Origin of the sequence: Frankia sp. Allo2 (assembly GCF_000733325.1) — a bacterium.
Lineage (GTDB): Bacteria > Actinomycetota > Actinomycetes > Frankiales > Frankiaceae > Frankia > Frankia casuarinae.
In genome coordinates this window covers 1-115,343 of record NZ_JPHT01000006.1, presented here as the reverse complement: position 1 = coordinate 115,343, position 115,343 = coordinate 1, and the positions used below count along the sequence as shown (strand labels likewise).

Here is a 115,343-nt window from a genome sequence, read left to right as displayed (position 1 = left end):
GCAGGGCGAGGTGTTCGGGGTGCTCGGGCCGAACGGCGCCGGGAAGACCACGCTGGTCCGCCAGTTGATGGGTCTGCTGCGGCCGGACGCGGGCACGATTACCCTTTTTGGCCGCGACGTGCTGGCCGCCCGCGGTCTGCCGGCCCGGCTCGCCGCCTATCTGGGCCAGGACGATCTCGCGCTGGCCGAGCTGCCGGTCGCCACCGCCGTGGCGACCACCGCCCGCATGCGCGGCGTCCCCCGCTCCGCCGTGCGGGCGGTCCGTGACGCCGTGCTCGGCGAGCTCGGTCTGGAGGCGGTGGCGCATCGCCCGCTGTCGAAGCTGTCCGGTGGGCAACGCCGGCTGGCGTGTGTCGCTACCACCCTGGTGGGGGACCGGCCGATGCTCGTCCTCGACGAGCCGACCACCGGCCTCGACCCCGTCGCCCGGCGGGCCGTGTGGTCGGCGCTGCAACGTCGCCGGGACACCGTCGGTGTCACCGTCCTGCTGATCACGCACAACGTCCTCGAGGCGGAGTCGGTGCTTGACCGGGTCGCCGTCCTGGATGCCGGGCGGGTGATCGCCTGCGACACTCCGGGCCAGCTCAAGGCATCGTTGTCCGGTGACGTCCGGCTCGACCTCGCGTGGCGCCACGACCCGCCCGCGGACGACCCCACCGTCGCGACGTTGGCCGCGCTCGCCGTGGTCAACGGACGGCGGTGGACCATCCGGTTGGCTCCGGCCGCGGCCCGTGACGCCCTCGGCCGGTTGACCGCCGGCCCGGCGTTCGCCGCGCTGGACGATTTCAGTCTCGCCACCCCCTCGCTGGAGGACGTGTACCTCACCCTCGGCGGCAGGTCGCGGGACCTGGAGCGCGCATGATCGTGATTTTCCGGTGACCGTCGTTCCGGACGCGCGCGGGGCACCCGGTGGCGGGGCACCCGGGGTGCCGGCGCCATCGGTCGCGGATGGCCGCCCGGCTCCCGCCACGCGGCCGGTGTCGGCCTCCGCCCCGCCGAGCAGTGCCCCGCCGCAGCTGCCGCCGCCGACGTCGTTCCGCACCGCGTTCGGTGCGGTCTACCGCGGGCAGCTCGCCCGCTCCAAGGTGGGACGGATCCCCCTGTTGTTCGTCGCGTCGTTCCAGTCGGTCGGGATCCTCGTGCTGCTGCGCGGGATCCTCGACGTCGGCGACACCACGGCCGCCGGGCAGGTCGTGGCGGGTTCCACGGTGCTCGTGGTCGCCTTCGTCGCGTTGAACCTGCTGGCCCAGCGGTTCGGGGCGCTGCGGGCGGCCGGTGCCCTGGACTACTACCTCACGTTGCCGGTGCCCGGCGTCGCGGTGGTGCTGGGCACGGCGGCCTCGTACGCGACCTTCGCGGCGCCCGGCACTGTCGTCACCGCGGTGCTGGGGGCGCTGCTCTACGGGCTGCCGCTGTCCGGCCTGTGGCTGCTGCTGCCCGTCGTGGCGCTCGCCGGGATCTGCCTGTCCGGGCTCGGGGCGGCGATCGGCCTGCTCGCCCCTCGGCCGGAGCTCGCGACCGTCGCCGGCCAGCTCGGAATGAGCATCGTGCTGTTCTTCGGTGTGATCCCCTCCGGCCGGCTGCCCGAGGTCGGCCGCTGGGCGCGGGACGCGTTGCCCAGCAGCTACGCGGTGGACGCCCTCGCGGCCGCCTTCCAACCCGGTGTCGACTGGGCGAAGGTGGTCCTCGACCTCGGGATCTGCGCCGCCGTCGGGATGGTGGCGCTGTCTGTCGCGGCGATGGCACTGCGCCGTGTCGGCACGTCCTGAGGGCGTCATAGTTAGCGGGGCCAGCGTAGTAGCAGGACTGCTGCGGGACCGACCGGCGCGGTAGGGTCAACGGCCTGCGGCCGGTCGGCGACAACGCGCTGGTAGGCCGGGGATGCTGGTAGGCCGGGGACGAGGAGACAGACAGCCAGTGGCAGAAAGCGCGTCATGATGGAGCGGTCGTCGGGCATCCGCGGAGTCGAGCCGGTCGCGCTGTCCGTCCCACCCGGGGACGTCCCACCCGGGGACGGGCCGCACCACCCTGGTCAGCCGACCCTCGATCCGGCGATCGCCGTCCCCGCGGCCGGTGAACCGGCGCCGCCCGGGCGGAACCCGGGCCGGGCGTTCGGTGCTCGTTCGGCGGCCGTCGCCGGCCTGATCTGCGCGGCGGCGATGGCGCTCGCCGGCTTCCCGCTCGGCCTGCTCTGGGCCGCGACCGCGCCGCATCTGGATCTTGCCGTGGCGTTGGACGGGCATGAATCGGCGTTTACGGTCCAGAGCGACATCGACGTCCGGTTCGCCCTGATCTGCGCGGTCGCCGGCGTGATCGGCGGTGCCGTGGCGTGCTGGCGGGTCCGGGACGCGGGATGGCCGGTCCCGGTCGGGCTCGCCGCGGGCGGTATCGGCGGCTCGCTGATCGCCGGCTGGATCGGCCACCTGCGGCGCTCGCCCCAGCTGCTGCACGCGCTGCCGAAGGACGCCTCTCCGCTGCTCACCGACCTGGTGGACATGAAGGTCCGCGCGGGCGGGCTCTACTTTGTCATGCCGGTGACCGCCCTGCTCGTACTCCTCGTCGGGCTGTGGGTGACCTCGCGGGCCCAGTCGGACGCCGCCGAGGACAGGCGGGGTCCGACCGCGCCCGGCGACGCGCCCGGCCACGGGGCTGGGGCTGAGGTCGGGGCTGGGGACTGAGCGTCGATCCCCCGGGTGGCGAACGTCCCACGGTTCGGGCTGGGGTCAGTTCGGGCGGGGGTCAGTTCGGGCTGGGATCGACCCGGCGCAACTCGCTCGATCCGATGGTGGTGATCTTTTCCAGGAGGCCGATCTCCCGGCGGAGCAGCGCCCGTTCGGCCCGCAGTCGGTTGGCCGCGTCCGGCGCGGCGAGCAGCCCCTGACGTTCGGTGACGTCGGTGACGGCGGCGGCGGCGATCACGTACGAAAGGGCGATCGGGTCGTCGGGGAGGTCCGGCAGCGAGATCTGCACGGTGCCGGTGGCGGCGAGCCGGTCGGCGTAGGTTCGGAGCAGACGCTGGACTGCCGGAACGGTGTCGTCGGTGTCGTCGGTGTCGCCGACGTCGTCCGGCAGGTAGTCGACATCCCCGACGAGGTAGGGCTCGCTGTGCCGGTCCACCGTGCGGATCCGGAACCGGTCACCGCCCACCGTGATGAGCGAGAACCGCCCGTCGGAGTGTTCCTGGACGCGCCGCAGCACGGCGGTGCAGCCCACGTCGTGGATCGCCGGCAGGGCCGGACCCACCTCCCGGCCTCGCCGGATGGCGATCACTCCGAACCGTCGGACCTGGTCGGCGGGCTGCTCGAGCAGTTTCCGCACCAAGATCCGGTACCGTTCCTCGAAGATCTCCAGGGGTAGGACCAGCCCGGGGAGCAGGACCGTCCCGAGCGGGAACAGAGGAAGCCGCTCGCTCAACTGCGGTGCCTTCTTCCTGCCCTGCCCTCTCCGGCCCCGGACGGGACCGGAAGCGGCCGGCGGCGGTCGGGCGAGGACCGCCTGGGGCGGGTCCACGACCAGGAGTCGGACGTTTGTCCCAACCCTGTCCCCCGGTAGCCATGGTGTCCATCCACGAAGGGCTGTGATTCTCACCGGGCGCGGGTTCGGGCGGTGGACCGGGAGCCCGGGCGGTGGACCGTCGGTGCCTGGGGACCTTCCATCCGGGTTCGTTCGCGGGACAATGGCCCGGTGTGGGAAACCGAGCCGGAGCTACTGGTCGTCTTCCATCGGCCGGACCGGGGCTTCTCGACCGGCACGGGTGTCGACCCACTGGCCGAACTGGCCGTCCTCGGCACCGTGACCTCGGCCTTGCGCCCCCGGCTGGCTCTCGTGGCGCTGCCCCCCTCCCGGGCGCCGGAGGTGGCTGCCCTGCCCGGGGTGTGCGGGGTCTTCATCGATCAGGTTCCCCCGGCGCTGCGGGAGACCCTCACCGCAGCCGAGAGCCTGTTCGTCGACGGCTGGCTGGCGCGGAGGGGCGCCAAGCGCCGCGATCCCGCAGGTGGTGAGCCCTGGGACACGCCGGGGTACCTCCCGCCCGACCGGCCACCCGGGGCGGCGCCGGCCGGATGACCCCGCGCGGCGGCTCAGAACACGCGCGGCGGCTCAGAACACGCGCGGCGGCTCAGAACACGCGCCGGGGGACCGACCAGCTTGCACCGGGGCCCGACGAACGCCAGACCATGTGGAGCCGGTCGCCGACGCGGGCGAGCACCTCCAGATGCCCGTCGAAGTTGCTCTGGATCATCGAGACGGCGTCCACCCGGCCCAGCTCCGGTGCGAACGGCCGCGGTCCGCTCCAGCCCGGGGAGGGCGCGCCGTTGTTCCGGTAGAAGTGGATGAGCCCGCGGTCCGCGGCGGGGACGACCACCTCGAAGTTGCGGGAGCCGTCGGGGAAGGCGCTCTGGATGAGCGCCGGATTGCCCGTCACGCCCTCGGCGAAGACGGGGCCGGTGCGCCAGACCGCCCCGTTGTCGCGGGTGAGGTGCACGAGCCGGTTGCCGACCCGGGCGACCGCTTCCAGCATCCCGTTGCCGCCGCCCAGCGTGCCGTGGATGAGGCTGACGGCGTCGACGCGCCCGAGGTTCGCGCCGAACAGCTTCGGAGTGCTCCACGGAAATCCGTGGATGTCATGGTTGCGCCACAGGTGCAGGATGCCGACGTCCGCGGCGGGCACGAGCAGTTCGAAGTTGCCCTTGGTGCCCAGCCGGCTCTGCACCAGCGACGGAACGCCCCCCACCCCCTGGACGAGGCGGGTCGGCGGGTGCCAGGCGAAGGCGCCGGTGGAGTCCCGCCACAGGAAGTACAGCGTCGAGCCGACCCGGACGGCGACCTCGAGGGGTCCCGGCCTGGCCAGGGTGCTCTGGATCATGGTGGCGGCATCGATCCGGCCGAGCTCCTGAGCCGTCTGCCACGGGGCCATCCAGGGGAAGCCNGCCGCGTCGTTGTCCCGCCAGACGTGGGTCAGCCCGGCGAAGGCCGACGGGACGACGGCGTCGAAGTTGCCGATCTGGCCGAGCCCCCTGGCCTGGACGAGCGCCGGGTTGCCGCTTACTCCGTGGCCCCAGCCGATGTGGCTGGGGGTGTAGCGGCACAGCGCGAAACTGTTCGAGCGCATCAGGCAGTCGACGGGCGCGGGCGCGCAGGCGTCGCAGTTGCCGTTCGGGGCGTGGAACGCCCCCCACCGACCGCCGCAGTCGCACTGGGCGCCCGCGTACTCGTCCGGAGCGCCGAAGATGTGGCCGGTCTCGTGGGTGAAGACCCGGTCGATATTGTCCGGTCCCCAGCCGTCGTTGTCGACGGACATCACGAGCCGGGGGCCACCCACCGAGGAGTACGCGAAGTATCCCAGCGGATACTTGGTGAAGAACGCGCAGTAGGCGGACCGGGTGCCGAGCCGGGACCGGAGCGCGTCGACGTAGTCGTAGACGCCGTCGAAGCTGGCCGCGTAGCCGAGCCGGCTCATGGTGGGGTCACGCCACAGCGCCTCGAGGTCGGGCGCGTTCGGGTCCGGTGGGACGGACAGCCGCACGATCTGGATGTCGTAGTGGAAGGTCAGGTCGGCAGCCGGGTTCGTGGTTGCGTACCAGGACAACCCGTTCTGCACCTCAGCTACGATCTTGGTGCGTTCCGCGGCGGTCAGTTGCAGCGCGGTGGTCGGCCCTTCCACGAGGATCAGCCCGACGGCCACCGATCCCTCCAGCGCCGCGCTGGTGGGGGAGGACGCCTGGGCGATCTGCGCGGTGGCCCGGGTGTCCGTGGCCCGGGTGTCCGTGGGCGCGGAGGTCGGGCTCTGGGCCTCGGCCCGCCCGTTCGGCTGGGCATGCGGTGTCGGCTGGGCATGTGGTGTCGGCTGGGCATGTGGTGTCGGCTGGTCCGGATCAGGCGAGCTGCCCCGGGGCGGCGGGATGTCGGTGCAGGGCCGGTCCATGTCCCATGGCCGGCCGTCGCGGGGACGTTCCTGCTTGAGCTGCCGGTAGGCGGCGCTGGCCCGCAGGCGGAAGGCGTCCAGCCCGAGCGTCTCGGCGCGGTTCAGCCCGGGCGACACCCCGGTGGTCGACACGACGCTGCCGTCCGCGGGGGGGAGTACCGCCGCCGCCAGCCGGGCGGCGGTGCGCTCCGCCGTCGCCGTGGAGGTGCCCCGAGGCTGGCCCAACACGTGGACCCTGCCGTAGCGGTGCAGCGGCCGTCGTTCGTTGGCCAGGGTGGGATCGGCTGGCGAGCCGTCGCCCTCGGCGGTCTGGTCTACCCCGTCATCCGAGGACGCGTCGGTGGGTGCGATCGCCGCGAACGCCGCACGGAGTGCTCGGCCCGTCTCCCCTCCGGCCGAGATGATGAGCGCGTGTTCGTCGGCNGGTACGNCCCCCGCCATACTTGATCGTTTTCCTTTCGGTGGGGATGGCTGTGCGGAGTTGTATCGTGTTGCGGCTTTGTTGTGCCGGCTTTTGTGGAAACAAGTACGCAGAGTGCCGATCTGGTGCCTTCGCCTGCTTTGTTTAGAGGGATTGCGCCAACATAGCCGGCGGCGGGCGTCCACCCGGCCGGAGCCGGGCAGCCGCCCGGGTGGCTCGGCGTCTCAGTGCCTCGGCGTCTCGGCGTCTCGGCGTCTCGGCGTCTCAGCGTCTCAGTGCCTCAGCGCCTCAGCGCCGGTCCGGAGCGAACGATGCCTGCGCCGATGGCACGTCGGGCCACATGGCCCCGACGGCGGGCCGTTCCGGCGCACCCATGGCCTCGGCCACCTTGCGCATGATGGCTTCCACCAGCCGGACNGCCTGCGGGGTCGCGAGGTTCAGCACGATCTCGGCATCCCCCGCCACCTGGAATCGCACCGAAACGTCCGCCATGACGACTGCCCTTTCCTCGCGGCTCGCCAGCACATCGCAGGCGTGTTGCCACCGGTGACGTTACGGGGCCGGAACGACCGCCCCCACGGCGCCCGGGTGTGGCACCGGACAGCGTGACCGGCTGGCAGGTCGCTGCGACGAAGCGGGTAGGGTCACGGTGGTGACCTTTCCGTCAGCGACAGTGCGTGACTGTGTGGCCGTGCTTGAGCGTTTCTTCCCTCCGTCCTGGGCCGAGTCCTGGGACGCGGTGGGACTGGCGGTGGGTGATCTGGACGCGCCGGCCTCGGCGGNCCTGTTNGCGGTGGATCCGACCCCCNAGGNGGCGGCCGAGGCCGTCACGGCGGGAGCTCAGCTGCTCGTCACCCACCACCCGCTGTTCCTGCGGGGAGTGCACGGCGTCGCCGAGACCGGTCCGGGCGGGCGGGTCGTTGCCACCCTGATCCGGGCCGGCGTCGCCCTGTACACCGTGCACACGAACGCCGATGTCGCCGCGCCGGGCGTGAGTGACGCGCTTGCCGACGCGCTGGGGTTGCGTGACGTCGCCCCGCTGTCCGCCCCGGCCCCGCTGTCCGCCCCGGCGAACGTCGGGGCCGACGAGGGCGGTGCCGGGGCCGACGAGGGCGGTGCCGGGGCCGACGAGGGCGGTGCCGGGAGCAGCGCCGGTGATGAGGGTGGTGTCGGTGATGAGGGCGGTGTCGGCGGGGCGAGCGTGTGCTGGGGCCTCGGCCGGATCGGTGACCTGCCCGCGGCCGAGTCCCTGGAACGGTTCTGCGCCCGGGTCGTCCGAGCGCTGCCGGCGACGGCGGGCGGGGTCCGGGCGACGGGTACCGCGGACCGGCTCGTCCGGCGGATCGCGGNGTGCGGCGGCTCGGGGGGNGAACTGGTCGCCGCAGCCGAGGCCGCGGGAGCGGACGTCCTCGTCACCGCGGACGGCCGGCATCACCACGTCCTCGACGCCGTCGGTGCGCATGGGGTCGTGGTGGTCGATGTCGCCCACTGGGCGAGTGAATGGCCCTGGCTGAGCCAGGCCGCCACCCGCCTGCACACCGGTCTGCGTGCGAGGGGACGTACGGTGAGCACGTCGGTATCCGCTATCGTGACCGATCCCTGGCGGGTGCACGTTCCGTCCCGGTAGGCGGTGCCGGCGGCGCGGAGGCCCGGGTCACGCGGAGGCCCGGGTCACGGAGGGCGCCGCGTCGGGTCTGGTCAGGTCGGCCAGGTGTAGTCGTTCAGGCGTACCAGTGAGGAATCGATGAAGGCCGATCCAGCAGTTCAGCTCCGCCTGCTCGATCTGCAGGCGCTCGACACCGGTATCGACCGGTCGGTGGCCCGCCGACGCGGTCTGCCGGAGCACGCCGTCATCACCGAGCGCACCGCCGCGCTGACCTCGTTGGACGGTGAGGTCGTCGGGGTGCGGACCGAGCTGAGCGACGTCGCGCGTGCCCAGCGCAAGCTGGAGAACGAGATCGACCTCGTGCGGACCCGTTCGGCCCGTGACTCCCAGCGGCTTGATTCCGGCGCCGTCTCGACGCCGCGTGAGCTGGAGAACCTGCAGGCGGAGCTCGCCTCGCTGACCCGTCGTCAGGGCGTGCTCGAGGACGACGCGCTCGAGAAGATGGAGATCGTCGAGGGCCTGGAGAGCCGGCTCTCCGCGTTGTCCCAGCAGCGATCAGCCCTGCAGGCCGAGCTCGACGCGGCGGTGGCCGCGCGGGACAAGGCCTACGCCGAGCTCGATGCCGAGGTGGCGCGGCTGCGCCATGACCGCGACGCTCTCGTCCCGGAGCTGCCCGAGGCGCTGGTCACGCTGTACGAGCGGATCCGGGCGTCCTCCAGCGGAGTGGGCGCCGCGGCCCTGCTGCGCCGCCGCTGCCAGGGCTGCCATCTTGAGCTGTCGGGCGGCGACCTGCGCGCCGTGGCGGCGGCGCCGGGGGATGAGGTGGTGCGCTGTGAGGAGTGCCGGCGCATCCTGGTCCGTACCCCCGAATCGGGGCTGTAACACCGTCGGCGGGACCCCCGCCTCGGGGGTAGACGAGGGGAGCATGTAGATGGGCACCGTGCGCAGGCTGGTCATCGAGGCCGACGGCGGGTCGCGGGGTAACCCGGGCCCGGCGGGCTACGGGGCCGTGGTCCGCGACGCCGGCTCGGGGAAGCTGCTGGCCGAGCGCGCGGACTCGATCGGGCGCGCCACGAACAACGTCGCCGAGTACTCCGGGCTGATCGCCGGGCTGCGGGCCGCCGCTGAGATCGCCCCGGACGCCGAGCTGGAGGTCCGGATGGACTCCAAGCTCGTCGTCGAGCAGATGAGCGGCCGGTGGAAGGTCAAGCATCCGGCGATGCGGCCGCTGGTGGCCGAGGCGACGGAACTCGCCGCCCGGTTCCCCGCGGTCCGTTTCCAGTGGGTGCCCCGCGCGCGCAACGCCGACGCCGATCGGCTCGCGAACGAGGCGATGGACGCCGCCGCCGCCGGGCGGGCCTGGGAACCCGCGGTCCCGCAGTCCCCGGACCCGGTCCCGCACCACGCGCCGACGACGAACCGGCTCTCCGGCTGGATGGCGCCGCCCGCACCGCCGACGACGACCGTGCTGCTGCGTCACGGGCAGACCCCGCTCTCGGTGGAGAAGCGCTTCAGCGGGACGGTCGAGGCGGCCCTGACCGACGTCGGGCTCGGCCAGGCCGCGGCCGTAGCGAACCGGCTGCGCGACGAGCCGTTCGATCTCGTCGTCAGTTCGCCGCTGAAGCGGGCCCGGCAGACCGCCGAGGCCCTCGGCCGCGACTACGTCGTCGTCGACGATTTGCGGGAGACCGACTTCGGCGCCTGGGAGGGGCTGACCTTCGCCGAGGTGCGTGAGAAGTTCCCCGATGAGCTCAATGCCTGGCTCGCCGACCCGCACGTCCCGCCGCCCGGCGGGGAGAGCCTGATCGCCACCGTGGCCCGGGTAGCGCGGGTGCGTGACCGGCTGCTCGCCGAGCAGCCAGGCGGGCGGGTCCTCATCGTCTCACACGTCACGCCGATCAAGGGGTTGGCCCAGCTGGCGCTGGCGGCGGAACCGGCCGTGCTCTACCGCCTCCACCTGGATCTGGTGTCGATGACGACCATCGACTGGTACTCCGACGGCCCGGCGGTGCTACGCGGGTTCAACGACACCCATCACCTGGCGGGCCAGACGATCTACGGCGAATAGGGGCAGCTCAGGCGGGTTGATGCGGGGTCAGGGCCGAGGCTGCCGGCCCCGCGGCGCTACCGCGCCCGCAGGGCCGCCGCCGCGGCGCTGACCTGTTCCTCCGTCGGCGCCACATACGTGAAGTCCCGGCCGCGGAGATAGTCGAGAAACGCCGGCTCCGGCGGAAGATCGTGCTCCTCCAGATAATAGGCGATCGATGCGTCCCAGACCCATTCCCCGTCTGTCAGGAGAGCAATCGGCACTCTTTTTTCGCGTGACTCGTCCAACTGGTCGACATCGAGACCGGCGGCGCGCATGATGACCGCACCCTGCCGCAGGTAGGCGAGGAAATCGGAACGCTCACGACCAGCCGGCAGGTCTAGGCGGTCGACGATGAAGGGAACTCCGTCCGCTGTGCCGTCGAAGACCTTCGCTACCTTGAGGTCACCGCGAATCAGAGGCATTGTCATCACCCTTGGTCTTCGGATGGAAGTCGATCCAGGCGCCATCGTATGGAATGGTCTCTTCCAGGACACCGAACTCGTTACGGCGTCTTGATGTCGTCCACACGTTACCGCGGTCGTCGGCCCAGGCCAGCTCGGTCGGTGCCGTCACCGCGACCCCGAGTTCGTCCGCGACCTTCTGGGCCACGGGGTTGTCGCCCTGCCCGGTCTCGCAGGACAGCAGCCGCACCGGTCGGCCGCGCCAGTTCTCGTCGGCGCGGATGAGCGCGCCGAGCTGCCGGGCGTCGAGCGCGACCTTGCCGACCCGGAATCCCGACGGGTCGCCATGCAGGTCGGCTGTGTAGGTTCCCGGGACCGGCTCGGCGGCCATCGCGGTCCTCCGCATGTCCGTGTCGGACTTCTCGAAGAAGGCGCGTCCATCTCGAGTCGGGAGGCTTTCCCGCCAGATCCTCGTGAGCCGCCACCCCAGCTTCTCCGGTCCGGCCGGCCGATCCTGCTTCCTGGCCGCGTCCATCTCACCGCCGGGCCCGCGGTCGAGCAGCGCGAGCTTGCGTTCCACCGGCGAAGGATCGGCGGACCGCGTGTCCTCTACCGACCGACGGTCGGCCGGCCACGGGGCACGATCATCCGAGGTGTTCCGGCGGTCGAGCGCGTCCAGCTTGGCGTCGATCCTGGAACGTTCCGTCTCCGGCCGCGCCGAGCCTTCAGGGGCCGAGCCTGCGGATGCCAAGCCATCGGATTCGGTGCCGTCGGCGGAAACGGGGGAGCCTGCCTCCGGTGATGTGAGCCGGTCGAGCAGCCGCGCCTTCACCTCGGCCTGGCTCGGCCCAGCCCCCGGTCTCCAGGGAGCGGCCGGCGCATCGACGCTCGCATCCGGCCGTTCGATCGACATTGCCACCTACCGTAGCAGTGTCACCACATCATGGCTAGAAACGACCAGTCAGGTGAGGACGGCGACCCAGCGTTTCGATCCCTCCAGAGATGATCAGCGCCGAGTGTCGGAGGAGGGTTGGTGGTCGGCTCTCTCCAGCCTGGCGATCTGGGGCTGCACCAGGCCGACGACAGCCGCCAGCTGACGCTGACTTAGACCGTGCTCGGTGCGGTATCGCACCACCTTGTTCGCAACGTCGCGGGCGAAAGCCCTGCGGTCCGGTGCGTCACGGAACTCGGCATCCGCGCGGTTGTCCTCAATGACCTGGTCGAGAGGCTTGAGAGCTGCGAGCTTCATGCGTCACCCTCCACGTCGTCGAGACGTTCTTCGGCCGACCTGACGGCTTTTCGGATCGGTGTCGGCCTCGACACCGATGACCAGGTTCGGCCCGATCCGTCGATAGAACGCGCGCCATGGACAGCGGCCCTGTCGTGGACGTAGGCAGGTGATGGGCGATCTTGATATCACTGTGTCGAGTCGCTCGGGTCAGAGGTGCCGGTACACCTCACGTCGATGGGCGACGTGAACGATCGTGACGAGAACGCGGGTGTGGTCGACTTGGTAGATCACCCGATATTCACCAACTCTGATCCGCAGTATCCCGGTGGGTTGGCCGGTGAGGGCCCGGGCCCCGGAGGGGCGGGGTTCCGCCGCGAGTCGTGTCACCGCGATCAGGATCCGTCGAGCGGCGGAGGCGTCGAGCTTGCGCAGCTCTCGCAGCGCCGCAGTCGCCCACTCGACGGTGTGCGCCACGTCAGTTCAGGCCGAACTCGGCGAGGACGTCGGCATGGGGTACGCGAGGCTCCTCGGCGGCCAGCGCCTCTCGGGCGACGGCGAGATCCGCTTCGTCCTCTGCCGCTTCCAGCTCACGGAGATCTTCTATGGAGATTACTGCCGCGACCGCGCGACCGTGACGGGTCAGGACGATCCGCTCCCGGGCGTGCTCCGCCTTGGAGACGATCTCGCCGAGGTGGTCGCGTGCCTCGCTGATCGGCATCTCACTCATCCCCAGATTGTACAAACCGGGGAGCGGTCGGGCCGCTGAGGCGGACGAGGTGGCCTATAAGCCGGGTCCTGTACCGGCTCGCCTCACGGCTCGCCGGCGGCGACCATCTCTCTCGGGCTGCCGTTGCCGGCAGCCTCCAGCGGTCCACCCGCAGGCTCGGGCGGGCAGCCCTCGAACGCCTGCGCGGTCCGCGACCTGTGACGGCCACGGGCCTTCTGACCTTGCTCCGGGCGGGGTTTACCGAGCCGCCCAGGTCACCCTGGGCGCTGGTGCGCTCTTACCGCACCGTTTCACCCTTACCGGCGCCGGGACCGGCACCGGCGGTCTGTTTTCTGTGGCACTGTCCCGCGGGTCACCCCGGGTGGGTGTTACCCACCGCCCTGCCCTGTGGAGCCCGGACTTTCCTCGGCGACGCCGGACCGGCCGGCGCCGACGCGGCCGCCCGGCCAACTCGTCCGCTTCCTTCAGTATAGAGTGCTTCCCGGTCCACGCTTCCTGGGCGTAGGGCTGATCGGGCTGTCGGTGCGCGGAGCCGGCCGATCGGGCGGGATGGCGGCGGGTCGAGGAACAGGAAGATCATGACGGGACCGAAGCAGCCGGGCCAAGGGTTCGGCGACGCGGGGCGTGTGGCCTCTCCGTCCGCCGTTCCGTCCGCGCCCGCGGCGCCTGCGCCGGCCGGGCAGACCCCCGCGGCCTCGCCTCCTGGAACGCCCGCCGGCCAGGTTCCGGTTGGTTCGGTTGGTCGAGCCGGTCCGGGCGGTCCGGGTGGTTCAGGCGAGGTGGCGCCCGTGCCGCACCAGCCGGTCCACCCGGGCGCACCGGATTCTCCCGGCGTCCCGGGTGCGCCCACTGGCGGCGCCCGGCCCCCGCGTCGCGGGGTTGCCTACACCACCTATGCGATCACCGTGCTGGTGCTGCTCATCGCGATCGCTGTCGTGGTCTTCGTCGTGCAGAACGACGCGCGCGTGAGCATCTGGCTGTTCGGTTCGACCAAGCAGATGTCGGTCGCGGGTGCACTGGCCGCCTCGGCCGCCGCCGGTCTCGTCGTTGGCCTACTCATCGGTGTCATTCCTCAGATCAGGCTGCGCCGCGAGTTGCGCCACCTGCGTCGCGCGGCCAGCCGCCGGTAGCTGAGCGGAGTCCTTGGCCGCGGGTCGGCCGGTAGCCGGTTGGTGTAGCCGGTTGGTGGAAGGGACGTCGGCAAGATGCCAGGCGGATCCCACCGCGTCGGTACAGTCCGGGTCGTGACGCCGTTGCGAACAGATCTGCCACCGGGAGCACAACTCCCGCCACGTCCAGCGAACGCACCGGCGCCTGGCACCGTGCTGCCGTCCCACTACGTGCGGTGCTTCGCCTGCGGTGACCAGTCCGCCCACGGACTGCACCTACGGGTCGACGCCGATGCCGGGCTCGCGCTGTGCGCGACGTTCGAGGTGACCGAGCATCATCAGGGAGCGCCGGGCCTCGCCCACGGGGGCCTGCTCAGCTGCGCCCTCGACGAGGCGTTGGGTGCGCTCGGGCATCTGACCCGGACCAGCCTGGTGACCGGCCGGCTGGAGACGGACTTCCTGCGGCCGGTACCCGTGGGCACTGTCCTGCACCTGAGCGCGCGGGTCGAGGGCGTGCTCGGCCGGCGGGTCTACGCCAGTGGCGAGGGACGGTTGAACAGCCCTACCGGACGGGTCGCGGTCCGGGCCCGAGGGCTGTTCGTCGAAGTACCCATGGAGCACTTCGTCACCCATGCCCGGGCCGAGGACATCCAGGCGATCGAGCAGGATCCGGACCTGATCCGGCTACGCGAACATCAAACTATTTTCTGATCTTCGAATCTCCTGATCTCCGAATCTCGGAATCCGCTCACGGGCAGGACTCGTTTGCTCGCTGTGATTCGACCGCGCGGACCGTCACATCTCCGTCACAGATCCGTCACAGATTTAGCTGGCACGGTGGACGTGGCAACCGGGATCGAGTCGTTGGGTCGGCTCCCCGGAACTGATTGGAACCGGCAGGCCAGGCCGATCGGTCGGGATCGACCGCTTGTGCCTCGGCCGGGAGCTCCGGGCCTGTCGGGATGCTCCATCGACCGTTGCCTCGGCCACTGCGTCGGAACGTTCGGAGCTGCGGTCGGCCCCGGCGGCCAATCCTCGCCGGCTGTCGGTCGGCTCGCGGCGGAAAGCTCGACGGAAGGGAGGGCGCGGTGCCGGCGATGTCGCTGCGCTCTGGCGATCCGGAGCGGATCGCCCGGTTCACGCTCACCGCGCGGCTCGGCTCCGGCGGTATGGGAGTCGTCTACCTCGGCATCGACGACGAGACCGGAGGGCCGGTCGCCCTCAAGGTGATCCGGTCGGACTTCACGGCCGATCCCGAGTTCCGCAGCCGGTTCCGTCGCGAGGTCGCGGCCGCCCGGGCGGTCGACGGTGCCTGCACCGCGAGGCTGGTCGATGCCGATCCCGACGCCGAGGATCCGTGGATGGCAACCGAGCACATCCACGGCCAGAGCCTCGCCGAGGCGATCGCCGACCGGGGCGCGCTGGCCATGCCGGTCGTCATGGCGCTGGCGACCGGGCTCGCCGAGGCCCTGAAGTCCATCCACGACGCCGGCATCGTCCATCGGGACCTGAAACCGGGCAACGTGATCCTCAGCGAGGACGGCCCGAAAGTGATCGACTTCGGCATCGCGGCGGCGGTCGACGCGACGGCCGCTACCAGGACGGGGGTGTTGCTGGGCAGCCCGGGTTACATGGCCCCGGAGCAGGTCACTGGACGCGGCGAGATCGGCCCGCCGGCGGACGTCTTCGCCTGGGGCCTGACGGTACTGTTTGCCGCGTCGGGGCGACCCCCCTTCGGCACCGGCCGGCCCGACGCACTGCTGTACCGGGTGGTCCACGACGAGGCCGACACCGGGGATGTTCCGCCGGCCCTGCGCCCAGCGGTCCGCGCGGCGCTGCTCAAGGAGCCCATGGCCCGGCCGAGCGCCCACGCGTTGCTGCGCGTGCTGATCGGGTCTACTGGCGACCCGGGGCGCGAGACACGCCGGATACTGCGGGACGCCTGGCTCGCTCCACCGGTGGCGACCCGTGTGAGGAGCCTTCTGCCGGCCGTGGAGGAGGATACCCACGACGCCAAGACGCAGATCCGCCTCGATGCGCCGGAGAGCGCCGGCGCGGGGACAAACGGCGCGGGGACAGCGGACCGGGCGCCACTCGGGACCGGTGGTCCGGCGGGCGAGTCCGGGCAGGTTGGCGAGTCCGGGCAGGTTGGCGAGTCCGGGCAGGTTGGCGAGCTTGGGCAGGTTGGCGAGCTTGGGCGGGTCCGCGGGTCCGCGCCCGGCGAGGATGACGGTCCGGCCGGTGGCCGGCCGACTGGAGATGATCATGATGTGGCCGCTTCCGCCGAGGTAGCTTCCGCCGGGGCGAAGCGGCCCCTGTCCGGCCGGCGGGCCCGCGCCCGACGCCACCCGCGCCGGACCGCGGGTCTGGCCGCCCTGGCCGCGACACTCGCGGGCCTGGCCGCCCTGAGCGCATCCGAGGCCGCCAGCGACCTCGGTCCGCGGGCCCCCGGGACGGCCGCCAGCTCCCGGGCGACGGGCGGGGAACTGGAGCCCGGCCCGCACGACGTGCCACCCACCCCGTCGTCGCGTGACGACGTCCCGGCCCGATCGGGACGTACTCCTGGGCCACTGGGGCTCCCCTCACCCTCTGTCATCGTTCCTCCCGCCGGTTTGTCGTCGGGGCGGCCGATCCCCGGGTTCCGGGGCACGGTCGGCCAGCTCACACAGGCCAAGGCGTTCACCGACTTCGTCGCCGCCCACGACACCCAGATCATCTTCCTCGACATCTCCACCCTCGCCGAGGGTAACGAAGGGGCCTTCTACCCCGGACCGGACTTTGGGGGGGACAACCGGCCCAACTTCACCCTCTTCGACGCGTGCGGGGCGCTCGGGCCGGGGGAGCCGCCCGGCTTCGAGCCGGGGAAGGAGTGCTTCGGGAGCACGTACCGCCTTGCCGAGATGGCGCACAGCGGTGCTTCCTTCGGCTACGTGCAGGGTTCCTACCGGCTGCGTGGTTATTTCTGGGTCGACCTGGTACCCGGAATGCACCAGGGATTCGCGAACATCAATCTGCGGGCCGTCGACGTCCGGGATCTTCCGCGTTGACGGACGGGCGGCGTTCCGCCGGATTGGGCCTATTTTCCAGGAAAAAACCAAATAAGGAAGGTTTGTGCATCCGGTGCAGGTCGGGTGCCCGCGGTGTTTGTGCAGCCGGGTTCATGGAGACGAAGAGGAGGCAGACTCAGGCTCTGGAGGGTGTTCGGTGTTCCAAATTCTCTGGATCGTTCTGGCCGGTCTGGTGATCGGTCTTCTGGCCCGTCTGATCGTCCGGGGTCGGCAGAACATCCCACTCTGGCTGACGGTCGGGTTCGGTATCATCGGCGCGCTGGTGGGTAACGTAATCGCGAGCGCGCTCGGCGTGCGCCACACCGGCGGCTTCGACTGGATCCGGCACATCCTGCAGGTTGGTGTCGCGGTCGCGCTAGTCGCGATCGTCTCCCCGATGTGGGCGGCGCGTCGCGGGCAGAGCAGCGGCACCCGGCGCACCGCGGGCCGACTCTAGCCTGGTGCGCACACCCGGGGTCCGGTGCGCACACCAGGCGGTGATGCGGGGAAGCGGCCGGTCAGCGGCCGCTGACCGGCTCGGTCGTGCCCGCGCCGGTTGCGCCCGCTCGGTGGCCGCTCAGTGGCCGCTCAGTGGCCGCGGCTCACCCAGTCGTCGTAGTCGATACCCTCCTCGCCGATGGTCGTGTCGTCGCCGTGACCGGTGTGCACGACGGTGTGCGCGGGCAGGGTGAGCAGTCTGGTACGGATCGAGGCCAGGATGGTCGGGAAATCGGAGTAGGATCGCCCGGTCGCCCCGGGACCCCCGCGGAAGAGCGTGTCGCCGCTGAACAGGACCGGGTCGCCGTTGATCTCCCCGAACAGGCAGATCCCGCCGGGAGAGTGGCCCGGGGTGTGCAGGACGCGCAGTGCTCCACCTTCGGGCAGGCTGATGAGCTGTCCGTCCGCGAGCGCGTGGTCGGGCGCCCGGTGCGGATAGATCGCCTTCCACAGCACCACGTCGGCGGGGTGCAGCGCGATGGGCGCCCGGACCAGGTCCGCGAGCTCCGTCGCCGCATTGATGTGGTCGTTGTGACCGTGTGTAGCAATGATCGATGTGACCACGCGGGTGCCGATGGCCGCCGCGATCACCGACGGGTCGTGCGCGGCGTCGATGACCAGTACCTCGTCGTCGTTTCCCACGAGCCAGACGTTGTTGTCGACCGTGAACGACTGACCGTCGAGCGTGAAGTCGCCGCGTGTGATCACCCGATCCACCCGAAGCCCGGTATTGACGATCATTGCGTCCCCTCCTCGACCCGATCGGTCTGCCCGCTGCCCGCTGCGCGTGTCGCGGGTGCCGTCGGACGGCGGTGCACCCGGTGGGGTCGACCGTATCCGGCGGTTCCCGGCTCCGGGTGGACCCGCCGCCAACGAAGCTCGCCAGTGAGCAAAGGCTTGGTGAACGATGGTTCAGTAGATGGCGGCCCGGTGAACGACGACTCAGAGGATGACGACGCTGCGCAACACGTCGCCGCGCTGCATCCGGGTGAACGCCTCCTCGACGTCGCCGATCCCGATGGTCTCGGTGACGAAGGCGTCGAGGTCGAGTCGGCCCCGGCGATAGAGGTCGATGAGGATCGGGAAGTCGCGGCTCGGCAGGCTGTCGCCGTACCAGGACGACGACAGGTGACCGCCGCGGCCGAAGACCTCGGCGAGCGGCAGCTCCACGGTCATCGTCGGGTCGGGTACACCCACCAGGACCAGCCGCCCCGCCAGGTCGCGGGCGTCGAAGGCCTGGCGGTAGGTCTCCGGGCGGCCCACCGCATCGATGACCACATCGGCGCCGAAGCCGTCGGTGAGCGCCCGGATGGCCGCCACCGGATCGTCTGCCGTGGCATTCACGACATCGGTGGCACCGAAGCGTCGGGCCCAGGTGAGCTTCCGGTCGTCGACATCGACCGCGATGATCTTCCGCGCTCCCGCGATCGAGGCGCCGGCGATCGCCGCGCCGCCGACCCCGCCGCAGCCGATCACCGCCACCGTCTCACCCCGGGTGACCCTGCCGGTGTTCACGGCGGCACCGAAACCGGCCATCACCCCGCAGCCGATCAGCCCGGCCGCCTCTGGCCGGGCCGCGGGGTCCACCGGCACGCACTGGCCCGCGGCGACCAGGGTCAGCGGCGTGAACGCGCCGATGCCCAGCGCCGGCGCCAGCGGCGTCCCGTCCGCCAGGGTCATCGGATTTCGCGCGTTGCGGGAGTCGAAGCAGTACCAGGCCATGCCGCGCCGACAGGCCCGGCAGGTTCCGCAGGGGGCCCGCCAGGCCAGCACCACGTAGTCACCCGGGGCCAGACCCACCACGCCCTCGCCCACCGATTCGACGGTGCCGGCCGCCTCGTGCCCCAACAGGAACGGATAGTCGTCGTTGATCGCGCCCTCGCGGTAGTGCAGGTCGGTATGGCATACGCCGCAGGCGCGCACCCGTACCCGTGCCTCGCCTGGACCCGGATCTGGAACAACGATCTGCTCCAGCGAGACCGCGGCGCCCTTCTCCCGGGCCACCACCGCTTCCACCGTCTGCGCGCCCATCCCGGATCCCTTCTCCTCGAGTCTCCTCGAGCACTGATCGGAGAGATGAATCCCTCGTCGAACCGGAGCGGTCACCCCCCGGTGTCTGATTTCCTACCTCCGTTGGTGGGGTCCGTCCAACACAGGTGGGGTCCGTCCAACGTGGTCACGCCGCTCATGGCGCGACACGCCGCTTTACGGCCACCCGGCGCCACCGAGAACGGGTCGGTGTCGGTACGCTCCTACCGGTCCGTTTCTGCTCTTTGTAGAAGGAGCAATCCCTCAGTGGTCCGTTTCACCGACACGTCGTCCGTCGCCTCACCGACCCGCCGCTTCTATGGGGAGGTGACGGTCGGTGATCCCCGCCTGTCCGAGGACGGGCGGCTCGAGGCCGGCGGTGAGAGTGTCGATGCGGGGGTGGGCGAGCCCGGACCCACCGGACGGCCGCTGCCGTCGTTTCCCGTCCCGCCCCCGCTGACGTCGCACGGTCCCGCCTGGATCGTCGCGATGTGCAACCAGAAGGGCGGGGTCGGCAAGACCACCAGTACGATCAACCTGGGTGCCGCTCTCGCGGAGTACGGCCGGCGGGTACTCCTCGTCGACTTCGATCCTCAGGGTGCGCTGTCGGTCGGGCTCGGCGTCAACCCGATGCAGTTCGACCTGACAGTGCACGACCTCCTGCTGGGCGGGGACGCCGACGTCCGCGAGGTGATCGTCGAGACCCAGGTCGATGGGCTCGACCTGCTGCCGAGCAACATCGACCTGTCCGCCGCGGAGGTGCTGCTGGTCACCGAGGTCGGCCGCGAGCACAGCCTCGCCCGCGCGCTGGCGCCGATCCTCGACGAGTACGACGTCATCCTCGTCGACTGCCAGCCCTCGCTCGGCCTACTGACCGTGAACGCGCTGACGGCGGCGGACGCCGTCATCGTCCCGCTGGAATGCGAGTACTTCGCGCTGCGGGGAGTGGCGCTGCTGTTGCAGACCATTGACAAGGTGCGCGAGCGGCTCAACTCGCGCCTGGAGCTCGCCGGCATTCTGGCCACCATGTACGACGCCCGCACCCTGCACGCCCGGGAGGTGCTGGCCCGGGTCGTCGAACGGTTCCCGGACGAGGTGTTCCACACTGTGATCAACAGGACGGTTCGGTTCCCGGAGACCACGGTGGCCGGCGAGCCGATCACCACCTACGCCCCGACGTCGGTGGGGGCTGCCGGCTACCGGCGACTCGCCCGGGAACTGATGGTCCGGCACGACACGCCGCCAGCCGTCGGCTGAACCGGGACAACGAGGCGATCGGGGCGAAAAGGTAGCGACGTGCTGTTCCACCTTGCCGAACCCGCGGCGCTTCTCGGGATCCTCCTCGCCTTCCTCATCGGGATCTTCGCCCACGACGCCGCCCAGGTGCTCGTGGCCCGGCTGGTCCGTGACCCGACCCCGATGCGCTCGGGGCGGATGATGACGGGCCTGAAGGACCGGCTCAGCCCGTTCAGCGCAGTCGCCGTCTTCGTCGTCGGCTACGGCTGGGCCGAGTCGGTGCCCATGAACGACGTGTGGCGGCGCCGCCGGTTCCACGTGGCCGCTGCCGTCCTGGCCGGGCCGCTGACGTATCTCCTGCTCGCCCTGGCCTCCCTGGCGGTGTTCCAGCCGCTCGGCGAGCCGGGGCTGGTGCGACTCGGTGACCGCGTCACCGAGGTGACGGTGCCGAACAGCTTCGGTGCCGAGCTCGCGTTGTGGATGGCCGTCACGTTCGGGTCGATGTTCATCATCAGCCTCGTCCCGGTCCCCCCGACAGACGCCGGGCGGTTGCTGTTCCTGCTCGGTCCGACCACGGCTGGCTGGCGCAACGCCCGGTACCAGTTGGCCGAGCGCAACATCGGGTTGGGCATCCTGCTGGCGTTGTTGCTGCTGCCGGTGCTGTTCGTCGGATTCCCCTCGGTCGTCGGCCAGCTCATCGGCCCGTTGCTGCGGGGACTCGCCTCGCTGATAGGCCTCAACCTGGGGTGATGATGATCACGTCGACGCCGCCGGGGCGTAGCGTGGCGCCATGACCCGGTCTCGCGCCGCCCCGGCTGACCAGGCCGCTCCGGCTGACCAGACCGACGGGAAGGCCGCCCCGCGCACCGGCGTGCCGACGGGTCGTGGTGGGCGCACGGAGACCTTCGTCGTCGAACTCGACAACTTCACCGGCCCCTTCGATCTGCTGCTCTCGCTCATCGCCAAGCATCGCCTCGACGTGACCGAGGTCGCGCTCTCCCAAGTCACCGACGAGTTCGTCGCGCACATCCGGCGGCTGGGGGACCGGTTCGACCTCGGCCAGGCCACCGAGTTCCTGGTGATCGCGGCGACCCTGCTCGACCTGAAGGCGGCCCGGCTGCTGCCGGGCGCCCTGTCCGAGGACGAGTCGGCGGACCTGGCCCTGCTGGAGGCCCGCGACCTGCTTTTCGCCCGGCTGCTGCAGTACAAGGCGTACAAGGAGGCTGCGGCGCTCTTCGCCGGCCTCATGGCCCTGGAGGCGCGCCACACCCCCCGGGCGGTACCCCTGGAGCCCCGTTACGCCGCCGCGCTGCCGGAGGTCCAGATCGGCATCGGCCCGACGGAGCTCGCGGCGCTCGCGGCCCGGCTGCGTGAGCCGCCGCTGCCGCCGCTGGTTGCGACCGATCACGTGCACCTGCCCCGGATCAGCGTGCGGGAGCACATGCTCGCCGTCATCGCGATGCTGCGCGAGGTGGGCACCGCGACCTTCGGGATGCTGTGCGTCGGCTGTCGGCAGACCATCGAGGTGGTGGCCCGGTTCCTGGCGCTGCTGGAGCTCTTCCGCGAGGGCCGGATCTCCTTCGACCAGCAGGTCCCGCTCGGCGAGCTGACGGTGCGCTGGATCGCCCTGGATCCGGCGGTCGAGGCGGACGCCCCGCCGATCGGCCACGGGCTGTTCGGATCTGATCGGTACGGTGGGGACGCGCAGGAGGAGTCGCGGGAGGTGGCGTCGTGACCAGGGAGGCCGGGGCTGCCGGGGAGGCCCGGCCGCCGCTGGGCGCGTTGCTCGAGGCGGTCCTCATGGTCGCGGAGAAGCCGGTCGGCGTCGCGGAGCTCGCGACTGGCCTCGGCGCCCCGGCGCTGGAGGTCGAGCGGCTGCTCGCGCAGCTCGCCGAGCAGTATGTCCGCGACGGCCGTGGCTTCCGACTGCGGCACACCGGTGGCGGCTGGCGCTTCTACACCGCGGACGAGTGCGCCCCCTGGGTCGAGCGCTTCGTGCTCGCCGGCCAGTCGGCCCGGCTGTCGCAGGCCGCGCTGGAGACCCTGGCCGTCGTCGCCTACCAGCAGCCGGTGAGCCGGGGGCGGATCTCGGCGGTGCGGGGTGTCTCCGCCGACGGCGTCATCCGCACCCTCACCGCCCGCGGCCTGGTCGAGGAGGNGGGGCACGATCCGGAGACCGGCGCGATCCTCTACGGCACCACCGACTACTTTCTCGAACGGATGGGGCTGCGCGGGCTCGACGAACTGCCGCCGCTTGCCCCCCTGCTGCCCGGTATCGATGAGATTGATGACATTGTTACGTCATGAGTACCAGGTTCCCGTCATGAGTATCGGGCTGCTGTCATGAGTACCAGGTTCCCGTCATGAGTAGCGGTGACCGCCCGGACGGGCCCCAGGACCAGGGCATCCGGCTGCAGAAGGTGCTGGCCGCCGCCGGGGTGGGCTCCCGCCGGCACGGCGAGGAGTTGATCGCTGCCGGTCGGGTCCGGGTGGATGGCACCGTGGTGCGCGAGCAGGGCCGCCGGGTCGATCCCGAAACCGCCCTCATCGAGGTCGACGGTGAGCGGATCGTCACCCGGACGGGCCTGGTCCACTTGGCGTTGAACAAGCCGCGCGGGGTGCTCTCGGCGATGTCGGACGACCGGGGTCGGCCGACGATCGCGGATCTGCTCGCGGAGTTCGGCGGCGGGCTGTTCCACGTCGGCCGGCTCGACGCCGACAGCGAGGGGCTGCTGCTCGTCACCAACGACGGAGAGCTCGCGCACCGGCTCACCCATCCCTCGTTCGCCGTCCCCAAGACCTACCTCGTCGAGGTGTCCGGTCCGCTGCGCCGTGACGTCCTGCGCCAGCTGCGCGCGGAGGTCGAACTCGACGACGGCCCGGTGCGCGCGGACTCGGCGCGCATCGTCGACAACGCGAACGGACGGGTGATGGTCGAGGTCGTCGTGCACGAAGGGCGCAAGCACGTCGTCCGCCGGATGATGGACGCCGTCGGCCACCCGGTGCATCGACTGGTGCGCACCCGGTTCGGGGCGGTGTCGCTGGGAACCCTGCGCGCCGGGCGGGCCCGTCACCTCACCCGTCACGAGATCGGCGCCCTGTATCACGGCGTCGGTCTCTAGGCCCGAGGCTTTAGGATCAAGGCCATGGTCGGGTTGGAATGGGATGCCGCACGCCTTCCGCGCCTGCGCCGGGTCGGGGTCGTCGGCACGGGCCTGATCGGGACCAGCATCGGTCTCGCGCTGTCGGCAAGGGGCGTCGAGGTCCTGCTCCGCGACGTGGACGAGGCACAGGTCGCGCTTGCCGAGAAGATGGGGGCCGGGCGGCCGTGGGCGGGGGAGCGGGTCGATCATGCGGTCGTCGCCACCCCACTGCCGAGTGTCGCGGTCCAGGTACGCGCCCTGGCCCGCTCCGGCCTCGCGGACACGATCAGCGACGCCGGCAGCGTCAAGGTCCGACCGTTGGTCGAGGGAGTCCAGCTCGGCTGCGACCTCACGACGTGGTGCCCGGCCCACCCCATCGCCGGCCGGGAACGGCACGGGGCCGTCTCCGCCCGGGCGGACCTGTTCGCCGAGCGGGTCTGGGCGGTCTGTCCCGTCCCGCACACCGGGTCGGCCGCGGTGCACGCCACGGTGGCGCTGGCGTTCGCCTGCGGGGCCACGCCGGTGCGGACCACCCCGCAGCGTCACGACGCGGCGATGGCGTCGGTCTCCCACGTGCCCCAGATCGTCGCGAGCGCGCTCGCGGGGGCGCTCGTCGGGCTGCCGGAACGGGACGTGCCCTTCGTCGGGCAGGGGTTCCGCGACACCACCCGGCTCGCCGACAGCGACGCCGAGCTGTGGTCGGGGATCATCGAGGGTAACCGCGGCCCGATCGCCGAGCGGGTGCGTTCCCTCGGCGCCCAGCTCACCGCGCTCGCCGACGTCCTCGACACCGGTTCCGGTGACGAGGTCACCGCCGCGGTCTCCCGGCTCATGCGGGGCGGCCAGGCCGGCCGTGCGCTGCTTCCGCGCAAGCCCGGCGCCCCGGCGCAGTCCTGGGGCTGGGTGGGGGTCGTGCTCGACGACCGACCCGGCCAGCTCGCCGCGCTCGTCGGCTTCATCAGCCAGTGGCAGATCAACATTGAGGATGTCGGGCCCTTCGAGCACAGCCTTGACGCNCCCGCCGGCATCGTCGAGCTCGCGGTGGATCCGACGGCCGCGGACGAGCTCGTCGACCGGTTGACGCTCAACGGCTGGACNGCATACCGGCGATCCTGATGCCGTACCGAGTAGCCTGATCCGGGTTGCACATGTCGGCATCCGCGGGGGCGCGATCCGACGACTCTTTATGTGACCGGGACGGAGGAATCGGGTGAAGCCCGACCACGGGTCTGCGCTGTCGGCGGGAAGCACGGTCACCGACAGCCGGGAGGGAACGTCTGCGCCGCTCGGGTCCGAGGGAGATGGTCCCGCGGTCCACGAAGGCGGGGCCGAGGGTCTGATCGTGGCGGTCGACGGTCCCGGAGGGTCGGGGAAGAGCACCGTGGCCCGCGAGATCGCCCGCCGCCTCGGCCTGCGGTACCTCGACACTGGGGCGATGTACCGCGCGGTCACCCAGCTCGCGCTGGAACAGCGGATTGACATCGAGGACTCGGCGGCGGTCGCGGAGCTGGCCGAGCGGGCGGTGATCTCGGTCGGTACGGACCCGGACGAGCCCTCGATCGCCATCGACGGTGTCGGGGTGGACGCCCAGATCCGCACCCGCGCGGTGACCAACGCGGTCAGTGCGATCGCGGCGGTGCCGGCGGTGCGGGCGTTGCTCGTCACCCAACAGCGTCAGGTGATCGCCGCCGCGTTGCCGGCCGGCGGCATCGTCGTGGAGGGTCGCGACATCGGCTCGGTCGTGGCGCCGGGCGCCCAGATCAAAGTCTTCCTCACCGCCTCGACCGAGGTCCGTGCGCTGCGTCGCTCCCGCCAGCTCGGGGAGAAGGGCGTCGACGACGTCGCCCGGACCCTCGCCGAACTCGACCGGCGCGACGCGCTCGACAGCAACCGGGCGGCGGACCCGCTGGCCATCCCGCCCGACGCGGTGGTTCTGGACTCGACGGCCCTGTCGGTGTCCGAAGTCGTCGACGAGGTGCTTCGGCGTTGCGAGCAGCTGCCGAACCGGACGAGATGACCACGTCGAACCCCCGCGTTGAGGCGCCCCGCGTTGAGGCCGCTCGGCCGGACGACGGTGCCGGCGAACGTGCCGCGGAGGCGGCCCGGCGGGCCGCCCGGGTGGCGCGTGGACCGGTCCACCGGGGTGCCGCGTCACCGATCTACAACGACCTCCCGCACCGCGTCCTCAAGCCCGGGGTCCGCTGGTTCCTCAACCGGGTGGTCATGCAGATCAGCCTGGAGGGGCTTGAGAACGTCCCCTTCGACGAGCCGTTGATCTTCGCTGGGAACCACAGCAGTTGGCTGGATGGCCCGTTGGTGGTGATCGAGTCCCCACGGACCGTGCGCTGCCTGAGCAAGGTCGAGATGTACCGGGGGGTGCTCGGCCGGGCGCTGCTGTTCAGCGGTCAGATTCCGATCGATCGTGATCGGGCCGACCGGGAAGCCCTGCACACCGCGCTGGACGAGCTCTCCCGTGGCGGGGCGATCGGGCTGTTCCCCGAGGGCACCCGGGGCAGCGGGGAGATGGCGGCGGTCCAGCACGGCATCGCCTACCTCGCGGTGCACGGCCGCTGCCGCGTCCTACCGGTGGCCTGCATCAACACCGGTGCCGCCCTGCCCCGGGGGGCGCGCTGGCCGCGCCGGTCGGTGCCGATCCGGGTGGTCTTCGGTGCGCCGTTCGCGGTGGAGGTCCCGGCGAACCCACGCTCGCGCAAGGCGCTGGCCGCCGTCGCGGAGGACATCCGGGTGCGCCTGCTCGACCATCTGGCGACCGTCCGGGCCGGAAAGGCCTGCGGCGAGGCGGGCGGGACCGGCGGAGCTGACCGGGCCGGCGCCGGGNAATCTGAGCAAGATCGCTGCTCGCTCCGGACGGGCGGGTGAGAGCCCCCGGCGATCCGACCACGCTCGCGTGTCCGGCGCCGAGCCCGGGAATCACAGGCGATCCCCGTCCCACGATGACAGTTGGCAGTGACAGTGATGAGCGGACAAGACCTATCAACGGACCTCGGCGCGGCCGGGTTCGACCGGTTTGCCGACGGTGGCCTCGGCGATGACGTCGGCGGCCCCGATGGGTTCGCGGGCGAGCTCGACGGCGAGTTCGCGGGCCCCGGGATCGGTCAACCGGTGGTGGCCGTCGTGGGGCGACCCAACGTGGGCAAGTCGACGTTGGTCAACCGCATCCTCGGCCGGCGGGCCGCGGTCGTCGAGGACGTCCCCGGGGTGACCCGTGACCGCGTCGCCTACGACGCGGTCTGGAGCGGGCGGCGGTTCACCCTCGTCGACACCGGCGGCTGGGAACCCGACGCGACGGGGCTGGCCGCCCAGGTCTCCGAGCAGGCCCGCGCGGCGCTCGACACCGCCGATGCGGTGCTGTTCATCGTGGACGTCGTCACCGGTGCCACCGACGCCGACGAGGCGGTCGCCCGGGTGCTGCACCGCTGCGGGCTGCCGGTGATCCTGGTGGCGAACAAGGTCGACGACGTACGATTCGAGGCTGATGCGGCGGCGCTGTGGAGCCTCGGGCTCGGCGAGCCGCACCCGGTCTCGGCCCTGCACGGCCGGGGCAGTGGAGACCTGCTCGACGCCGTGCTCGCCGCGTTGCCCGAGGCGCCGCGCGAGATCCTCACCGAGTCCGACGGCCCACGGCGGGTCGCCCTGATCGGCCGGCCCAACGTCGGCAAGTCGAGTCTGCTGAACAAGCTCGCCGGCAGCCGGCGGTCGTTGGTGCACGACGTCGCCGGCACCACCCGGGACCCGGTCGACGAGCTGGTGACGGTCGGCGGCGAGGAGTGGATGTTCATCGACACCGCCGGGCTGCGCCGTCGCGTCCGGGAGGCCTCCGGCGCCGAGTACTACTCGTCGCTGCGCACCGCCTCGGCCCTGGAAGCCGCCGAGGTCGCCATCGTCCTGCTCGCCGCGGACGAGCCGGTGACCGAGCAGGACCAGCGGGTCATCTCGATGGTCGTCGACGCGGGACGGGCCCTCGTCCTCGCCTTCAACAAGTGGGACCTGGTGGACACCGACCGCCGGCTCACCCTGGAACGGGAGATCGTCCGTGACCTCGGCCGGGTCGCGTGGGCGCCGCGGGTGAACGTCTCGGCCCGTACCGGGCGTGCGACCGACCGGCTCGCCCCCGCGCTGCGCACCGCGCTGGAGTCCTGGGGTACCCGGATCCCGACCGGCCGGCTGAACACCTGGTTGGGTGAGGTCGTCGCCGCGACCCCGCCGCCAGCACGTGGAGGGCGGGTTCCGAAGGTCCTGTTCGCGACCCAGGCCGGAGTGCGCCCGCCGCGGTTCGTGGTGTTCACGACGGGTTTTCTGGAGTCGTCCTACCGTCGATTCCTGGAACGCCGGCTCCGGGAGGACTTCGGCTTCGCCGGTTCGCCCATCTCGATCTCGGTGCGGGTGCGTGAACGCGGCGACCGCAGGGGCGGCGGCTGACGGTTGGACCGGGTTCCGGCCGTCAGCCGGGTGGGCTTTCCGGTCCGGCCGGACCGGCGTGACGGCGGCTTACGACGAAAAAACCCGTTGAGCAGGCTCACCTGCCTGAGCAACGGGTTTTACCACCTCTGTCGGGACGACAGGATTTGAACCTGCGACCCCCAGACCCCCAGTCTGGTGCGCTACCAAGCTGCGCCACGTCCCGTACAGCAGCCACATTACCGTACCGGCGACCACTACGGTGACCGGGGGTCGCGTCGTTGACGACGCGACCCCCGACCCTCGTGCGTGGGCCCCGCGTGGGACCAGGCCGAGGCCGTCACCCACGAGGGTGTCCGCACGCCGCAGGGCCGCCGAACAGCAGGGTCAGCTCGCACCCTGGGCGCGCCGTCGGGTAACCCCGGCGCCGATCAGCAGGGCGCCCACTGCCGCACCGGCCAGCGGGAGCAGGGGCGAGGACCCGGGGTCGGCCATCCCGCCGCCACCTGCGGCGACACCGCCCCCCGGCCCGCCCCCCGGCCCGACGCCGGCACCGACGCCGGCACCGACGCCGGCAATGGCGCAGTCGCGCTTCTTGTCGTCCCAGTTGAACCAGTCGTCCTTGCCGTCCTTGCCGTCCTTGCCGTTCTTGCCGTCCAGACCGTCCTTGCCGTCCAGACCGTCCTTGCCGTTCTTGCCGTCCAGGCCGTCCCTGCCGTCGTCGATCCGATCGGCCCGGATCCGCTTGTCGCCGTCGATCTTGTCATCGCGGTCGCGGTCCTTGCCGTCCAGATTGTCCTTGTCGCCAAAGAGGCCCCACCCGTCCTTCTTGTCGTCGCACCGGTGGTTGTCCTTGTCGTCGAGGGCGTGGGCAGCGGCCAGGCCGGGCCCGAAGGTTAGGGTGACGCTCGCCGCGCTTGATATCGCGAGAACGGCGGCGCTTCGACCCATACCTTTCTTCATCTGGTCCCCTCTCTCACGTACGGTGATCTATTCGTTACTGCGAGTGATACCATAGCGACTGAGTGTGGGGATGCGGGTTAACCGCCCGGGCGTGGTGCGGCCGGATCGACCTCCTTGTGGCGGCGATCGGGTTGCTTTTTCGGTCTAGTTCGTCCAGTTTTCGGTGATCTCGGAATCGTTGAGACCGGTACACCTCGCTCACAAGCATGCCGCTCACGGAAAGTATCTTCACTGATTGGTAGAGTCACCGTCGGTGGTTNCGTGACCCTGGCACGTGACGGTTCGGAGCCGCGGGCGGGGCGCCGGACGATCCACCTCGGGAGCGATCCGCACGCGTACGTGGACGATCGACGGGCGGGATGGCGGGAGGAGCTGTGAAAGGTGGGACGGGCGGCGGTAACCAGCGGCCCGCGAACGGCGCACCGACGGCCTTCTCCGTCCGGACACCCGTCGCGGGTCGGCGCATCCCGCTCTGGCGGTGGCTTCTCCTCGTCGGGGCGGTCCTCGTCCTCGGCAGCGGTTTCCGGCTGGCGGAACCGGCGTTCGATGCCGTCCATGGCGCTCCCGGGGCGGACGCGACGGCCGACATCGCCGACGTCCCGCCGCCGCCCACCCCCGTGCCGACGACCGGCCGGTTCGGGCTACCTCCCGCCGTCCCCGAGCAGCCAGTGGTGGTCGTCAACAATCCGTCCCGGCTGCGCATCCCCCGGATCAGGGTGGACGCTCCGATCATTCATCTGGGTCTGAACCCGGATGGCACGCTCGGGGTGCCCAAGGCATGGGGAGATGTCGGCTGGTATGACCGCGGTCCGGCGCCTGGTGGCATCGGCCCTGCCGTGCTCGTCGGCCATTACGATTCCACCACCGGCCCGGCGGTCTTCTACCGGCTGCACGAGCTCGTGCCCGGCGACCGTATCGAGGTCGCTTCGCCGACCGGCGTGTCCACGACGTTCGTCGTCGATCGCGCGGAGAACGTGGTGAAGTCGAGGTTCCCGACGAACCGGGTCTACGGACCGGTAATCCGCCCTGAACTGCGCCTGATCACCTGCGGGGGCGCCTTCGACCGGAAGGCCAGGCACTATCTCAACAACCTGGTGGTGTACGCGCACGCCGAATCCTCGGCAGGAGCCGCGCCCGTCGTGCCGGCCCGGTCTGCGGCGAGCGTGCTTCCGCCGGATCCGTCGCGGGGGCCCGTGCCCGCGCACCCATCGCCCGGGCACCCATCGCCCGGGCAGCCGTCGCCCGGGCAGCCGCCGGCGCAGGTCGGTTCCGTCCCGAGCGTGAACCCGCCGCCCGCACCCTGACGACCCGGCCCGTTCCGCTGCCGGATCGCCGACGAGACAGCCGGCGAGATCTACGACACGTCGATGCTCGGGGCGTCGTGACGACCTGACGCGAGGTGGCGTGATCAAGCCGCCGACGGACACCCGGCGTGACGGCATCCGTACTTCTTGCCGAGTAGCGACGGTCTTCTGGTGCCGTGTTCAAGCGTTGGGGTGGGGGTGATTGCGAGCCGCCCGGGTATGTCCACTATGGTCATCAACGGCACTTCTGTTCTACCGATCCATAGGTGTCCGGATTATGAAGTGTCTGCTACATGTCATACAGATATACCTATTTTGATAGAGATACCCGTCGGACCGATGTGCCTGGTCCTGCCCCCGGTTCGGCGGCCCCTCCGAGTATGTCGGGGCAGGTGCGGGGAGCCGTGGTTCCGGGTGTGGCCGGCGGATCCGGCCGCGTTCTGGCGGTGACGGCACTGACCGGGTCGTCGGCCGCCGGGCTGGCCAGCCCGAACCCGACAGCTCCCTCGTAGGCGCACGGGAAGGACACGTCTTGCCCCGTCGTGGTATGGCCTGGCTTCCGGAGGACTGGGACCAGTTCGTCCGGAATCGTCAGCGCCCGCCGGCGCCCCACGGCTCCTCAGGCTCCGGCGCGGCTCGCCGCCGTACCACTCCTCCTCCGCGACGCGCGGTCACCATCGCCGCGTTCACCACCGGGACGATCGCGGCCTCGACCGCCGCCTTCGCGGCCACCGTCCCCGGGGGCGCCGACGGAACCTCGTCACTGGAGTCGAACTCCCTCACCCAGGAAGCCGCGCTCGTCCCGGGACACCACGCCACCGGCGGCGATGCGGCCTCGGCCCGCAGGCTCGCCCCGTTGGCCACCGCCATCGCGGACCACGACCCCGTCTTCACCAGCGTCTCGATCGCCGCGGACAAGACCTCGGTCGCGCCCAACACCCCGGTGGTGCTCACGGTGCGGGCGTTGGAATCGGACAGCGGCACCCCGCTCGCGAACCAGGACGTCCGTATCGTCGTGGTGAACGGTCCCCAGTGGCAGACCTCCACGAGGTTGCGGACCGACGCGAACGGCGCCGCGCAGATCACCGCGCGCCTGCTCTCCACGACGACGATCACCGCGGTCTTCGACGGATCGAACGCCCTGCGTCCCTCCGTGGCCGGTGCCGCCACGGTGACGATCGCGAGTCCGACGGGTCCGGGACGGTCGGGTTCGGGAGGGTCGGGTTCGGGAGGGTCGGGTTCGGGAGGGTCGGGTTCGGGAGGGTCGGGTTCCGTCATCGACCAGGCGATCCCAAAGGTCATCCCGGGTAGCTCGATCGGGGAGAAGGCCGTCTACCTCGCGTCGTTGAACAAGGGTAAGCCGTATGTCTGGGGCGCGGAGGGTCCGTACTCGTTCGACTGCTCCGGACTCGTCCAGTACGTCTTCAAACAACTCGGCCGCTCGCTGCCGCGCGTGGCCGAGGACCAGTACCGGGTCTCGATGAAGGTGCCCCAGTCCGGCAAGCAGCCCGGCGACTTGATCTTTTACGGTACTCCTGGGAATATCTACCATGTCGGCATCTATGCCGGGAATGGGTATATGTGGGCTGCCCCGCAGACCGGCGGTGTCGTGTCGCTGCGGCCCATCTACAGCTCCACCTACAAGGTCGGCCGCATCCTCTGAGCCCGGTCCCATCCGACCCGGTCCGAACGCCGGGGTACCCCGCCGGCGGATCCCTCTCCGCTCCCCGTGTCCCACGATCCGCTAGCGTCAGCGATGTCCGGCCCGTCGGCGGGGCGTTGCGGCCCCCACCGGGCCCGGACGTCCCCACTGGCGCCGAACCCGTCGGGTGGGGACCTGCGGGAGCGCCGGGTGCGGTGGGCTGCCGTTCACCGCCTTCGCGGCGCGTCGCGCCGCCCAACCGGTGGAGGAGAGACGGCCGCATGACCATGCCCACCGCCTCGGACCGGATCTGGACGGTTCCGAACGCGCTGTCCGCCCTGCGGCTGCTCGGCGTGCCGGTCTTCCTCTGGCTGGTGCTGGGTCCGAAGGCGGACGGTGCGGCGCTCGGCGTTCTCGCGTTCGCCGGAATCAGCGACTACCTGGACGGCAAGCTCGCGCGGGTGCTGAACCAGACGAGTCGCCTCGGCGTCCTGCTGGATCCCCTCGCCGACCGGTTCTACATCCTCGCCACCATCGTCGCTCTGACCCTCCGCGGGATCGTGCCGGTCTGGTTCGCGGTTCTGCTCCTTGCCCGCGACGTGGCGCTGCTGGCGCTGCCGCCGTTGCTGCGCAGGATCGGGGTCGGCGTCACGCTGCCCGTGCACTACCTGGGCAAGGCTGCGACGTTCAACCTGTTGTACGCCTTCCCTCTCCTGCTGCTGTCCGCCGGGGATTCCTGGCTGGCCACCGCGGCACGCCCGGTCGGATGGGCGTTCGCGATCTGGGGTACTGCCCTGTACTGGTGGTCTGGTCTTCTGTACTTCGTCCAGGCCGGCCAGCTCGTCCGGCGCTTCCGGGCGGACGCCCGGACCAGCGCAAGTGGGAGGTGACCGGTGAGAGCCGTCGTCATGGCCGGTGGCGAGGGCACCCGGCTGCGTCCGTTGACCGCGAACCTGCCCAAACCACTGCTCCCCGTCGTCAACCGGCCGATCATGGAGCATGTGCTGCGCCTACTCAAACGGCACGGCTTCGACGAGACGGTGGTGACCGTCCAGTTTCTGGCCTCGATGATCCGGACATACTTCGGTTCCGGTGACGAGCTCGGGATGCACCTGTCGTACGCCACCGAGACGACCCCGCTGGGCACCGCCGGCAGCGTGAAGAACGCCGAGGACGCCCTGCGGGACGAGGCGTTCCTGGTCATCAGCGGGGACGCGCTGACCGACATCGACCTCACCGACCTGGTTGCCTTCCACCGGCGTCAGGGCGCGCTCGTCACCGTCGCGCTGAAATCCGTCCCCGATCCGCTCGAGTTCGGCATCGTCATCACCGGCGAGGACGGACGGATCCAGCGCTTCCTGGAGAAGCCGACCTGGGGGCAGGTGTTCTCCGACACCGTCAACACCGGCATCTACGTGATGGAGCCCGAGGTGCTTGCCCAGGTGCCGCCCGGCGAGGCGGTGGACTGGTCCGGCGACATCTTCCCCCGGCTGGTCGAGGCGGGTGCCCCGGTGTACGGCTACGTGGCGTCCGGGTACTGGGAGGACGTCGGCACCATCGCGAGCTTCCAACGGGCCCAGGCCGACGTGCTCAACCGCCAGGTCGACGTGGAGATCGGCGGTTTCGAGGTGTCCCCCGGGGTGTGGATCGGTGAGGACGCCGAGGTCCATCCGGAGGCGATCCTCAAGGGGCCGCTCGTGGTCGGTGACTACAGCAAGGTGGAGGCCGGCGCCGAGCTGCGGGAGTTTTCCGTGCTGGGCAGCAACGTGCTGGTGAAGAGCGGCGCGTTCCTGCACCGGGCGATCGTCCAGGACAACGCGCTCATCGGCCCGCAGACGAACCTGCGCGGCTGCGTCATCGGCAAGAGCACCGACGTGCTGCGGGCGGCCAGGATCGAGGAGGGCGCCGTCGTCGGAGACGAGTGCGTCGTCCGCGAGGAGGCGTTCGTCTCCCATGACGTGAAGGTGTATCCGTTCAAGACGATCGAGGCCGGCGCGGTCGTCAACACCTCCGTCATCTGGGAGTCCCGCGGCCAGCGGACCCTGTTCGGGCCGCGCGGGGTGTCCGGCCTGGTGAACGCGGAGATCACCCCGGAGCTGGTGGTGCGCCTCGCCGGCGCCTACGCCACGACCCTGAAGAAGGGGGCCACCGTCACCACCGCGCGGGACGGTTCCCGCGCCGCCCGGGCCCTCAAGCGGGCCGTCATCAGCGCGTTGACCGCCGGCGCCATCAACGTCCGTGATCTCGAGGTGGCACCGATGCCGGTCACCCGCTTCGACGTCCGCTCGTCCAACGCCGCCGGGGGGATCATGCTGCGCACCACCCCCGGAGACCCGGAACGCATCGACATCATCTTCCTGGATGCCGACGGCGACGACCTCTCCCCGGTGGCACAGCGCAAGCTAGACCGGGTCTTCTCCCGCCAGGAGTTCCGCCGGGCCTTTCCCGGTGAGATCGGTGACCTGCGTTTCCCGGCCCGTACCATGGATCTCTACATCCAGGATCTGCTCGACCGGGTCGATACCGCCGGCGTCGCCGAGGCGGATCTCAAGATCGTCGTTGATTCCTCGGGTGGCTCGGCGTCCCTGGTGCTGCCGACACTGCTCGGCCGGCTCGGCGTTGACGTGCTCACCGTCAACGGACGCGTTGACGAGACCATCCCGCCCCGCAGCGCCCTGGAGGATCTGCGGGCCACCGACCGCCTGGGCGCCCTCGTCGCCAGCTCCGGGGCGGCCTTCGGCGTGCGGTTCGATCATGTCGGCGAGCGCGTCACGATCGTTGACGAGCGGGGGGACCTTATCGACGATGACCGGGCCCTGCTGGTGTTCCTCGACCTCGTCGCGGCGGAGAATCCCGGCGCGGAGGTAGCCCTCCCGGTGACCATCACCCGGGTAGCCGACCAGGTCACCCGCTTCCACGGGCTGACGGTACGCCGGACCTCCCTGTCGGCGGCGGCGCTGACCGGGGTCGCCCGTGACGACGGCATCGTCTTCGCCGCCGACGGGCGGGGCGGCTTCATCGTCCCCGAGTTCGCCCCCGCGATCGACGGGATCGCGGCGTTCGTGAAACTGCTGGCCCTGGTGGCACGGACCCGGCTGACACTCAGCACCATCGACGCCCGGATACCTTCGGTGGCGATCCTGCGCCGTTCAGTGCCCACCCCGTGGGCGGTCAAGGGCACCGTCATGCGTCGCGTGGTGGAGTCGGTCGACCCGGATACGGGGTATGTCATCGACACCACGGACGGGGTTCGGATCGTCGGTCCGGACGGCTCCTGGATCCTGGTGTTGCCTGACCCGAGCGAGGCGGTCACCCACCTGTGGTCGGAGGGCGCCGACATCGAGGAGGCCCACGTGCTGCTGCGGCGCTGGGTCGAGGTGGTCGAGGCGCGGTAGCCGCGGCACGCGCGGCGAGGCCTTGGTCGGCGGCGCTCGGTGTCCGGTCGGTCAGAATGCCGAATGTGCGAGAACGGACCGGATGGCCACGCCGAGGGCCGGTATGCCCCGGGGCCGCCGGCCCTTCGGATCCCTGCGGCGTCTCCGGGCGGCCCCGTCGCCCCTGGCAGCGTCCCCTCGCCTTGGCCCTCGTCCTCGGCCTGCTCGGCCTGGTGATCGCGACCGGGGCCCGGCGTGCCGCGACGACGGCCGGGGAACGTGCGGAGCTCGTCGCGGCCCTGCGCGCGAAGATACATGAGCGATCCGCCGTGACCACTGCGGCCGCGACCCGGGTCGGCGAGCTGCGCCTGCGGGTGAAGACGGCGCGGGAACAGCGCGCCCGGGCCGAGCGTGAGCTGGCCTGGGCCACGGCGGCGCTGTCGGATCTCGGGCCGGCGGCAGGCTGGTCCCCCGTGCGTGGACCGGGTGCCCGGATCGAGCTCGCGGACCGGACCGCCCCCGGGCCGTCGGCACCGTCGGCACCGTCGGCACCTCGTGCGTCAACGGCACCCACCCCGCTGCGCCCGTTGACCGGGCTCGCCGGTCCCCACCCCGCACCGGCGTCCGGCTGGACCCGGATTCAAGATCGAGATCTTGCCGATCTCGTCAACGTGCTGTGGATCTCGGGTGCCGAGGCTGTCGCGGTCAACGGCGTCCGCCTGACGGCTCTCAGCGCTATCCGGGCGGCCGGTGATCTCATTCTCGTCGGATTCGTACCGATGATCGCGCCGTACACCGTCGAAGCGGTGGGTGATCCGGACGATCTCGTGCGGCGTCTCGAGGAGTCCGCCGTGATCGACCGGCTGCGGCATCGTCCCGACTCACCGGTGACCTCCCTGTCGGTCGTCACCGTCAGAAACCTGACCCTGCCCGCGGCCGATCCCCAGGTGCTGCGGCATGCTCGACGGAGCGAATCATGATCGCCGTGGTAGCCCTTGCCCTGGGCGTGACGGCCGGCCTGGTGCTGGGCCCGACCGTCCCCGACTGGATGGATCCCTACCTCCCAGTCGCCGTGGTGGCCGCGGTGGACGCTGCTCTCGGCGGCGCGCGGGCCGTCGCGGAGAGGGTGTTCGACGACCGGGTGTTCATCGTCTCGTTCGTCTTCGACGTCGCGATCGCCGTCCTGATGGTGCTGCTCGGCGACCTGATCGGGTTCGGCGGCGCGTTGTCCACCGCGGTGGTCGTGGTGCTGGGCATCCGCATCTTCACCACCGCGACCGCGTTGCGCCAACATCTGATCAAGGTCTGACGATGGCGGTGACATCGACAGGCGACCCTTCGGAATCCGGGCCCGGACGGAAGTCCGCATCCGATCCGAAGCCCGATCCGGTGCCGGTCTCCGATGCGCCGGTCTCCGATGCGCCGTCGGACCCGCCCACGTCGCCCGTCGTGGTCCCTGTCGCGTCGGAGCCGACACCGAGCCCGGTTCCGGGGCACGTCCGGCCGGGTCGTGCCCGGACGCGGCGTGCCCTGAGTCTGGTCCTGCTCGCCGGTCTCGGTTTCGCCGCGGTCGCCGCGACCCGGTCCGCGCAGCCGTCCTTCGGACTCGCCACCGCGCGGCCGGACGAGCTCGCCGCGACCCTCGGTGCGATCGGCGCCGTCGACCGGTCCCTGGCAGCCCGGGAGCAGCAGCTCCGCCGGGAGGCGGAACCGATGATGCCGCCCGTGCCGACGTCGGTGCCGGCCCCGGCGGCCGGGCCGGACGAGGTGCGTCGCGAGGCCGACCGGCTGGCGATCCTCACCGGCATGGTGCCGGTCACCGGATCGGGGCTCGAGCTGACGATCCAGGACCCTCACCGCGCGGTCGACGCCTCGATCCTCGTCGACGCCCTGCAGGAGCTACGGGACGCGGGCGCCGAGGCGATCGAGATCGCCGGGGTCCGAGCGGTCGTCTCGACCTACGTGGCCGACGAGCCCGGGCGGGGGTTGGTGGTCGACGGCACGTCGATCGCGCCGCCGTACGTGCTGCGGGTGGTGGGCGACGCCCACACGCTGGACCAGGCGATGCGGATCCCCGGCGGGGTGCTCGATACGGTAGCGGCACGGGACGGGGCGCAGGCGACCGTTCGGACCTCCGAGCACATCGAGATCCGTGCGCTGCGACCCGCTCCGAGTCCTCGCTACGCCCGTCCGGCCGGATAGGAGACCCCCTGTCCCCGGGCCAGCCGAGGAACGTGGTTCCTGGTGGAGTTCACGGCGCGGCGCGGCACGGTATGGCGTCGGGCCGGGCGGCGCAGAGCGGTCCGCGCAGTGGTCAGAGCAAGGGGAGGCGATCTCCGGTGTACCCGGACGACCTGAAGTACACCCGTGAGCACGAATGGATCCGGCTCGACGGGAGCACGGCACGGGTCGGCATCACGTCCTACGCGCAGGAGGCGCTGGGCGACATCGTCTTTGTCTCTCTGCCCGACCTCGGCTCCGCGGTCCAGGCCGGTGAGTCCTTCGGAGAGGTCGAGTCGACCAAGAGCGTGTCCGAGATCTACGCGCCGATCGCCGGAGAGGTGACGGCGCGCAACGAGGCACTTGCCGGTGCGCCGGAACTGATCAACTCTGATCCCTATGGGGAAGGCTGGCTCGTCGAGCTCACGGTCGCGGATGTCGTCGACGTCACCGGCCTACTGACCGCCGAAGAGTACGCGGAGCACGTGAAGGAAAACTGAGAGTATCTGGTTGGTGCTTCTGGTGGGTGGTGGGCCACGCCACGCCGAACAACACGGGTCGCACTCTTTTCACGACCGTGCCCGCGATGCACTAGCCTCGGAGTGCACCGGGGCACGATCGTGGACGGCCCGACCGTCGCCATGTGATCATCCTGGTGATGGGGGTGGGCTGCGGACGTCTGGCTACCACCATCGCAGTGTTGGCAGAGACGTTCCCGCCGCCCGTCCGGTGGCGGCCGAAGCGGCTGGGGTACCCCGCCCGTGCGGGATCCCGGCAGGAAGCGGACGCGACTGTGTTCTGCACGAGGTGCGGACAGCAGAACCCGTCCGACGCGCTGTATTGCGCGCGGTGCGGGTCTCCTCTGGTACGTCCGGGTGAGCCCGTGGCGCCGGAGAGACCCGCGGAGCAGACGTCAACGCTGAACCTGGCGGCCGCGCTGTCCGGCATCGAGGGCGATCACGTCGACGAGTCGACCGAGCGGGACGCCGTGGCCGCCGTTGACGCGCTACCTCCCGGCTCGGCGTTGCTCGTCGTCAAGAGGGGGCCGAATGCGGGGAGTCGTTTTCTGCTGGACGCCGACATGACGACCGTCGGCCGCCATCCCGAGAGCGATATCTTCCTCGACGATGTGACCGTCTCCCGTCGGCATGCGGAGTTCCATCGCTCGCCGTACACCAAGGGCTTCTCGGTTCGCGACGTCGGGAGCCTGAACGGTACCTACCTCAACCGCGAGCGGATCGACTCGGCTGAGCTCACCAGCGGCGACGAGGTACAGATCGGCAAGTTCCGACTGGTGTTCCTGACTGGCGCGAGCTACGGGGGGTCAGCGGCACGGTGACGAGGAAGGACCCACGGTGAGCGGCGGCCTCGCCGCGGCATCGTCGGCCCCGCGTTCGGGCGCAACGCGCTCGGACCAGGCCGGACAGAACGCGAAGGTGCTCAACATCGGCCAGGTTCTCGACCGTCTGCGGGCGGACTTCGCCGACATCACCCTGTCGAAGATCNGCTATCTCGAGGCGGAGGGACTCGTCGAACCCGCCCGTACCAGCGCGAACTACCGCAAGTACTCGGTCGACGACGTCGCCCGGCTCCGTTACGTCCTGCACGCGCAGCGGGAGCGCTTTCTTCCGCTGCGCGTGATCAAGGAGGAGCTGGCGTCGCTCGACCGCGGTGAGACCCCGGTGCATCGGCCTGGACCCCGCGCGCTGCCCCCGCATCCGGCCCCTACCGGCCTGGACGCGTTCCTCGGGGCGGAAAGGGTCAGAATGTCGCGCCGGGAGCTTCTCGCCGCCGCGGGGCTCGGCGACGAGGCCCTGACCGAGCTGGAACAGCACGGCCTGGTGGGTCCGATCGCCGGCGGCGGGTACTACGATTCCGACGCCCTGCTCGTCGCGCGGACCGTGGCGCTGCTGGCCGGCCACGGCGTGCAGCCCCGGCATCTGCGGGCCGCCCGTACGGTGGCCGACCGTGAGGCTGGTCTCATCGAGGCCGCCGTCGCCCCGTTGCGGGGCCAGCGCGGTGGTGAGGGCTCGGGACGGCACGCCGAGACCGCCGATGAGCTGGCGGCGTTGCTGGTCCGCTTGCACGCGGCCCTGTTGCGCTCCCGGCTGGCGGCGGGACGATCGAGTTGAGACCAAGGTGAGGAGGCTGTCGGGGCTGCGCTCGGAGTGCCTTGCCGGACAGCCGAACCGGTGGGCGCGCTGACGCCGGACGGAAGCGGGGATACTGTCTCCCCTGTGGGGTTTTCTGGCTCCGGTCACAACATCCCGCCCCGCCCCACCTGCGAGGAGGTAGATCGGTGCATCGGCTGGACATCGTCGGCGTGCGAGTCGAGCTTCCGTCGAAGCAGCCGATCGTCCTGCTCAAGGAGGTGGGCGGTGAGCGGTATCTGCCTATCTGGATCGGTGCTGTCGAGGCGACGGCGATTGCCTTCGCCCAGGAGGGCATCACGACGGCTCGACCTATGACCCATGACCTGATGCGGGACGTGTTGCGTGCGCTGCAGACGGACCTGACCCGGGTGACCATCACCGACCTCCAGGACGGCGTCTTCTTCGCCACGCTCGTGTTCGGCAACGGGGTGGAGGTCTCCGCCCGGCCGTCCGACGCGATCGCGTTGGCGATGCGGATGGGAGCGCCGGTCTACGGGGTCGAGGCGGTCCTGGCCGAGGCCGGGATCACCGTTCCCGAGGAACAGGAACAAGAACAGGAGAGCGAGCTGGAGAAGTTCCGGGAGTTCCTTGACACGATCTCCCCGGAGGATTTCAACACCCCCGGCTCCTGAGGGTTCCCGGCTCCCGAGGCTTCCCAGCCCTTGGCGTGCCCGCCTGGGAGCAGGTCGGCCGCTGAGACTGTCAGCGAGCCGTGGCCGAGGTCGGCTGTGATCCACTGTGATCCACAGTGCGGGCAGTATCGGGGCGAGCTTCCGATTTGACCGATCTGTTGAATGACGTCCGCTGGACTCCAGACACGCCGGCTTAGATCATTGAAGGAACCGCGCGTCGCTCCTACGGTCGGGAGAGCCCGACCGTAGAGTTCGTGCCCCTGCCCGCGGTAGACGTGGCGGAACGGGCTCTCTCCGGCTCTGACCTTGCCGGGCCGTGGCAACGGCGTGATGTGCTCTGCCCGGTTCCGTGCCGACGGGTGGACGGGCGGTCCCGGATTACGGGCACAGGGGTGCCACGCCGCGGCCTCGCCGGCCGTCGGTGGTCGGGGAGTCGTGCGGTCGAGGTGATCGTGGCAGGCCGCACGACAGTGGAAACGGTTCGATCGGGCCGGGTGTCCGGGATGGCGGCGTCGGGTGACGTCGGCGGTCGGGACGGATCCGGAACGGTCCAGAGGATGGGGCTGGCATGGCGGCGAAGTGCGTACAGCGATGATCGAACAGGGCCAGCTCTTTCCGGATGAGATTCCCGAACCGCCGGGGGACGACGTCGGGTACCGGGGGCCGACGGCCTGCGCCGCGGCGGGCATCACCTACCGCCAGCTCGACTACTGGGCTCGGACCGCTCTGGTCGTCCCCAGCGTCCGCGACGCGTCCGGTTCCGGCAGCCAACGGCTGTACTCCTTTCGTGACGTCCTGGTGCTGCGCGTGGTCCGCAAGCTGCTTGAGGCCGGTGTGTCGCTGCAGAACATCCGGGTGGCGGTGGAACATCTGCGTACCCGCGGCGTGGACGACCTGGCGCAGCTCACCCTGATCAGCGACGGCTCCACCGTGTACGAGTGCACCTCGGACGATCAGGTGATCGATCTTGTCCGGGGTGGACAGGGCGTGTTCGCCATCGCCGTCGGCCGAGCCCTGCGCGACATGCGTGGCCAGCTGGCCGAACTGCCCTGCGAGCGGCCTGGTCATCCGCCGGCGACCCATCCCGGCGACGAGCTGGCCAGTCGTCGGATCCGGCGGAGCTCGGCCTAGCCCCCCGCCCTTATTCGGTTCCGAACTGTCGGTGGTTCGTCGTACGGTCCGCCTCGTGACAGACAACCCGACGGTCCTCACCGAGGGCCTGCAGAAGAGCTACGGCGGCAAACGAGCGCTGGTGGGCCTGGACCTGCGGGTCGATGCCGGCACCGTGCACGGTGTGCTGGGGCCCAACGGAGCCGGCAAGACGACGGCGGTACGCATCCTGTCGACCCTGCTGCGCCCGGACGGCGGCCAGGCCNGGGTCCTCGGTCTGGACGTCGTCCGGCAGGCGGACGCGCTGCGTGCCCGGATCGGTCTGACCGGCCAGTACGCGGCGGTCGACGAGCGGCTCACCGGCCTGGAGAACCTGGAGATGTTCGGGCGGCTCTACCGTCTGCGCAGCCGCGTCGCGCGGGCCCGCGCGGTCGAGCTGCTCGAGCGGTTCGAGCTCGCCGAGTCGGCCGGTCGGCAGGCGCGTACCTACTCGGGCGGGATGCGGCGGCGGCTCGATCTCGCGGCCAGTCTGATCATCAACCCGGCGGTGCTGTTCCTCGACGAGCCGACCACCGGACTGGATCCCCGCAGCCGCTCGGCGATGTGGAGGGTGATCGCCGATCTGGTGCGGGACGGCACGACGGTCCTGCTCACGACGCAGTACCTGGAGGAGGCCGACCGGCTGGCCCACCGGATCTCGGTGGTCGACGGCGGCCGGGTCATCGCGCGGGGTACCCCGAACGAGCTGAAGTCGCAGGTCGGTGGCGACCGGCTGGACATCGTCGTCGGTGGTGACGCCGCCGAGGATGTCCAGGCCGCCCGGGCGGTGCTCGCCCGGTTCGGATCCGGCGCGGCGACGGCCGACGGGGAGACGCGTCGGGTCAGTGTGCCGGTACCGGGCGCGAGCGTGCTGTCCGATGTGGTCCGGGGTCTCGACGAGCTGGGGGTGCCGATTTCCGACGTCGCCCTGCACCGGCCGTCGCTGGACGACGTCTTCCTCGCCATGACCGGGCGCGCTTCGGCCGGCAGCGAGACGCCGCCCGCACGTGCGGGCGGCGACGGCCGTGGCGACACCGGCAACCCTGATGACCGGGATGACCGGGATGACCGGGATGACCGGGATGACCGGGACGACCGGGATGACAAGGACGACCGGGATGACAAGGATGACAAGGATGACAAGGACATGGTGACCATATGAGCACCATCGAGCTGACTCCGGCGGGGCGCGGGCGGCTGTCGTGGGCCGTCGCTGACGCGTGGGTGATGTGCCGGCGCAATCTGATCCAGACCTGGCGGATACCCGAGCTCGTCATCTTCGCGACCATCCAGCCGGTCATGTTCGTCCTGCTGTTCACCTACGTCTTCGGTGGCGCGATCAACGTGGGTGACGGGGTCAAGTACGTGGACTACCTGATGCCGGGCATCTTCCTACAGACGGTGATCTTCGGGTCGATGTTGACCGGCGTGGGGCTGGCGGAGGACCGTCAGCGGGGCCTGATCGACCGGTTCCGTTCCCTTCCCATGAGCCGGTCGGCGCTGCTCACCGGCCGTACCCTGGCCGATCTCGCCCGCAACGTCTTCATCGTCGTGGTGATGCTTCTGGTAGGTCTGGCCGTGGGATTCCGGTTCGGGGAGACCACGGTGCCGGCGGCGCTGGCCGGGTTCGGGCTGATGCTGTTGTTCTCGTACGCCTTCTCCTGGCTGTCCGCCGTCATCGGGCTGTCGGTGAGTAGCGCGGAGGCGGCGCAGTCGGCGGGATTCATCTGGATTTTCCCGCTGGTCTTCGCCAGCTCGGCCTTCGCCCGGGTGGAGACCATGCCGGGCTGGCTGCAGGCGTTCGCCCGGCATCAGCCGGTGACGGTGACCGTCGACGCCGTGCGGGCGTTGTTCCTCGGCGGTCCGGTCGTCTCCGTCCTCCTGCAGTCCCTCGCCTGGTGTCTGGGTCTGTTGGTGGTGTTCGGGCCGTTCGCCGCGCGCGTGTACCGGCGGTCGGCCTCGCGCTGACCGGCGGGCCCGACCGCCGGACGCGGGCCGTACCCGACATCGCCGAGGCGCGGCTCATGGTCAGGTGCGGCCCTCGGTCTCCTGGGCGTTGCCCAGCGTCGCCTCGTAGGCGAGCCATTCGGCCCGCAGGACCGGCCAGCCGTCGGCGCGCAGCAGGTCCACCACGGCGGGGTCGTCGTCGACCACGACGGCGACCCGACGGCCGGCGCCGAGCTCGCGAAGTTCGGCGCGTTTGAACACCCGAGCCGGCCGACGGTCGGCGTCCGGACGCATCCGCAGCTCACCCGGCGGCAGATCCTGCTCGGTCAGCCAGCGCCGCGTCGCCTCTCTGGAACGCTCCGGCCGGCCGGTCAGCCATACCACCTCGTGGTCTCGGGCCAGCTTGCGGGCCAGTTCCACCCCTTCGGCCAGGGGGGGATCGGCGGGCGCCGCCGCGAAGAACGCCTCCCAGTCGCTGGGACTGGCGCGCAGGAAGCGCAATCGGTGTCGGACGTCGGCCACCACCCCGTCGACGTCGATGACGGCGAGCGGTCGCTGTTTCGCCGCCGTACCTGCCGTACCTGCCGTACCTGCCGGACCCGCCGTCTCCGTGCGGCCCGCCGTGTCAGCCGTGTCAGCCGCGTCCGTCACCGACGTTCCCTTTCCACCTGCTCATCGCCGACCTTCGCCCCTTCGATCGGTGCGCTGGCTTACCTGACCGGGACGGTTGCCCCGACGGATCATTGAACACGCGCGGCGCCGTTGGTTTGGTGCCGGTCGGGGGTGGCCCGCTCGGGTGGTCCCGGCGTCGCCGTCGTCCGGAACGGCCAGGCGGCGGGTGGTTGTACCGATAACGTCGCCGATGTCGTCGCATGCTTTCGTCCGGCGATGTCCCTGTGTCCAGACCGTCGCGCCGGCAGGCCAGTTCGGCCGGTCGGCGCGTTCTGGGATGTTTGCTCCGTCGGACGTGTCATGGTCGTCGGGGGGCTCGACGCCGAGCACGGCAACACACAGTGTGGGGAGGTCGACGTGTCGGGTACCCGGCGGGCGCGCACGCTCGTGGCCGGCATCCAGTCCTCGCTGGGGGCGGCACTGGCGCTCGCCGACCGGCTGGATGAGCAGGCGGACCGGATCGAGACCGAGGTGGGCTCCGGTGCTTCCGGGAAGGCCGGTGCCTCGGGGAAGGTCGGTGGCCCCGGTGAGTCCGGCGCGGGGCGGCTCGACGTCGCCGGGGAGCTCGCCCGGGCCGCCGTGATCGCCCGTTCCCGGGCGCGTGGATTCGCCGGCGCGTCCTGGGCGGCGCCCGACTGGCGGCACGGCCCCTTCGGCGTCGCCCCGGTCGGCGACCGGGCTCGTTTCCGGCCCGCTCTGTGGCAGGTCGGTCAGGTCATCGTGCCGCCCGACGATCCCACGGCGCAGCACCGGACGGTGCCACTGGCCATCCCGCTGCTGGACGGCCTGAACCTGCGGATCGAGACGACCCGGTCCAGCCGGCCCGCCGCGGTCGACCTCGTGCGTGGCCTGCTGACCCGCGTCCTCGCCGCGGCGCCGGCCGGGTGGGTCCGACTCGTCGTCTACGATCCCCACGAGTTCGGTGCCGGGCTCGCCGGCTTTGCGCCGCTGCGTGCCGCCGGTGTGGCCACCCCCACGCTCACGACGCGGGCCCGGCTCGAGGAGGTCCTCGCGGAGCTGTCGGCGGAGGTGGGAAGAATCACCGTGGACCGGCTCGGTGGCCGGTTCGACTCGTTGCGGGAGCGGGAGGAGGCCGGGCTTCCGCGTTCGGAGCCCTGGCGCGTCCTGGTGCTGCTTGGTGAGCCCCGGCTGCACGACGAGGGCGCGCGGGCGCTCGCCGCCATCGCGGCCCAGGGCCCGTCCTGCGGGGNGGNGGTGATCTCCATCGTGGAGGTCCGGCCGTCCGGCGTGGAGCCGGTCCTGGGCGGCTCGCGAGACGATCCCGATGCGGTGACGCCGCTGGATCCCGACGTCGGCGGTCTGGGAGCCGACGAGGACGAGGACTCGGTGACGGAACCCCTGCCGAGGTCGGTGGTGTTCACCGCGGTCGAGCTCCTCGCCGATCGGCCGGGATGGCGCGGGGCCGCCGCGGGAGGCTGGCGCACGTCGCTGACCGGTCTGCTGCGGGTCGAGCTGGACCCGCCGCCGCACTCCATGCTGGTCGCAGCGGTCGCGGCTCAGGTCGCCGCGGCGGCCACCCGGGAGGCCGCCCGCCCGCCCGCCATCAGCGACATGCTGCCCCGCGGCCTGTGGGAGTTCGACAGCGCAGCCGGGGTGGGTGTCGAGGTGGCGCAGGGCCCCGACGGGCCGGTGGGGTTCACCTTCGACGACGACACCGTGCACGCCCTCGTCGGCGGCCAGGCCGGGTCGGGCAAGTCGACGTTGCTCCTCGACGTGATCTACGGGATCGCCGCGCGTTACGGGCCCGACCAGGTCCGCTTCCATCTGCTCGACTTCAAGGAGGGGCTGGAGTTCGCCCAGTTTGCCGCCGGTCCGACGGACCCGTTCTACCTGCCGCACGCCGACACCGTCGGCATCGAGAGCGACCGCGAGTTCGGCGTCGCGGTGCTGCGGGCGGTCCGTGAACAGATGCGCCGCCGCGCCGTGGCGATGCGCGCGGTCGGCGCCCGCGACCTGCGAGGCCTGCGGGCGGCCGACCGGAGCTCGGCCTGGCCGCGGATCATCGTCGTGGTCGACGAGTTCCAGGTGATGCTCACCCCGATGGACTCGGTGGCGCGGGAGGCCGTCGCGCACCTGGAGGTCCTGGCCCGCCAGGGCCGCGCCTACGGGGTCCATCTGCTGCTCGCCAGCCAGACGCTGTCCGGTATCGACGCGCTCGATGCCACCGCCGGGAAGCGTGGTTCGATCTTCGGGCAGTTCGCGTTGCGCGTGGCGCTGCGTACCTCGATCTCGGAGTCACGGGTCCTGCTGTCCACGGCGAACGANGCTGCCGGCGCGCTCTCGGGCGTCGGGGAGGCTATCGTCAACCGGCGCAACGGCCATCCTGCGGGCAACGAACTCGTCCGGGTCGCCTTCCCGGATCCGGCGGCGATAGGCGTGCTGCGTGGGCGGCTGGCGGCCACGACCGCGCGCAGTGTGCCGAATGCGAGGCCCCCGCGGGTCTTTGCTGGTCACGCCCCCGCGGTTCTTGACGACAACCCGATCTACCAGGCGTTGGACGGGCGTCCGGCGCCGACGGCCGTCGAGGCGGTTGCGGCCGAAGCGATCATCGGCGACGGTGGCGAAACCGGTCCGAGCCTGCTGGCGGGCGATGCGTCGCCGGGGCGTGCTTGCGGTTCCGGGAGCGGCTCAGGGGACGGTGCCGAGAACGATGTCGATCCCCTCGCGCTGGTTGGCGTGCCCCTGGACCTCGCGCCGCCCGCGGTCGGGGTACGGCTCGCCGCGCTGCCCGGCCGGCATCTCGCCGTGCTCGGTCCGCTGCGTCGGGAGGCGGTCGGCATCCTGCAGGCGGCGGCGGCCAGCGTCGCCGCGCAGGTCCCGGCCGGTGGACTGGTGGTCGAGATCATCGTCGCGGAGCCGATGGCGCTCGCCGCCGCGGAGGTGCTCGCGGCGCGCGTGCGCCGGGCCGGGCATCCCGTTCGGGTCGCCGATGTCACCGGCCTGCGGTCGGTGCTGGCCGGTGCCGCCGACGAGACCCGTGTCCGGGAGGAGTCCGCACTCACCGGCAGCGTGGGCCCGGTCGCGCCGCCGCTGCGGCTCGTCGTCGTCTTTGCGATGGACGCTGGCCGGGCCGGGCTGGAGGCGCGTGACCCGGTGACCCGTCGCACCGGACTGGACGACCTGCGCACGCTCACCCGCCGGGGACCGGCGCAGCGCGTGCACCTGCTGGGCTGGTGGCGGGGAGTGTCCCGGCTGGCCGAGGACCTCGGTCCGGGTAACCGGGACGACATCGCCGCGTGGGTGGCGGCCGGGGTACCCGGCAGCGACCTGTTCGTCCTGGCCGGACACCGGTCGGTGACCGGTGGGACCATGCCGAATCGGGCGGTCCTGTTCGACCGGCACGTCCAGGCCGAACCGCGCACCGTGGTGCCGTTCGCGCCGTTGGATCAGGGGTAGTCCGATGCGGACCGACGACGGGGCGGGAAGCGACGGCGACGTGGCGGCTGTCGGCGACGTGGCGGCTGTCGGCGACGTGGCGGCTGTCGGCGACGTGGGGATCGACGGCCGAGCAGGCGCCGGGAGAGGACGGAACGGGATCGTGGCTGGATCTGTGCCGGTGGATGCGTCCGATCTCGCCGACCTGTTCGGCGACGCGGGCCTTGGCGACGCGGGCCTTGGCGACGCGGGCCTTGGCGACCCGGATCTTGACGATCCGGCCAAGGCGGCGATGCAGTACCGGCGCCTGCTCGGTGCGTCCGACGAGGCCCGGGCCCGGGCCGGCCGCGACGCCCGCGACCGACGGCAGGACGGCCGGGCGGCCGCGCGTCGGCACCGGGACGCCGCCCAGGACATCCGGGCCAGGGTCCGCAGTGTCTGGGACCAGGTCGCCGAGCCCCTCGCCCAGTATGGGCTCACCGAGCTCGACCAGCTGCGCTCGGCGGCCGGCGACGCCTCGGCCGAAGCGGCTGCCGCCGTCCCGCGGGTCGGCCTGGCGAAGAAGGGGACGGCGGATCGCGGCCTCTACCGCGACGGGGGCGGGTACGTCCCGGCCGAACCGGGCGATCGGCGGGGNCGNTCATTNGNACAGGCCGGNCGGGNGGNCGACCGCACGGGACGGGGGCTCGCGCGGCAGCGGCACCGGTCGGATGGCCTGCCGCTGGGGGCGGGCCGGGCTGCGCGGGATGGCCGCGCCGGCGGCCCGCACGAGCCGTCCGCCGCGCAGGTGGACCCGCGGACCGCGCCGCGCCAGGCATACGAGCTCTGCCTGGACGCGATGAGCAAGGCCGCCGAGCTGCGGGCCGTCTCCAAGGGCACCGGCCCGGCGTCGGCCGGGCTGCTGACCGCCCTCGCCTGCCTGCTCATCCTCGGGATCGTCGGACTTCTGCGGGCCTTCGTCGCCGCGCCCGCGCTGCCATGCCTGGTCGGGTCGACAGTGGCCGCCGCCGTTCTGGTCGCCCTCGGGGCCGGCGGCGAGGATGGGGCGAAGGCGGTGTTGCGGGCGGGCACCCTGGGCGCGGGCACGGCCGCGGTGATGGTGCTGGCTACGTTCCGGCTCGCCCCGATGGAACCGGTCGGGGTGATCGCGTCGCTGGCCGCGCTCGCGGTGGCGGTCCGCTTCGGTCTCGGCCTCGGCGGCGGGCAGGCTTCGGCCGGCGCATCGAAGAGCGGTGGTTCCAGGAGCGGTGGTTCCAGGAAGGGATGAGGACGGGTGTCAGGCACGATCGCCGACGTCAAGGCGCAGCTCGACGAGGCGTTCCGGCGCACCGAGGAGGTGGCCGGGCAGTTGGAGGGCGCGCTGAGCATGATCGAGGAGGCGCAGGCGATGGTGATCGCGGCGACCGACGGCAGTGAGCACCGTGCGGTCGAACAGTTGACCAGCGCGCTGGTGGAGACACGCGACACATTGCAGACGTCGCTGGCGTCGTTGGGATCGGCCGTGCAGGAGGTTCGGGACTACCGGGACGGTCTGTAGACGGCTGGGGTGAGGCACGGCACGCCTCCCGACGTGGGACGGGATCTCCCCGTTGCGGCTTGCCGGGGCATCTGATTACAGGAGGACACCTTTCGGGTGAGAGCAGTAACCAGATGAAGGTCTGGGTAACAACGTCCTAGCCGCGTTGCAACGCGGTGCATCCGAAAGCCGGGCTTACTACAGTCCGGATTGTCCCCGTGCGCTCGGGCGCTCGGGTTCAGCGGTGCCGGACGCCGAGTACCGCCCGTGACCAGGAGGCCGCATCCGCCGTGTCGGACTTCAACCCGCTCGACCTGTCGCTCGACCTGCCGCTCGTGCTGCTGTCCAATCGCGGTCCGGTCAGGTTCGACCGGGACGCCACCGGTCGTACCGTCACCAGGGGGGCGGGCGGCCTCGTCTCGGCCCTGTCCGGACTCGCCGAGCATCTCGACGACGCGGTGTGGGTGTGCGGCGCAGCCAGCGAGGAGGACGTCGCCGTCGCCGGGGAGAGCGCCGGGAGCTCCATCCTCGTCCAGACCTATCCCTCGCCCCGGCTCGTGGAGGGCGACCCGGACGGCCCCGCCATCCGGGTCCGGCTCGTCGTTACCGATCCGACCGCCTACGCCGACTTCTACAGCGTGTGGTCCAACCCGGTCCTGTGGTTCATCCAGCACGGCCTCTACGGCCGGTCGCTGTCACCGGTGTTCACCCGGGCCGAGCACGACGCCTTCGAGAACGGCTACGCGGCGGTCAACCGGGCCTACGCCGACGCGGTGGTTGACGAGGTGCGCGCGCGGGGTGGCAAGGCGCTTGTCCTGCTGCAGGACTACCACTTCTACCTCGTGGCTGACTGGGTGCGGGAGCAGTGCCCGGATGCGGTGCTCACGCATTTCATCCACATTCCCTGGCCGGGGCCGGACGAGTGGCGCATCCTGCCCGCCGACATCCGGGAGCGACTACTGCGCGGGCTGCTCGGTAGTGATGTGGTCGGTTTCCATACCCGGCGCTACGCCCGCAACTTCGTCCTGTGCGCCCAGGAGCTGCTCGGCCTGCCGATCGACCTGGAGCAGCTGACGGTGACGGTGGCGGATCGGGTGGTCCGCGCCCGGTACCACCCGATCTCGGTCGACCCGGCGGCGCTGGACGCTACGCAGGCCTCTGAGGAGGTGGCGGCGCATGTGGCGATGCTGCGCTACATCTTCCTCGACGATGACCGTCAGCTCATCCTGCGGGTGGACCGCACCGACCCCAGCAAGAACGTCGTGCGTGGCTTTCTGGCCTTCGGCACCCTACTCGATCAGCATCCGGAGCTGGTGGGCAAGGTCAGCTTCCTGGCGCTGCTGCAGCCCAGCCGCACCGACGTGCCGGAGTACGCCGACTACATCGCCCTGATCGGCGCGGTCGTCGCGGAGATCAACGCCCGGCATACCAAGGAGGGGCGCCAGCCGATCGACCTGCGGATGGTCGAGGACTTCCCGCTCGCCGTGGCGGCCTACTCCATCTGTGACGTTCTGATCGTCAACGCGATCGCCGACGGGATGAACCTGGTCGCGAAGGAGGTCGCGGTCGTCAACCGGCGTGGCGGCGTGCTGGCGCTGTCGGAGATGGCCGGGGCGCACGAGGAGCTGGGCGAGTTCGCCGTTACCCTGCACCCCTTCGACGTGCAGCAGATGGCCGACGCCCTGTACACCGCGCTGACGATGCCGATGGAGGAGCGCCATCGTCGGCTCGCCGCGGCCGCCAGACAGGTCCGCACCCACGACGTGCGGCGCTGGCTCGACGACCAGTTGGTGGACTTGCGGCGGGTCGCCGGNTTNGGGNGACCGGGCTCCCGGCGCGGGNAGGGNATGGCAAGATCGGGCAGAATGGCGAGATTGGGCAAAGGTACATCGCCATCCGGGATCGGACATGCCGATCGCGGGTAGTCTCGCACCGGAAAACGATGTGCATCGGGTCGCCGGGCGGCCCCGATGAGGACGAACGGGAGTGGACGTGGCTAGTGAGACCGGTCACCACAAGGCCAACACGGGTTCGTGGGCCGCGGTACTTCTGATCATCGTAGGCTTTGTTGTCGGGACGTTCGCCCTCCCGCTCGCCTCGGTGCCGTTGTGGATCGCGGCTGGNGCACTGCTGGNCGTTGGCGGCGTCTTCGCCCTCGCATCCAAGATCATGGAGCAGGCCTACTGAGTGCAGTGCCGATCTGGTTCACGAGGCCTGGCGCGGCACCTACCAGTTCATCGGGCTGCCGCGCCGCGGCGCTCGGCCGCCGGCCGAGCTCAGGCCGGCGGCGTTCCCGACTCAGGCCGGCGGGCCGGGTTTCGGGGCCCCTGCCGGTCCGACGGCCTCCCGCAGGCCCCGCGGCGTGACGAAGGAGACGAGCCGGGCCGAGTCCTGACCCAGCTCCGCCCAGCGCGTAACGGTCAGATCCTGGATGGCGAGTGCCGCCGTCGGAAACGTGGAGATCCGGTATCGCTCGGCCGGGGGCAGCAGGGCCACGGCCAGCGTGTGGATACCGGGATTGTGCCCGACGAGCATCACGCTGGGCACTCCGTCGTCGATCTCACGCAGCCGGTCCAGCAGGTCCTGCGCCTCGGCCAGATAGAGCCGGTCCTCGGTCAGGACCGGGACGTTCGGGGGGAGCNCATCCGCGAGGCCCTCGACGGTCTGCCGGGTCCGCAGCGCGGAGGAGCACAGAATGAGGTCGGGCGCGAGCTTGTTGTCCGTGAGGTAGCGCGAGATGAGCTCGCAGCCCCGCCGGCCCGATCCGGACAGCGGTCGATCGGCGTCGTGGATTGACCCTTCGGCCCAGTCCGACTTTGCGTGCCGCAGCAGAAGAAGGCGCCGCCGTGGTTTCACGAGCGAACTCTCCGCCGTACGGGGAGGAAATCGACGGCGCGACGTCCGTCGCGTTCCAGCCGGAATTGCCGTTCCAGCCGGAGTTGCCGGGAATCCGTACCTGGCGTGGCGGGCGCGGAACGGCGAGCAGGACCCTGCAGGGCTGGTTCGATATAAAGTATGATATTCAGGGAAAAGAATTTTCCGGCGAATTTCCCAGGGTCTATCTGTGGCAGCACGGCCCGGGGTTTCTTGCCGCCACCGCCCGGATCGTCGAATCCGGCCTCGCCGGGAGCCATACCCGTGCCCACCGCGCCCTCCCGCGTCCGGTCCCCGCGCCGCCGCGCCGCACGCCCCGCGGCGTGAGGTGATGACATGCAGACTGCCCAGGATGGGCCGGGTCCGTCAATGAGGTATGGCCCGACCGGATAGCGAGGGCGTCGCGGCCGAGCCGTCTGGAACCATGATCCTGATCATCGCCGCCGATATCCGGGCAGATCGGCCGGCGTGAGGAGCCACCGCGTGACCAGGGGGCGATCACCGCTGCGGGACGCGCCCGGGGTCACCGGGCGCGGTCCGCTCAGCTCGCGACCGACACGGACAGCAGCAGCCGGTCGGCGAAGACCAGGGCGTCGTCCGCGCTCAGCCGCCCGCGGGGGACGACGGAAGCACGCTCGTCCGAGGTCAGGCCGCCCCACACCCCGTGCTCTTCCTGACAGAAGATCGCGGTGGCCAGGCATGGGCGCTGCACCGGGCAGTCGGAGCAGATCTTGCGGGCCCGCCTCTCGGCCGCGGCCCGGGCTTTCGTGTTGCGGCCGTCCGGCGGGAAGAATGCGTCCGGGTCGCCGTCGCGGCATGCCGCTTCCTGGCGCCAGTAGGCGGGCCAACCAGCTCCGAACGGCTGTGGCGGCAGATCACGGCCGGGAAGAACCGGGACGCCGGCGCTCATCGTGCACCGCCGGACACGTGGTGACACGCGGCGGACAGGGAGCTGAGCGTGGCGAAGCTTCGAGCGGGTAGCACGCTGGGCTGACTGGGCATACCGTCTCCTGCTGACGTTGCAAAGGCGGACACACTGCTTTTCCAGACCGCCGAATCCGGTGTTGTCTACACCCAGACAGGCAGGTCGACCTGGTCGAGCCGAGAAGCCCTCGGGCGTTCCGGGTGGAATCCGTCGACGCTGCCTTTTCGGTTGGCCTACCGTGGCCGGAGCCCCGCTCGGAAACGATCCCGTCTCGTCTCGTTAACCGAGGAACGTAGACGTCTCTCNACCGGATAGCAAGGGTTCCGGAACGCGGACGTCCGGGGCTCCGTACCGGCGTGTGCCGAGGTAGATGGTCACGCACCGTGCGCGTTCCGAGATGACTGCCGTCGGGCGGGATCGGTGTTGCCGTCGGTCGGGCTCGGTCGCCACGGCGGCCGGTGCCGGGCTCGCCGGGTACCGCCGGATGGGCGGGGAAGCGCTACTGGACAGCGGAAACAGCCTGCATGAAGATCGTTGCCGGATGGCCGGCGCGGCCCGGGAGGGGCGTCGGCGGGGCATCGTCGATCAAGGTTGGAGCGGTACCCGGGTTCGATTGCGTACGGGTGACGATCCCGCGAAGGTCCGCTTACCCCGGTTCTCGGGGGATGATTTCGGTAGAGAAATGTGCGCAGAACCACATCCGATGCTTTTGCCGCTGCATGCGCCCCTGACCTCTGCGGGGTGCAGGGGCGGCGATGACGTGGCCGGCACGACCGGGATCCCCCCGGGTAGACCCCCCGGGTAGACCCTCTGGGTAAACCCGCCGGCCCGGTCGAAGCCTCGGTCGGGCCGGCGGGTCGCGGCGGTCAGCGGGCCGGGNAGGNGGGGNGCCCGGTCGCCGCCCAGCCGTGGAATCCGCCGATCACGTCGGTGGCGCGCCACAGGCCGAGCTGTCGCAACGAGTCGGCTGCGAGGCTGGAGGTGTAACCCTCTGAGCAGATCACGATGACCTGCAGATCGTCCCCCGTCGCCAGTGGCAGGCACGCGTCGCTGGTGGGGNCGAACCGCCATTCGAGGACGTTGCGCTCCACGATGACGGCGCCGGGGATCTCCCCCTCCGCGGCGCGTTGCGCCGCGGGTCGGATGTCGACCAGCACCGCGTCGCCGTTCTCGGCCAGGGCACGCGCGGCCTGCGCCGGTTCGAGTCGGTGCAGCCGGGACCGGGCCGCCGCGAGCATCGCGTCAATCCGGCTCGGTGGTGTGGCTGTGGCGTGCTCGGTTGCCGTCATGCGCCGCTCCCGGCCACCGCGTGGGTCGGAGCCCTGCGGTCGCCCCTGCCCGCCTCCATCGCCGCGGTGGCCGCGCCGATGGTGACGGCCGGGCCCAGGACCGTCGCGGCTGCCGCGGCCGCGGGTGGGATCTCGACGGCACGCGGATCCTCCGCCCGGCCGCCATCGGCCGGCGCCGGCGCGAACCGCATCGACAGTTCCGGTGGGGAGTAGGCGTGGATCGTCGTCGCGACCTGCCGGCCGCGGTTGGCGACCCGGTGGATGTGGGTCGGGTCGAAGCCGACCACGGCCCCGGTCCCGTGCCGGTGCACCTGGGAGCTGGTCCAGCTCCGGTCGTACTGGTCCTCCTCCACGAAACCCTCGGCGACCGTCAGCGCCCCCAGCGCGCCGCCGTGATCGTGTACCTCCGTCTGCTGCCCCGGATACCAGCCGATCAGCCACACCTCCACGGTCGCGGAGAGCAGCAGCCGGGTGTACCACCGGCGGTCGGGACGGTGACGGATGACGGGACGCCAGACCTCGGGTGTCGCCGCGAGCGCGGCGGTCAGTTCGCACAGGGTCACCAGGTCGATGAGGCCCGGCTCATCGCTCAGGCACGAGGCCGGCACGAAGGGGTCGGCGCTGCGGGTGGGGTCGGCGATGCAGGTGGGGTCGGCGATGCGGATGGGGTCGGCGATGAGGACCGGGTGGAGGAGGGGCACGGGTCACTCCCAAGACGCGGGTGATGCCGGGACGCGGGTGATGCCGGGACGCGGGTGATGCCGGGACGCGGGTGATGCCGGTGGCGTTCGCCGGCACACTGCCGGACACGGCCGGGCGGGGAGAAGCGGTGCCGCGCGCGGGACTGAGGCGCCGGGTCACCGCATCGAATGAGCACGATGGTGATGTCCTGCCGGCGTTGGCCCGCCGCGACGCAGGCACGGAGCGCGACGGCGCGGAGCGGTGGAGATCACGGTGCGAACGGGCTGAGCGTGGCGTCGCGCGGCCGACGGATCGTCGGGGCGGGGCGACGGAACTGTCAGCTGGACCAGCCGATCAGCCAGCCAGGGACGGCAGGCGACGAGCCACCGGCGCCGCCGGCGGCGCCGCGGGAGGATGACGCTGGCTCAGGCCCGCCCGGTACACGCCGCGCTGACGACCCGGCTCAGGTCCGTCACACGGTCGCGGTGCAGGAAGAGGTGGGGCACTGCCATGAACAACACTCTACGTTGGAGGTAGCCCGGCGCGTTGTGGCCTCCCGAGACCCGGCCGGTGCCCGTCATGGCGTTCCGCCCGCGGCTCCACGGAGTGGGTGTTTGCCGGATATCCTGCATGGCAGGCAATCCTTCCGCCTGGGCAGGCGCCCGCGCGTCACCCTGCTGGAGCGAGGGACCGGAAATGAGGTGCCACGCGCGGTGGTTTTCGTCGAATTCCGTCGATACCCGGACGAAGGTTCGGTCATTGCCCTGGGCCTGGGCCGATGAGCGGACCCGTCCCCGATGTCGATCCCACGCGGCTCGAACAGCTTCTGATCCAGCTCTCCGAGCAGGTGAACGAAGTGGCGTCCGTGCAGACCCGGATGCGTGGCCTGCTCGACGCGGTCGTCGACGTGGCCCGGGAACTGAGCCTGCCGGTCACCCTGCGCCGGATCGCGCAGGCCGCCTGCCAGCTCGTGGGGGCCAAGTACGGCGCCCTCGGGGTGATCGGCGACGACGGGGAGATCTCGGAGCTCATCCACGTGGGCTTCCCTGACGAGGTGCCCACCATGATCGGCAGGCTTCCCGAGGGGCGCGGCCTGATCGGGGAGAGTCTGCGCCACCCGCGGCCGTTGCGGGTGGCCGACGTCGCCCGTCATCCCGTCGCGATCGGGTTTCCCGGCGGGCACCCGCGGTTCGACACCTTCCTCAACGTCCCGATCATGGTGCGGGGCGCGGCGTTCGGAACGCTGTTCCTCGGCGCGAAGCGCGGCGGCGGCGAGTTCACCCAGGAGGACGAGGATCTGGCGTGCGCGTTGGCGGCCGCGGTCGGTTTCGCGATCGAGAACGCGCGGCTGTACGAGGAGACCAGGCGCCGGCAGGCCTGGCTCTCGGCCAGCGCGGAGATCACGACCGCGCTGCTGTCGGTTGCGGAGCCCGAGAAGGCGCTCGACCTGGTGGCCCGGCGGGCCCGTCAGGCGACTGCGGCCCGGCTCGCCGCGATCCTCGTCCCCGACGAGGCCGGCCTGGTCGTCGGGGTTGTCGACGGGGAGGGGGACGACGACCTGCGGGGCCGGGTCTTCGCCGACAACCGCCGCCTGAACGAGGCCATGCGCACCGGCCGGGCCGTGCTCGTGCCCGCCGACTCCCCGGGCGGTCCGCTGTTCGGCGCGGACCATGCCGACCTCCCGGTGAAGGTCGGCATGGTGGTGCCGCTGATGGCGGGTGGCCGGGCGCTGGGCATCCTTGTCCTCGGCTCGGGTGGGCGTTCGGCCTCCTTCGGCGGTCTGGACCTGGAGATGGCCGCGGCTTTCGCCGGGCAGGCCGCGCTCACCCTCGAACTGGCCCGGGTGCACCGCGACCGGGAGCGTCTGGCCGTCTTCGAGGAACGGGACCGCATCGCTCGGGACCTGCACGACGTCGTGATCCAGCGGTTGTTCGCCACCGGTCTGCACCTGCAGAGCCTCGCCCGGGCCGTGGACAGCCGGGCGGCCGAGCGGCTGGACGCCGCCGCCGGCGAGCTTGACCAGACCATCTCCGACATCCGTCAGACGATCTTCTCGTTGACCTCCAACGCTGCTGAGGAGACCGATCTGCGCGCCGAGATCCAAGCGGTCATCGCCCAGGCCGAACGGGCCCTGGGAATCACCCCGACGGTCCGGCTGGACGGACCGATCGACCGCGGGGTCCCCGCGGCCATCCGCCCGCACATGCTCGCGGCGCTGCGCGAGGCGTTGTCCAACATCGCCCGCCACGCGCGGGCCTCCCGGATCCACGTGTTGCTGCGGGTCACCGACGCTGACCTCCTGGTCGAGGTGCGCGACGACGGCCGCGGCCCTGGCAAGGCCTCGCGCAGCAGCGGGCTGGCCAACCTGCGACACCGTGCGCTCGACCTCGGCGGCCGGATGGAGTTCGGCCCGGGAGCGGGCGGCATCGGCACCACCATGACCTGGCAGGTTCCAGTGATCGCGCCGTTGCCCGAGCTTCGCGTGCACTCCGGCGAGGGATGGGGCGTCCTCGGTTAGCGGGTGCGGCGGGGNTGCGGGGNGNCCCGGGCCTCAGAGGCCTCAAGAGNCTCAAGAGTCTCAGGGGTTCAGGGGTTCAGGGGTTCAGCCTGGTGGCGAACACCGCGGCCTGGGTCCGGCTCTCCAGCCCGAGCTTGGACAGCATGCTGGAGACGTAGTTCTTCACGGTCTTCTCGGCGAGGAACATCCGGCTGGCGATCTGGCGGTTGGTGAGCCCCTCCGCGATCAGCCGGAGGATGCGCCGCTCCTGGTCGGTGAGCCCGGAGAGCCGTTCGTCCTCGGCCGGTCCCTCCCGCAGCCGCACCAGGACCCGGGGCGTCACCGCGGGATCGAGCAGAGACTTGCCCGCCGCCACCTGGCGCACCGCGTCCACGAGGGCGGTTCCCCGGATCTGCTTGAGAACGTAGCCGGCCGCGCCCGCCATGATCGCTGTGAAGAGCGCCTCCTCGTCGTCGAACGAGGTCAGGATGAGGCAGGCGATCCGTGGATCGCTCGACCGGACCTGCCGGCAGACCTCGATACCGCTGCCGTCCTCCAGGCGTGCGTCCAGCACCGCGACGTGGGGCTGGAGAGCCAGGATCCGGGCGACCGCCTCATCGGCCCGCCCGGCCTCCCCGACCACCTCCACATCGGGTTCGTCGGTGAGGAGATCCCGCAGCCCGCGACGCACCACCTCGTGGTCGTCAAGAAGGAACACCCGGATGGTTCCGGTGATCGACGCAGGCCCCGGTGCGTCACCGACTCCGGAACCGTCCGCCAGTTCGTCTGACACCGTTGACTCCGCCCGACCCTGACGCCGTAGAAGACCGTCGCTGTTGTCACCTGCAGCAAGCAGAATATAACGCTCGCTGTTGGAGGCGGTGACCTCGACCGCACGGAAGCGGTGTCGTGCGTCTCGGCGGATGCCGTTCGGTGAACCCGTGAACGCCGGTTCCGGCCTCATCCGAAAAGGGTAGGTCCGGGCGGCGTCCGCCGAAGTCCGGTGAGGTGTAATCGAGCGACTTCATGATGTGATTACGCCAGGTCGCAATTGGCGTGCCGACGGCGGATGCAGAGTCCGTCCGCGAGCCCGGAGGTTTCGCCTGCTCCCCGGCGCGGCGCTGCGGCCCGTTGGCCGTAGCAGGGGAACCTCGATCGGGGCCGTCCGGTGTTTGTATCGTATGTCCGCCATGTGGCAAAAAGCACCCCGCTGCGTAGCGCATCCGATCCGTCCGTCAAGATGCAGTTCTCGCCCTCAGGTGCCGGCGCCATTCTCCGGGGTCGGCCGATCATGGGCGTCTTCGGCGTAGCGGCAGACAGAGATCGAGGGAAAGGACGTGCGGTCGTGCGATGGGGTAGGGGCGACGTGGCGACCACCACGGTCGCGGCGAGGATCGCGACGCTTCTGACGGAGCAGGCCGGCGGCGGGGCGCTCACGGATCCGCGGCTCGCCGCGGCGGCCAGCCGTTCCTGGACGCTGACGGAGACGATCGACTCCGCCGGGTCCGTTACCTGTCGGGTGACCACGGCCGTCGTCGCGGCCGTTGTCGCGGGCGCCACCGCGACGGCCTCCGAGGTCCCCGTGGTGACGGGACCGCAGCCGGATCCGACCCTGTCGTACGAGCAGCTCGTTCGCTACCGTGACGCCCTGCTCGCCGCGGATTTCGCCGTTCAGGAGGTCTTCGAGGACTGGCGGACGGTCGCTCTCGACGTGCGGGTCGCGGAGGAGGCGGAGGATGCCGCTCTGGCCGACCTGCCCGAGGCGACCGGTGAGGCTGTCGAGACCGGTGAGGCCGCCTTCTCGACCGCCGTGGACTCGCAGCCGGCCGTGGACTCGCAGCCGGCCGTGGACTCGCAGCCGGCCGTGGACTCGCAGCCCGCGCAGGTCGCCTCGACAACCGGGGAACAGCCCGTCAGGCCCGCAGCGGAGGCGGAGGCCGAGGACGCGCCGGTCGTGACGGGTAGCCGGAAGCGGCCCGGCCGGAGGTCGGCCGACGCAGGCCGTCCGCGAGCCCGGCGCGGTCTGTTGCGACGTCGTGTTCCCGCCGGGAAAGCCGTGGCCGTGGCATCCGCGGCCGACACGGGCGGCTGCGACGACGCCGCCGCGGCCGAGGCTGCCGACTCCACCACCCCCGACTCCATCGTCGGCGGGTCGTCGGCGTCCTGATGCCGGACCGCTGGGGTGCCTGACCGCCGGGCGGGCCTTCGCGGCTTCGGGACTACTCGACGGTCGTGACGGTCGCCGCCGTGGCGGCCGTTGTCGTCGTGGCGGCTTCCGCCGTCGCGGCGTCCACGTCCGGCAGGTGCCGGCGGGATGCCACGACGGTCAGGCCGCGGAAGATCGGGATCGCTCAGTAGGGGCGGCGGTGGCGGGCCGACGAGTTCCCCGTGCCGCGAATCCAGCCGTGTTGGGGCACCCGGAGCGGCGTCCCGGGGCCGGCGGCTCGCAGCCGGCTGATGAACGGCGTGACGAGCAACGCGCCGACCGCGAAGCCGACTACATGTGCTCCGTACGCCACGGTACCGCCGTCGGCGACGCCGAATCCGGTGAAGTAGATGTACTGCAACGCGAACCAGAAACCGAGGACGATCCAGGCCGGCAGCCAGAACGGCAGAAAGAACAGGACGGAGACCAGGCCGATGACGCGGGCCCGTGGGAAGAGCACCAGATAGGCCCCCANCACGCCGGCGACCGCGCCGGAGGCGCCGATCAGGGTGTTCGTCGACCCACCCTCCAACAAGGCGAAGCCGTACCCGGCGGCGTATCCGCAGACCAGGTAGAACAGCGGGTAGAGCAGCCTGCCCATGCGATCTTCAATGTTGTTGCCGAAGACCCCGAGGAACAGCATGTTGCCGATCAGATGAAGCCAGCTTCCATGCAGGAACATCGAGGTCAGCACCGACAGCACCGGGATCTTGTCGAAGCTGGGCGGTGATTCCACGATGCATCCCGGGTTGCCGGCCGCATCCACCCCGATCCGGCCGGAGTTCGCGGCGGTGAGCTGCGCATTGTGCACCAGTTCCCACGGGATCGCACCCCACTCCTGAAAGAACCGCTGCTGCTCACAGATGTTCTGTGCCGCCGACGTCTCCGTGCCGGCGACCGAGCTGACCACCGGTTCGAAGAAAACGAAGATCACCACGTTCGCCGCGATGAGCAGCCAGGTCACGACCGGGCGGCGGCGCAGGGGATTGATGTCGTGAATCGGGATGACCACACTGACATCCTGCCCGATGCGCCTGGGCAACTACTCCTACCTGGCACTCCTGGCCGACGATCAGCCAGGGGTCGTCGGCCTCTGCCTCCGCCGCGAAGATCACACCGGGGCGATGCCGCCGCTGGGAAACTTGGCCTCACCCTGGCCGAGGGGCCGGTCGACCGAGACGGCGAACCATGGAAGGCGAACCATCCGCACTACCTCACTTCACAGTTCCTGGCATCCTCGCGATACCGCGTGGGCTGGAAGGCAATCCGTACGAGGACGAGGGTGTCAACCAGCTGGAGCACGCGCCAGACCGCCGAGCAAGCACGGCGGTCTGGCGCGGATGCCGATGTCGTCGCTGCGGCGCTTCTGCACGACATCGGTCGTGCCCCTGGCGTCGTCGCCGCCGACGTCACCTTCGACGATGTCATCATGATGCGCGTCCACTTGACCAATAGCGCCCATCTCGAGGAGTTCAACACGCTCTATGCGACCTGGGTCAAGGACCCCTCCCGGCCCGGACCACCGTGTGCGTCGACCTGCCCCGTGACTTCCTCGTCCTCGTCGACGCGCTCGCCGTCCTCGACGCCGCCGACTGAGTGGGGGTAGCCGCGAGTTGGACTCCTGTCGGCTTGGGGTTCGAGGGCAGGACGGGCGGGTGACGAGCTCGGGCGGGTGACGCAGGGGTGTGAGACCGCAGTTGTGTGAGACGCACGACGATCGGCCCGGGCCAGCGCCACCCAGGCCACCGCCGTCGACCGGGGTGGGCGAGAGTGGGGAGGTGACCCCTCGTTCGACGATCGCCGTCCCGCCGCCCGCGCTCACCCCCCGGCCCCAGNCCCCGGTGGCGGACGTGGGCGACCTCGTCGCCCGCGATCGGCGGGTGGTCTGGCATCCGTATGCTTCGGTGTCCGGCTCCACGCCGCTCTTCCCGGTCGCATCCGCCGCGGGGACCCGGCTGACGTTGACCGACGGCCGGGAATTGATCGACGGGATGTCGTCGTGGTGGGCGGCGATTCACGGCTACCGGCATCCCGTGCTCGACGAGGCGGTGCGCGGGCAGCTCGAGACGATGTCCCATGTGATGTTCGGCGGTCTGACCCATGAGCCGGCGGTGGCCCTCGCCGAGACCCTCGTGGCGATCACGCCGGATCCGTTGCGGCGGGTATTNCCNTGCGNTTCGGGNTCCGTCGCCGTCGAGGTCGCGATCAAGATGGCGCTGCAGTACTGGACCGGGCGGGGCCGGCCGGGCCGGACGCGCCTGCTCACCATCCGACGCGGCTACCACGGCGACACCTCGGGCGCGATGGCGGTCTGTGATCCGGACGCGGGCATGCATCACCTGTTCAGCCACCTGCTGCCCCGCCATCTGTTCGCCTCCGCCCCGGCCTGCGCCTTCGACGAGCCGTGTGAGGACGCTCACGTCGCCGAGATCGAGGGGCTGTTGGCCGGGCACGCCGACGAGATCGCGGCGGTCATCTGCGAGCCGGTTGTGCAGGGCACCGGAGCCATGCGGTGGTATGCGCCGGGCTGGCTGGCGCGGCTGCGCGAGCTGTGCGACCACTACGGGGTGCTGCTGATCGCCGACGAGATCGCGGTCGGGTTCGGCCGCTCGGGCGAGCTGTTCGGCTGCGACCATGCCGGCATCAGCCCCGACATCATGTGCGTGGGCAAGGCGATGACCGGTGGATACCTGTCCATGGCCGCGACGCTGTGCACCGACGAGGTCGCGGCGGGCGTCTGCGACTCGCCGGCCGGCGCGTTCATGCACGGCCCCACGTTCATGGGCAACCCCCTGGCGAGCGCGGTCGCGAACGCCAGCATCGACCTGCTCCTCTCCTCGCCCTGGCAGGCTCGGGTGCGCGAGATCTCCGCCGGGCTCTCCGCCGGGCTCGCCCCGGCCGCCGACCTGCCCGGGGTCGCCGACGTGCGGGTACTCGGCGCCATCGGAGTGATCGAGACGCGGGAGCCCGTCGACATGACCGTGATCCAGCCGCTGTTGGTGGATCTCGGGGTCTGGGTCCGCCCGTTCGGACGGTTGGTCTACACGATGCCGCCGTTCATCATCTCCCCCGCCGACGTGGCCACCCTGGCCGCCGCGATGGTCGAGGCGGTCGCCCGTACCATCTGATCGCCGCGTCACCGGTTCGTCCGCGTCACCGGTTCGTCCGCGTTACCGACGCGTCGGTCCCTACGCCGCCGCCAGGTGTCAGGAGCGGACGGCGGGCATCGAGCTGGTCCCTCGGCGGTCCCTCCCTCGGCCGTCCTTGGTCTCCGGGCGGCGGACGTGCCGTTTCCCGGGCGTGTCGGATGTGGTCTCTCGGCGGTGTCCCGCAGCCGACGCGACCGGGCGGCCCGTCGTGACGCCTCCTTCGGCCCGGCATTCGTCGTCGCAGGTCAGGTGCCATTTCCTGGGCAACTATCGCGCGCGTGCCGGGGAGAAAACACGGCTCGGCGACGCCGCGAACGGCTAAGAACCGGCATTCGGACGGTTGCGAATTGGCGAAGCGCCTTCGTACTCTTCGTTCTCGAAGATTCACCGTAAGTAGCAGCGACCAGGTTGGATTCACCGGGCGGTTCCGGCCGGGTACGGCCGTGGACAAGAACGAGGAAGGCCATCCACCAATGCCGTTACGCATACGACTGGCGCGGGGCGCGGGTTCCGTTCTGGTGGGCACCCTTCGGCGTGGCTGGCGGCGAGTCCGCGGGGTGACCACGCGGGGAGCGGGCACGACTGCCCGGACCGGTCGCGGGGCGGCACGAGGCGAAGCGTCCGCCCCACCCGCGAGCGCCGAACCCGTCGGCCCCTGGATGATCGGCCCTCCGCCGTTGGGCCCTCGCCTGGCCGGCCCTCGCCTGGCCGTGCTGCGCCTGCTCGGCCACGGCTGGATGCTGTGGCGCGCGCCCGGGGGGTTGATGCGGCGGGGGNTAATCGTAGTCTTCTGCTGGCTGAGCATGGCCGGGTTCGCGGCGGCGGGTCTGCGTCCGCGATGGACCGACCTCGCGGCCTTCGCCACCTTCGTTGTTCTCGGGGCGCTGGCCGTGGTGGCGTCCGGACGGCTGGGTGAGGATCTGACCGTTCCCGGGGCCCGACGTCATGACCTGCTGTCCACCTGGACGCTGGCGGCGGCGGTCCTGCTGCCGCCGTTCTACCCGGCGGTTGTCAGCCTGCCGCTGTGCTGGCTCGCCGGCCGTCGTGATCCAGTACAGCCGCCGCATCTGCGCGTGTTCCACGCCGCGGCGTTGGGCATCGCGGGCTTCTGTGCCTCCAGCGTCCATCTGCTGCTTAGCCCCGATCGAGGGCCGTTCACCGTCGACAACCTCGTCGGGTCCGGCGTCGCGGTGCTGGCCTTCCTCGCCGCGGTTGCGGTTTACCCGGTTGTGGCGAGGCTGACCGTGATGGGGATGAGGCTGACCGTGATGGGGATGAGGCTGACCGTGATGGGGATGGCGACGTCCGATGGTCGGGAGAGCCTCGATTCGTGCTCCGGTGTGGCGGCCGGTCCAGCCCGGCCGGGCTGGCCGGACCGGCCGGACCGGACCGGGGNCGTCCCGTCACCTGTCATCCCCGCCCGGACCCCGCTCCGGCATGCGTGCCGCGACCTCGTGCCCGCGCAGGCCGCCGAGATCTGCTCGTCGATCGTGGTCGCGGTGCTGTGGGCGGCGAACCCGTTGCTCATGCTGGCGATCACACCCCCCGTCCTGCTGCTGCAACGCAGCCTGTTGCACGCCGAGCTCCTGCATGCCGCGCGGTCCGACGCGAAGACCCGGCTGGCCAACCCGGCGTACTGGCGCCAGGTCGCGGAACGCGAGATCAACCGGGCCTGCCAGGTGGGGCGTCCACTGTCGGTGCTCCTGGTCGACATCGACCACTTCAAGCGGGTCAATGACAGGTTTGGTCATCTCATCGGGGACGTCATTCTGATCGCGGTGGCGGACGCGCTGCGGGCGGCGACCCGCCCCCGGGATCTCGTCGGACGGTTCGGGGGCGAGGAGTTCGTGGTGCTGCTCACCGAGGTTGAGCTGGAGAACGCGGCCGATGTCGCGGAACGGATCCGCCGCCAAGTCGCCGGAACCCACTGCCGGCTGGAGGGCCGGCCTCCCCTGTCGGTGACCGTGTCCGTGGGAGTCGCGACACATCACGGCCCCCGCGGCGACCTCGCCGGCCTCATCGCCCGTGCGGACTCCGCGCTCTACCGGGCCAAGGCCGATGGTCGTAACCGGGTACGGCTCGCCGGGCCGGTCTACAGCTCCGTCTGAGGCCGCTGCGGGCTCCGCTGAGGTGGCGGGCCCCGCTGATGCCAGGTGGCCGGTGTGCCGATCAGGCGGCGCGCGCCGCCCGGATCGTGTTGCGCAGCAGGAGCATCGTGGTGACCGGTCCCACGCCGCCCGGCACCGGGGTGAGGGCGCCCGCCAGGGACGAGACGGCCGCGGCGTCCACGTCACCGACCTGCCCGGTCTCGGTCACGACGGTGCCGACGTCGATGACGGCCGCACCCGGGCGGACGAAGCCGGCGCCGACGAGGCGGGGATGGCCGGNGGCGGACACGATGATGTCGGCCTCGTGGGCGATGCTCACCAGTCCCTTGGTCCGGGAGTGACAGATCGTCACGGTCGCGTCCTCGGCGAGCAACAGCAGCGAGACCGGCTTGCCGACCACTGGGCCGCGGCCGATCACGCATACCCGGGCGCCGGACATCGGGATGCGGGCCCGGGTGAGGATCTCCACCACCGCGGCGGCGGTGGCCGGCGCGAAGCTCGGCAGACCCAGCGCGAGCCGGCCGAGACTGCTCGGGTTCATCCCGTCGACGTCCTTGGCCGTCGGAATGTGCTCGCCGACCTCGCGGGAGGTCAGCCCGCCTGGCAGCGGCGTCTGGACGATGATCCCGTGCACGGTCGGATCGGCGGCGACGGTGTCGATCGTGTCGAGGATCGCCGCCGGCTCGCCCTTCGGCTCATGCAGCACACAGCGCACGCCGACCTTGCCCGCGGTCCGTTCGATGATCTCGGCATAGGAATACGCGGCCGGATCCGCGGTCGGCAGGACCACCGCCAGGGTCGGCGTGACTCCCGCCGCAGCCAGCCTCTCGGCCTCGTCGACCACGTACCTGCCGATCTCGGCGGCCATCGACCGCCCGTCGAGCATCCTCATGTGCCGTTCCGATCCTCGTCGTTCTCGTGGTCTGGCTCTCGTGGCCCTGCGGTCCTGATGGTCCTCCGGGCCGTTCCGCACGTCCGGGCCGTTCCGTACGGGCAAGTCACCGCTGTCCGCAGGCCTTTCCCGCACTCGCGCGGGTTATGCCGTCCTGGCCCACCACGCCAAACCTGGGGAAGGCCCGGGATGCGCCGGCGCAGCGAGCGGGGCGGCGGCGGGCACGGTTGTACCGTAGCAAGGCGGGTGGGCAGCTAACCTGCGCGGGGGAGCACGCCAGGGCGGCTCGGTGCACTCGGTTCCAGGCCGCTCGGTTCCAGAACGGTCGGTTCCAGAACGGTCGGTTCTCGTGCCTCGGATTTTCGGAATAACGGATCCTCCCTGGGAAAGCCTTCCGGAAGAGGCCCGCCCCTGTGTGGTGGTGCAGCCGAGGTGGGCGATTGCCGAGCGGAAATCCGTGTATTACTAGATATGATCTTCCCGGTTCGGGGTGATGGTGGCAGGTGGTGCGGTCCGGCGGAGTGGGCTGGCCGGTCGTCGACGTTCGCGATCGTTCGAGTCGGCCGCCGCTCGCGGCACGTAGCGGCCCGCTCCTCGCTGTGACATCTACGGACGGCCGGAGCGACGCACCTGAAACGACGCACCTGAAACGACGCACCTGAAACGACGCACCTGGCCGGAAGCGTCCGGTGCCCGCTACGCCGCACCCCGAGCCACCCGCCACACTGGCTGTACTCAGGAACTCCGGCCGGCTTGCCGGATGTAGCGATATGAATGCGACATTCGTCCTGCTGCGATGAGTCCACGGAACTTGATGTCAGGTGGGTAGCGAGGGTATATCATTCACCATTTTCCCGAGTTTATTGTCCTGCTTCTCTTCTCGGCTACCATGGAGACGTCCCGTCCTTGACCACGACGTGGAGTATCGAGATGAAGTCATCCGCCCGCACGACCATCCGTGCGATTCTTCTGGTTTCATTCCTGGCCGCCGGCTCTCCGTGACCGGGGGGTTTCCCTCGTTGAAGGCACGTCAGCTTCTGCGAGTGTCTGGACGATTGGGATATCGAGTGACAAAACAGGACGATTCAGCTCACCGATGGCTGGAGGCGGACGGACGTCCACGACTTCGTCTTGCTTTTCATGACCGGATCACCATCGGGCCGGGGGTCGTCCGGCAGATACTGGTCAAGCAGGTGGGGCTGACGGTCGAGGAGGCGTTTGGAGGTGATCGATAGTGTCTAAGGTGGTATCGGTGCTGGTTCGCCGGGACGGCCCCTGCTGGTCGGCCTGGTCGCCGCAGTGTCCTGGTCTGGTGGCCGCCGAGACGACCGCCGAGGAGATGCGTGCCGCGTTGCCGGACCTGATCGCCTGGTACTTCGACGGGGACCCCGACGTCAACCTCCGGATCCACCTTGAGCTGGAGGTGCGCGGTGTCATCGTCCGGATCGCGCAGGATGCCGACGCCTGGGAACGGCAGCTGGTCGCCGAGCGTCTGGGCGCGGCCTTGGGCATGGACAGTCAGGCGGAACAACTGCGCGCCGTGCGGGCGAACGCCGCGGGCGAGGTGGTGTATGTCTGTGCGCTGCCGTCGGACCAGATCTCCTGGCTGACCGGGCAGATGGACGACGAGGACGATGCGGTCGTCGTCGCGCTTCCGGCGACGGAGAGCGAACTGTGGACCTTGCAGTTTGACGCGCTCCGGCGGCGAGGTGAAAAAGCGCCGGGTGCCGGCTACCGGCCGGAGGCAACCTTTGATGAGATCATGGCGACGTTCGCCGGGCCACGCCTCCAGCTCAGCGCATGACAGCCCGGCCCCGCGCCGGTCGGCCCCCGCCGGTGAGCGCCCGCGTGACGGCGGGAATCTCCGCCCTTCGGGCGAAGAGGATGTCAACGGGGGAGATCGCGCAGGATGAGGTCGAGGCCCGCGAGGAACTGGGCCTCGTTCTCCTCCCGTAGATGGGGTGCCGCATCGGAGAGATCCGGGTGGTGTTCGGCCGGCGGGCGTACCGCCGCGACCGGGCCGCCGCGGGCGCCGGCCCCCTCCCGTTCCACGGCCCGGGCGAGCTGGCGGGCCTCGCTGAGGGNGTGGCCGAGGGNGTAGAAGAGCAGCGTCTGGTAGACGTTGGCGGCGTCGGCCGGATCCATGCCTGCGCGGTGAAGCTGGGCGACCGCGTGATCAGCCCGCTCCCAGTAGGCGCCCACCCCGGGCGGGCGGCGCAGCACCAGCGGCGCCAGGGTCGGATGCGCCAGCAGGGAGCGTCGGAGCTGACGGAAGTTTTCCCGGATGTCCCGGCGGGGGTCGTCGGTCTCCGGCAGCTCCTCCACCCCGCGGATCACCGTGTCCGTCAGCGCGTCGAGCAGCGCGTTCTTCGTCGCGAAATGTCGGTACATCGCCGTGGGATCCACGTCGAGGAACGCGCCGAGGGCCCGCATGCTGAACGCGCCCGCGCCGTGCGTGTCCACGACCTCCATCGCTGCCGCCAGCAGCACCTCCCGGGACAGCGTGCCCCGTGGGGTCCGCCGGGAACCGACCCGCCGACCTCGCCGCCTACCGGTGTCCGCGTCGGCGGTTCCGATGCCTTCTGGCTCGTCATCGTCGGTGCCGGGATCGTGCGTGCCGGCGTCACCCTCCCGGGTGTCCTCGGAGCCTGGGCTCTCGTCGTCGGACCGGGGCGCCTTGGGATCGTTGGTCTCATCGTCGATGGCATCATGATAGTCAACGATGTTGACGCCGTCCCGCGGCTCGTGATGGTCTACTCCTCGGCCCAGGTTTCGCGCACCGGCCCGTTGCCACGGCGCTGCACCCGCACCCCTCGATAGCCCGGTCGCCAGCTTTCCAGCACGATCTCCCCGGCCGGCTCGTCGACGCTCGTGCGGACCACCTCGGTGAGCTCGACGCGGAAGAGGTCGAACGGCGTCGGCGGGCCGACCTCGGTGGCGAAGGAGGCCAGGACCTCCTCATCGTTGATCCACCGGGCCCGCCCGGAGACGCGGATGTCGCCGCCGGCCAGGTCCTGGCCCGGCCCGGGATTGGCGGCCAGGGCGAAGCGGGGGTCGCGACGCAGGTCCCGGGACTTGCGCGCATCCGGCATGCTCCCGAGCCACAGCTCCCCGAACCGGAAGTTCGTCTCGATTCCGCTCGTGCGCGGGGAGCCGTCGGCACGCACGGTAGCCAGGATGTGATGGCGGAATGCCGCGAACCGGGTGCGCGCGGTCTTGGCGAGGGCGGGTTGCGCGGCCTCGAAGTCGCGCCAGGATGTCGTCACCGCGCCATCGTGACATGAAAACTCTGCCATCTGCTGTCCTGGTTCACGGCTAGGCTTCCCAGACGTGCGATCGAGCCGGCTCACCGCGTTGCTCCTGCATCTGCAGGCCGTGCGGCGGGCCCGACTGACGCCGACGGCTGGCGGGAGGTGGAGCTCGCGACGGAGGGGCTCCAGGTGGCGCTCAGCCAACTGTGTGTCCTGGCGGACGGGGTCGTGGTGCTCGCCCCCGCCGAGTTGCGCACCGCCTTCGCCGAGGTGGGTCGACGCATGGCGGAGAACAATATGGCGGGGAACAGTGCTGCCGCGGCGGTGGGGAGCAACACTACCGTCGCGGGAGATCGGGAGATGCCGGTGAAGGAGGTCGCGCCATAAGTACCGGTGGGCTGCTAGTTGTCGCTCTGGTGATGGCCGTCGGCCTGGTCGGCGTCGTCCTCCCGGTACTGCCGGGCCTCGTCCTGGTCTGGGGCGCGGGTCTGTGGTGGGTGATCGCGGACGGTGGGGGAGTCGGTCGCTGGATCGTGCTGGCGCTCATGACCGCGCTGTTCGTGATCGGGGCGCTCACCAAGTACGTCCTGCCGGCTCGGGCTACGGCCGGTCGGGGGGTGCCGTGGCCCAGCCTGGCCATCGGCGCGGTGTGCGCGATCATCGGCTTCTTTGTAGTGCCGGTCGTCGGGCTCCTGATCGGTGGAGTGGTCGGGATCTACCTGGCCGAGCTGGTGCGGTTGGGGGATGCGCGAGCGGCGGGCCGCACGACCTGGGCCGCGATCGTCGCCTTCGGGGTCGGTGTGGTCGTGGAGCTCGCCGCCGGCGTCGCGATGGTGCTCGTCTGGTTGGTCGGCGAGTTCGTCGCGTGATGACACGTGACGACTCATGGCGATTCGTAACGATTCGTGACGTCGTGCTGCTGCTTCCGGTCTTCCGGAGTCCGCGGGGGCCGGGAGTCCGCGCGTCCCGATCCGGGGAGTCGACCGGCCCCGAGCCTGGTGGGCCGGTCTCCCGACGGCGCCCTCCGCCGCATGATCGCTATGTTAAGTAGGGGTAACCATTTCCGGTGCTCCGTGGTTGCCGCCTCGTCCGTCGTGTGCGGCTGTTAGCATCGTCCGAGTGATGCTGATGGAACGTCTCCTGACGGATCTCAATGGTGGACGGCGAATGTTCCACTCCGAATTTCACCGGGCTATCGGATCGAACCCCGGATGAGTGATCCGGGGCGGACCTACCGAAAATCTCAGAAATTTATACGATATTTTTTCCATTATTGTTCAGAGTGGCCGTGGTCAAAGTCGCGGTTCCTTTTTATGTCACATTCCTCCGGGGCTCCGCAGTGGTACCGGGCGCGCCCGCGGAGTCACCGGCCGATGCGGCGTCCGTTCTTTCCCCCGATGTCCTTCCCTTCTATGTCCTTCCCTTCGACGTCGAGGATCGTGTGGAGGCAGCCGGCCGCCGGGTTCCGCGGCCGCGGTCTGGTCGAGGCCTGACGACGTGACCGGGAAACGTAGCGCGCAGGCTCCGTCCTTGAGGGCGGGAGGATGCCAAGAGAGGAGACCGTCCCGTGCGTGTCCTGGTGATCGGATTCGGGCAGGCGTTGCTCAACCAGCTGGGTTCGGCGCTGCCGCCGGGCAGTGTCACCCTCGTCGAGGACCCGGATCTGATCGACCGGCGGCGAGTGCGGCCGGCTGTCGAGAAGCTGCCCTGCGTGGCGGCCCTGCTCCCGGCGGCCTACCACCAGAGCGAGGACTTCCTCCCCGTCGTGCTCGCAGCGGCGGCCACCGGGGGACCCTTCNCCGCCGTCGTCCCGGCCCTGGAGTACAGCGTCCCCGCCGCGGCCTTGGCCGCGGCCGCACTGGGCCTGCCGGGCGCGGGAGTCGGGGCCGCCCGATGCCTGTCGGACAAGATCGAACTGCGCCGGGCGGCGACGGCGGCGGGCATCGCGACCCCGCGCTGGCGGGAGGTCTTCGGCCCGGATGACCTCGCGGCCTTCGGGGTGGAGAGCCCGGTGGTGCTCAAACCCGCCAACCGGCACGGCAGTCTCNGCGTGCAGATCCTCGACGCGGTGGAGGACGGGCCGCTCGACCTGGCGGCCATCTGGTCGGCGACGGTCGCCGCCCTCGACGACGGCGCGCTTCCCAACCGCCCGTTGCACTGGCGCTACCTGGTGGAGAGCCGGATGGTCGGCGCGGAGTTCAGCGTGGAGGCGCTGGTGCGCGACGGCGTGCCGAGCTTCGTCAACGTGACGGCGAAGCGGGTGCTGCCCGGGCGGCACCCGGTCGAGACCGGGCACGTCGTGCCGGCCCCCGGACCCGCGGCCAGGACCGCCGTGCTGAGCCGCGCGTTGACGCGTCTCATCGCGGCGATCGGCTTCGGGGACGGCATCCTGCACGCCGAATGGATGCTGACCGCCCGCTGCCCGGACGACCCGGTGCTCATCGAGTGCGCCGGGCGGATCCCCGGTGACAGTCTGGTCGAACTCATCGACTTGGCCTACGGAACCTCGCTGGCCGCGGACTACCTGGAGATTCTTTCCGGGGGGCGGCCCGCGCCGGCCGCGGTGGCGAGCGCCGCTGCGGCGATCCGCTTCCTGAGTGCCTCACCCGGTCGGGTCGACGCGGTCGACGGCGTCGAGGTCGCGCGGGCGGTGCCCGGGGTGCGGCGGGNGGCGCTGGCGGNCACCCCGGGCACGTCCATCCCGCCGCTGCGCTCGTCGGGCGACCGCATCGGCGAGGTGTTGGCGGTCGGCCCGACCCCGATGGATGCCGAGGCCACGGCGGCACGCGCCGCCGGGCTGGTGCGCGTGGCGGCGGCAGGGGCTCCGTTCGGCGCGGCTGTCATGCGGATCTAATTCCGTTGCCGCCGTCGCTCACCCTGATTATGAACACGTAAACGCCTGCCCGATCGGCACGTCGCGTACCCGCGCTATCCCGGGCTCCGCGTCCTGGTCGCATAATGCCGAGGTGGAACGCGCCAGCGAGAAATCGGATAGATGATTCTTGGCCTGTGGGTCGGCGTCCGGCGGGTGAGTACGGACATCGCCGTCGATCTGTCTACGGCTGCTGCTTCCACGCTCTCCCCGCGGCCGTGTTCCGCTTTTCCGTGCCTTTCTCCTCGTTGGCCGATGGGGGCCGAGGGCGCGCCGTGGCGGGTGCCGCCGTCGCGGCGGGGGTGATGGTGTCGGGGGTGCCGGTGTCGGGGGTGCCGGTGTCGGGGGTGCCGGGCCGGCGCGGTCGCGACCTGGTCACCGGATGACCGGGGTTACCGGATGACCGGGTCGACGGTTCTCATCCAGAATCCGACGGTGGTGCAGCCGGCCGAGACGTCGGTGTTCCTGGCACCCCGTCCGTCCTACGACCCGGTCCGGGCCGCGGCCGAGTCCGCCGCGGTGCGAGCGGCGCTCGCCGACCTCGGGGCCCGTCCCTGTGCCCCGTCCGAGATCCTCGCGGCGCTGCCCCGGGAGGTCCTGATCGAGCTCGCCGTCCGCGCGGTCAGCGCTGAGGACGACCTGCGAATGGCCGCCGCCCGCGAGGCGCTCCACGACTGGTCGGCGCCGGCGCTGGTGCCGGTGGTGCTGCGCCAGCCGCGGCTGCTGCTCGACCCCGGCGCCGCCCGCGGCGTGATCGGCCCCGACCAGGCGGACGAGAGCTACGCTCTGCGTCCCCTGGCCGGGTTGATGTTTCCTCGTGATCATTATGTCGATCTCGGTGAAGCGGTCGCGGTCGGCCGGTTGCGGCGCCGGGACCGGGCCCGCGAGACGGTCGTCATGGCTGCCGTGCTGCGCGGGTTGCGGGGCCGATCGGCCGAGGTCCGCGTCCCGGAGCCGCTGTTCCTGGAAGGCGGGGATCTGGTGAGCTGCGGCGATGTGGCCGTCCTCGGCACCGGTTGGCGGACCAGCCCGGCGGTCTGGGGGCTGTTGCGTCCGCATCTGCTGGCCAGCTTCGGTCACGTGGTGCGGGTCCGCGACGAGCTGCGGCGTGACGGCCAGCCCCATCTGAACTCCTNGCTCGGCCTCGGCCCGGGGATCGCCCTCGTCGCCGCCGATCGGCTGCACGCCCCGGCGGTGGTGGAACGCGACGGCGTCGCCGGCCGGGAGACGACGCTGGTCGACGCCCTGCGAACGATCAATCTCGCCGTCTGTCCGCTGGCACCGGACATGGTCGCGGCCTTCGCCGCGGGGGTGTTCTTCCTACCGGCCTTCGCGCCGCCGGAATCGGTCCTCCGGTCGGAGCCGGCCGCCCTGGTATCCACGGCGAGTGCGCCCTGGACCGAACCGGTGCTGTCGCGGTTCGGGATCCAGACCGTCGCGGTGCCGTTTGACGAACATCACAAGCAGTTCGGCAGCCTGCACCGGGCGCTCAACACCGTCCCGCTGCGCTGATGGCATGGCGCTTGCGGTGGGACTAAAATGCTTGCATNGCGACGATTCATGTCCGCGAGGTGCCGGAGGAGACCCTCACCATCCTCAAGGTCCGTGCCGCGCGCGCGGGCCGGTCATTGCAGCAGTATGTGCTGCAGCTGCTGGAGGGCGAGGCGGCGACGCTCACGGCCGAGGAAGCCGCGGACCAGGCCCGATCGATCGCCTCCCGCGGCACGGTGACCGCGACCGACGTCGTGGACGCGATAGCGCGGATGCGCGCGGACCGTGGATGATCGTCCTGGACACCTCCGTGCTGGTGGAGTTTCTGGTCGGCACGGATGACGTCGCCGACGTGGTCCGTGCCCTGGCCACCCGGGAGCGGATCGCCGCGCCGCACGCGGTCGACCTGGAATGCGCCTCGACGCTGCGCGGCCTCGCCCGCGGTGGGAAGCTGCCCGAGGGCGAAGCATCACGTGCCCTGGAACTGCTTGGTCGCATGAACCTGCGACGCTATGGCCACGCCCCGCTCCTCCCCCGGATCTGGGAACTACGCCACAACATGTGGCCCTACGATGCCGCCTACATCGCGCTCGCGGAAACCCTGAACGCCGACCTTGTCACGGCCAACCGGAAACTCGACCGCGTTCCGGGTCTCCGCTGCACCGTCCGTGACCTCCAGAACGGGCCGTGAACGCTCCGACCGGACCCGGCTCGCCTCCAGCCCGAGCCCCAGCCCGGTCAGGTGGGAGTCGAACCATCAGCGTCGGCTTGCGGGGCGTCGGCTGCGGCATGCTACCGGCATGCCTGATTCGCGGATCAGCCTGGCCGATGCCCTGGAACTGAGGCGGACCGGCGACCTGTGGCTGTTCCGCGGCCGCACGGCGGCGGACCGGGCGATCCAGACGACGACCAACAGCCCGGTGAACCATGTCGGCATGGCGGTGGTCGTTGACGATCTTCCGCCGCTGATGTGGCACGCCGAGCTGGGAAATCGTTGCCGGACGTCTGGGCGGGCACGCATCAGCGCGGCGTGCAGTTGCACGACCTGCGTGCGGCGGTGGAGGTCTGGGCACGCCGTTTCCGTTCTGGAGCGGTGACGACCTGCGTCTGTCCGGAGGCTTCGTGCTGGGCGGGGAGATCGTCGTGGACGTGGACGACCCTGCCTAGCGTCGCGTCCGGTGGGTCCGTGCGGCGGCCGTTGACCAGGATTCGGTTCCTTGTCTTTCCAGAGCCTTTCGTGTCCGATTTATCCCTCTGGATAGGCAGGATGCGTCTGGGGGGATGCCGTCGTCATGGGGATGCCGTCCAGGTGCGGCACGGTGATCGCGGTGACCAGCAGGCCGCGGGCCGAGAGCCAACGACCGCCGAAGCCGGTCAGCTCACCGCCGGCCAGCCGTGGTCCCGCCACCAGGAGTTTCGCGGTGAAGGTGCCCCGGGCGGCCGGGCTCGGTGCCGGCGGGCCCATAGGTGCGGTGCCCGGGNGGATCACGAGGGCGGCGTCCCCGAAGCCGAGCCAACGTTCCGCCAACGGGTACCACGCCTTGTAGACAGACTCCTTGGCGCTGAACAGCAGCCGGTCCCAGCAGACGGCCGGGCGGGTGCGGGTGAGGGCCGCGAGCCAGCCCGCCTCGGCGGGAACGGTGATCTCCTTCAGCACCCCGCCGGGTGTGGGCTCGTTCGGCTCGGCGTCGATGCCGATGGTGTGGACCTCCGCCGCCCGGGCCACCGCGGCCGCCCGGTAGCCGGCGCAGTGGGTGATGCTTCCCACCACTCCGTCCGGCCAGCCGGGTGCGCCGCGGGAACCGGGCAGGATCGGCGCCGCCGGAAGTCCGAGCCCCTCCAGCGCGCGATGCGCGCATACCCGGGCGGTGGTGAACTCGCGGCGCCTCTTGTCGACCGCGCGGCTCAGCAGCGCAGCCTCCTCGGGGAATAGCACAGCCGAGGGATCGTCCTCAAACGCCTCGACGGCGACGGCCGCGGCGGGCAGCAGGCTCGCGAGCAGGCGCGGATCCACCCTCTTTACTCCGGTACCCGTTACTCCGGTAGCCGTCCCTGACGTCGAAGCCGGCGCCCCCGGCGGCGCCGAGCCTGCCCCCGGCGCCAATCTCGATCCCGGCGTGGAACTCGATCCTGGCATCGCGCTCAGTCCCGGCGGGCCGGCGGTGCGGGGAAGGGCAGGATCTGCCGTAGCCCGGACCATGGCGTGCCCCACGCCGCGCGTTCCCGAGGGTAGCCCATCGAGACCTCCTCAAAGCGGACGTCGTCGTACCAGGTGGTGCGGGGAATGTGCAGATGACCGTAGACGACAGCGCTGGCCCGGAACCGCGTGTGCCAGTCGGCCGTGCTCGTGGTGCCGCACCACAGCGCGAATGTGGGGTACCGCAGTACCGCGGTGGGCTGACGGACGAGTGGCCAGTGGTTGACGAGCACCGTTGGCATTGTCGGATCGATGTCGCCGAGGCGCGCCCGGGTCTGCGCGACCCGGGCCCGGCACCAGGCGTCGATGGTGGGATACGGGTCCGGGTGCAGCACCCATTCGTCGGTGCATACGATCCCGCTTTCCCGGGCCAGGGCCAGCGCCTCCTCCTTCGTCGCCGTTTCGGCGGGCCGAAAGGTGTAGTCGTAGAGCACGAACAACGGCGCGACGACAACGGGGCCGCCCGCGCCCTCCCAGACCGGATAAGGGTCCTCCGGGGTGACGACGCCCAGCCCGCGGGCGATCTCCACGAGATGCCGGTAGCGTTGTTCGCCGCGCAGCTGCACCGGGTCCTGCTTGGGAGTCCACAGCTCGTGATTCCCCGGCACCCAGACAACCTTCGCGAAACGCCCGCTGAGCTGCTTGAGCGTCGTCTCGATATCGGCGATCGTCTCGGCGACGTCACCGGCGAGGATCAGCCAGTCGTCGGATGATCCGGGTGCGATGTCCTCCACCATCCGCCGGTTCTCGGGGTAGGCGACATGCACGTCACTGACGGCCAGCAGCCGCCCGGGCGAAACCGGGGAATCCGTCCGGGACACAAGGCGAAGCCTACCGGCGCGGCCACCGGCGTGTCCGCCAGATGAAAATGCTGTTCCGGTGTTCGAGATGGCGCCGGGTGGGCATCCTGATCGAGGATCATCGCGAGGGATCGGTGACGATCCCTCGAGGACGACACGATGAGCCGACGGATCCAGCCGATCTTGCGGGAGTGGACAGCGATGAACGACAGCGGGCAGCGATGAGTGGTGGGCAGCGATGAGTGACAGCGTCGGAATCGGGCTGCTCGTCGCCCTCGGGGCTCTCGTCATGATCGTCCTGGCGCTGGCCGTGGCCGCGCTGGTCGCCGTCCGGAAGTACCGGCTGCCGTTGCGGGGCCTCGTGGCGACCCTGGCGGGCCTCGCCTACGTCATCTCCCCGGTGGACGCCGTCCCGGAGATTCCGCTGGGGCCGATCGGCCTGATCGACGACATCACCGTGATCATCGCGACCGTGGTCTACCTGCGTGGCCTGATCGCCGCGCGGCGGGGCCTGGACCCGGCCGGGATCGATCCACCCGGCCGGGCGCCCCACCCGATGCCGCGGCAGCCTCCGCCGCCTCGGGTATCAGGCCGGCGCCGCGGTGCCCGCTGAGCAGGCTGCCGCTGAGCAGGCTGCCGGGGCTGGCTGGAACACCGGGGCTGGCTGGAACACCGGGACCGGCCCCGGTGTTGTCCGCGACATGACTTCTGTCACCTTCGCGATCACCTGGGATTACCGTTGCCCGTTCGCCCGCAACGCACATGAACACGTTTTGACTGGTCTCGCGGCCGGTGCCGACTGGAACGTCACCTTTCTCCCGTTCTCGCTGGGGCAGGCGCACGTGGAGGAGGGGCAACCCACCGTCTGGGAGAAGCCCGAGCAGGACTCCGGGATCCTCGCCCTGCAGGCCGGCGTCGTCGTCCGCGACGAATACCCGGATCTGTTCCCCTCCGCCCACCGGGCGCTGTTCGCGGCGCGTCACGACGAGGGCCGTCACCTGGAGGACCGGGCGGTCATCCAGGAGACGCTCGCGGGGGTGGGGCTGCCCGCCGACGAGGTGCTTGCCCGGGTTGACGATGGCGCTCTCGACAAGGTCCGCGCCGAGCACGAGCAGTACGTCGCCTCGCATACCGTCTGGGGCGTGCCGACCTGGATCGCCGGTGATCAGGCCGTGTTCGTCCGGCTGATGAACCGTGCGCCGCTCGGTGCCGACCCGGCGGGTTCCATCCGTGCGGTGGAGCGCATCGTCGACCTGGTGACCGGTTGGCCCGAGTTGAACGAGTTCAAGCACACGTCCATCCCACGCTGATCTTCCAGGCCGGTTCGGTCCGTCCCGGTACNCCCACGGCGCCGGGGACAGCGGCCGCGCCGCCCGCCATTCCCCTGTCGGCGCCCGGCGGTGTCAGACGTTCAAGCCGCGTCAGGTGCCCAGGTCACGTGAGGTGCCCAGGTCACGTGAGGTGCCCAGGCCGCGTCAGACGTCCAGGCCGTAGCTGCGGGCGATCGCAGCCAGGCCGCTGACCCCACCCTGGCCGAGCGCCCGGAAGCGCCAGCCGTCCTGATCCCGGTAGAGCTCACCGAACAACATCGAGGTGTCCCGCGCGGCGGCGGTGGTGAGGTCGTACCGCACCAGCTCGTCATCGGTCGACGCGTTGACGACCCGGATATAGGCGTCGGTCACGTCGCCGAAACTCTGGTGTCGATAGTCGGCGTTATGGATGCTGACCGGGAAGACGATGCGCGTTATTGCACTGGACAGCAGGTCGAGACGCACCTCGATCTGTTCGTCGTCGCCCGCACCCTCACCGGTGAGGTTGTCACCGCGGTGCACGATCTCGCCGCGCGGACTACTGAGGTTGTTGTAGTAGATGAAATAGCTGCGGTTGGGAGCTCGCCCGTCCGCCTGCAGGGCAATGGCGCTCGCGTCCAGGTCGAACTCCTCCGATCCGGGAGCATTCGGATCCCAGCCGAGGCCGACGGTGATGTGCGTCAGGCCGTCGGTGGCTCCGGTGAGCGCGACGCTTCCACCCTTGACGACGTCAATGCCCACGGTTCTCCGATCCCACGACGTTCTCCGGCCCGGCGGCCCCGGCCGGTGCGATGTTCGCGATACGTGACTACCCAAGCACATGAGCGTGTCGCTGGTGCGTGCATCCAGGAGACTGTCCCGACCGGTCTCGGCCGGTCCTGCTGGTCGCGAGCGGCGACGGGTGTCCGACGACCGGTAGCCTACTGGGGAGGAATGGTCACCGACCGATTGGTGTCGGCATCGTTGCGCAGTCTCCAGGATCGTGGCCGGGGACGGAGCGCGGCCACCGGCGGCATCGGCCGGCCCGAATTGGCTAACGTCGGCAACCGTGGATCGACTACCGTTGCTTGTCGGGTCCGGTGACATCGCTCGGGCGCTGGGTCTGACCCGCCAGGCGGTCGACCATCGGCTCCGGATCGATCCGGCCGCGCCGAGCCCGGCCGCGGTGGTAAATCGCACCGCCACCTGGGGCGGGACCCGGATCTGGTGGCGAGCGGAGATTGATCGTTGGCTTCGGCTCGAACCCGAGCACTGGGAAGTGCGCTGAGGGAGGCCGCCGGGAAAACGCGCTGACGGAAATCTGACGGAAAGCAGAGAGGTCCGCCCGGGGCATCCGGTGGCCGGCGGTGGACGTCCACAGAACGTGGGACGTGGAACGTGGGACGTGCTCGATGGACCGGCCTACCCGCCACGTCCGTGTTGAACGATCGTTGTTGAACGATCATTGAGGAAACCGGGCGGGTGGCCATCGCCATGCCGCCGGTCGGCTGATAGCGTCTGATGCCACCGTCCGCCGGGTGACGGTAGGTTCGGGGGCGCATGGTGCTGGCTTTTGAGGGTACCCGATGAAGAACTACTTCTTCATCTCCTATGCGGCAGATGAGGATCGGCGCTGGGTGCAGCGCTTTCACGCCGATCTCGAGTACGAGCTGCGGGTTCAGGTCGGCTCCGCGGTGGGCGGAATCCTGGACACCCGTCCGCGTCCCGGCATGGACGCCGACCTGGCCCTGNCCGCCGGCGCCGGCGGAACCCGCGTGATGGTGGCGCTCTGTTCCGATCCCTTTTTCAGGGACGCCTGGTGCGGGCGCGAGTGGGAGGTCTTCCACTCGCGCATCGAAAATTTCAGCAAGGCCGGTGCGACCAGACTGGAGGACGGTTTCCTCCGGGTGCTGTGGCGTCCGACGCAGGATCCCGTCCCGGCGGTCGCGACGAGGGATCTCGCGGACGCGAGCGCGGGACTCCCCGACACCTATCGCCAGCGCGGCCTGCTCTGGATGATGCGCAAGATGCTGCTCGGGGCGGGCGGGTACTACTGGTTCGTCCGCATGCTCGCGGCGCGGATCGTCGCGGCCCAGCAGATCACCCTGGACCCGGTGCCCGACCTCGCGGTGCGCCGCGCCGCCGCGGCCTTCGGCTCCCACCCCGGCTCGTCCGGGGACCCGTCGGAAGCGATGCCCCCCTTCCTTCCGCTGGCCGGGTCCGTGAACGGGAACGGGAACGTGAACGGGAACGGGAGAGCCGGTTTCCGGACCCACGGCGACGGCGACGAGGCGCGGCGCGCGGCTTCGATCGGGACGGCACCCCCCGTGCCCACGCCGACTACCNCCTCCCGCCGAACCACGCCGCCGGTGGCGTCTGACGTACCGTCGCCGCAGACGCCGCTGGCGGAGGTCTCCCGTCTGGTCGCCATCAGCTACGTCGGCGCCGACCAGGAGTGGGCGGACTGGCTCGAATACCTGCTGCGCCGCGGCTCCCACCGGGTCGTGCAGGTCAGATGGGCGCAGAGTAGAGGTGAGCGGCTGGCCGAGACGGTTGACCGCATCGCCGCGCGCCGGCCGGATGTCACCGTGGCCCTGCTGTCGCGGCACTACCGGCCGCCCCGCCCGGAGAACCCCGGCGAGACCGAGATCGAGGCGTGGGAGCGGCTGGGGCTGGCGGGACCGCTCGAGAATCAGGTCATCCGGGCGGTCATCGACCGCGAACCGTTACCCGAGCCGCTGCGGACGCTGCCGAAGCTGGATCTGAGCCGGTTCGAGCCGACCGCGGTCGACGGACTGCTGGCGGGGATACGGGCGGGAGCCCGGCGATGAACGCCTACGCCCGGCCCGGTCGTCGGCCCGGCGATGCGCCCCCGGTGTGGCGCAGCCGCCGGGAGAACGAGCTGTTCGCCGGTCGCGACGACGAGCTGGAACGCATCTGGGACGGCCTGACCCGGCATCGGCGGGNGGNGCTGGTGCCGGNGGGGGNCCAGTCCGACATCGGGGAGACCGAGCTCGCCGGCGAGTACCAGCATCGGTTCAAGCTGCGCTACGACGTCTCGTGGTGGGTGGACTGCTCGACGACCGCCGCCGTCCCCGGGCAGATCGGCGAGCTCTACGAGCGGGCCCGCACCGAACTTCCCGGCCCCCCTCCGGGCGCGGCCGACGCCGGGCCGGAGTCCACCGCGGGATGGTTGGTCATCTTCGCGGGTGTGGGCAGTCCGGACGAGGTGGCGGAGTTCCTGCCCGACGGCGAGGCGCATGTGATCATCATCGCCGACCGCGCCGTGGGCGCCTGGCGGGACCGGACGATGCCCATCGGGCCATTGCGTCGTCGCGAGTCGGTCATGCTGCTCACCAGCGCGGCGCCGATGGTCGACCCGGCCACCGCCGCCCAGCTGGGGGAGTTGGTCGGACACCGGCCCGCCCTGCTCGCGGAGATCGCCGGGTACCTGATCCGCGAGGCGGTCGTGTCGCCGGAACTGTGTCGGCGCCTGCTGGAGATGGCGGCGTCGCGGCCGACGCCGGCCGTCCGGGACGCCGCCGGCGGTGACCAGTCGTCCCGGGCCCAGGCGATGCGTGGTTCCGGAACCCCCGCCGGGGCCGCGTCCGGGGCCGCGTCCGGGGCCGCAGCCGGGGCCGGGGCCGCCGTCATGGTCGCAGGCGAGGTACGTGACCCGGTAGGGCGCAACGCGGCGCGGGCACCATCGATTCCTGTGATCAACAAGCACGGCTGGCCCCCCCGGGAGGTCGACGAGCTCGTCGCGGCCCTGATGCGGGTGGAGTACATCGCTGACCTGGCCGGTTTCGACCACTGGTTCGACGAGCTGACACGGATCCTCGGTCGCACGATCGCGCTGACCTCCCCGGTCGTCGCGGTCCGCCTGACCACGCTGGTCAGCGAGGCGGTCGGCCAGCCCGATCCCGGCATGCTCGACGCCTTGCTGCAGGCCCTCGACCTGGTCGCGCCGCGCGACGACCGGTCCGTCGTGGACTTCCGGCGCTTGGTGACCGAGCTGCAATCCCACTGGAGCGGCGCGGGCTCGGCGCTGCCCGGCATGTCATCACCGGTGCCCGCCTACCAGCTTCCCTCCTGGCCACCGCTGCTGTCTGGAGTGCCCTCCTCACCCCCGCCCAGCCACGGGCCGTCGGGCACCCCGACCTACTACTTCTTCACCAGCCACGCGCACCGCGACGACCGGGATCGCGTGGCCATCTTCCATCGGGAGCTCGAGCTGGAGCTGCGCCGCAAGGTCCGGCGCCGGATCCGGCCGACGGGATTCTTCGACGCCGACCGGCTGGGCGGCGGGGAGCACTGGCCGACCTCGCTGCGCGACGCGGTGCGCACGGCTCCGGTGCTGGTCGCGCTGTGGTGTGACGACTACTTTGAGAGCGACTGGTGCGGCCGGGAGTTCGGCGTTTTTCAGGAACGTATCCGCCGGGCGACCAAGCCGGGCGGGAACCCGCCGTCCGGGATCATTCCCGTGCCCTGGCTGCGGCGGGACGCCGAGGTACCCGAGGCGGCCCGTGAACTCCACATCGCGCATATGGAGCTTGGTCGTCAGTATGACAACCTTCCGGTCCTGGATTTGATGCGCCATCCCGCCGCCTTCGCGGAGTATGTAAGTCTGCTGGCCTACCGGGTCATGGATGTCGCTCGCGACCAGCTGCCGCCGTTGGACGCCGAGGTGACGGAGCTCGTCCGTTCCCCGTTCCACCATCAGCCGTGAGCTGCACGGAGCCGTGATGAGCTGCACGANCNCCCCNCGGCCGGCNCCCGGCGGCAGCGCGCCGCGACCGTCCCGCCGTACCCGGATCCCCGCGGTGAAGAATGTGGTCCGACCTGTGCGAGCTGCCGTGGACGTGGGAGGCCCGGGTGCGATGGTAGGGCAGAGGCCCTGCGCCGAAAAACGGCGTGAGGGGGACCTGTGACACCGTTCTTTCTGGTCCATCACGCGCTCGCCGGCGGTGACAGCAGCTATGTCGAACGTTTCTTCGGAGATGTACAGAATGCGGTTTACGAGCGCCTCGGCTATCGTGAGGTGTTCACTGGCGAGGCGGCCGGCGCGGCGGAGTCCTCGCCGGCGACGGGGGGCCGCTCCAATCCCGATGCGCTCCTGGCGCCGGTGATGGTGGCGCTGTACTCGGACGCCTACTTCACCGACCACCAGTGCCTGCTGGAGTGGTCGCTGTTCCGGGAACGGCTGCGGTGGCACCACCATTTCACCGGTCGGAGCTCTCCGGCGCTGGTCGGTGTTCCCTGGTCCATCCGATCGGTACCCGTGCCGGCTCAGATCGCGGAGGCGGGGATGCTTGTCGGCGACTTCGGCGCGGGCTACACGGCGAGCGGCGCGTTGCAGCTGATCCGGACCGGTTCCGCCTCGGTCTGGTACCAGCAGTTGACCGAACGGGTCAGTGAACTGATCGTGCGTGCCCGCGGCGACGAGCCGCCGGCACTGTCCACGCGTGACGTGGAGTTCGTCGAGCGGTCGGGGCGGACGGACTGGGTGTCGGCCGGTCGGGGCCGGGGCACCCGCTGGTCTGCCGGCAGCTCCGCGACGCTGCTGATCCCGCCGGCTCCCCTGGTCCCCCTGGCCTCGACGGTTCGCACGGCTCCAACCCCGGCGGCTCCAACCCCGGCGGCCATGGCTTCGGCGGCCATGGCTCCGGCCCGAGTCGGTGGCCGGGAGCGTCGATGGCGGATGGCCGATCCCGAGCACACCCGTCGACCCATCCTGCGTCGTGCCGGCGCCGCCGAACTGGACGATGACGATGACTGAACTTTCCGAGCAACCACCGGAACTTTCCAGGCAACCACCGGAACCGGCGGGTCACGACACGCCGGGCGGGCGCGCCGGCAGGCCGGCGCAGATCATCACCTTCTACTCCTACAAGGGCGGTTCGGGGCGCACGATGGCACTGGCGAACGTCGCCTGGCTGCTCGCCGCCTCGGGTAAGCGGGTTCTCACCGTCGACTGGGATCTGGAGTCTCCCGGCCTGCACCGGTATTTCCGCCCGTTTCTGCAGAACAGGGAGCTGGACTCGAGTGACGGCGTCACCGAGATGCTCCAGGGTTTCATCCGGGAGATCGACCGGCTCCAGGACGCGCCGCCGTCGACATCCGCGGAGCAGGCCTCCGTGCCGGACGCCGACGCGGTGCGCGAGATCATCGCCCTGCACGGCGACTTCCGGCACAACATCGAGACCATCGAGTGGCCCGGGTTCCCGGGCGTCGGACGGATCGACTTCCTCGGTCCCGGCCGGCAGACGTCCACGAGCGCGGTGCTGGTGGCCACGGTGCCCTGGTCGACGCTGTTCGAGGACGCCGACGGCCGGGCGTATTTCGCCGCGCTGCGTGAGCGCATGCGGTTCGCCGACTACGACTACGTCCTCATCGACAGCCGGACCGGCACCTCGGACGCGGCCGGCGTCTGCACCCAGCTCCTGCCGGACACCGTCGTCATCGGATTCGCGCTGAACAACCAGTCCATCGACGGCGGCGCCGGGGTGGCCCGCGAGATCCGTAACAGCAAGCGGGACATCCGGGTGCTGCCCGTCCCGATGCGGGTCGAGGACACCGAGCAGCGCAAGCAGGAACTGCGCCGCCGCGCGGCGTTCCACGCCTTCCGCCCGGTGTTGGCCGACCTGTGCGGTTCCGACCCGGAGGCACAGCGGAGCTTTCTGATCGGCCTGGAGATCCCCTACAAGGCGGTCTACGCCTACGAGGAGGTCCTGGCGGCCTTCCAGGAGGATCCCGCCAGCCGGCTCGGCGTCCAGGCCGCCTACCGGATGCTCGCCGGAGAGCTTGCCGGCGCCCCGATCGATGCGCGCCCCGTCCCGCCACAGGATCGGGAGCGGGTGCTGCGGGACTTCGAGCAGTACGGACCGCCCGCTCCGCGGTCGGTGGCGATCTTTGGGGCGCCCGAGGACCGGCCCTGGGCGGACTGGCTGGTGTCGGTGCTGGGAGCCACCGGGGTGCGGATCCGACCGCTGCCCCCGATGGCGCTGACCCCCGCCGACTTCCCCGCCGTCGAGTCACTGATCGTGATCGGATCACCGCATCTGGGCCCGGACACCCCGGGTGAGTCCCTGGTGCGCGAGCAGATCCAGACCCGGATCCGCCAGCGCGGCTCGCGGGCGGGGGTGGTGGTCGTCGAGGTGGGTTCGATGCGGCTCGACTCCGCCTACCATGGAGCCGAGATCATCTCCCTGCCCGCGCGGAACGAGCGGGACGCGGGGGTCGTGGTCCTCGAAGGGCTGGGGCTGCCCGTTCCGCGGGCCCGACTCGACGACCTGCGGGTGGTCGCNCCCCGGTNCCCGGCCCGCCGGCCCCGCTTCTGGTCGGTGCCGGCCAGGTTCGCCCAGCCGTTCGTCGGACGGCACGCGGTGCTGGACGAGCTGCGCGACCGGCTGCTGCCGGGGGGCCGACCGAGCGGGCTGTGTCCCCTGCTCGGCCCGGACGGCGTCGGGAAGAGCGCCATCGCGGCCGAGTACGCGCACCGGTTCGACTCCGACTACGACATCGTGCACTGGATCTCGGCGGGTGACGCCGCCTCGGTCCGGGCGGGCCTGCGCGACCTCGCCGAGCGGCTGCGTCCCGGCAGCGACGTCCCGGACGCGCAGCGTTCCCCGAGCGAGCAGCTCGAACGGGTCGCCCTGGACGCGCTGCGCCAAGGCGACCCCTCGGCGCGCTGGCTGCTTGTCTACGACGGCGCCGCCGACCCGCGGACGCTGGCCGGGCTGTTGCCCGTCCCGACCGGCAACGGCCATGTCCTGCTGACTTCGGCGGATCCGGCCTGGGACAGTGAACCCGGCGCGTTGTGGGTGGACCCGTTCACCCCGGCCGAGAGCCGGGCGTTCCTGCGCCGGTGGCTGCCCGAGGTCGGTGAGGACCGGCTGGCGACGATCGCCGAGCGGCTACGGCATCAGCCGTCGGGCCTGCGCACTGCGGTCGGGCGGCTTCGCCAGGACCGGCGGGGAGNGCCGGTTGACGATCGTGCCGTCGACGCCTACCTCACCCAGCTCGCCGGGGTCGCACCCGAGCAGGCAACCTGGACGGTGTCGTTCGAGACCCTGCGCACCAGCGACCGCGCGACCCGGCGGGCGGCGGCCCGGCTGCTGGAACTGTGTGCCTTCCTGGCCCCGCAGGGCGTGCCGCTCGCCCTGCTGGAATCCCCGGTGATGCTGCGCCATCTCGCCGAGGCGGTGGGGGACGACGCGATCGCCGACCCGACCGTGCTGCCCGAGCTGTGGGCGGAGATCCGCAAGCCCCGGCTGGCCGAAGTCGACACCGTACCCGACGGTCAGTTCCGCCTCGCCGCGCGCTGGCAGCGGCTCCTCGTCGAACGGATGCAGCCCGCCGAGCGGACCGCCGCCCGCGAGGCGGTGCTCGGCATCTTCGCGGACATCGCCGCGGCCGCTCCGCGGCCCTCGGCCGCCGCGGGCTGGCCGATCTACCGGATGCTGGAGGGTCAGATCCTGGCCTCCGAGGCGATGGAGAGCCCGGCACCCAAGGTTCGGCAGTGGCTGGTGTCCCAGGTGTATGTGATGTGGCGGTCCGGCCGGCTGGAGTTGGGCCGCGGCATCGCCGAGGATGCGTTGCGCAGATGGCGCGACCTGTTCGGAGCGGACGACCCGCTGACCCTGCGGATGGCCGCCCACCTGGCCATGGTGCTCCGCGGTCTGGGACGGTTCCAGGAGGCGTACGACCTGAACACCGACACCCTCGCCCGCCAGCGCCGCCACCTGGGCATTTTCCATCGCCACACATTGATCACCGCGATGAGTTACGGCATCGACATCCGGGAGCTCGGCCGGTACGCCGAGGCAGCCGCGGAGGAGAGCAGCACCCTGGTCGGTTTCCGCGACCGGCTCGGCGACAACCACCTCGACACCCTCATGGCCGCGAGCAACCTCGCGCTGTCCACCTTCCTGGACGGGCGGGCCCGCGAGGCGCTCCACCTGAGCCTGGACACCATGGCGCGGCTACGCCTGGCGGGGGCCGAGGGCACCTCGCAGTTCTGGTGGCTGCAGGCGCGGGCCGGGATCTGCCATCGGGAGCTGGGCGAGCTGGAGCAGGCGGAGCGGTTGCTGCGGGAGGCCGCGACCAACCTCGCCGGCATCGAGGGGGCGACGACGCACCTGACCCTGCGCTGCAACAAGCATCTCGCGGTCGTCCTGCGCCTGCGGGGCAGCCCGGACGCGGCGAGCCGCCTCGCCGGTGAGACGCTCGAGCGCTACACCGAGATCTACGGGGCGTCCGACCTGGGCACCCTGGCCTGCCTGCTGAGCCGTGCCGGCCATCTGCACGCGCTGGGNGAGCACCACCGGGCGTCCGTCGAGGCCGAGTCGTGCCTGCGGGAGTACGAACGTCTCCACGGCCCCGAGCATCCGTTCACGAACATCTGCCGCTCGGATCTGTCCATCTACCTGCGCGCGGACGGGCGGCTGGCGGAGTCCCGCGCACTGGCCGAGCAGGCCCACCTCACGCTGGTCGACGAGCTCTACCAGCACCACCCGTTCGCGCTGGCCGCCGGGGTGAACCACGCCGCGAGCCTGGCGGCCCTCGGCGAGACCGAGGCGGCCCGGGCGCTGGACGAGGATCTGTTGCGCGAATCCGAAATGTCACTGGACAGCAGCCATCCCTACCTCCCGATAATGCGGGAGAACCTGGCGGTCCTCACCGGCCGGCAGGCCGGCGGTGGGCGTGGCCATCGAGAAGTCGACATCGACATCTCCAGCATCTGAGTAGCGTGATGAGGTCGAGCGACGAGTGCACAGTGGCAATCCGCCGGCGGCCGGTCCGCCCGGACCGGGGTTTCCGGTCCGGCGTCGGCCGCCACCCGCCGGGAGCGGCAGAAGGATGAGCTGATGGTGACTGTTCCTGATGATGTTGTCGAACCCCGCATCGTCACCGCGCCGCATGTCGGCGACGAATACAACGGCATCCGGCAGAAGTTCCGCGGGACGGTGGCTGTCACGGGTGCCCAGTATCTCGAGTACTACGTCCACGGATTGCCGACGGTGTCGGCCGATCTTCTGCACCATCCGCGGCTGGCCGACTGTTTCCGTGGTTCACGCACGGTGGAACGGGCCCGCCGGGACTACGAGATCATCGGCCGGCAGCTAAACCACCGGATGACGGAGCTGAACACCTCGCTGGCCGCTCTCGCCAACGGGCGGCTAATCCGGACGGTCTTCGCCGCGCAGGACCGGGCGGTGCTCTACTTCGACGTCGACGAGGGGCAGTACATCGTCGGGGTCTCCCTCGGCGCGGACGCCATCGAGTCCGCTGACCTGACGCTCTCGCGGACCGCGACGGAAATCCGGGCGGCCCGGGGGATCGGCGACCCCAACTACGGCGGCTATCACCGGGGGGACGGCACGTTCCTTCCGTCGCCCACCCGCGCCGACGGTAGCCCGGACACCGGCTCTCATCCATTCGTGTCGTTGCCGAGGCCGTCGGCGCCGGTGTTCGCCAATCCCTGGGCATCGCTGATCAAACGGCGTTGGTCACCCGCCGGGGACTCGCGGGAGGAGGAGTTCCAGGCCCAGGCCGTCAGCGTCCTGAAGCCCGGTGACCTCCAGTACATGGCCCTGGTGCGCGGCGGCACGGTGAGCGCCGCCGACCTGATGGACCACGACGACCTCAACGAATTCTTCGTCGGTCTGAGCCGGGAGGCCCGCCGGGAGGGTCTCGTCAAGGTCGCCGCCAAGTTCCTCGCCCTGAGCGATCTGCTCGACGGTCTGCTGCGATCGGTCCTGAACCGCCGATTGACCCGCACCGTTCTCGACGTGGAGAAGGGTGCGCTGTACTTTCATCGCCTCAGCCGTGACGAGTTCCTGATGGGCGTCACCCTGGATCAGCGTCGGGTGTCCGAAGCCGACCGCCGCTTCCAGCTGCTCGTCCGCCGACTGACGGCTTCGTACGGCTGTTGAAAGGCGCCGGATGACGCCAGGCGAATCCCGTCGATGGACGGGATCATTGTCGATGTCCTCGCGTATTCTTCGTCGAGCAGGTCCCCGCGTCGCGCCGACGCGTACCCGTTGGTGGGGAGGCCCCACATTCATGGCCCACGATCTGATGCCCGTGCCGTCCGGTCTGGTGGATCTCTGCGAGGTCGACGTCGACCGGCTTGCCTCCCTCGCGGGTCCACCCTCGGGAGAATGGCAGCGCTGGATCGCCGCCTGGATCGGCTACCCGGGCAGGCCGCTGCCCGGGGACGTAGCTCTGGCCCTGGGCGGGGATCTGGACCTGACCGACTACCTGCCCAGGACCACATCCTTCGGGGAGATGCCGGACGGCACCGACCCCCCGAAGCCGCCGCGTCTGCCCGGGGCCGCCGCCTGTTCGGGCGGACGGCCCGCGTCCGGTGGCGCCATGACGTCGGGTGGCGCCATGACGTCGGGTGGCGCCATGACGTCGGGTGGCGCCATGACGTCGGGTGGCGCCATGACGTCGGGTGGCGCCATGACGTCGGGTGGCGCCATGACGTCGGGTGGCGCCATGACGTCGGGTGGCGCCATGACCCACGCCTCTCGGCGGCTCGTCCGTCCTACCGGATCCGCCCGTCGGGTGGTCTCCCCACCCGTCGCCCGGCATCGGATCACCCCGAGGGACATCGAGGCCGTGGCGGGCGGGTCGCCGGGTGCCGCACCGCTGCGCGAGCTGCTGCGGGGTCAGATCAGCAAACGGATGCTGATGCTGTGGGCGTTGCTGCGCGGCCTTGAGAACGCCGACCTCGACGACGCGACGCGCACCTGCGTAGATGAGGCGCTGCGGGTGCTCGGGGACGCTCAGCGGCGGGCCCGCGACGCCGTCCACGACCTGCTCCTGCACCCGACGATCGGGACCTGGCTCGCCGGCAGCCTGCGGCGGTGCTGGCAGGGGNCGGCCGGACCCGACCTCGACCGCCTCGGTTATGTGGGTGGGATCGCGGTGGCCGCCGCCCTGCGGGCCCGGATGCCGTGCCGGGTGCCGGTGCGGATCATCGACGGGCTGGTGTCGATCCCCACGATGGGCGTCGTCGGGTCGGGGGCCACGAGCGGTTGGGGCGTCGCGCACGTGTCCGACCGGCGGGTGACGCTGCGTGGCAGCGCCGGGNGGGGNCCGGCCGGNGGNGACGGCTGGACTCCGGCGCGCATGCTGTCGAGCACTGTCGACGGTCACCGAATCGCACTGACGCTGGAGGACACCGACCCGTTCCGGGCCGCGGACACGCTTCCCCTGCCCGTCGCCGCGCGCTGCGACGAGGCGGCGGCCCGGTGGCAGCGCCTGCTCGACGGCGCCTGGAGTGTGCTCGCGGGCGACGACGGGGTGCGGGCGGAGGAGGCCGCCGCGGTCCTGTCGGCGCTGGTCCCGTTGCGTGAGGTCCCGGACCGGCCCGGCACCGGCGTCACCGTGATCGACGCGCTCGGCGCGCTGATGGTCAGCCCGCCGACCGACGCGCTGTGGCTTGCCATCACCGTCGTGCATGAGGCGGCGCACACCAGACTGGAGATGCTGAGCGATCTTGCGCCCCTGGTCGGCCCGCACGACGGCTCCGTGCACTACGCTCCCTGGCGGCCCGACCCCCGGCCACTCGCCCCGCTGCTGCACGGCGCCTTCGCCTTCGCCCAGATCGCGGCCTTCTGGGCGGGGCGGTGGGCCCGGGACGGCGCCGGGTCGGATCTGGGCGCGGCGTACGAGTTCGCCTGGTGCCGGGACGCGGTCTCGGCGGTGCTGCCCGTGCTGCGGGATGCGGCCGGGCTCACCGAGGCGGGCCGCCGGTTCGTCTCGGCCATGGGCGCCAGGATCGACGTCTGGATCGCCGCCGACCTGCCGATCGCGGCCACTACCACAGCCGCCACCGTGCTGCGCGACGTCGCCGTCGTCTGGCGGCTGCGTAACCGCCGGCCCGACCGCGACCACATCGAGAGATGGGCGCGGGACTGGGCTGCCGGTCGGCCCTGCGGACGGCCGGTAGCGCCGTCGTCCCGCCTCGTCCCCCAGACCGAGCCGTACAGCCCGCACCGCCACGCCCGGCAGGCACTGACCTCGCTGCGGTTCGCCATGCCCGACCGGTTCGCCGGGCTCGCTGGTTCTGCCGGGCTCGATCCGGCGGCCTGGCCCGTCAACGCGACCCTCGGAGACCTGCTCTACGTGCGCGGAGACCTCGGCCGCGCGGCCGAGGAGTTCCGCCGGGAGCTGCAGGCCCGTCCGGGGCGGGCGGAGTCGTTCGCGGGGCTGGCCCTGGTGCTGGCCAGACGGGCCGGGGGACTGGAGCGCCGGCTCTACCTCGACCACCCCGAGGCGTTGCTGGCCCTGAGCGTCCGGATCAGGGAGCTGACCGGCTCCACCCCTGACCCGCGCACGCTCGCGCGGTGGATCGCGGCGGGAGGCCCCGGTTACCCGGATCGCTCGTGGCGATCTCTCAAGACGAGGCCGCTACCGGTCGGTGCCCGGCGATAACCCGACGGCGGGGATGCCGGCTGGGATGCCGTCCCGCCGGCCGCATCCCGCTCCGTTCGCGATGACGCATTCGGCGAATCCGGAACAGCGAGTTTCCGCGGGCCGCGTTGACTTCGTGCGCACTCCAAGTCCTAACGTCTTCGTATGGCCACGATCGAGGCGCTCACGGTGACGTCTTCCCCTCCGGCCGTGACGCCGTCTCCGGCCGTGACGCCGTCTCCGGCCGTGACGCCGTCTCCGGCCGTGACGCCGTCTCCGGCCATGGTGGCGGAGCCGGATCAGGGCTGGTGCGCGCGGTTGGACCCGGCGGTCCGCCCGGATGGATGCGACCGGTCCGTTGATCCGTTCGCGGTCGGTCCGGGGGGTGCACCAGAGGCCGCCGGGACCCTCACGATCGCCGAGGCCGCCGCGGCCACCGGAGTCAGCGCGCACACGCTGCGGTACTACGAGCGGGCGGGGCTGATGCGGGACCCGGTCGCCCGTGCCTCGTCGAGCCATCGGCGCTACACCGTCGAGGACGTCCGCTGGGTCACGTTCCTGACCAAGCTGCGGCTCACCGGCATGCCGATCCGGGAGATGGCGCGCTACGCCGAACTGGTGCGCGCCGGGGAGGGGAACGAGGCGGAGCGTCTCGCCCTGCTGACCGAGCATCGCCGCCGGGTCCTGGCGCGCCTCGACGAGGTGCAGCGCAACCTCACCGCCATCAACGTCAAAATCAGCATTTATCAGGACATCTACCAGGAGAGGGTCGTCCGCTGATGCGCAGGGTCGCACTAGGAAGCCAGGGCCTGGAGGTCTCCGTCCAGGGTCTGGGCTGCATGGGAATGTCGGAGTTCTACGGCGCTGGCGACGACGCCGAGTCGGTCGCCACCATCCACCGGGCGCTCGACCTCGGGGTGACGCTGCTGGACACGGCGGACATGTACGGCCCGTACCGCAACGAGGAACTCGTGGGGCGGGCGATCGCCGGCCGCCGGGACGAGGTGGTGCTGGCCACCAAGTTCGGCATCATCCGTGACCCCGCCGACCCGACGGCGCGGGGGATCAACGGCCGTCCGGAGTACGTGCGCTCGGCCTGCGACGCATCCCTGCGTCGCCTCGGCGTCGACCACATCGACCTGTACTACCAGCACCGGGTCGACCCGAAGACGCCGATCGAGGATACCGTCGGCGCGATGGCCGAGTTGGTCAGCGCCGGCAAGGTGCGCTACCTCGGGCTCTCGGAGGCGGCGCCNGCCACCATCCGTCGTGCCCACGCCGTCGCCCTGATCACGGCCCTGCAGACCGAGTACTCGATCTGGTCCCGCGAGCCGGAGGCCGAGATCCTGCCGACCCTGCGGGAACTCGGCATCGGGTTCATCTCCTACAGCCCGCTCGGGCGTGGCTTCCTGACCGGCACCTTCCGCTCGGCCGCGGACTTCGCCGCCGACGACTTCCGCCAGCACCTGCCGCGGATGCACGGCGACAACTTCGACGCCAACCTCGCCGTGCTCGCCGAGATCGAGAAGCTTGCCGCGGAGAAGAACGTGACCCCCGCGCAGCTCGCGCTGGCGTGGGTGCACCACCAGGGCGACGACGTCGTGCCGATCCCCGGCACGAAGCGGCGCCGCTACCTGGAGTACAACGTCGCAGCCACCAGCATCACGTTGACGGCCGCCGAGGCGGAGCGGTTGGGTGCGGCGGGGGCGGGCGTGGCGGGCCCCCGCTATCCCGACATGTCATCCGTCAACGGATAGCGAGGCCCGGTCGAGTCCGCCGCGGTGGCGGGTGCCGCGCCGCCCGATTCCCCGATGGTGGCGGGGGAGCCGTGAGAACGGGAGCCGTGACGCGTGAGGTGGCCCGCCACCTGTCCTCCGCCGGCCCTGCTGCCCGCCGGCCCTGCTGCCCTGCGACTTGGCCGGACCGGCCGGACCCGGCGATCTCAGGCGTCGCCGGTGGGACCGTCCTCCAGGTCGCCCTCGGTACGCAGGTACAGCTCCTGCAGCGCGTCGAGGGTCGCAGCCTCCGGGTGCTCCCACAGGCCGCGCGCCGCGGCCTCCAGCAGCCGTTCGGTGATGCCGTGCAGCGCCCAGGGGTTGGACTCGGCGAAGAACTTCTGGTTCTCCGGGTCCAGTGCGTAGGTTGTGGCGAGCCGTTCGTACATCCAGTCCGCGACCACGCCGGCGGTGGCATCGTAGCCGAACAGGTAGTCGACGGTGGCGGCCATCTCGAACGCCCCCTTGTAGCCGTGCCGGCGCATCGCCGCGAGCCACCGCGGGTTCACCACCCGGGCGCGGAAGACCCGGGAGGTCTCCTCGGACAGCGTTCGGGTGCGGACCGCCTCCGGCCGGGTGCTGTCGCCAATGTAGGCAGCCGGCGCCCGGCCGGTCAGCGCGCGTACGGTTGCGACCATGCCGCCGTGGTACTGGAAGTAGTCGTCGGAGTCGGCGATGTCGTGCTCGCGGGTGTCGACGTTCTTCGCGGCGATGGCGATCCGCCGGTAGGCCGACTCCATGTCCTCCCGGGCGGGGGTGCCGTCGACCCCGCGGCCGTAGGCGTAGCCGCCCCACGTCGCGTATACCTCGGCGAGGTCGGCGTCATCGCGCCAGTTCCGGCTGTCGATCAGAGGCAGCAGCCCGGCGCCGTACGCCCCCGGCCGGGAGCCGAAGATACGCAGGGTGGCCCGCCGTTCGTCGCCGTGCCCGGCGAGGTCCGCACGGGCATGGGCGCGCACGAAGTTGTCCTCGTCGGTCTCGTCGAGGCCGGCGGCGAGCCGGACCGCGTCGTCGAGCATCGCCACCACGTACGGGAACGCGTCCCGGAAGAAGCCGCTGATGCGCACGGTGACGTCGATGCGGGGCCGGCCGAGCTCGGCGAGGTCGATCGGTTCGAGCCCGCTGACCCGCCGCGACGCTTCGTCCCAGGTCGGACGGATGCCGAGTAGGGCGAGCACCTCGGCCACGTCGTCGCCGGAGGTGCGCATCGCGCTGGTTCCCCAGGCGGACAGGCCCACCGACTCGGGCCAGGTGCCGGTGTCGGCCCGGTACCGATCGAGCAGGGAGGTCGCCATTGCCTGGCCCGTCTCCCAGGCGAGCCGGCTGGGGATGGCCTTCGGGTCGACCGAGTAGAAGTTCCGCCCGGTGGGCAGCACGTTGACCAGACCCCGCAGCGGCGAGCCGCTGGGACCGGCCGAGACGTAGCCGCCGTCGAGGGCGTGCAGCACGGCGGTGACCTCGTCGGTGGTCCGGGCGAGCCGCGGCACGATCTCCGTGGCGGCGAACCGCAGCACGGCCGCCACCGTCTCCCGGACCGGGTCGGTCTCCGCGTCCGCGTCCATGCCTGCCGGGCCGTGGACTTTCCTTGCCTTTCCAGAGGCTTTTGTGTCCGGTTTATCCCTCTGGATAGGCAAGGGGGGCAAGGGGATGGTCGCTGGCGAGGGAGGGGGGACGAGGACGGTCGTCACCACGTCGGATGCGGCCGACGGGTCCCAGGCGCGTTCCTCCATCGCCGTTACCAGGGCGAGCGCCGTCGCCTCGGCGGCGTCGACCGTGCCGCGGGCCGCCCGGTCGTCCTCGACGAGCCCGAGGGCCTCCCGCAGCCCCGGCAGGGTGACGCGCCCGCCCCACATCTGCCGGGCCCGCAGCATCGCGAGCACCAGGTTGATCCGCGCCCCGCCGGTCGGTGCTTCGCCGAGCACGTGCAGGCCGTCGCGGATCTGCGCGTCCTTCACCTCGCACAGCCACCCGTCGACGTGCAGCAGGAAGTCGTCGAACTCGGCGTCGTGCGGCCGGTCGGTCAGTCCCAGGTCGTGATCGAGCCGGGCGGCCTGGATCAGCGTCCAGATCTGCGCCCGGATGGCCGGCAGCTTCGCCGGATCCATGGCGGCGATGGTGGCGTGCTCGTCGAGCAGCTGTTCCAGGCGGGCCAGGTCGCCGTAGCTCTCCGCGCGGGCCATCGGCGGAACCAGGTGATCGACCAGGGTCGCGTGCGCCCGGCGCTTCGCCTGCGTGCCCTCGCCCGGGTCGTTGACGAGGAACGGGTAGATCAACGGCAGGTTGCCGATCGCCGCGTCGGTCGGACAGGACGCGGACATGCCCACGGTCTTGCCGGGCAGCCACTCCAGCGTCCCGTGCTTACCCAGATGGACGACGGCGTGCGCGCCGAAGCCGCCGGAACTATCGGAGCCGCCGGAGCCGCCGGCGAGCCACCGGTAGGCGGCGAGGTAGTGGTGGCTCGGCGGCAGGCCGGGATCGTGATAAATGGCGACCGGGTTCTCCCCGAAGCCGCGTGGCGGCTGGACCAACAGCACGATGTTGCCGGCCTGCAGCGCGGCGAGCACGATCTCCCCGTCCGGATTCGCGGACCGGTCGACGTACAGCTCGCCGGGCGCGGGCCCCCAATGCCGTTCGACGCTCTCCCGCAGGTCGGCGGGCAGGGTGTCGAACCACGCCCGGTACCGCGCCGCGCTGATCCGGACCGGGTTGCCGGCGAGCTGCTCCTCGGTCAGCCAGGCCGGATCCTGCCCGCCCGCGGCGATGATCGCGTGGATCAGGGCGTCACCGTCCTCGGCCGTGACCCCCGGCAGCGCGTCCGGGCCGTCGTCGGGCCCGATGTCGTATCCAGCCGCGCGCATCGCCCGCAGCAGGCGCACGACGCTCGCCGGGGTGTCGAGGCCCACCGCGTTGCCGATCCGGGAGTGCTTCGTCGGGTAGGCCGAGAGCATGAGCGCCACCCGGCGTTCGGCCGGTGGGACGTGCCGCAGCCGGCCGTGCGCGACGGCGATGCCGGCCACCCGGTCGGCGCGTTCGGTGTCGGCGACGTAGCTTGTCAGCCCATCCGCATCGATCTCCTTGAAGGAGAACGGCACGGTGATCAGGCGCCCGTCGAACTCGGGGATCGCCACCTGTGTCGCCGCGTCCAGCGGGGACAGCCCGTCGTCCGACTCCGCCCACGTCGCCCGGCCGCTGGTCAGGCACAGTCCCTGCAGGATCGGGATGTCCAGCGCGGCCAGCGCGCCGACGTCCCACGCCTCGTCGTCGCCTCCGGCGCAGGAGTGCGCCGGCTGGCTGCCACCCGCGGCGAGCACGGTGACGATCAGCGCGTCCGCCCGCCCGAGGGTGGCGAGCAACTCGGGTTCGGCGGCGCGCAGCGACGCGCAGTACACCGGCAGCGGATCCCCGCCGGCACGCTCGACCGCGGCACAGAGTGCCTCGACGAACGCGATGTTCCCGGCGACGTGGTGCGCGCGGTAGTACAGGACACCGATGACCGGCCGCACCGCGACCGGCCGCACCGCGTTCCCCGCGAGGACGTCCGGGACGTCCCGGCTGGCTGATGCGTCCGGGGTGGCTGATGCGTCCGGGGTGGCTGATGCGTCCGCGGCCCGGTCGAGCGCCCCCCAGGCCGGGATGGTCACCGGTGGGGCGAATCCGGTACCGGACAGTAGCAGGGTGTCGGCGAGGAATCGGTGCAGCTCGCCGAGGTTGGCCGGACCGCCCTGGGTTAGGTAGGCGTGTGCCTCGGCACAGATGCCGCCGGGCACCGTGGAGACGGCCATGAGCTCCGCGTCCGGGGTCTGTTCGCCACCGAGCACGACCACCGGGCGCGGGCCGGCGAGCAGCGTGTCGAGCCCCTCCTCCCAGGTCCGCCGGCCGCCGAGGATGCGCACCACGACCGCATCGGCACCGCTGGTCAGCGCCGGGAGATCGGCGACGGAGAGCCGGGCCGGGTTGGCGAGGCGGTAGCTGGCTCCGCTCGCCCGCGCGGAGAGTAGGTCGGTGTCGGACGTCGACAGCAGCAGGACGACCGCGTCAACCTCCGTCTCCCCGGCTCCTGGTGTCTCCCCGGCTTCGCGGGCGAACGCGGTCGACGGATCGTCGGAAGGGTCGTCGGACGGATCGGTGGGAGGAGTCTGCACAGGCGACATGGTGATGCCTTTCCCGGGGGTCCACGCCCCGCGTCGGTGGCCGTGCCTGGGGCGCACTCCCCGGTGACGGTGGCGGGACCGCACCGGATTCGCACCGGATTCGCACCGGACTTCCTCGCCGTTCGCCGCTCGTGGCCCCGTCACGATCGCAGAGAGGTGGGCGGTGTTGTCAAGCACTCCGCTGTCGTCGTGACAAAGAAACGATCAACCGGCATCGCCCGAGTCCGGCACGTATGCTCCGCCGGTGCCCACCAGTCCGCGGGAGCGTGTCCGCGACGCCTGCCCCGGTGTGCTGACGACGCATCCGGCCGCGGACGGCGCGCTCGCGCGGCTGCGGCTGCCCGGGGGCCGGCTGACCGCCGCCGCGGCGAAGACCCTCGCCGGCTGCGCGCGGGAGTTCGCCGACGGCCACCTTGAGCTCACCTCCCGGGCGAACGTGCAGCTACGCGGCCTGGCCGACGGCACGGCCGAGGAGCTCGCCGCCCGGGTGAGCGCGGTTGGCCTGCTGCCCTCGACGACGCACGAGCGGGTCCGCAACATCGTGGGCTCGCCGCTGTCCGGACGCGGCGAGGCCGGCTGCCGGGACATCGCGCCGGTCGTCGCCGAGCTGGACCGCCGGCTGTGCGCGGATCCGGCTCTCGCCGCGCTGCCCGGCCGGCTGCTGTTCGCCGTCGACGACGGCAGCGGGGACCTGGCCGGGCTGCCCGCGGACCTCGCGCTGCGTGCCCTGCCTTCCGGGGAGATGCTGCTGGCCGTCGCGGGCGCGACCCGCGCGCTGCGGTTGCCCGTCCACGTCGCCGTACCCGCGCTCCTCGCCGCGACGCGGGCCTTCATCGAGGCCCGCGCCGCGGCGGGCACCGCCGCGATGGCCTGGCGGATCGCCGAGTTGCCGGGCGGACCGGGCGGACAGGACGGCCTGCTCGCGGCTGCCGCGACCGAGGCCGGGGTCGTTGGGATCGTCCAGGCCGCTGGAATCGCTCAGGCTGCTGGGAGCGCCACCGTTCGGGCCGGCGCGTGGCCCGGTCCGCATCCGCAGCGTGATGGCCGCCGGGCGTTGACCGTGCTCGTCCCCCTGGGGCGGCTGAGCGCCGACCAGCTCGACCTGCTCACCGCCGCCGCGGCGGCCGGTGGTGGTGACGGTGCTGGCGGAGCGGGCGATGCCGAAGACGGCGTCCTGGTTGTGACGCCGTGGCGGTCCGTCGTGCTCCGCGATCTCGACCCGGCCGAGGCTACCCGGTGGTCGAGGGCGGCGGCGGACGCGGGCCTGGTCGTCGATCCGGCATCATCCTGGGTCGGCGTGACGAGCTGTGCCGGTCGGCCGGGATGCGCCCGGGCGTTGGCGGATGTCCGCCGCGACGCGGCGGTGTCCGTGCGGATCCGAGCTGACGACCCGTCGGCGCCGACGCACCCGGCCGGGAGGCCGCGAGCCCTCCCACCCGTCCCGGTTGGCCCGGCCCTCGCGCCGGTGCACTGGTCGGGTTGCGAGCGGCGCTGCGGGCAACCGGGAGGACGGGTGGTGGAGGTTGTGGCGACCGGGTCCGGCTACCGGATCCGTCGGACGGGTCTCGGAGCCGCCGCCGTCGCATCCGTCGGAGCGGATGGCGGTGAGGCGACGGTCGTGTCGTCGAGCCCCGTCGACGGTCACCGGGACCTGGCCGCGGCCGTCAGGTCGGCGAGGAGGCTGGCATGAACGGCGCATCAGACATGAGCGGTGTGCAACGTTACGCCTACGTTCGCGACGGCGCGGAGATCTACCGTCGGTCGTTCGCGACGATCCGGGCCGAGGCGCGTCTCGATCGACTGCCCGGTGACGTCGCCCGGGTCGCGGTCCGCATGATCCACTCCTGTGGAATGGTGGATCTCGTCGACGATCTCGCTTTCACCCCCGGCGTGGTCGCGGCGGCGCGCGCGGCGTTGCTGGCCGGCGCCCCGGTGCTCTGTGACGCGCAGATGGTGGCGGCCGGTGTGACCCGCCGTCGGCTGCCCGCCGCGAACGAGATTCTCTGCCTGCTCGGTGATCCCCGGGTGCCGCGGCTCGCCGAGCGGCTGGGCACCACCCGCAGCGCCGCGGCGGTGGATCTGTGGGCGGATCGACTCGCCGGCTCCGTGGTGGCGGTCGGGAACGCTCCGACAGCGCTGTTCCGCCTGCTGGAACTCGTCGCGGCCGGAGCCGGGCGACCGGCGGCGGTGCTCGGCGTGCCCGTGGGGTTCATCGGCGCCGCGGAGTCCAAGCAGGCCCTCGTGGATGATCCGGCCCGGTTGGAGTATCTCGTCGTGCACGGTCGGCGGGGCGGCAGCGCGATGGCGGTCGCCGCGGTCAACGCGATCGCGAGCGAGGAGGATTAATGGTGCCGTCGAAGGGCCGGCTGTGGGGAGTCGGGGTTGGACCGGGGGATCCCGAGCTCGTCACCCTCAAGGCGGCCCGCCTGATCCGTGACGCCGACGTGATCGCCTACCACAGCGCCCGGCACGGCCGCAGCATCGCCCGGTCGGTCGCCGCGAGCCAGCTGCGCGGCGACCAGATCGAGGAGGCGCTGGTCTACCCGGTCACCACCGAGACGACCTCCCACCCCGGTGGCTACCGCGGCGCGATCGACGAGTTCTACGAGGACTGCGCCAAGCGGCTGGCCGTCCACCTCGACGCCGGCCGGGACGTCGTGGTCCTCAGCGAGGGTGACCCGTTCTTCTACGGCTCGTTCATCCACCTGCACCGGCGCCTCGCCGACCGGTACCCGACCGAGGTCGTGCCGGGGGTGACGTCCCTGTCGGCGGGGNGCGCGGTGCTCGGCCGGCCGCTGGTCGAGGGCAACGAAGTCCTCACCGTGCTGCCGGGCACGCTGCCGCCGACGGTCCTCGCCGAGCGTATCGCCGGCACGGACACCGCCGTCGTGCTCAAGATGGGACGGACCTTCCCGGGGGTCCGGGACGCCTTCACCGCCGCGGGACGTCTCGCGGACACCTGGTACGTGGAACGGGCCACCACCTCCGGCCAGCGCATCGCCCCGCTCGGTGCGGTAGACCCGGCCACGGTGCCGTACTTCTCGCTCGCGGTACTGCCGAGCCCGGTCCGGGGGCCGGACGATCCGGCGCCGCTGCGCGCGTCGCAGGCGGGCTGGGTACCAACGGCGCCCACCGTTGGTAAGGCTGGCGCCGTTGGTACCGGCGGCACGCCCGGCGCGGGGGAGGTCGTCGTGGTGGGCCTCGGACCGGGCGCCGCGGGCTGGTTGACGCCGCAGGCCGCCGAGGCGCTGGCCGCCGCCGACGACCTCATCGGCTACGGCCCCTACCTCGACCGGGTGCCGGTCGATCCACGCCAGCGCCGGCACGCCTCGGGGAACACCGTCGAGGCCGAGCGCGCCGAGCTCGCCCTCGAACTGGCGGCCGGCGGCGCGAACGTCGCCGTGGTCTCCTCCGGTGATCCCGGGGTCTTCGCGATGGCCACGGCCGTCGTCGAGGCCGCGGCGGCGGAGCGGTTCGCGGGCGTCGAGGTGCGGGTCGTGCCCGGGCTGACCGCCGCGCAGGCGGTGGCGAGCCGGGTCGGGGCGCCACTCGGCCACGACTTCTGCGTGCTGTCGCTGTCCGACCGACTCAAGCCGTGGGAGGTCATCGAGCGGCGGCTGCGGGCGGCGGCCGCGGGCGACTTCGTCCTGGCGCTGTACAACCCGGCTTCCCGTACCCGTCGCCATCAGCTGGAGCGGGCCCACGAGGTGCTGCTCGAACACCGCCCCTCGGACACGGTGGTGGTTATCGGCCGGGATGTCGGCGGTCCCACCGAGAGCATCACCGTGACGAGCCTCGGTGCGTTCGACCCGGCCGAGGTCGACATGCGCTGCCTGCTGCTCATCGGCTCGTCGACGACCCGGGTGGTGCGCCGTGGCCCCGGCCGGGACCTCGTGTTCACCCCACGTCGTTACCCGGTCACCTAGCCTCCGGTCACCTAGCCTCCGGTCACCTGGGCCCCGGTCACCTGGGCCCCGGTCACCTGGGCCATGGTGGTGCGACCCAGGCCACGGCGGCGTCGACATCGTCGACCGCGGCCACCCCGGGTGGCAGCGGCGGGCGGNCGACCATGACGACCGGCAGACCGAGGTCCCGGGCGGCGGCGAGCTTCGCCGCGGTCATCGTTCCGCCACTGTTCTTGGTCACGAGGACGTCGACGCGGTGCCGGCGCAGCAGGGCGGTCTCCCCGGCGACGTCGAACGGCCCACGATCGAGGATGACGGTCAGTCGTGGCGGTACCGGGCCGGTCGGCGGCTCGACCGACCGGGCCAGGAACCAGGGCCGGTGCAGGCCGGCGAACAGGGCGAGGTCGGTTCGCCCGGTGGTCAGGAACACCCGTGGGGCTGGATCGGAATGCGGGCGCGGTCCGGGTAGGACGAACCGGTCGAGCAGGGCGACCGCGCCGGCCAGCGACGGGACCCGGCGCCAGTCGTCGCCGGGCTGCTCGCGCCAGCTCGACCGGCGCAGGACGAGCAGCGGAACGCCGGTGGCGCGCGCGGCCTGTGCGGCGTGCGTGGTCATCGTCGCGGCGAACGGGTGGGTCGCGTCGACCACCGCATCGATCCGTTCGGCCCGCAGGTAGTCGGCCAGGCCCGCCGCCCCGCCGAAGCCGCCGATCCGGATTTGGCAAGACGGTGGCAGCGCAGGCTCGCGGACTCGACCGGCCAACGAGTAGACGATCTCGATGCGTTCCGTGCCGGCGGGATCCGGGGAGCCGAGCCTGGTCGCCAGGCGGCGCGCCTCCCCGGTTCCGCCGAGCAGCAGCAGGCGGCGTGCCCCGGTCACCGAGCCCCGGGGGCGCCCGGTCACCGAGCCCGAGGGGCGGGATCCGGGCCACACGGCGCGGCGTTTGCCGGGGAGGCCTGGGAAACCGGGGAGGCCGGGGGAACGGACGACACGCATCCGTCCGGTCCGAAGCGTTCCCGGGAGTACAGGTAGCTGTCCCGGAAACCCTCCGCGGCCAGGGCGCGACCCACGATGATCACGGCCGTCCTGGTGAGCCCCGCGGCCCGCGCCCGACCGGCGATGTCGGCGAGCGTGCCGCGCAACACGATCTCGTCGGCCCGGCTGGCCCAGGCGACGACGGCTGCCGGGCAGTCCGTACCGTAGTTCGGCACGAGCTCGGCGACGAGCGTCTCGATACGGTGCACGGCCAGGTGCAGCACGAGGGTCGCCCCCGACCGGCCGAGGGTGGCGAGGTCCTCGCCGGGCGGCATGGGACTGGACAGCACGGCCGTGCGGGTCAGCACCACGCTCTGGGCGACGCCGGGAACCGTCAGCTCCCGGCGCAGCGACGCCGCCGCCGCGGCGAAGGCGGGGACACCCGGCGTCACGTCGTAGGCGATCCCGGCCGCGTCGAGCCGGCGCATCTGCTCGGCGACGGCGCTGTAGAGCGACGGGTCGCCGGAGTGCAGGCGGGCGACGTCGTGACCGGCGGCGTCGGCCGCGACCAGCTCCGCGACGATGTCGTCCAACGGCATCCGGGCGGTGTCGACGAGACGGGCCCCGGGCGGGCAGTGTGCCAGCAGCTCGACCGGGACGAGACTGCCGGCGTACAGGCAGACCGGGCAGGATGCGATCAGATTCCGGCCGCGGACGGTGATGAGGTCGGCGGCGCCCGGTCCGGCCCCGATGAAGTGCACGGTCACGCCGGCCCCCGCCGGTTGTCTCCGGGCAGCTGGACGTCTCCGGGCAGCTCGGCGGCGGGGGCGGCGGACGCTCGGCGCATGCTGCTGGGCACAACCGGGCACGCTAGCAGGACGCCGGCGGCGGCGAGCCCCCTCGGGGACGCTCCGGCACGGGCGTCGCTGGGCGTCGCGATCCGGCTGCTCGCGCACTGACGGGAAGCCGGACACCGCCCTCCGGAACGTCAGAGAGACCGCGGCCGCCGCGCCGCCACCCCCTCACCGGTTGCGGCGTGGGCCGTGGCCGCAGGCCGTGACCTGCGCCGCGGCCTCGTCCCTGCCAGCGGACGCCGGCTCGGTCCGCACCGGGTCACCCGGCGACGGGCCGGGCTGCGACGGGTTGGTCGGTGTGCCGTCCTCGTCGGAGCCGGCCCGCGCGACGGTGGCCGGGGTGCCGGTGTACAGCGGCGGTAGGGNGGTCAGCCCCCGAACCGTCGCGGGCCGGAAGATCCGTCGTTTCCGCCACACGAACAGTCCGGCCGCGATGGCCAGGACACCGCGGCCGTTGATTGTGTAGAGCGCGATCCCGCCTTCGTACTGCAGGATCGCGGCCACCAGCGCCAGCAGGCCCAGGAGAGCCGCTGGATGGCGACATTCGCGCAGCGCGTACTCCAGTCGGACGAGGACGAATCCTGCCAGAGCCGCGAGGGTCACCATCCACGGCGGACCGCCGATGGGCAGCAGCTCACCGAGCTGGGTGGGCAGGCGGTCGAACGCGTTGGTGATCCCGTAGGTGTCGGACAGGCGCGTCTTGAGGGAACGCGACTCCAGGTCGGAATTCAGTTTGTCGGGATTGAGAAAACGCGGGACGGCGATGTTGACGTCGTTCCACAGGGTTACCGGACCGATGGGCGGAGAACCGTCGCGGAGCCGTCGCAGGATTATCGACGGGTAGGAGTTCCCGTCCAGGCGGACCCCGAGGTCTCCCACCTCGCCCGGGTTTATCCCGCCTTCCAGATGGGTCAGACCGGAGGCCAGGGCCTGCAGGCGCTGCCCGGGACCCACGCTGTACCCGAACACCTGCCGGCCCGCGTCCGCGCGTGCCCCGTAGATGACGACGTAGGCCAGAACCACGAGCGCGACGACCGAGACGAGCTGCCGTCGGCGTATGGGAATCCCGACGATGGACAGTAGGTAGATCNCCGCGCCCGCGGCTATCGCCACCGGCAGCCGCTGCCCCGCCAGTGTGTGCAACGTACACTGGACGCCGAGCACCGGGAGGAATCCGCGGCCCTTCGTCCGCACGAGCACGGCGAAGCTTCCCAGGGCGAGGCCGACGACCAGGAACTGCGTCGCGAAGCCGCTGACGAGGTAGGGACTGCCGGTGACCGTCGAGGGGTCCGCGTGGCCGGGCGAGGTGTTCCTGCCGACCGCTGTCACGGCCACCGCAGCCAGGGCCAGNGGAGTCAGGNCCCGCCAGTCGAAGAAGTCCAAGACTTCCTCCCGGCGGAAACCGGTGGACGGCGGCGTGCGCGGGGTCGCGAAGCGATAACCGAAAGCGAACGCGAGCAGGGAGAACCCGACCAGAACGGTGTAGGCCGCGACGTCGGACTCCGTGGTCAACAGCCGGTTGTCACTGTAGGACGGCACCAGGACCTGCAGGACCTCCGTCACCCCGTGGTAGACGATGGCGGCACCGACGAACATCAGCCCGAGACTGGACACGGCGTGCCGGCCCCGACCGCGAACCACCACGACCAAGGCGAGCCCCTGCAGCAGCAGACCCAGCGCTAGCGTGGCCGACACTCCGCACCTCCGCCCGTCGTGCCGGGTGCTCTCCGGGGGAGCCCCGGTCCGATGGTGACCGGCCCGGGCGACCCGAACCGCGCCATCCTTCCCGCATGGTGAACAGGCTTGATAAATCCGTTTACAGACGATTTCTGAACGGCCGCCGTTGCACGTCTGCTTCCGGCGTTGGGCTGAAGACCGTCGACCGGATAGCTCCGCGTGCTGCCCATGAACATCTCCGGACCGATCTCTACCAGGCCGCAGCCCAGATCTTCGTCGACCTCGTGGAGTACACCGACTCCCCACGGGCCTGAGCCGGGCCGGTGGTGGACGGGCCGGGTCACGACGCCGCGGGTGGGGGGGCCTCGCGGTTGGCGCCCCGCAGCGCCAGCGTCATGATCCTGCGTTCCGGGGGTTGCTCCGGAATGGCCGCGGCGGTGTCGGTTGTTCGGTCGGGACGGTCGGGACGGTCGAATCTGTCGGGACGTTCGAAGGGGATGGGCTCGCGCACCGGCATCGCCGCGTCCCCCCGGACGACGACGAGCCCGTCCAGTACCTCCTCCAGCAGCGGCGCCGCCGTCACGTCGACCGCGGCCGCACCGGTGATGACCGCACAGAGGATCCACCGCGGCCCCTCGATGCCGAAGATGCGGGCGGGCAGGCGGCCGACGGCCGTGTCGAGCGGCATGCGCAGCTCGGGGCCGTAGGGCCCGTCCTCGTCGTTCCATTCCGTGTCCTCCGGTGCCGAGAGCACCAGGTCCTCGTGGATCGACGCCCACAGGCCGCCGCTGCGCGGGGCGGCGAGGACGGACAGCTCCAGGACGGATGTCCCGTCCATCGCGGCCAGGGTGGGCATCGGCCCGGAGGCCGAGACCCGGATCCGGGTGCCGTTCACCCGCGGCACCACGAGAGCTCCGAAATCCGCTCGCGCCCGGCCGTCATCGGGCGCGTCCACCGCGTCGAACGGACCCCGGCCCAGCCGGGCGCCCCCGCTCGTCGTGGCGCTGGTTCCCGTGGCACCGGTTCCCGTTTCACCGGGCTTCCTCGCGTCACCGTCGCCCTTACCGGCCCCGGTACCGGCCCCGGTGCCGGCATGGTCGTCCGGCTCCGGCTGCGCCGACTTTCGGCGCCGACGGTGGATGAGTAGCCCTCCTAGCATCCTGACCACCTCCCAGGAAGAAGCTTGGAGTGGCTGATGGATTACTTAAGGTAGGCGCGCCGCTGGTGGGGCCGGGAGATTCCCCGGGAGGTTGGCCGGGCCGCAACGTCCTCGGATCGGCCCTGATGGAGGCACGCGACAGGTCGCGGGCGGTGTACGGCCCCCGCGATGTGCCCGAGTAAATCGCGCAACGGGATGGCCGGGCGCTGAGTTGTCCGGGACCATCGGACAGGNGTCAGTTCCACATCAGAAGGCGTCGCTGCCTAAGTCCTGGATGGTCTCCGAGTCACTGAGCGGAGGGATGAAGCTCCCTTTCGTTGTCGGCCTGGACGACTCGGACACGCCCTACGACGTCGTCGACGCNCTCGCCCTGGCTCCTTTCACAACCGGTGAGCAGCCCTGGGCCCNCAGTGCCNGGGTCGACCGGCTCCGGCCGGGAGCCACGCTGCTGCCGTCAGGGGCAAGGGTCCTGCGCGCGGTTGTCGAGGAGTCCCGCGATTCACGTCTCGCGGTCGGCGAGGGCTGGACAGTGCGAGCCGTGCGCTGGCGCGGCGGGGGTGGTGAGGTGACCGTCACCGCGGTGAGCGAACAGCTCGCCCGGGTGGTGATCGAGGACGTGCTCCGCTCGTCCGTCGCCGAGAGCGGTGCGGACAACGCCGTCAACATGGGTTTCTGGTATCTGTCCAGTCAACGTGGTCCGATCCGGACCAGCCGCCGGACGGCCACCACGACGTGGGCTTCGATCCGCGCCAACTACGCGTCGGCCGCCGTGGGCCCGCTCGACCGGCTCATGGCGGTTCGCCGGGACAACGTGGTCGGCCGCCTGATCCTCCTGCATGGTCCGGCGGGAACCGGGAAGACGACCGTGCTGCGGGCCCTGGCGAACGAATGGCGATCCTGGTGCCAGGTCGACTGCGTCCTGGATCCCGAGGCGCTGTTCGCCGATCCCGCCTACCTGATGGAGGTCGCGATCGGCTTCGACGACGACGGGGACCCGGAGGGGGAGAGCGCCGACGCCCGCGGCGCCGACGGCGGGGGTACCGACGGCGGGGGNACCGACGGCGGGGGTACCGACGGCGGGGGTACCGACGGCGGGATCGCGTGGGCCGGGGATGCGGACAGCGGCGATGCCGGGTCCGGGGATGCGGACAGTCATGGTGCCCAGGCCGCGGCGACCGACCGCATGGGCGAGCCACCCGCCCACCGGTGGCGGCTGCTGGTGATCGAGGACTGCGACGACCTGATCCGTGGGGACGGCCGGGGTGCGGCTGGCCAGCAGCTCTCTCGACTGCTGAACCTCACCGATGGTCTGGTCGGGCAGGGCCGCGAGGTGTTGGTCGCCCTGACCACGAACGAGGATCTGCTGCGCATGCATCCCGCGGTTGTCCGTCCCGGCCGCTGTCTTGCCCAGATCGAGGTGGGAGCCCTGCCACACACCGAGGCGGTGTCCTGGCTGGGCTCCGCGGAGGGAGTCCGGTCGAGCATGACGCTGGCGGAGCTGTTCGCCCTGCGGGACGGCCGGGGCCTGCCGCGGCCCACCACCACGGACGCCCGCCACGGCATGTACCTGTGACGGCTGCGCGCCGTACTCCCGATTCGGGCCCGCCTGGCCGGGAGCGGGCCGGGTAGTCCCGCCGGCCCGACGGCGCCGCGCCCTGCGCGGTGCCGTCGGGTGGCCGGACCGTCCCGGTCGGACGCCACCGGTCAGGCATCGCTAAAGTTAGCCACCGGGGAGCAACCGGTGTATTTCGGATCGCCGGATCCTGGTCTTGGTCTCGGTCGTGGGTGAATGTCGGTGAAGGGGTGAATGTCGGTGAAGGGGTGAAGGTCCGGCAACGGCAACGGGGATCGGCCGTCTGCCCGACGGTCCCCGCCGCCGTCTGCCTTGACGACGAGGTTAGCGGTCGTTAACTTGGGGGCGTTGTTTCGGGGCCCGACGTCCACTCGTGGGGGTGACTGTGAGCGCAGCACGCGCCGGAACCATCGCGGGTCGGCGGTCCGACGAGGTCCGGCGGTCCTCGGCCATGCCGGTCCTGACCAGTCGGGTCGATGCCGCGGGTGAACAGGGACGGCGCAATGCCGAGAGGCATTGGCACGCTGTGACCGATCTCCAGGAGCGGTTGGCGGTGGCGGCGGTCGGCGGGTCGGAGCAGGCGCGGTCCCGCCACGTGGCTCGCGGCAAACTCCTGCCCCGCGACCGGGTCGACACGCTGCTCGACCGGGGGAGTCCTTTTCTGGAGCTCTCCCCGCTCGCCGCGAACGGCTTTTACGAGGNTCCGGTTCCGGGGGCGGGCATCATCACCGGCATTNGCCGGATCTCGGGTCGGGAATGCATGGTAGTCGCCAACGATGCCACGGTCAAGGGTGGCACCTACTATCCGTTGACCGTGAAGAAGCATCTGCGCGCCCAGGAGGTGGCGCTACAGAATCGGCTGCCCTGTGTCTATCTGGTCGACTCTGGGGGAGCGTTTCTTCCGCTGCAGGACCAGGTCTTCCCGGATCGGGAGCATTTCGGGCGGATCTTCTTCAACCAGGCCCGGATGTCCTCGCTGGGAATCTCCCAGATCGCGGCGGTGCTCGGTTCGTGCACGGCGGGCGGCGCGTACGTTCCCGCGATGGCCGACGAGGCGGTGATAGTCAGGAATCAGGGGACGATCTTCCTCGGTGGTCCGCCGCTCGTGAAGGCCGCGACCGGCGAGGTGGTGTCGGCCGAGGATCTCGGCGGCGGGCTGCTGCACTCCCGCACCTCCGGGGTGACCGACCACCTGGCCGAGGACGACGCCCATGCGCTGCGGATTGTGCGCTCCATCGTCGCGGGCCTCGCGCCGCGCGGGCCGCGGCCGTGGGAACTGGAGCCGACCGAGGCACCGACGGTCGACCCGGCCGGGCTGTACGCCGCGGTACCGACGGACGGGCGTACCCCCTATGACGTGCGAGAGGTGATCGCGCGCATCGTTGACGGCAGCCGTTTCGCGGAGTTCAAGAAGGAGTACGGAACGACGCTGGTCACTGGGACCGCCCGCCTCCATGGCCATCCCGTGGGGATCGTCGCGAACAACGGGGTGCTCTTCGGCGAGTCGGCGCTGAAGGGCACCCATTTCATCGAGCTCTGCGATCAGCGCGGTATCCCGTTGGTGTTCCTGCAGAACATCACCGGTTTCATGGTGGGTCGGGAGTACGAGGCCGGCGGCATCGCGAAGCATGGCGCGAAGATGGTTAACGCGGTTGCCTGTGCCCGGGTGCCGAAGTTCACCGTGGTGATCGGCGGTTCGTTCGGCGCGGGTAACTACTCGATGTGCGGCCGGGCATTCTCGCCCCACTTTCTGTGGATGTGGCCGAATGCCTGCGTCTCGGTGATGGGCGGGGAGCAGGCGGCGGCGGTGCTGGCGACCGTGCGCCGGGACCAGATGGAAGCCGCGGGGGTCGCCTGGAGCGAGGCCGACGAGGTCGCCTTCCGGGCGCCGATCCTGAATCGGTACGCGGAGCAGGGCAGCCCGTACTATTCGACCGCTCGGCTGTGGGACGACGGTGTCATCGATCCGGCCGACACCCGTATGGTGCTGGGCCTGGGCCTGTCGGTGGCGGCGAACGCTCCGCTGGAACCGGTGGGCTACGGCGTCTTCCGGATGTGAGGGGGACATCCTGGCGTGCGGAAACATCCGATGTGAGGAAACCAATCGTGAGGATCAAGGGTGTCCACGGCTGATCTGTCCGCCACGAATCACGCAGGCGGCGATCCCGGCATCGCGGGTTCCGCCGGTTCCGCCGGTCACGGCGGCGGTGCCGGCCACGGTCCGGATGGCCATTCCACGCCGGCCCGGCCGGCGGGCGTCGTGCCGCCGAGGGCACCGGGAACGTCGGGTCTGACGTTCTCGTCGGTGCTCGTCGCGAACCGGGGTGAAATCGCCGTCCGGGTGATCCGCACACTGCGCGATCTCGGTATCCGGTCCGTCGCCGTCTACTCAGACGCCGACGCTGGGGCGCGGCACGTCCGGGAGGCGGATGTCGCGGTGCGGCTGGGCCCGGCGCCCGCGAAGGAGAGCTACCTCAGCATCGAGGCCGTGCTGGAGGCGGCGAGGGTATCCGGGGCGGAGGCCGTCCATCCCGGTTATGGCTTCCTCGCCGAGAACGCGGCCTTCGTACAGGCCTGTGAGACGGCCGGAGTGCTCTTCATCGGACCGTCGCTTGCCGCGGTGCAGGTGATGGGCGACAAGATCACCGCGCGGCGGACGGTGGCGGAGGTGGGGGTGCCGGTCGTGCCGGGCCGGTCGGCGCCGGGCATGAGCGATGCCGCGATCGCCGAGGCCGCCGGTCAGATCGGCTATCCGGTGCTGCTCAAACCCTCGGCAGGGGGTGGTGGCAAGGGGATGCGCATCGTCCGCGAGCCCGCCCGACTGCCGGAGGCGATCGCGTCGGCCCGCCGGGAGGCCGCCGCCGGCTTCGGGGACGACNCCCTGTACGTGGAGCGGTTCATCNCCCGTCCCCGCCACGTCGAGGTCCAGATCCTCGCCGACGAGCACGGCAGCGTGCTCCACCTGGGTGAGCGGGAGTGCAGCCTGCAACGGCGCTACCAGAAGATTGTTGAAGAGGCGCCGGCGCCGGCGCTCGACGCGCGGACCAGGGAGCGGCTCGGGGGGGCGGCGGTCGCCGTCGCCAGCGCCGTCGGCTACGTCGGAGCGGGCACGGTCGAGTTCATCCTGTCCGCCGACGCGCCGGATGAGTTTTACTTCATGGAGATGAACACCCGGCTCCAGGTCGAGCATCCGGTCACCGAGCTGGTGACGGGGGTGGACCTGGTCGCCGAGCAGATCCGGATCGCGGCCGGGGAGCCGTTGCGCTTCGGTCAGGCCGACATCCGCCTAACCGGGCACGCGGTGGAGGCGCGGATCTACGCCGAGGACCCCGGGCGGGGATTCCTGCCGACCGGCGGTAGGGTGCTGACTTTCCGGGAACCGGCCGGGCCGGCCATCCGCGTCGACGCCGGCATCGGGGCCGGGGACATCGTGAGCACCACGTATGATCCTATGCTGGCCAAGGTGATCGCCTGGGGCGCGGACCGCGCCGCCGCGATCGCCCGCCTCGACACCGCGCTCGCCGGCACGGTCCTGCTCGGGGTGACGACCAACATCGGCTTCCTGCGCTCGCTGCTCGCCCATCCGGACGTCGTCGCCGGGCGGCTCGACACCGGTCTCGTCGAACGTGATCTCGCCGCCCTCACCCAGGACGATCTGCCCGGCGAGGCGTTCCTCGGATACGCCCTGGCCAGGCTGCTGACGTTGCAACCGGCCGGTCCGGTGGTCGACCCGTGGGACATCCCCTCCGGATGGCGGCCCGGTGAGCCCGCGTGGCTGACCTGGGAGGTCGCCCTGCCCGGTGGGGCAGTACCGTCCGGCGGCCCCGACGGCGCCGAACCTGGTGGCAGCGCGCCACCCGAGATCGGGGCCGGGGTTGAGGGCGGGGCCGGGAACATCCACGGGGATGGGAACATCCACGGGGATGGTAACGGCCACGGGGATGGGGTGGAGCCGGGACGCGGGGAGCGGACGGTGTCAACGCTGCGGGTCGCGGCGCGCGGCACCCCCGACGCGGCCCGGGTCCGGATCGCCGACGGGCCGCCGGTCGCCGCATCGGTCAGTCAGCTCGGCGACGAGCTGCTCGTCACGATCGGTGCGGTCACCACCCGGTGGGCCTACGCGTGGGAGCCCGCCGACGGGATCCTCTGGCTTGGCCGCGACGGTGGGGCGTGGGGCCTGGCCGAGGTGATTCCGGTGGCGGGCACCGGGGCCGGGCCGGTGCCCGGCGGGCAGGCGCGTAGCCCCATGCCGGGCACGGTGACCGCGGTGTTGGTCGAACCGGGGATGACCGTGGCGGACGGGCAGTCGCTGGCCGTCGTCGAGGCCATGAAGATGGAGCACACCGTCTCGGCGACGGGCGCCGGGATCGTCAAGGAAGTACTCGTCCGGCCCGGCGACCTCGTCGCCCTGGACCAGCTGCTGGTGGTGATGTCCGTGGCGGGCCCGGCCGACCCCNACCCCGAATCCGGAGCAGTCGCTCCGGCGGGCCGGCGAAATGTGGAGGGTTGAGCATGGTTTGACGCCGTCGGACCGTGCTCAACCCTCCACAACTTTCCGTTGTCCTTTCCGTTGTCCGCGGCGGCCACCCTGGGTCGGTCGCCGGAGTCAGTGCAGGCCGGAAACGTCAATCCTTCTCTCAGCGCCCAGCCAGCCGCCGCAGGAGCGTCTTGCGGGCATCGGCCTCGGCCAGGTTGGACAGGTCGAGGTGGGCCGAGGAGGCCTGATCGAATGCGGCCGGCACGGCACAGGCCTCGACCAGGACGGTGACGAGTCTGCACGCGGACCCGGTCGGGTCATCCGCGTCCAGGGCCGCTCGCCCGGGTTGCGTCGGTCCCCGGCCGGGTGGATGTCCGTCCGAGGCAGGTCAGGGCGACGGCCAGCAGGGACAGCGGGATCTGGTCGCGCCACAGGTCGACCAGACCGGCCCGGCGTGCCCAGTCCTTCGCCGCCGATCGGACCCGGTCGATGAGCAGGAACAGCCACCGCGGCACGAGGTCTCCGTCCTGCTCCGGGTCGAGCAGCAGATCGATGACGGCGGTGCGTTGCGCCGCGGACAGCTCCGACAGTCTCCGGGCAAGGATGTGCAGGACCAGATGGACGGGATCCCGGGTGAGCACGGCGTCGGCCGCGTACCGCGACAGGTCGATCAGCTGATACGTCGTGTCGACGTTGCGCAGTGAGGACGGGATCAGGATGTTCTCGATGTGCAGGTCGCCGTGGGCCTTCCCGACGAAGGTCGGGATGCGAATACCGTCCGTGCGCGATGGATCCAGGACCAGTGCGAACGGGTTCGGCAGTGGGTTGTCCTCGCCTTCGGCGTCGATGGTGGGGCCGGGGTACGCAGCGGCGGTGCGCCGCGGGCGGTTGCCCGGGGCGAGCCGCTCGGCGAGCTGACGCGCAAGGATGGTCGGCACGTCCAGTGACGGCAGAAGGGCCGGCCCCACCCACTCATCGAGGACCACCCCGACCACCCCGAATCGTGAAGTACACCATGACCCGGGCTGGCAGCAGCCTGGTACGCCGTTCCTGCCGTTTCGTCTCCACCAGCGCTTCATCGACGAGATCCCGGGGAACGATTCTGGCGAGCACACCGATCGAAATACGGTCGGTCAGCCGCTCGCTGTCCACGGCTGGCAATTCCACCTCAACATCGAGGATTCAGCGACCCACCTCGGGGACGCCAACATCTCCGCCAACTTGATCATGGACAAGGCCGGGCACAAGTCGCTGCGCAGCGTGCAGCGCTACGTCAAGCCGGGCCTGGCCGCCGTGCACCAGGCCACCGAGGTGCTGTCCGGCCCGCGGCGCCGGGAGTAGCTNGGGATCAACGCAGGTTGGGCATATCCGCGCGGTCGTGCATCTGCTGGCCACCGCTCATCGAGGAGGGCCGGGACCTGTCCTCGATGAGCGGCATCCTGGCCGACAGCTCCTATCGTCTGTTGCCGGCCGGACGGCCGGGCCTCACGTCAGGTGCCGGGTGAAGAACCGGGCCGCAGCGTCCCCCGCGAACTGCGGGACGCCGGTGTGCCCGCCCAGATTGGCGTGCAGCGTCTTCTCCTTGGAGCCGAAGGCGTCGAACAGGTCCAGGGCCAGCTGCCGGTCGTTTCCTTCGTCGTCCCACTGCAGCAGGACGTGCAGCGGAATGGTGACCTGGCGGGCCTCCTCGAACATGGTGTGGGGCACGAAACTCCCGGCGAACAGAACGGCGGCCGAGATGCGCGGCTCGACCACCGCCAGCCGGATCCCGATGGCGATCACTCCCCCCGAGTACCCGACCGGGCCGCCGATCTCGGGCAGCGAAAGGAAGGCGTCCAGGGCGGCCTGCCATTCCGGGACCGCCTTTTCGACCAGCGGGAGGACGAGCCGGTCCACGATCTCCTCGTCGACCGGCTCGCCGGCCTTCAGCGCCCGGTGCAGGTCGACGCGGGCCTGCTCAGCGGTGGCGGAACGGGGCCGGTCACCGCTTCCGGGGAGCTCGATGGTGGCCGCGGCGAAGCCGTCCGCCGCGGAGCGCCGGGCCCGGGCCACCAGTCGGGGGTACATCTTGTGCAGTCCGCCGGGGTGACCGAGCAGGATCAGCGGGGCCGGTGCGGATGCGGATGCGGGAGTCCACAGGATGCCGGGGATCTCGCCGAGGGTGAATGCGCGTTCGAGGACACCGTCGTCGAGGCGCTGTTCAGACGTGAATCGCATGGTCGTGCCTTTCGGGAGTGCTTGTGAACGGCGCTCCCGGACGACCTATCGCCCGACCGTGACCCCGGAGGGGAGCACCCATGTCGATACTGCGTTCACGGGTACCACCTCCTCGTTCTTTCGCACGGCCTCCGGCAAGCTAGCAGTGGTCACCGTGATCCGCCAACAGGTTTTCCCAGAGGCTCCGTGGCCGGATGCCCCGGAGCCACTCGCAGCGCTCCGCTAGCCCGATGGCGCGGTGCGCGGTGGCGTCCCTCGACGACCTGGCGCAGATCATCGCCGGGTTGAGGCTGTCCGTGGGGGACCACACTGGCAGCGACCGTTGATCGGGTGGTCTGTAGTCGAGCGCTTCTTGGGTTAGCTGTCACGGTGCGTCACGCCGAGGGGCTCCTTGTTGTCAGGAGCGACGCTGTGACACGGGGGTTGTCAGGGGCCACCGGACAAGGCGTAGGAGTAGAGCAGGATCAGCGTCGCGGCGACTCGATCTAGCAGCGGAAGGTCGGTGTCGGTGACGGCGCGGCGGCGGGCGAGGAACTCCTCGGCATGCCAGGCATCTCGTACTCCAGTGACAGTGATCCTTACGTGGTCGCGGCACGGGCGACGGCCGACTGGTTGGCTCGGATCCGGGTTTGGAAGTGGTAGAGGCGGGCGCGNGCCTGGTGGCGACGACGCCAGTCCGACCACCATGTGATCATCGCTGCTGGGATAGCAGCCTGTCCGAACAGGGCGAGGACGTGCCGGATTTCGTTGGAACTGAACGGAATCATCTGCTCCTCCAACCAGTCCCGCAGCTCGGCGTTCGCGCCGTACACCTCGTCACCGGCGACCCAGCCCAGCTCCCGATGAGCCAGCCAGAACCGGCGGATCATGTCCAGGGCCAGCAGTGGTTTCGTCGCGANCCCCGCCGTCGGGGCNCCCCCGCCGCGGCGCACCGATCCCGGTCCTCGGTCCAAACCGGCCTCCCACACCGCCACGTCCGACCCGGATACACTCCGCGCCGCGGCCACCGCGGATTCTTTGTTGGTTCTCACAAACTACGGAGGATCACAGGGTGGCCACCCCCGTTCGGACGCCACGCCGCCACCCCACACAGAGACCACACATCGGCCACTGTCACTGGAGTACTAGGCACGGTTGACGGTCTCCAGACCGCGCCCAACCCGCCACACTTGTCCGTCGCGACCATCCGTCGCGACGTCGGCCCCCGGCCGAGGCCGTGCTGCGGCGGGTCGTCGGACGTTGACGAGCGCGCAGGTATCGAGGCCACGGATGCCCACCCATGGCACAGTGGGAATCCGTGACAGGTGAACGTATGGCTACGGCCGGGTAGCAAGGACGATCAACCGCGCCGATGTAATGGCGTCGTAAGGTTTCCCTTGATAGCTGCCTCGGGTGTCAGTGATGCGAAAATCAGCATGAGTTATGTTGTTCCGCTCGCGGGGCGGCACGTCGTGTCACGGATCTCGATGCTCACGGGCAGCACGACCACTTCCGAGGCGTCCAGGTTCTGGGAAGCATCCGGAACAGCGTCGAGGAGACTGAGCAGCAACTCGGCGGCGATCTTCCCCTGACGGGCCAGCGGCTGGACGACCGTCGTCAGCTCGAACNCCTCTGCCTTGTCGTGCCCGCCGAAGCCGATAACAGACATGTCCTCCGGCACGCGGAGCCTGGCACGGCGCAACGCCCGCAGCGCACCCATCGCCATCTCGTCGTCCGCGACGAACACCGCCGTGGGCGGCGACTCGACCGAGAGCAGCTCAGCCATGGCCCGCTCGCCTCCCAGC

General features: G+C 71.2%; 101 protein-coding genes, 1 tRNA gene, 1 other RNA gene and 3 pseudogenes (1 of these 106 running past the window's edge). 69 read left to right on the top strand and 37 right to left on the bottom strand.

Annotated features, from left to right (window positions below; translation table 11 throughout):
- The 3 genes from ALLO2_RS06935 to ALLO2_RS23145 form a co-directional block, all read left to right on the top strand.
- On the top strand, positions 1-862 hold the 3' portion of the coding sequence (locus ALLO2_RS06935) for an ABC transporter ATP-binding protein (RefSeq protein WP_011435871.1). 101 nt of this gene lie to the left of the window's left edge; 862 of the gene's 963 nt are visible here — the last part of the coding sequence; its start codon lies beyond the left edge, outside the window; it ends in the stop codon at positions 860-862.
- A 13-nt stretch (positions 863-875) separates the two neighbouring features.
- Positions 876-1,769, top strand: a complete 894-nt coding sequence (locus ALLO2_RS06930) for an ABC transporter permease (RefSeq protein WP_076804224.1) — start codon at positions 876-878, stop codon at positions 1,767-1,769.
- Between the two features lie 165 nt (positions 1,770-1,934).
- On the top strand, positions 1,935-2,678 hold the full coding sequence (locus tag ALLO2_RS23145; protein ID WP_011435873.1) for a hypothetical protein: 744 nt from the start codon (positions 1,935-1,937) through the stop codon (positions 2,676-2,678).
- Positions 2,679-2,739: 61 nt separating this feature from the next.
- Here ALLO2_RS23145 and ALLO2_RS06920 read toward each other — a convergent pair whose 3' ends face one another.
- Positions 2,740-3,414, bottom strand: coding sequence for an LON peptidase substrate-binding domain-containing protein (locus ALLO2_RS06920; RefSeq protein WP_011435874.1), 675 nt, complete (start codon positions 3,412-3,414; stop codon positions 2,740-2,742).
- Between the two features lie 270 nt (positions 3,415-3,684).
- Here ALLO2_RS06920 and ALLO2_RS06915 point away from each other — a divergent pair, with 270 nt between their 5' ends.
- Positions 3,685-4,065, top strand: a complete 381-nt coding sequence (locus ALLO2_RS06915) for a hypothetical protein (RefSeq protein ID WP_023840530.1) — start codon at positions 3,685-3,687, stop codon at positions 4,063-4,065.
- Between the two features lie 52 nt (positions 4,066-4,117).
- On the opposite strand, the gene ALLO2_RS06910 is transcribed toward ALLO2_RS06915, so the two are convergent.
- Positions 4,118-6,364: a hypothetical protein gene (locus tag ALLO2_RS06910; RefSeq protein ID WP_035730572.1), complete on the bottom strand. Its 2,247-nt coding sequence runs from the start codon at positions 6,362-6,364 to the stop codon at positions 4,118-4,120.
- A gap of 268 nt (positions 6,365-6,632) precedes the next feature.
- Positions 6,633-6,836, bottom strand: coding sequence for a hypothetical protein (locus tag ALLO2_RS06905; RefSeq protein ID WP_011435877.1), 204 nt, complete (start codon positions 6,834-6,836; stop codon positions 6,633-6,635).
- Between the two features lie 160 nt (positions 6,837-6,996).
- Here ALLO2_RS06905 and ALLO2_RS06900 point away from each other — a divergent pair, with 160 nt between their 5' ends.
- The 3 genes from ALLO2_RS06900 to ALLO2_RS06890 all read left to right on the top strand — a co-directional run bounded on the left by ALLO2_RS06900 (position 6,997) and on the right by ALLO2_RS06890 (position 10,018).
- Positions 6,997-7,971 (top strand): Nif3-like dinuclear metal center hexameric protein, encoded by a 975-nt coding sequence (locus ALLO2_RS06900; protein ID WP_035730657.1) that lies wholly within the window; start codon positions 6,997-6,999, stop codon positions 7,969-7,971.
- A 117-nt stretch (positions 7,972-8,088) separates the two neighbouring features.
- Positions 8,089-8,832: a zinc ribbon domain-containing protein gene (locus tag ALLO2_RS06895; RefSeq protein ID WP_011435879.1), complete on the top strand. Its 744-nt coding sequence runs from the start codon at positions 8,089-8,091 to the stop codon at positions 8,830-8,832.
- A gap of 49 nt (positions 8,833-8,881) precedes the next feature.
- Positions 8,882-10,018: a bifunctional RNase H/acid phosphatase gene (locus ALLO2_RS06890; RefSeq protein WP_011435880.1), complete on the top strand. Its 1,137-nt coding sequence runs from the start codon at positions 8,882-8,884 to the stop codon at positions 10,016-10,018.
- Between the two features lie 56 nt (positions 10,019-10,074).
- On the opposite strand, the gene ALLO2_RS06885 is transcribed toward ALLO2_RS06890, so the two are convergent.
- The 6 genes from ALLO2_RS06885 to rnpB all read right to left on the bottom strand — a co-directional run bounded on the left by ALLO2_RS06885 (position 10,075) and on the right by rnpB (position 12,852).
- Positions 10,075-10,461, bottom strand: a complete 387-nt coding sequence (locus ALLO2_RS06885; RefSeq protein ID WP_023840527.1) for a hypothetical protein — start codon at positions 10,459-10,461, stop codon at positions 10,075-10,077.
- Positions 10,442-11,353: a hypothetical protein gene (locus ALLO2_RS06880; protein WP_023840526.1), complete on the bottom strand. Its 912-nt coding sequence runs from the start codon at positions 11,351-11,353 to the stop codon at positions 10,442-10,444. The genes ALLO2_RS06885 and ALLO2_RS06880 overlap by 20 nt, the downstream gene beginning before the upstream one ends.
- 93 nt (positions 11,354-11,446) lie before the next feature.
- A complete protein-coding gene (locus ALLO2_RS06875) occupies positions 11,447-11,689 on the bottom strand; it encodes a helix-turn-helix transcriptional regulator (protein WP_023840525.1) in 243 nt (80 codons plus the stop codon).
- 189 nt (positions 11,690-11,878) lie between these two features.
- A complete protein-coding gene (locus tag ALLO2_RS06870) occupies positions 11,879-12,145 on the bottom strand; it encodes a type II toxin-antitoxin system RelE/ParE family toxin (protein WP_023840524.1) in 267 nt (88 codons plus the stop codon).
- Position 12,146: 1 nt separating this feature from the next.
- Positions 12,147-12,398, bottom strand: a complete 252-nt coding sequence (locus ALLO2_RS06865) for a type II toxin-antitoxin system Phd/YefM family antitoxin (RefSeq protein WP_232234943.1) — start codon at positions 12,396-12,398, stop codon at positions 12,147-12,149.
- 41 nt (positions 12,399-12,439) lie between these two features.
- Positions 12,440-12,852: RNase P RNA component class A (gene rnpB, locus ALLO2_RS23155), an RNA gene on the bottom strand.
- 334 nt (positions 12,853-13,186) lie between these two features.
- On the opposite strand from rnpB, the gene ALLO2_RS26960 reads away from it, so the two are divergent.
- The 4 genes from ALLO2_RS26960 (at position 13,187) to ALLO2_RS06845 (ending at position 17,011) form a co-directional block, all read left to right on the top strand.
- Positions 13,187-13,528: a lipopolysaccharide assembly protein LapA domain-containing protein gene (locus ALLO2_RS26960; RefSeq protein WP_023840523.1), complete on the top strand. Its 342-nt coding sequence runs from the start codon at positions 13,187-13,189 to the stop codon at positions 13,526-13,528.
- A 75-nt stretch (positions 13,529-13,603) separates the two neighbouring features.
- The gene (locus ALLO2_RS06855) at positions 13,604-14,218 is read left to right on the top strand and encodes a PaaI family thioesterase (protein WP_011435887.1); all 615 of its coding nucleotides are present in this window, start codon (positions 13,604-13,606) and stop codon (positions 14,216-14,218) included.
- A 386-nt stretch (positions 14,219-14,604) separates the two neighbouring features.
- A complete protein-coding gene (locus tag ALLO2_RS23140) occupies positions 14,605-16,554 on the top strand; it encodes a serine/threonine-protein kinase (protein ID WP_052154518.1) in 1,950 nt (649 codons plus the stop codon).
- A gap of 157 nt (positions 16,555-16,711) precedes the next feature.
- Positions 16,712-17,011: a GlsB/YeaQ/YmgE family stress response membrane protein gene (locus tag ALLO2_RS06845; protein WP_011435889.1), complete on the top strand. Its 300-nt coding sequence runs from the start codon at positions 16,712-16,714 to the stop codon at positions 17,009-17,011.
- 131 nt (positions 17,012-17,142) lie between these two features.
- On the opposite strand, the gene ALLO2_RS06840 is transcribed toward ALLO2_RS06845, so the two are convergent.
- On the bottom strand, positions 17,143-17,793 hold the full coding sequence (locus tag ALLO2_RS06840) for an MBL fold metallo-hydrolase (RefSeq protein ID WP_011435890.1): 651 nt from the start codon (positions 17,791-17,793) through the stop codon (positions 17,143-17,145).
- Positions 17,794-17,994: 201 nt separating this feature from the next.
- A complete protein-coding gene (locus tag ALLO2_RS06835; RefSeq protein ID WP_011435891.1) occupies positions 17,995-19,083 on the bottom strand; it encodes an S-(hydroxymethyl)mycothiol dehydrogenase in 1,089 nt (362 codons plus the stop codon).
- A 264-nt stretch (positions 19,084-19,347) separates the two neighbouring features.
- Here ALLO2_RS06835 and ALLO2_RS06830 point away from each other — a divergent pair, with 264 nt between their 5' ends.
- From ALLO2_RS06830 to der, 9 genes are all read left to right on the top strand, one after another.
- Positions 19,348-20,337 carry a ParA family protein gene (locus tag ALLO2_RS06830; protein WP_011435892.1) on the top strand — a complete coding sequence of 330 codons (990 nt, stop codon included), beginning with the start codon at positions 19,348-19,350 and terminating at the stop codon, positions 20,335-20,337.
- Positions 20,338-20,376: 39 nt separating this feature from the next.
- Positions 20,377-21,066 (top strand): M50 family metallopeptidase, encoded by a 690-nt coding sequence (locus ALLO2_RS06825; protein WP_011435893.1) that lies wholly within the window; start codon positions 20,377-20,379, stop codon positions 21,064-21,066.
- A gap of 40 nt (positions 21,067-21,106) precedes the next feature.
- On the top strand, positions 21,107-22,051 hold the full coding sequence (locus ALLO2_RS06820) for a ScpA family protein (protein ID WP_011435894.1): 945 nt from the start codon (positions 21,107-21,109) through the stop codon (positions 22,049-22,051).
- Positions 22,048-22,623, top strand: coding sequence for an SMC-Scp complex subunit ScpB (scpB, locus tag ALLO2_RS06815; RefSeq protein ID WP_035730569.1), 576 nt, complete (start codon positions 22,048-22,050; stop codon positions 22,621-22,623). Before ALLO2_RS06820 ends, scpB begins: the two co-directional genes overlap by 4 nt.
- A gap of 56 nt (positions 22,624-22,679) precedes the next feature.
- The gene (locus ALLO2_RS06810; protein WP_023840520.1) at positions 22,680-23,438 is read left to right on the top strand and encodes a pseudouridine synthase; all 759 of its coding nucleotides are present in this window, start codon (positions 22,680-22,682) and stop codon (positions 23,436-23,438) included.
- 24 nt (positions 23,439-23,462) lie between these two features.
- On the top strand, positions 23,463-24,575 hold the full coding sequence (locus ALLO2_RS06805) for a prephenate dehydrogenase (RefSeq protein ID WP_011435897.1): 1,113 nt from the start codon (positions 23,463-23,465) through the stop codon (positions 24,573-24,575).
- A 94-nt stretch (positions 24,576-24,669) separates the two neighbouring features.
- A complete protein-coding gene (gene cmk, locus ALLO2_RS06800; protein ID WP_011435898.1) occupies positions 24,670-25,476 on the top strand; it encodes a (d)CMP kinase in 807 nt (268 codons plus the stop codon).
- On the top strand, positions 25,473-26,339 hold the full coding sequence (locus ALLO2_RS06795) for a 1-acyl-sn-glycerol-3-phosphate acyltransferase (protein WP_084588369.1): 867 nt from the start codon (positions 25,473-25,475) through the stop codon (positions 26,337-26,339). The genes cmk and ALLO2_RS06795 overlap by 4 nt, the downstream gene beginning before the upstream one ends.
- Before the next feature lie 96 nt (positions 26,340-26,435).
- Complete coding sequence (gene der / locus ALLO2_RS06790) at positions 26,436-27,899, top strand: ribosome biogenesis GTPase Der (protein WP_011435900.1); 1,464 nt, start codon at positions 26,436-26,438, stop codon at positions 27,897-27,899.
- A gap of 131 nt (positions 27,900-28,030) precedes the next feature.
- Here the strand turns inward: der and ALLO2_RS06785 are convergent.
- A tRNA-Pro gene (locus ALLO2_RS06785) sits at positions 28,031-28,104 on the bottom strand.
- 161 nt (positions 28,105-28,265) lie between these two features.
- Entirely contained in the window at positions 28,266-28,829 is a 564-nt protein-coding gene (locus ALLO2_RS06780) for a hypothetical protein (protein WP_232234942.1), read from the bottom strand.
- A 386-nt stretch (positions 28,830-29,215) separates the two neighbouring features.
- Here ALLO2_RS06780 and ALLO2_RS06775 point away from each other — a divergent pair, with 386 nt between their 5' ends.
- The 14 genes from ALLO2_RS06775 to ALLO2_RS06710 all read left to right on the top strand — a co-directional run bounded on the left by ALLO2_RS06775 (position 29,216) and on the right by ALLO2_RS06710 (position 43,283).
- Positions 29,216-30,145 (top strand): class F sortase, encoded by a 930-nt coding sequence (locus tag ALLO2_RS06775; protein ID WP_011435902.1) that lies wholly within the window; start codon positions 29,216-29,218, stop codon positions 30,143-30,145.
- A gap of 547 nt (positions 30,146-30,692) precedes the next feature.
- Entirely contained in the window at positions 30,693-31,808 is a 1,116-nt protein-coding gene (locus ALLO2_RS06770) for an NlpC/P60 family protein (protein ID WP_369808129.1), read from the top strand.
- Between the two features lie 260 nt (positions 31,809-32,068).
- Complete coding sequence (locus ALLO2_RS06765) at positions 32,069-32,677, top strand: CDP-alcohol phosphatidyltransferase family protein (RefSeq protein WP_011435904.1); 609 nt, start codon at positions 32,069-32,071, stop codon at positions 32,675-32,677.
- 18 nt (positions 32,678-32,695) lie between these two features.
- A complete protein-coding gene (locus tag ALLO2_RS06760) occupies positions 32,696-35,182 on the top strand; it encodes a mannose-1-phosphate guanyltransferase (protein WP_011435905.1) in 2,487 nt (828 codons plus the stop codon).
- A gap of 182 nt (positions 35,183-35,364) precedes the next feature.
- On the top strand, positions 35,365-36,141 hold the full coding sequence (locus tag ALLO2_RS06755; protein ID WP_232234941.1) for a DUF881 domain-containing protein: 777 nt from the start codon (positions 35,365-35,367) through the stop codon (positions 36,139-36,141).
- Entirely contained in the window at positions 36,138-36,470 is a 333-nt protein-coding gene (locus ALLO2_RS06750) for a small basic family protein (RefSeq protein ID WP_011435907.1), read from the top strand. Before ALLO2_RS06755 ends, ALLO2_RS06750 begins: the two co-directional genes overlap by 4 nt.
- A 140-nt stretch (positions 36,471-36,610) precedes the next feature.
- Positions 36,611-37,363 (top strand): DUF881 domain-containing protein, encoded by a 753-nt coding sequence (locus tag ALLO2_RS06745; protein WP_232234940.1) that lies wholly within the window; start codon positions 36,611-36,613, stop codon positions 37,361-37,363.
- Positions 37,364-37,500: 137 nt separating this feature from the next.
- Positions 37,501-37,881: a glycine cleavage system protein GcvH gene (gene gcvH / locus ALLO2_RS06740; protein WP_011435909.1), complete on the top strand. Its 381-nt coding sequence runs from the start codon at positions 37,501-37,503 to the stop codon at positions 37,879-37,881.
- Between the two features lie 293 nt (positions 37,882-38,174).
- Positions 38,175-38,720 (top strand): FHA domain-containing protein, encoded by a 546-nt coding sequence (locus ALLO2_RS06735; RefSeq protein WP_009739506.1) that lies wholly within the window; start codon positions 38,175-38,177, stop codon positions 38,718-38,720.
- A 16-nt stretch (positions 38,721-38,736) separates the two neighbouring features.
- The gene (locus tag ALLO2_RS06730) at positions 38,737-39,513 is read left to right on the top strand and encodes a MerR family transcriptional regulator (RefSeq protein WP_035730552.1); all 777 of its coding nucleotides are present in this window, start codon (positions 38,737-38,739) and stop codon (positions 39,511-39,513) included.
- A gap of 167 nt (positions 39,514-39,680) precedes the next feature.
- Complete coding sequence (locus ALLO2_RS06725) at positions 39,681-40,166, top strand: bifunctional nuclease family protein (protein ID WP_009739504.1); 486 nt, start codon at positions 39,681-39,683, stop codon at positions 40,164-40,166.
- Positions 40,167-40,757: 591 nt separating this feature from the next.
- Positions 40,758-41,297, top strand: coding sequence for a MerR family transcriptional regulator (locus ALLO2_RS06720; RefSeq protein ID WP_035730550.1), 540 nt, complete (start codon positions 40,758-40,760; stop codon positions 41,295-41,297).
- Between the two features lie 55 nt (positions 41,298-41,352).
- Positions 41,353-42,477 (top strand): daunorubicin resistance protein DrrA family ABC transporter ATP-binding protein, encoded by a 1,125-nt coding sequence (locus tag ALLO2_RS06715; RefSeq protein ID WP_035730549.1) that lies wholly within the window; start codon positions 41,353-41,355, stop codon positions 42,475-42,477.
- Positions 42,474-43,283, top strand: a complete 810-nt coding sequence (locus ALLO2_RS06710) for an ABC transporter permease (protein ID WP_011435913.1) — start codon at positions 42,474-42,476, stop codon at positions 43,281-43,283. Before ALLO2_RS06715 ends, ALLO2_RS06710 begins: the two co-directional genes overlap by 4 nt.
- A 60-nt stretch (positions 43,284-43,343) precedes the next feature.
- On the opposite strand, the gene ALLO2_RS06705 is transcribed toward ALLO2_RS06710, so the two are convergent.
- Entirely contained in the window at positions 43,344-43,913 is a 570-nt protein-coding gene (locus ALLO2_RS06705) for a hypothetical protein (RefSeq protein WP_011435914.1), read from the bottom strand.
- Between the two features lie 321 nt (positions 43,914-44,234).
- Between ALLO2_RS06705 and ALLO2_RS06700 the strand changes: the two genes are divergently transcribed.
- The 5 genes from ALLO2_RS06700 (at position 44,235) to ALLO2_RS06680 (ending at position 51,033) form a co-directional block, all read left to right on the top strand.
- Positions 44,235-47,351, top strand: coding sequence for an FtsK/SpoIIIE domain-containing protein (locus ALLO2_RS06700; RefSeq protein ID WP_232234939.1), 3,117 nt, complete (start codon positions 44,235-44,237; stop codon positions 47,349-47,351).
- Positions 47,352-47,355: 4 nt separating this feature from the next.
- Positions 47,356-48,597, top strand: a complete 1,242-nt coding sequence (locus tag ALLO2_RS06695) for a hypothetical protein (protein ID WP_035730547.1) — start codon at positions 47,356-47,358, stop codon at positions 48,595-48,597.
- Between the two features lie 6 nt (positions 48,598-48,603).
- Positions 48,604-48,867 (top strand): hypothetical protein, encoded by a 264-nt coding sequence (locus tag ALLO2_RS06690; RefSeq protein ID WP_011435917.1) that lies wholly within the window; start codon positions 48,604-48,606, stop codon positions 48,865-48,867.
- A 269-nt stretch (positions 48,868-49,136) separates the two neighbouring features.
- Positions 49,137-50,771 carry a trehalose-6-phosphate synthase gene (locus tag ALLO2_RS06685; protein WP_232234938.1) on the top strand — a complete coding sequence of 545 codons (1,635 nt, stop codon included), beginning with the start codon at positions 49,137-49,139 and terminating at the stop codon, positions 50,769-50,771.
- 67 nt (positions 50,772-50,838) lie between these two features.
- Entirely contained in the window at positions 50,839-51,033 is a 195-nt protein-coding gene (locus ALLO2_RS06680; protein ID WP_369808128.1) for a hypothetical protein, read from the top strand.
- 111 nt (positions 51,034-51,144) lie between these two features.
- On the opposite strand, the gene ALLO2_RS06675 is transcribed toward ALLO2_RS06680, so the two are convergent.
- Complete coding sequence (locus tag ALLO2_RS06675) at positions 51,145-51,702, bottom strand: histidine phosphatase family protein (RefSeq protein WP_035730540.1); 558 nt, start codon at positions 51,700-51,702, stop codon at positions 51,145-51,147.
- Here ALLO2_RS06675 and ALLO2_RS25440 point away from each other — a divergent pair.
- Positions 51,693-52,052, top strand: coding sequence for a hypothetical protein (locus tag ALLO2_RS25440; RefSeq protein ID WP_133056945.1), 360 nt, complete (start codon positions 51,693-51,695; stop codon positions 52,050-52,052). The two genes, ALLO2_RS06675 and ALLO2_RS25440, sit on opposite strands and share 10 nt — an antisense overlap.
- A gap of 209 nt (positions 52,053-52,261) precedes the next feature.
- On the opposite strand, the gene ALLO2_RS06670 is transcribed toward ALLO2_RS25440, so the two are convergent.
- The 3 genes from ALLO2_RS06670 to ALLO2_RS06660 form a co-directional block, all read right to left on the bottom strand.
- Entirely contained in the window at positions 52,262-52,630 is a 369-nt protein-coding gene (locus tag ALLO2_RS06670) for a WhiB family transcriptional regulator (protein WP_011435921.1), read from the bottom strand.
- Between the two features lie 881 nt (positions 52,631-53,511).
- Positions 53,512-53,934 carry a rhodanese-like domain-containing protein gene (locus ALLO2_RS06665; protein ID WP_232234937.1) on the bottom strand — a complete coding sequence of 141 codons (423 nt, stop codon included), beginning with the start codon at positions 53,932-53,934 and terminating at the stop codon, positions 53,512-53,514.
- The gene (locus tag ALLO2_RS06660; RefSeq protein ID WP_023840509.1) at positions 53,931-54,635 is read right to left on the bottom strand and encodes a cysteine dioxygenase family protein; all 705 of its coding nucleotides are present in this window, start codon (positions 54,633-54,635) and stop codon (positions 53,931-53,933) included. Before ALLO2_RS06660 ends, ALLO2_RS06665 begins: the two co-directional genes overlap by 4 nt.
- Before the next feature lie 758 nt (positions 54,636-55,393).
- On the opposite strand from ALLO2_RS06660, the gene ALLO2_RS06655 reads away from it, so the two are divergent.
- On the top strand, positions 55,394-57,133 hold the full coding sequence (locus ALLO2_RS06655; RefSeq protein ID WP_023840507.1) for a GAF domain-containing sensor histidine kinase: 1,740 nt from the start codon (positions 55,394-55,396) through the stop codon (positions 57,131-57,133).
- A gap of 76 nt (positions 57,134-57,209) precedes the next feature.
- On the opposite strand, the gene ALLO2_RS06650 is transcribed toward ALLO2_RS06655, so the two are convergent.
- Positions 57,210-57,905 (bottom strand): response regulator transcription factor, encoded by a 696-nt coding sequence (locus ALLO2_RS06650; protein WP_011435926.1) that lies wholly within the window; start codon positions 57,903-57,905, stop codon positions 57,210-57,212.
- 552 nt (positions 57,906-58,457) lie between these two features.
- Between ALLO2_RS06650 and ALLO2_RS06645 the strand changes: the two genes are divergently transcribed.
- Positions 58,458-59,279, top strand: coding sequence for a hypothetical protein (locus tag ALLO2_RS06645; RefSeq protein ID WP_139168492.1), 822 nt, complete (start codon positions 58,458-58,460; stop codon positions 59,277-59,279).
- Between the two features lie 184 nt (positions 59,280-59,463).
- Here the strand turns inward: ALLO2_RS06645 and ALLO2_RS06640 are convergent, their stop codons facing one another.
- Both ALLO2_RS06640 and ALLO2_RS25435 read right to left on the bottom strand, forming a co-directional pair.
- The gene (locus ALLO2_RS06640) at positions 59,464-60,330 is read right to left on the bottom strand and encodes a rhomboid family intramembrane serine protease (RefSeq protein WP_035730533.1); all 867 of its coding nucleotides are present in this window, start codon (positions 60,328-60,330) and stop codon (positions 59,464-59,466) included.
- Between the two features lie 273 nt (positions 60,331-60,603).
- Entirely contained in the window at positions 60,604-60,780 is a 177-nt protein-coding gene (locus ALLO2_RS25435) for a hypothetical protein (protein ID WP_157493289.1), read from the bottom strand.
- Between the two features lie 379 nt (positions 60,781-61,159).
- Here ALLO2_RS25435 and bioA point away from each other — a divergent pair, with 379 nt between their 5' ends.
- Entirely contained in the window at positions 61,160-62,446 is a 1,287-nt protein-coding gene (gene bioA, locus ALLO2_RS06635; RefSeq protein ID WP_051874957.1) for an adenosylmethionine--8-amino-7-oxononanoate transaminase, read from the top strand.
- Between the two features lie 698 nt (positions 62,447-63,144).
- Entirely contained in the window at positions 63,145-64,575 is a 1,431-nt protein-coding gene (locus tag ALLO2_RS06630; RefSeq protein ID WP_232234936.1) for a GGDEF domain-containing protein, read from the top strand.
- Positions 64,576-64,636: 61 nt separating this feature from the next.
- Here ALLO2_RS06630 and ALLO2_RS06625 read toward each other — a convergent pair whose 3' ends face one another.
- Complete coding sequence (locus ALLO2_RS06625; RefSeq protein ID WP_035730528.1) at positions 64,637-65,467, bottom strand: bifunctional 5,10-methylenetetrahydrofolate dehydrogenase/5,10-methenyltetrahydrofolate cyclohydrolase; 831 nt, start codon at positions 65,465-65,467, stop codon at positions 64,637-64,639.
- A 1,234-nt stretch (positions 65,468-66,701) separates the two neighbouring features.
- Here ALLO2_RS06625 and ALLO2_RS06620 point away from each other — a divergent pair.
- The gene (locus ALLO2_RS06620) at positions 66,702-67,271 is read left to right on the top strand and encodes a hypothetical protein (RefSeq protein ID WP_023840499.1); all 570 of its coding nucleotides are present in this window, start codon (positions 66,702-66,704) and stop codon (positions 67,269-67,271) included.
- A gap of 83 nt (positions 67,272-67,354) precedes the next feature.
- Here the strand turns inward: ALLO2_RS06620 and ALLO2_RS06615 are convergent, their stop codons facing one another.
- Positions 67,355-67,957 carry a TetR/AcrR family transcriptional regulator gene (locus ALLO2_RS06615; RefSeq protein ID WP_232234934.1) on the bottom strand — a complete coding sequence of 201 codons (603 nt, stop codon included), beginning with the start codon at positions 67,955-67,957 and terminating at the stop codon, positions 67,355-67,357.
- 263 nt (positions 67,958-68,220) lie between these two features.
- Positions 68,221-68,763 carry a pyridoxamine 5'-phosphate oxidase family protein gene (locus tag ALLO2_RS06610; RefSeq protein ID WP_011435935.1) on the bottom strand — a complete coding sequence of 181 codons (543 nt, stop codon included), beginning with the start codon at positions 68,761-68,763 and terminating at the stop codon, positions 68,221-68,223.
- Between ALLO2_RS06610 and ALLO2_RS24060 the strand changes: the two genes are divergently transcribed.
- From ALLO2_RS24060 to ALLO2_RS06580, 7 genes and pseudogenes are all read left to right on the top strand, one after another.
- Positions 68,764-69,105 (top strand): WYL domain-containing protein, encoded by a 342-nt coding sequence (locus ALLO2_RS24060; RefSeq protein ID WP_082456650.1) that lies wholly within the window; start codon positions 68,764-68,766, stop codon positions 69,103-69,105. It begins immediately after the preceding gene.
- 32 nt (positions 69,106-69,137) lie between these two features.
- Entirely contained in the window at positions 69,138-69,587 is a 450-nt protein-coding gene (locus tag ALLO2_RS06605; RefSeq protein WP_023840495.1) for a DUF456 domain-containing protein, read from the top strand.
- Between the two features lie 698 nt (positions 69,588-70,285).
- Positions 70,286-71,572: an ATP-grasp domain-containing protein gene (locus ALLO2_RS06600; RefSeq protein ID WP_051874942.1), complete on the top strand. Its 1,287-nt coding sequence runs from the start codon at positions 70,286-70,288 to the stop codon at positions 71,570-71,572.
- A gap of 417 nt (positions 71,573-71,989) precedes the next feature.
- The gene (locus tag ALLO2_RS06595; RefSeq protein WP_035730527.1) at positions 71,990-73,102 is read left to right on the top strand and encodes an arginine deiminase family protein; all 1,113 of its coding nucleotides are present in this window, start codon (positions 71,990-71,992) and stop codon (positions 73,100-73,102) included.
- A 59-nt stretch (positions 73,103-73,161) separates the two neighbouring features.
- Positions 73,162-73,374, top strand: a complete 213-nt coding sequence (locus ALLO2_RS06590) for a hypothetical protein (RefSeq protein WP_232234932.1) — start codon at positions 73,162-73,164, stop codon at positions 73,372-73,374.
- Complete coding sequence (locus ALLO2_RS06585; protein ID WP_023840493.1) at positions 73,371-73,772, top strand: type II toxin-antitoxin system VapC family toxin; 402 nt, start codon at positions 73,371-73,373, stop codon at positions 73,770-73,772. The genes ALLO2_RS06590 and ALLO2_RS06585 overlap by 4 nt, the downstream gene beginning before the upstream one ends.
- 109 nt (positions 73,773-73,881) lie before the next feature.
- Positions 73,882-74,162: pseudogene (locus ALLO2_RS06580) on the top strand (hypothetical protein); the annotation flags it as partial.
- Positions 74,163-74,327: 165 nt separating this feature from the next.
- Here ALLO2_RS06580 and ALLO2_RS06575 read toward each other — a convergent pair.
- Both ALLO2_RS06575 and ALLO2_RS06570 read right to left on the bottom strand, forming a co-directional pair.
- Entirely contained in the window at positions 74,328-75,083 is a 756-nt protein-coding gene (locus ALLO2_RS06575; RefSeq protein ID WP_051874955.1) for a 4'-phosphopantetheinyl transferase superfamily protein, read from the bottom strand.
- A 140-nt stretch (positions 75,084-75,223) separates the two neighbouring features.
- The gene (locus ALLO2_RS06570) at positions 75,224-76,099 is read right to left on the bottom strand and encodes a metallophosphoesterase (RefSeq protein ID WP_011435944.1); all 876 of its coding nucleotides are present in this window, start codon (positions 76,097-76,099) and stop codon (positions 75,224-75,226) included.
- A 217-nt stretch (positions 76,100-76,316) separates the two neighbouring features.
- Between ALLO2_RS06570 and ALLO2_RS06565 the strand changes: the two genes are divergently transcribed.
- Both ALLO2_RS06565 and ALLO2_RS06560 read left to right on the top strand, forming a co-directional pair.
- Entirely contained in the window at positions 76,317-76,691 is a 375-nt protein-coding gene (locus ALLO2_RS06565) for a YkvA family protein (RefSeq protein ID WP_011435945.1), read from the top strand.
- 88 nt (positions 76,692-76,779) lie between these two features.
- Positions 76,780-77,388, top strand: coding sequence for a DsbA family protein (locus tag ALLO2_RS06560; protein WP_011435946.1), 609 nt, complete (start codon positions 76,780-76,782; stop codon positions 77,386-77,388).
- Between the two features lie 165 nt (positions 77,389-77,553).
- On the opposite strand, the gene ALLO2_RS06555 is transcribed toward ALLO2_RS06560, so the two are convergent.
- Positions 77,554-78,129 carry a TerD family protein gene (locus ALLO2_RS06555; RefSeq protein ID WP_023840490.1) on the bottom strand — a complete coding sequence of 192 codons (576 nt, stop codon included), beginning with the start codon at positions 78,127-78,129 and terminating at the stop codon, positions 77,554-77,556.
- A gap of 307 nt (positions 78,130-78,436) precedes the next feature.
- Here ALLO2_RS06555 and ALLO2_RS06550 point away from each other — a divergent pair, with 307 nt between their 5' ends.
- The 9 genes from ALLO2_RS06550 (at position 78,437) to ALLO2_RS06510 (ending at position 92,552) form a co-directional block, all read left to right on the top strand.
- Positions 78,437-78,655, top strand: coding sequence for a hypothetical protein (locus ALLO2_RS06550; RefSeq protein WP_035730521.1), 219 nt, complete (start codon positions 78,437-78,439; stop codon positions 78,653-78,655).
- 298 nt (positions 78,656-78,953) lie between these two features.
- Positions 78,954-80,198 carry a toll/interleukin-1 receptor domain-containing protein gene (locus ALLO2_RS06545; protein ID WP_035730519.1) on the top strand — a complete coding sequence of 415 codons (1,245 nt, stop codon included), beginning with the start codon at positions 78,954-78,956 and terminating at the stop codon, positions 80,196-80,198.
- Complete coding sequence (locus ALLO2_RS06540) at positions 80,195-82,096, top strand: toll/interleukin-1 receptor domain-containing protein (RefSeq protein WP_035730517.1); 1,902 nt, start codon at positions 80,195-80,197, stop codon at positions 82,094-82,096. The genes ALLO2_RS06545 and ALLO2_RS06540 overlap by 4 nt, the downstream gene beginning before the upstream one ends.
- A 198-nt stretch (positions 82,097-82,294) precedes the next feature.
- Positions 82,295-83,146 (top strand): hypothetical protein, encoded by an 852-nt coding sequence (locus ALLO2_RS06535; protein ID WP_011435951.1) that lies wholly within the window; start codon positions 82,295-82,297, stop codon positions 83,144-83,146.
- Positions 83,139-87,113, top strand: coding sequence for an FxSxx-COOH system tetratricopeptide repeat protein (gene fxsT, locus ALLO2_RS06530; protein WP_232234931.1), 3,975 nt, complete (start codon positions 83,139-83,141; stop codon positions 87,111-87,113). Before ALLO2_RS06535 ends, fxsT begins: the two co-directional genes overlap by 8 nt.
- A gap of 123 nt (positions 87,114-87,236) precedes the next feature.
- Entirely contained in the window at positions 87,237-88,304 is a 1,068-nt protein-coding gene (locus tag ALLO2_RS06525; protein WP_011435953.1) for a hypothetical protein, read from the top strand.
- A gap of 130 nt (positions 88,305-88,434) precedes the next feature.
- Complete coding sequence (locus ALLO2_RS27920) at positions 88,435-90,816, top strand: HEXXH motif domain-containing protein (protein ID WP_035730515.1); 2,382 nt, start codon at positions 88,435-88,437, stop codon at positions 90,814-90,816.
- A gap of 144 nt (positions 90,817-90,960) precedes the next feature.
- Positions 90,961-91,575, top strand: coding sequence for a MerR family transcriptional regulator (locus tag ALLO2_RS06515; RefSeq protein ID WP_232234930.1), 615 nt, complete (start codon positions 90,961-90,963; stop codon positions 91,573-91,575).
- Complete coding sequence (locus ALLO2_RS06510) at positions 91,575-92,552, top strand: aldo/keto reductase (RefSeq protein WP_023840486.1); 978 nt, start codon at positions 91,575-91,577, stop codon at positions 92,550-92,552. Before ALLO2_RS06515 ends, ALLO2_RS06510 begins: the two co-directional genes overlap by 1 nt.
- 185 nt (positions 92,553-92,737) lie before the next feature.
- Here the strand turns inward: ALLO2_RS06510 and cobN are convergent, their stop codons facing one another.
- Positions 92,738-96,721 (bottom strand): cobaltochelatase subunit CobN, encoded by a 3,984-nt coding sequence (cobN, locus tag ALLO2_RS06505; protein ID WP_232234929.1) that lies wholly within the window; start codon positions 96,719-96,721, stop codon positions 92,738-92,740.
- A 244-nt stretch (positions 96,722-96,965) separates the two neighbouring features.
- On the opposite strand from cobN, the gene ALLO2_RS06500 reads away from it, so the two are divergent.
- The 3 genes from ALLO2_RS06500 to ALLO2_RS06490 are packed head-to-tail and all read left to right on the top strand — an operon-like array spanning position 96,966 to position 100,647.
- A complete protein-coding gene (locus ALLO2_RS06500) occupies positions 96,966-98,411 on the top strand; it encodes a sulfite reductase subunit beta (protein ID WP_023840484.1) in 1,446 nt (481 codons plus the stop codon).
- Positions 98,408-99,067 carry a precorrin-8X methylmutase gene (locus ALLO2_RS06495; RefSeq protein WP_023840483.1) on the top strand — a complete coding sequence of 220 codons (660 nt, stop codon included), beginning with the start codon at positions 98,408-98,410 and terminating at the stop codon, positions 99,065-99,067. The genes ALLO2_RS06500 and ALLO2_RS06495 overlap by 4 nt, the downstream gene beginning before the upstream one ends.
- Positions 99,067-100,647, top strand: a complete 1,581-nt coding sequence (locus ALLO2_RS06490; RefSeq protein ID WP_035730509.1) for a precorrin-2 C(20)-methyltransferase — start codon at positions 99,067-99,069, stop codon at positions 100,645-100,647. The genes ALLO2_RS06495 and ALLO2_RS06490 overlap by 1 nt, the downstream gene beginning before the upstream one ends.
- A 52-nt stretch (positions 100,648-100,699) precedes the next feature.
- On the opposite strand, the gene ALLO2_RS06485 is transcribed toward ALLO2_RS06490, so the two are convergent.
- The 4 genes from ALLO2_RS06485 to ALLO2_RS23135 all read right to left on the bottom strand — a co-directional run bounded on the left by ALLO2_RS06485 (position 100,700) and on the right by ALLO2_RS23135 (position 105,292).
- Entirely contained in the window at positions 100,700-101,530 is an 831-nt protein-coding gene (locus ALLO2_RS06485; RefSeq protein ID WP_232234928.1) for a cobalt-precorrin-6A reductase, read from the bottom strand.
- On the bottom strand, positions 101,527-102,369 hold the full coding sequence (gene cobM / locus ALLO2_RS06480; protein ID WP_011435962.1) for a precorrin-4 C(11)-methyltransferase: 843 nt from the start codon (positions 102,367-102,369) through the stop codon (positions 101,527-101,529). The genes ALLO2_RS06485 and cobM overlap by 4 nt, the downstream gene beginning before the upstream one ends.
- Positions 102,370-102,624: 255 nt before the next feature.
- Positions 102,625-104,151, bottom strand: a complete 1,527-nt coding sequence (locus ALLO2_RS06475) for a hypothetical protein (protein ID WP_035730506.1) — start codon at positions 104,149-104,151, stop codon at positions 102,625-102,627.
- Between the two features lie 322 nt (positions 104,152-104,473).
- Positions 104,474-105,292, bottom strand: a complete 819-nt coding sequence (locus ALLO2_RS23135) for a DUF3710 domain-containing protein (protein WP_023840480.1) — start codon at positions 105,290-105,292, stop codon at positions 104,474-104,476.
- A gap of 274 nt (positions 105,293-105,566) precedes the next feature.
- Here ALLO2_RS23135 and ALLO2_RS06460 point away from each other — a divergent pair, with 274 nt between their 5' ends.
- The 3 genes from ALLO2_RS06460 (at position 105,567) to ALLO2_RS06450 (ending at position 111,375) form a co-directional block, all read left to right on the top strand.
- On the top strand, positions 105,567-106,865 hold the full coding sequence (locus ALLO2_RS06460) for a DUF5925 domain-containing protein (RefSeq protein WP_035730501.1): 1,299 nt from the start codon (positions 105,567-105,569) through the stop codon (positions 106,863-106,865).
- Between the two features lie 451 nt (positions 106,866-107,316).
- Positions 107,317-108,924, top strand: coding sequence for a carboxyl transferase domain-containing protein (locus tag ALLO2_RS06455; protein ID WP_035730626.1), 1,608 nt, complete (start codon positions 107,317-107,319; stop codon positions 108,922-108,924).
- Between the two features lie 246 nt (positions 108,925-109,170).
- Positions 109,171-111,375, top strand: coding sequence for a biotin carboxylase N-terminal domain-containing protein (locus ALLO2_RS06450; RefSeq protein WP_035730624.1), 2,205 nt, complete (start codon positions 109,171-109,173; stop codon positions 111,373-111,375).
- A gap of 284 nt (positions 111,376-111,659) precedes the next feature.
- Here ALLO2_RS06450 and ALLO2_RS06445 read toward each other — a convergent pair whose 3' ends face one another.
- The 5 genes and pseudogenes from ALLO2_RS06445 to ALLO2_RS06425 form a co-directional block, all read right to left on the bottom strand.
- Positions 111,660-112,328, bottom strand: a complete 669-nt coding sequence (locus tag ALLO2_RS06445) for a hypothetical protein (RefSeq protein WP_023840475.1) — start codon at positions 112,326-112,328, stop codon at positions 111,660-111,662.
- A 13-nt stretch (positions 112,329-112,341) separates the two neighbouring features.
- Positions 112,342-112,524, bottom strand: a pseudogene (locus ALLO2_RS06440) (transposase domain-containing protein); the annotation flags it as partial.
- Between the two features lie 303 nt (positions 112,525-112,827).
- Positions 112,828-113,559, bottom strand: a complete 732-nt coding sequence (locus tag ALLO2_RS06435; protein ID WP_011435969.1) for a dienelactone hydrolase family protein — start codon at positions 113,557-113,559, stop codon at positions 112,828-112,830.
- Positions 113,560-114,137: 578 nt separating this feature from the next.
- A pseudogene (locus ALLO2_RS06430) lies at positions 114,138-114,511 on the bottom strand (transposase); the annotation flags it as partial.
- A gap of 468 nt (positions 114,512-114,979) precedes the next feature.
- Positions 114,980-115,343: substrate-binding domain-containing protein (locus tag ALLO2_RS06425; protein ID WP_035730496.1), on the bottom strand; the 364-nt coding region annotated here is incomplete at its 5' end.

Coding starts and splice junctions, on each gene's coding strand:
- ALLO2_RS06435 (WP_011435969.1), bottom strand. CDS start 113,559: ATGCGATTCACGTCTGAACAGCGCCTCGACGACGGTGTCCTCGAACGC.
- ALLO2_RS23140 (WP_052154518.1), top strand. CDS start 14,605: ATGTCGCTGCGCTCTGGCGATCCGGAGCGGATCGCCCGGTTCACGCTC.
- der (WP_011435900.1), top strand. CDS start 26,436: ATGAGCGGACAAGACCTATCAACGGACCTCGGCGCGGCCGGGTTCGAC.
- ALLO2_RS23145 (WP_011435873.1), top strand. CDS start 1,935: ATGATGGAGCGGTCGTCGGGCATCCGCGGAGTCGAGCCGGTCGCGCTG.
- ALLO2_RS06750 (WP_011435907.1), top strand. CDS start 36,138: ATGATCGCCGTGGTAGCCCTTGCCCTGGGCGTGACGGCCGGCCTGGTG.
- ALLO2_RS06840 (WP_011435890.1), bottom strand. CDS start 17,793: ATGATCGTCAATACCGGGCTTCGGGTGGATCGGGTGATCACACGCGGC.
- ALLO2_RS06525 (WP_011435953.1), top strand. CDS start 87,237: ATGGTGACTGTTCCTGATGATGTTGTCGAACCCCGCATCGTCACCGCG.
- ALLO2_RS06875 (WP_023840525.1), bottom strand. CDS start 11,689: ATGAAGCTCGCAGCTCTCAAGCCTCTCGACCAGGTCATTGAGGACAAC.
- ALLO2_RS06605 (WP_023840495.1), top strand. CDS start 69,138: ATGGCCGTCGGCCTGGTCGGCGTCGTCCTCCCGGTACTGCCGGGCCTC.
- ALLO2_RS06515 (WP_232234930.1), top strand. CDS start 90,961: ATGGCCACGATCGAGGCGCTCACGGTGACGTCTTCCCCTCCGGCCGTG.
- ALLO2_RS06865 (WP_232234943.1), bottom strand. CDS start 12,398: ATGAGTGAGATGCCGATCAGCGAGGCACGCGACCACCTCGGCGAGATC.
- ALLO2_RS06655 (WP_023840507.1), top strand. CDS start 55,394: ATGAGCGGACCCGTCCCCGATGTCGATCCCACGCGGCTCGAACAGCTT.
- ALLO2_RS06780 (WP_232234942.1), bottom strand. CDS start 28,829: ATGGGTCGAAGCGCCGCCGTTCTCGCGATATCAAGCGCGGCGAGCGTC.
- ALLO2_RS06855 (WP_011435887.1), top strand. CDS start 13,604: ATGCCAGGCGGATCCCACCGCGTCGGTACAGTCCGGGTCGTGACGCCG.
- ALLO2_RS06835 (WP_011435891.1), bottom strand. CDS start 19,083: ATGGGCGCGCAGACGGTGGAAGCGGTGGTGGCCCGGGAGAAGGGCGCC.
- ALLO2_RS06820 (WP_011435894.1), top strand. CDS start 21,107: ATGACCCGGTCTCGCGCCGCCCCGGCTGACCAGGCCGCTCCGGCTGAC.
- ALLO2_RS25435 (WP_157493289.1), bottom strand. CDS start 60,780: ATGGGCGCTATTGGTCAAGTGGACGCGCATCATGATGACATCGTCGAA.
- ALLO2_RS06885 (WP_023840527.1), bottom strand. CDS start 10,461: ATGCCTCTGATTCGCGGTGACCTCAAGGTAGCGAAGGTCTTCGACGGC.
- ALLO2_RS06610 (WP_011435935.1), bottom strand. CDS start 68,763: ATGGCAGAGTTTTCATGTCACGATGGCGCGGTGACGACATCCTGGCGC.
- ALLO2_RS06810 (WP_023840520.1), top strand. CDS start 22,680: ATGAGTAGCGGTGACCGCCCGGACGGGCCCCAGGACCAGGGCATCCGG.
- ALLO2_RS06720 (WP_035730550.1), top strand. CDS start 40,758: ATGATCGAACAGGGCCAGCTCTTTCCGGATGAGATTCCCGAACCGCCG.
- ALLO2_RS06770 (WP_369808129.1), top strand. CDS start 30,693: ATGGCCTGGCTTCCGGAGGACTGGGACCAGTTCGTCCGGAATCGTCAG.
- ALLO2_RS06895 (WP_011435879.1), top strand. CDS start 8,089: ATGAAGGCCGATCCAGCAGTTCAGCTCCGCCTGCTCGATCTGCAGGCG.
- ALLO2_RS06585 (WP_023840493.1), top strand. CDS start 73,371: ATGATCGTCCTGGACACCTCCGTGCTGGTGGAGTTTCTGGTCGGCACG.
- ALLO2_RS06560 (WP_011435946.1), top strand. CDS start 76,780: ATGACTTCTGTCACCTTCGCGATCACCTGGGATTACCGTTGCCCGTTC.
- ALLO2_RS23135 (WP_023840480.1), bottom strand. CDS start 105,292: ATGCTAGGAGGGCTACTCATCCACCGTCGGCGCCGAAAGTCGGCGCAG.
- cobN (WP_232234929.1), bottom strand. CDS start 96,721: ATGTCGCCTGTGCAGACTCCTCCCACCGATCCGTCCGACGACCCTTCC.
- ALLO2_RS06890 (WP_011435880.1), top strand. CDS start 8,882: ATGGGCACCGTGCGCAGGCTGGTCATCGAGGCCGACGGCGGGTCGCGG.
- ALLO2_RS06880 (WP_023840526.1), bottom strand. CDS start 11,353: ATGTCGATCGAACGGCCGGATGCGAGCGTCGATGCGCCGGCCGCTCCC.
- ALLO2_RS06710 (WP_011435913.1), top strand. CDS start 42,474: ATGAGCACCATCGAGCTGACTCCGGCGGGGCGCGGGCGGCTGTCGTGG.
- ALLO2_RS06565 (WP_011435945.1), top strand. CDS start 76,317: ATGAGTGACAGCGTCGGAATCGGGCTGCTCGTCGCCCTCGGGGCTCTC.
- ALLO2_RS06765 (WP_011435904.1), top strand. CDS start 32,069: ATGACCATGCCCACCGCCTCGGACCGGATCTGGACGGTTCCGAACGCG.
- ALLO2_RS06760 (WP_011435905.1), top strand. CDS start 32,696: ATGGCCGGTGGCGAGGGCACCCGGCTGCGTCCGTTGACCGCGAACCTG.
- ALLO2_RS06495 (WP_023840483.1), top strand. CDS start 98,408: ATGAACGGCGCATCAGACATGAGCGGTGTGCAACGTTACGCCTACGTT.
- ALLO2_RS06670 (WP_011435921.1), bottom strand. CDS start 52,630: ATGAGCGCCGGCGTCCCGGTTCTTCCCGGCCGTGATCTGCCGCCACAG.